The organism is Myroides odoratimimus, from assembly GCF_038039805.1.
In the GTDB taxonomy this organism is placed as follows: domain Bacteria; phylum Bacteroidota; class Bacteroidia; order Flavobacteriales; family Flavobacteriaceae; genus Flavobacterium; species Flavobacterium odoratimimum_B.
This window is the reverse complement of the sequence record NZ_JBBPHK010000008.1, coordinates 1-115,343: the sequence shown is the minus strand read 5'-3', so window position 1 is coordinate 115,343 and position 115,343 is coordinate 1. Positions and strand designations below refer to the sequence as shown.

The window sequence follows — 115,343 nt, the reverse complement described above, 5'->3', positions numbered from 1 at the left end:
TATATACAATAATCCTTCAAGCTTAACGAAAGGCAAGGGAGGGGACGAATTATTCTTAGCGAAGTACAGTGAGATACAGAAGAAGACTGATGCTCCATGCTTTTTTTGGGGTAATGTGAAAGATCCATTTATTATGGCTCGTTGTTTAATCGCGTTGTCTAATGTGGTAAAGTCAAGTTTTAATTTATCTCCTGCAGATTTGGCTAAGCTAAAAGACCCTATCGCTACGGCTGGGGATGGTAGAGTGCGCTTTGAGGGATTTTCTCACTGTGCAGGAGTGTATGCAAGAGTAGATGTGTTGCCAGATGGGTTAGATGGAGAGTTCTTAGAGAATGGGACTACGAATGTAGACTTTAACCAACCGATGCTTACTGCGCTGAATAGCATTAAGCAAAAGGAGAGTGTACTGCTATCAATAGGTCAGAAGGAAGTTAGTATTCAGACGGAGAATAAAAAAATAGTGGAACGCAAAGTGCCTCTTCCGATTAAGTGGATTAAGGGACTGAGCACGGTACAGATTTACCTGTCTAAGGCAGAACGTGTACATACGTTTAATAAAATACAGGCACAACAGCTGTTTAGAGGTATTCCGAAAGGGATTGTGAAGAATGATTATTACTTGATATTGAGAGGTAATATGCCTTCTTTTTCTCCTGTTAAATCAAATAATGGTATTTGTGTAGGAGGTATTCACCGTTTACGATTATTAGAACCTCTATTGCCTTATATGGATTATATGCAGGTCTTTCCTCATCCTGATATGCAAAGCACCACTTGGCAGTTGTATTTTGGAGATATTCGATTTAGTTTGTCTTTATCTCGTGAAGCTTTTAGAGGGTTCTCGGGAGAGGGAGCGGCTTTAGAGTCGTTAATAGATGATGTGGATGACGAGTGGATAGATGCGATGGATAAATATGCTTATGCGAATCAACGCTTTAACCCGACGATGTTTGCGATGGAAGAAGGGATGAGTTTCACTGATGCAGATAGTCTGACAGGGCGATTAGCCGCTATGGGGTTGTTAGGTTTTGACTTAGATGACAATGCTTTCTTTTACAGAAGATTACCCTTTAAGTTAGAGCGCATTCTAAGTCTAAATCCTCGTCTAAAGAATGCAGAAAAACTAATTGCTGAAAATAAGGTAGAGATTATTAGCCAAGCTAATGGACGGGTAGAAGCTCGTGTAGATGGAAGTGGAGGTGTGAGACATACTGTAATCTTAGATGGTGACCAAGAGCGATGTACTTGTGAGTGGTATGGTAAGTACCAAGGGGATAGAGGGATGTGTAAACATGTGCTGGCAGTGAAGAAGATGACGTCAAAGAGTTGATTTTGAGTTTATACGGCATGGCACGGATTACAAATCCGCGCCAACGTAATCCGTGCAAACACAATCTGTGTTAATGTAATCTTTGTAGACAGAAGGTTTACTTTAGCTTCTTTACATTATTGTTATAATTTTATTACAGTATTTGGCAGTCGGATAATTTGAGATTAACTTTGCGCCATGCAAATAGACAAAAAAGACATCAGAAGTTTATCTAAGGAACAATTAAGGGATTTCTTTGTTTCTCAGGGAGATAAGGCATTTAGAGGAAACCAAGTGTACGAGTGGTTATGGAGTAAAGGGGCTCATAGCTTTGAGGATATGAGTAACTTATCATTGGCTACCCGTGAGATGTTAGATGCTAACTTTGTAATTAATCATATCAAAGTAGATAGCATGCAGGTAAGTACTGATGGTACTATCAAGAATGGTGTGAAGTTACACGATGGTCTTATTGTGGAGTCTGTTTTGATTCCTACAGAAACACGTACTACAGCCTGTGTGTCTTCTCAGGTAGGGTGTAGCTTAGACTGTGAGTTCTGTGCTACTGCACGCCTTAAGCGTATGCGTAACTTGAATCCTGATGAGATTTATGATCAAGTATTAACAATCGACCAACAAAGTAGACAGAATCATGGACACCCGTTGTCTAATATTGTGTTTATGGGAATGGGAGAGCCGTTAATGAATTATAATAACGTACAGAAAGCCATCGAGAAGATTACTTCTGACGAAGGGCTAGGGATGTCTCCTAAGCGTATCACAGTGTCTACTTCGGGATTGCCTAAGATGATTAAGAAGTTGGCAGATGATGGTGTGAAGTTTAAGTTGGCAGTGTCTTTACACTCTGCTATCGAAGAGACACGTAATCGTATTATGCCTTTTACTAAGAACTTTCCCTTGACAGATTTAAGAGAAGCACTTCAGTACTGGTATAGTAAGACGAAGAGTCGCGTTACGTATGAGTATGTAATTTGGAAAGGAATTAACGATGACAAAGCTTCTGTGGATGCATTAGTGAAGTTCTGTAAATATGTACCGTGTAAAGTAAACTTGATCGAGTACAACCCTATCGATGATGGAGAGTTCCAACAAGCGGATGAACGTGCTACGAATAGCTATATAGCGGCTTTAGAGAAGAGCGATATCACAGTAGTGGTACGTCGTAGTCGTGGTAAAGATATTGATGCAGCTTGTGGTCAGTTGGCTAATAAATCATAAGTTTAGTTTATAGAAAATTGCGTAAAGAATTGTTTAGCAATTTCTTAATGATTTCTATTTGAGGGAAACTATCGTATGATATAAAAAAGTCGTATTTTTGGGTGCAATGAACATAGTACAGCAAATAAAACAGCCTATACAGAATGAGATGGAGCTTTTTGAAAAGAAGTTCCGCAACTCAATGACTACTAAGGTAGCCTTACTAAACAGAATCACTTACTACATTGTAAATAGAAAAGGGAAGCAGATGCGTCCTATGTTTGTATTTCTAGTAGCGAAGATGGTGGCGGGTGAGGTTAATGAGCGTACTTATCGAGGAGCTTCTGTTATAGAACTTATCCATACTGCTACTCTAGTACATGATGATGTAGTAGATGATAGTAATAAACGTAGAGGTTTCTTTTCCCTTAATGCTTTATGGAAGAATAAGATAGCTGTATTAGTAGGTGATTATCTATTAGCAAAAGGACTTTTATTGTCTATTGACAACGGTGATTTTGATTTACTTCGTATTATCTCAGTAGCTGTACGTGAGATGAGTGAGGGAGAGTTACTTCAGATAGAGAAAGCTAGACGATTAGACATTACAGAAGAGGTGTATTATGAGATTATTCGTCAGAAGACAGCTACATTGATTGCGGCTTGTTGTTCATTAGGAGCTGCTGCTGTCGATCCAGATAATGCAGAACTTATAGAGAAGATGCGTAAGTTCGGAGAGTTAATCGGTATGGCATTCCAGATAAAGGATGATTTATTTGATTATACGGATGGGCCTATTGGTAAGCCGACAGGTATTGATATCAAAGAACAAAAGATGACACTTCCTCTTATTTATGCTTTGAATACCTCAGAGCCTAAAGAGAAAAAGTGGTTGATTAACTCAGTGAAAAATCACAATGAGGATAAAAGACGTGTGAAAGAAGTCATCGCATTCGTCAAACAAAAAGGAGGTCTAGAGTACGCTACTACTAAGATGGTAGAGTATCAACAAGAGGCTTTAAATATACTACAGGAGTTTCCAGAATCTACTTATAGAGAAGCTCTGTTCACGATGGTGAATTATGTTATAGAAAGAAAAAAATAGTTATATAAACTGACAAGATATATAAAGAAGTCGCTTGATATTACCTTAAGCGACTTCTTTTTTTATCTTTGCAAGTATCAAGAACTAAACTTAATATATGATTTCCAAAAGTACCATAGATGCCGTATTTGACGCTGCTCGTGTAGAGGAGGTGATAGGCGACTTTGTAACTCTGAAAAAGTCAGGGAGTAATTACAAAGGCTTAAGCCCTTTCGTAAACGAGAAGACTCCGTCATTTATGGTGTCACCTGTGAAGCAAATATGGAAAGACTTTAGTTCTGGAAAGGGAGGTAATGCGATTAGCTTTATTATGGAGCATGAGCACTTCTCTTATCCTGAGGCAATACGATATTTAGCAAAGAAGTATGGTATCGAAATAGAAGAGACAGAACAGAGCGATGAGGAGAAAGAGCAACTGAATGAAAAGGAGAGTATGTTCATCGTGTCTGAGTTTGCGAAGAAGTACTTTGAAGAGACATTGTTCAATGCGGAAGAAGGTAAGGCTATAGGAATGACTTACTTTAAAGAGCGTGGTTTTACTCAAGAGACAATTAAAGAGTTCGGATTAGGATATTCTCCAGATCAGTGGAGTGCTTTCACAGATGCAGCTCTTCAGAAGGGATATTCTTTAGAATACTTAGAAAAAACAGGGCTTACCATCGTAAAAGAAGACCGTAAGTTTGACCGATTTAAGGGAAGAGTTATGTTTCCTATTCAGAGTATGTCTGGTCGAGTATTAGGATTCGGAGGACGTATTCTAATTGCCGATAAGAAAGCTGCTAAGTATCTAAACTCTCCTGAGAGTGATATCTATCACAAGAGTAAGGTACTATATGGTATCTATCATGCTAAACAAGAAATTGCCAAACAAGATAACTGTTTCTTAGTAGAAGGGTATACTGATGTTATACAGATGCATCAGACAGGTATAAAGAATGTCGTGGCTTCTTCTGGTACTGCATTAACGCCTGACCAAATTCGTTTGATTAGTCGATTGACTAAGAATATTACAATGTTATTTGATGGAGATGCCGCAGGTATTCGGGCTTCTCTTAGAGGGGTAGACTTAATATTAGAGGCAGGGATGAACGTACGCGTATGTCCTTTGCCTGATGGAGAAGACCCAGACAGTTTTGCTCGAAAGCATTCTAAAGAACAGCTAGATGAGTACTTCAAGAATAATGCTACTGACTTTATTCGTTATAAGGCGAATCTATTAATGGGGGAAGCGAAAAACGACCCTATTAAGAAAGCAGAGCTAATTAGAGATATGGTACAGAGTATCTCTAAGATTCCTGATCAGATACAGAGAGAAATCTATGTGCAGGAATGTGCTCGTATAATGGATATTTCTGAAGATGTAATCTTTAATTCTTTAGCTCAAATCGGTCGAAAAGAATTAGCTGAGGCAAATAAGAAATATACACAGGAGAGAAAGCAGATGGAGGTGGTGCATTCAGAGCAACAACCAAAAGAAGCAATTGATCCACAATATAATTTAGAACGCAAGATTATTGAGATATTACTGTTGTACGGTAATATGGATGAGTTGTTTATAGAGCTTCTATTAGATGTGAATGAAGACAATGAGGTAATAGAGGTAGAGCATAAAGTAGAACAGAAGGTCTATGAGCGTATTTATCTTAGTTTACAAGAGGATGAGGTACAGTTGACTAATCCAATGTTTAAAGTGATATATAAAGATATTATGGATTACTATCATCACAATGCTTGGGATCTGGAGAAGTATTTAAAGACATTAGATCCAGAAATGGCGCAGGAAGTGACTAATATTATCATGGAGGATGAAAAGGAAGCTTTACACAATTGGGAGTCTCAGAATATCATAGTGAAGCAGAAGGAGCAGGGTGTATCTCAATACGTGACAGAAACGATATTGACACTAAGAATGTTCTTATTGAATACTATGATCGAAAAGTATAAGGTTAAGTTGAAAGATAGTGATGAGAAGCGATCTTATGAGATGTTGACACTAATTATGGATTACACAAGTCTGATGAATATGTTCTCTAAGCGACTAGGTCAAGTAACATCAAGGTTTAAAACGATAGAAGACTAAAAAAAGAGGCTATTGCCTCTTTTTGTATTATTTATAAAATTGAACAGTAGTTATTACATCATATTGCTCACTTTTTGTTTTAGGAACAATGGTATGGTAAGTAATAAAACCATTATATTTAGAGCCTTTGTTCACTTTAATTTCTACATTTAGAATGTTTTGAAAGTTGTAGTTACAACTTTCTTTATAGAATGTTGATATGTCTATAATTTTACTGAAGCGCTCTTCATATTTCTGTCCAATAATAAGCTCATCATATCTCCAATCTATAACATTTCTATAGTATTGAGCTCCGTACACTTTATTTTGGAAGTCTCTTTCATTTCTAATGACGATATAGGAATCTCCTTTGAGTCCTTTTACATAGAAATTTAAAGGGCTAAAATTATGTGTCTCATTAAACTGTAATGATCTATAGGTTTCATTACCACAATAATCATCATTTGAAGAACATCCTACTAGAGATATTGATAATATTGTAAGTAAAAACAATAAATACTTTTTCATAACTAATATTTTTTTAACAAAGGTATTTGTTTTTAAGATATAGATGATGAAAAAGTATTTATTGAATAGTGATTATTTGAATTCTATAGGAATTATACAAACAGGTATAGGGTTAATCTTATGCTGGTTGATTCTATTTAATCTACTATATATTTCAAAAACTTCTTTTTCTCTTCCTGTGAAGTCTTCTGCTTTAGCTCCTTTTTCGTGTGCTAGCATAGCTATTTCTAGTTCGTCATAATTAGCACCTAACTGATCTTCATCAGATCGCTCATCTCCAAATAGTCCATCAGTAGGTTTAGCTATTATAATACTACTTGGTACTCCTAAGTACTCACCTATAGCACGTACTTCTGATTTCATTAAGTCTGCGATAGGGCTTACATCTACGCCACCGTCACCATATTTAGTAAAGAAACCTACTCCGAAGTCTTCTACTTTGTTTCCTGTTCCTGCTACTAAGCTTCTGTGTAGTCCTGCATAGTAGTATAGTGTGGTCATACGCAATCTAGCACGTGTGTTGGCAAGTGTAAGATTTAAGATAGCTTCATCATCTGAAGAGGGAACAGCTGTTTTTAATGTTTCAAATGTAGAGGTCAAGTCTGCTACGGTAGAGGATACATTAGTAAACTTTTCTTTTAAGAAAGAGATGTGTTCTTTAGCTCTTGATACTTGTGAAGGGTCTTGGTGTATTGGCATCTCAACACATAATAGAGGTAGTCCCGTCATAGCGCATAGTGTTGAGGTTACCGCAGAATCAATACCTCCTGATATTCCTATTACATATCCACTTACTCTTGCATTCTGCGCATATACTTTTAACCAATTAACTATATAATCTGTTACTGCTGTAGTATTCATTTTAGTGTTGTTTACCATGACTTTAAATATTTTATGGAATAGGTTGATATCTATCTTATTATATTTGTACATTGAAAATAAAAAAAGATAGAATGACTTTTTCCAAATTTACTAATTTATCTAGTGCTGTATTACTAGTGAGCTGTGTTTTTTGGTCTAGCTGTGGAGATAAGCAGAGTGAACTTGATAAAGAGATTAATGCTATTCCTATAGATATGACTATTACTCGCTTTGATCAAGAGTTCTTCAAGTCAGAAGACGCTGATCTAGCAGGTATTAAAAAACAGTATCCGTATTTCTTTAATGAAAATTTATCTGATGAGTTTTGGCTGAAGAAAAAACAAGATTCCATATTCATAGAATTAAATGAAGAGGTGGAGAAGAAGTACCAAGATTTAGGTGAATTGCCAAAGCAATTAGAAGATTTCTTTAAACATGTAAAATATTATTATCCACATGAGTCTTCAAAGAAAAAAGTAATCACATTAATATCAGAAGTAGATGTTACAGCTAAAGCTATTTATGCAGATTCATTAGCACTAATTGCTTTAGATACTTATTTGGGAAAAGAACATCGTTTTTATGTTAGTTTTCCAGAGTACCTAAGACCATCTTTTGAGCCGACACAGATATTGCCTGATTTAGCAGAGAGCTTCGTACTACAGAAGATAGGAGGCAATAGAGATCGTACTTTCTTAGGAGGTATGATACAGTATGGTAAGGTATTATACGCTAAGAAATTATTGTTGCCTAAGGTTAATGATGCTTATATCATGGGATATACTGTAGAGCAGATCAAGTGGTGTCAAGAGAATGAACAAGAGATGTGGAGATATTTTATAGAGAATAATTTATTATTTGATACAGATAGTAAGCTGAGTAGCCGATTTCTTACAGCTGCTCCTTTTTCTAAGTATTATCTAGATATTGATAGTGATAGCCCTGGGAGAACTGGTGCTTGGTTAGGTTGGCAAATTGTCAATGCGTATATGCAAAATAATAATGTAACTTTGCATGATCTGTTTAATACAGATGCAAAAGAAATATTTGAAAAATCAAAGTATAAACCAAAGAAGTAATGAGTAAAAATCACGTTTCTGATATAAATATTAGAGTAGAGTTAGACGAAAATAAAGTGCCAGATAAATTGTTTTGGACAGCTAAAGATGGAGGTGTAGAGAAAGCTAGTTCTAAAGCAATGTTATTATCTATTTGGGATCATAAAGCTAAAGAGACATTGCGTATAGACTTGTGGACTAAGGATATGCCTGTAGATGAAATGAAGAAATTCTTTCATCAAACATTAGTAGCGATGTCAGACACATTTGAGCGTGCTACAGAAGATGAGAAGATGGCAGCAACAATGAAAGACTTCTGTGATTATTTTGCAGAGAAATTAGATCTTTTAGAAAAGTAATTATAAGGAAGAGGCTTATACGTTCAAGTGTATAAGCCTCTTTTATTATACAACCATAAGATTACAACCTCTGATGTCAGAATGGTCAAATCTTCCTAAGATTTCAAATGAACCATTACTGTATTTTTTTCCTAAGTCTTGTGTAGCGATAAAGGAGCAAGAATTAATATTAGCTAAATCGATTACATTGACTCCACCTGTTTTGCCTTCTTCTACATAGGTTAAAGCGTCTTCTGGATCACGAGTTAAGATATCCATCCAAGGAGGACATTCAAAGATACCATCACCAAAAGAATAGCCTTGAGATAATAGCTCAGTCATTCCATATTCAGAGTGTATTTTAGATACCCCAAAACCTTCACACAGTACTTGGTGTAGCTCTTCTCGTATCATTTCTTTGCGTCGACCTTTCATACCTCCGGTTTCCATAATAATAGTATTGCTAAGGTTAAACTTTTGCATTTCTATCATATCTAGTAAGGCATAGGTAACACCTATTAATAAGACGTTTTTACCTTGTTTATCTAAGTCGATTAGCATTTTAGCTAGTTCTTCATAGTTGTGTAGGTAGAAGCCACTTTCAGGCTGATTAGAACCTTCTATAAGATCTTCTACCATATATATAAGAGATGAACCTTCTCGTTCTAAATAAGCAGGTAAAAGAGCTAAAACAACATAGTCTTCAATGTTTCCATAGAAGTGGGAGAATGCTGCTCTAAAGCTATATTCGTAGTAGTCTAGATCAGTCACATGATGTTTACTAGTGATCATTCCAGTAGTACCACTACTTGTAAATGTTATTTTTATAGGATCTATTGAAGATAAAACATCTTTGCTCTTAAAGAACTCGATAGGTAGAAAAGGTACCTCTGTCAATGTTTTAACTTGCTCAGGAGTTTTATTTAGAAGATTACAGAATTGTTGATAAACAGGATTATGTTCATACTGGAATCTAAAGACTTTCATAGCTACTCTATGAAAATCTTTTTTTGTTTGTATTTGGATGATTTCTTCAGGTTTAAACACGGTCTATTATATTTAAGTACAAAAATACAAATAAAAAAAGAGCATCACTTTAGTGATACTCTTTTAAGAATATAAAATCATTAAAATGTATTTCTTATTTTACTACTATTTTTCTAGTAGCAGTAGCATTACTTTCTTTTATCTTCATAATGTAAATACCAGCATTTACACTATAAGGTAAGTTCAACTCTCTGTTATTAACAGTAGTTGTAAATACTTTTTTTCCTACTACATTATAAAGCTCTACCTCTTTTGGTTCATTTTTAGTAGACTCAATGTACAATTTACCATTCGAAACCGCTGGGTTAGGGTAAATAGATAGCCCTTCGATACTCTGATTAGCGTATCGAGGTTCATTATTATAGCGCAAACCACTTTGCGCAAATGCTGTGCTTCCGCCTAACATTGCAATGAACATTGTGATATAAAAGTATTTTTTTGCCATCTAACTAAAATTATGGTATAAAAGTAATTATTTAAAATGACATAAAAAAACAAAAAAGTGCCTATTTTTTTAAAATAAGCACTTTTTTTAACATTTTTATTTTTGAATTACTATAGACCTACTGTCCAACCTTTAGTCCAATCTGGTACTTCAGCACCATTTCCTGCACCTTTAGCCTCTCCTGTAGTGTATACTTTAGATACATCTACTGCATCTCCTTTAGTATTTTTACCTTTAGTAGGCTTAGTAGTTGTACTGATTAATTTCACATTGGTTAACAACAATGAACCATCATTTACGTTGTTGATAGTTTCATCATGCTCTACATCAAATGCAGTTGCATAATTTCCGATTACTACATCATTTAATTTTCCTTTAGTTCCCTCGCGTAACTTCATTGCTGTTCCTTCTCCATCTACAGCAGGTAGTAATGTGATTCCTGTGATAGTAGGGTTAGAATAAGGATTAGCTGCTCTGTTTTTAGAATTGTTATCTGCTTCGAAGCCTTTGTCTGCTGTACCAGATTGTTTAGAGAACCAAGCTTTGTTTTCTTGACCATTCCATCCTTCAGTCCAGTCAAACTGATCATCATCGTTATTAGATGATACTAAGTACTGTGCACTAACTGTTCCTCCGAACCACTCAAATCCGTCATCAGATCCTTCGTGTGCTTGTACATATTGGATTACAGTTCCACTTCCTACTCCGAATAAAGAAAGTCCATTGAATTCTTTTTCAGTGTTGTAGTTAGCTCCTGCGTATTCGATTCTTAAATATTTAATAGAACCTGAGTTATCATTAGCTTCTTTTCCTCCGTATGTCAAGTCTGATACTTCAGCTGTTGCTGTTTCTGATTTGTTAATAGGAGCTTTTCCACATATTACTAAACCACCCCAGTTTCCTCTAGATTTTTCTGCACCTGTCATTACTACAGGATTGTTTTGTTTTCCTTCTACGTAGATTTTTCCTCCTTGTCCTACTGCGATATAAGCAGAAGTACCTCCTTCACCGATAATCTTAACTCCTTCTGGGATGTTTAATGTAGCCCCGTCGTTAACGATTAGTTTCGATGTAAGTTTATATGTTTTGTTTGCTTCTAAGTTTAGTTTATCTCCTTTTTTAAGTTCTCCACCTAATTTGTCTCCGTTTATTCCTGGAGTAGTTGTTCCTGGATCTGTTGTTCCTCCTCCGTTATTATCATCACTTGATGAACAACTTGCTAATGTTAATGTAACTAATGCAATACTGAATCCTGCTCTTAATAATTTTTTCATGTGTAATATAGTTTTTTATATTGTTTGATACAAAGATGTCTAGAAAACAGAAAATACATGTTAACTCATTGTCATTGAATAATTAACAGTTTGTTTCCTTAGTATTAAATAGATGTTAAGTAGGTTAATTATAATAGTGGTAGAACCTGTATTTTAAGTGTGTGTAAATAGGAAAGAGGGATGAATGCTTTTGTAAGTTATTAAGAGATAAATGTTTTTTTAAAATAGGTCATATAGATTAGGATTTTAAGTGATCCTTTTTTAAAAAAATAAAGCGAGAGCCTTATTAGAAGGCTCTCGCTTTGCTTGTGGGGTATTATATGGTATTTGTATTCTAGAATGAATAGTTTAGGCTTAAGCTAAAGTTTCTTCCAAGTTTATATGATCTTACTAAGACATCTTGTGTCGAGTTTTGTTGTTCTCTTTCGATTTTTGGATCTAATAAGTTTTTAGCATTTAAACCAATACCAAACCTCTTATTAAACTTCATCTTGAAAGTGAAATCTAACATACCAAATGCTTTGTCTACTAGGTTACCACTTTGCTCTGTTCCGATAGAGTATAGTTTATCAGAGAAATGCGCATAAGATACAGTAGTCATTAAGTTTTTCTCACCCCATTCTTTGATATAAGATAAGTCAGCATTTAATAAGAAATCTGATGCACCTGTGAAGTCTGAGTTGTCATGAGTAAACGAGGTAGACAGATATTTGTTTTCTCTATTTACTTTGTCATTGTCTAATTTTTGGTATGTCTTCATGATAGAAGCGTTTAATCCTCCTGTCAGTTTATTGGTATTTACATCATCGAAGCTGATTAAGTTTTTACGTACTTCTATTTCTAGTCCCGCTGCATATCCATAATCACCTGTATTCGCGTATGTGATATCATTAGAAGAAGAAGCCGAAACAATCTCATTTATAGGATTTTTAATATATTTACCAAATACAGAAGCAGAGAATACTTCATCATTAGTTGGGAAAAATTCCCACTTAAGATCTACGTTGTAGTCATCAGATGCATATAAGTCTGGGTTACCTACTTTAATCTCTGTAACATCCTCATAGATAAATCTAGCTCTCTCTTTGAATTGAGGTAGAGTATATGTTTTAGATGCAGCAAAACGAAGGTTGTTTCTATCATCTACAGCATACTTTAAAGACAAACTTGGTAAGAAAGCATTTTTATCCAATGTATTAGAGTTTTTATCTGCATCTAATTGGGTTTGCCAAGTAACTTTTTGAGTGATAGTTTCAAATCTAGCCCCAATAGTACCTGATAATCTATCTGATAATTTGTACTCAACATTTGCAAAACCTGCATGTACTGTCATATCTCCATCATACGTTTGAGGTAATAATGCATTAGGTGTATTCGCACCTCCTCTAAAAGTATACGTTTCGAAGTATCCGTTGTTGAAGTTTTGTTGGTTAAAGAAGTTATCTAGCGCATACGGATTTATGTTTTTGTTGTAATCAGCATTGATCTGAAATACATACTGTGTAGCCTTAAACTCTCTGTTCTTTTGGCGTAAGTTATACCCTACTGTTAACTTTCCATCGTATAGATTCTCACTGTTTTTACCGAATTTATAAGATGCAGCGATATTTGCACCTACTTCGTTTTCGATTAGATCCTCGAAGTATCTGTTATTATCAGATCTTGAGTTAGTCGAAAATTCGTAGTTATCTTGTCCTTTAATTTTGTTTAAAGTGTACATCTGTCTGTCAGGAGTCTGTGCAGAGATATTATTAAGAGCTAACCCCCAGTTTAGGTCTATTTGATCATTTAGTTTATGATCTCCTAATAATTGGTTTACGAATAGACGATCTTGTCTGTAGTTTTGTCTTGATAGAAGCGTATTTTCATAGTAGTCTTTTCTATCTGTGATATCTCTGATGTATCCAGTGTACTCATCTAATTTTTCTTGAGTACCATTGATTAAAAGAGTATTGTATTTAATACTATTTCTAGAGTTGATATTGTATTCTGCATTTAACATCGCAGTAGTATTCGTATTATACTCATAAGATTTCAAGTATAAATCTTTTGTAAAGCTGTTTTGAGCTTGAGCAGTACGATTAATTCCTTCTTTGAATTTGTAATTGTTGTCAAAAGATACAGTAGCAAAGATGTTTAATGAAGACTCTGCTCCGAAGTAGAATGATTTACCTCCATTTAGTCCTAAGCTCATTCCATAAGGAGATTTGTTTTTTGTCTGTGCAGAGTTTTTAAAACTAAAACTTTCAAGTGCGTTACTAGGTTGTTTTGTATTAGAGAACCCTAAAAAGCTTCTGTCTGATAGAGATCTAAACTTATCCTCTCCTACAGCATTAGAATTAATGTTTGACCCTAAACTAATGTTGAAGAATCCCTCTCCACTGTGTTTTTTAGAGATAATATCTATATTTCCTCCTGCGAAGTCTCCAGAGTTTCTTGCACTGTATGCTTTATCTATTGAGATGTATTCTACGATATCAGTAGAGAATAAATTTAGGTCAATATTCTTTTTCTCAGGATCATTTGACGCTAGAGGTAGTCCATTTAGAGAAGTACTGTTATATCTATCTCCTAGTCCACGTACGAATATTGTTCCGGTACCTTCTTGTTTAGCTACTCCTGTTGTTTTCGCTACTGCAGAAGCCACATCACTTACCCCTTTACGAGATAGTTCTTGAGAACCTATATGTTGTTTGATCTCACTAGATCTCTGTTGTTCTATAAGTAGAGCTGATTCTCTAGATTTAGAACGCGTAGCTTCTACCACTACTCCTTCTAGTTCTACATGTTCAGAGGCTAGTGCTATATTTATTGTTTTTGATTCTTTTTTTGCAACTGTGATTGATTTTTCTTGAGTTACATAACCCATATATTGAAATTGTAATATATAAGTACCTGCTTCTACTGAGATACTATAACTACCATCTAATTCTGTGTTTACTCCTTCAGAAGTATTTTTAATTGCCACGGTAGCATAGGCTAGTGGTTCATGCGTAGAGTCATCTGTTATTTTTCCTTTAATTTCGGCCTTTTGTCCATAAAAAGTGGCTGATACCATTAAGGTTAAGATCACTAAGAAATTTTTCATATAAATAAGTGTGTTGTATTATTGGTGCAAAGAACCTAGATGTATGTATCGTGAATGTTAATCTAAGTTTAATTTTTTGCGTACATTAGGTTACCAAATCGTTAACATATTAAATTATTGTAAAGTCTACATTTAATAATGTATTATGCTCTATATTTGACCTACTAAAACACACAACATAAGTATGAAGAATTCTGAAATTAAGATCCTTTTAGCTGACGATGAGCAAGATATTATCGATATCATTGGATATAATTTAGAGCAAGAGGGGTATCAAGTATTTACTGCAACAAATGGTAAGCTAGCAGTGGAGTCTGCAAATCAAAATAAACCACATCTTATCATATTAGATGTAATGATGCCTGAGATGGATGGTATAGAAGCATGTGAGTTAATCAGAAAAAATAGCAGTTTATCTAATAGTGTCATTACTTTTTTAACAGCACGTGGGGAAGATTACTCACAAGTAGCAGGTTTTGAAGCTGGAGCAGATGATTATATCACAAAACCTATTAAACCAAAAGTACTGATGAGTAAAGTAAAAGCATTACTTAGACGTGCCCGATTCAGTGATGATACATCTAGTAATATTATAGAGGTAGGGGATATTAGAATAGATAGAGATGAATATAGAGTATTTGTTCGCAAAGAAGAAATTGTATTCCCTAGAAAAGAATTTGAACTACTGTATTTACTAATGGCTAAACCAGGCAAAGTATTTACTCGAGACGAAATCTTAGATGCAGTATGGGGTAATGAAGTAGTAGTAGGAGGAAGAACCATAGATGTACACATCCGAAAACTAAGAGAGAAGATCGGAGACAGTTACTTTAAAACAATAAAAGGAGTAGGATATAAATTTGACCACGCAGAATAGTTAATGGCAACTAAATTTAAAAACTCTTATAAGTTCGCAATAAAGTCTGCATCATCTATTACCTTAATAAGCTTTATTGTAACCTTCCCTATAGGTGTATTTTATCTAAATATTCCAGTTTGGATAGTGCTAGGATATCTAGTAATCTTATTCACAATGTCCTTTTTTATTCTTCAGTATCGCGTAGAACACTTTATTTACAGAAGAATAAAAAAAATATATGACAATGTCTCTTTATTAGAACACGCCGATCTAAGAAGTAGAGCTGTGACGACTGATATGCAGACCTTGACAGAAGAAATCCAGAAATTTGCTAAAAACAAGAAGATCGAGATTGAGTCTCTTCAGGTGAGAGAAGAGTATAGAAGAGAGTTCTTAGGTAATATATCGCATGAACTAAAGACTCCTCTATTCACGATACAGAGTTACCTAGAGACTCTACAAGATGGTGCGATCAATGATCTTAAGGTCAGAGATCGTTATATAGAGCGTGCCGCTCAGAGTGTAGATCGTCTTATCTATATCGTTAATGACTTAGATATGATTACTAAGCTTGAGTCTGGTGACCTACATCTTAATATCGTGACTTTTGATATCGTAGAGACGATTAGACATGCTTTTGACTTTTTAGATTATAAAGCTAAGAAAAGAAATATATCTCTAATCTTTGACCTGAATTATAACAAGCCTATCTATGTAGTTGGAGACAAAGAACGAATAGGTCAAGTTATTACAAATCTAATAGATAACTCTATTAAATATGGCAAAGAAAAGGGAACTACAGAAGTAACTATAGAAGACTTAGTGAACAATAAATTAATTATTCGAGTGACTGACAATGGTCTTGGAATAAAGAAAGAGAACGTAGCTCGTTTATTCGAACGTTTTTATCGCATAGATAAGAGTGGAGCTAGAGCAGTGGGAGGTTCAGGTTTAGGATTATCTATAGTGAAGCATATCGTAGAGGCTCATGAAGAGCATATCTATGTGGAGAGTAGTTTTGGTTATGGATCGGAGTTCTCTTTCACTTTAGAGAAAGCTTTTGTAGACTCTACAGATAATTGATTATTAACCAATAAGGTATCTATTTGTTGCGTATAAAATTAAAATAGTATAGTTTCACTATAATTACTTAATTTTGCGCAAATTTATAATGAAGTATATCACGTGGGAAGTAAAAATAAACTAAAGCGATTCAGAGAGAACGAAACTTTTGATATTGTATATCAGCCGACTAGAGAAGACATGATAGGAGAGTTACCTCAAAAAGGGAATTGGAATAAAGATGTTTTTAAGAATGATAATCCTATCGTATTAGAACTAGGATGTGGAAAAGGGGAATATACAGTAGAGCTAGCGAAGCGTTTTCCTGAGAAAAACTTTATTGGTATTGATATTAAAGGTGCTCGTTTTTGGCGTGGTGCTAAGACGGCGGTGGAGTCTGGAATGACTAATGTAGCTTTCTTACGTACACAAATCGAATTGATAGAGCATGCTTTTGCAGCAGGTGAAGTGAGCGAAATCTGGATTACTTTCCCAGATCCTCAGATTAAGTATAAACGTACTAAACACCGTCTAACGAATAGTGAATTCCTTAAGCGATATAAGAATATTTTATCAGCGGATGGTATTATGAACTTAAAGACGGATAGTGAGTTCATGCATGGATATACATTAGGACTTCTACACGGAGAAGGGCACGAAGTTATTTATGCTAATCACCACATTTATAAAAATGAAGGTGCACCTGCGGTAGTAACAGAAATTCAAACTTTTTACGAATCACAGTATTTAGAACAAAATAAACCTATAACTTACATTCAATTTAGAATTAAGTAAGATGGGAGTAGAAGTTGTCACACTTTTATTTTTTGGTTTTTTAGCAGCTACCTTGGGAGTTTCTCTTCCAGGGTTGCTTAATATGACGGCTGTCAAGATCGCTAAGGAAGAAGGAGGGCGCAATGCTTTTTCGTATGTCTTAGGAGCTTCGACAGTTATTTTTATACAGACATTTATCGCCATTTTCTTTTCTAAGCTTATTGATTCTAGTCCCAGTATTACTGAGGCTTTACACGAAATTGGTTTAGCTATTTTTGCGATATTGACGATTTACTTCTTCTTTTTCGCAAAGAAAAAAGAGATGAAGAAAAAGAATAACCCTAAGAAGAGTAAGTCACCTTTTGTATACGGACTTTTCTTGGCTTCGATCAATGTTTTCTTAATTCCGTATTATGTTTTTTTAAGTATTACACTGGCTACTTACGATTATCATATCTTTGATCTTGTATGTACTGTATTCTTTTCTTTAGGGGTGGTGATAGGGTCAGCGATGATGTTCTATCTCTATATTTCCTTTTTTAAGAAACCCTCTAGAGAAGATGCTTTCATCTTGCGCAATATTAACTACGTAATTGGGACTATTACAGGTATTATCTGCTTGATCACGATATATAAGTTATTGAAATAATGGGTAAACAAGATAATTTCTTTGAACGTGTTTTTGCTGTTGCAAGACAGATACCAGTAGGTAGAGTGACTACTTACGGAGCTATAGCGAGAGCTATCGGGGCAGCGCGTTCGGCTCGTATGGTAGGTTATGCTATGAATGCATCTCATGATGATGATACAGTACCTGCACATCGCGTAGTCAACAGAAATGGATTATTGACAGGTAAATTTCATTTTGAAGGAACTAATCTGATGCAGCAGTTATTAGAGAATGAAAGTGTGGAGGTAGTAGATAATAAGGTAGTCAATTTTAAAGAACTCCTTTGGGAACCTACCGTGTATGAAGGTGAATAGATAAGCTTATAGATTACTTGTTTTCTCTATTCGTGTATTTTGATCTTGTCGAATATATGTTATTGGTTCATATTTTGAATTAGTTGATTTGTTGCTTATTTTGACAAATAAATGCTTAATATTTTCTTTTAAGTATCTATTATTTACTTTTTATGAGTTTGAGAGGACTCTTTCTTTAATGTTTTTTCACATATTTAGGCTATTGAAGCCTTTTTTTGTGTTCTTTTTTTAAAAAGAGGCTTTCTTTTTTTGCACTCATATTGAGATTGTAATAGGTTAAGTTGCTGATTGTTAGTAGTGTATAATTGTTTGTGTTTTTAACGATTAAAAAGTATACTAGGCTTTAATCCTATATACAGCGCGCTTTAGAGTGAACTTCTTCAAGAGTTCTTCAACATTTCCCCAAGATTGCTCTAGTAGAGGGCTTATTTCTTGAAGAAGTCTTGAAGATATGTTGAGGCAGTGTTGAAGAGGTAAAAAGGATGTAAGATACAAGGAACGAGTTATTGCATTTTATTGTGTATTTTTAGGTGTAAAAAAAAACAGTTATGAAGAGCTTTTTGTTTTTATTGTTATCTTTTTTCTCGGTCGTGACTAGTTGTTACTCTAGTGAAGGTATTACTCCTCTTATCTTAAGAAAGATCTCTTAGGGACTTAGGAATATGTGTCTTCTAAGGTATATGATATAGAAGGGAACATTGTAAGGAAGGGGGGAAGAAGAGAGTCCTAATCACTGTAAGTTGTTGATCATAACTTTTGATGAAGAGAGTATAGAGTATTTTAAGTATAACGGGATAGATAAGGAAGGAAAATGCATAGAAGTGAGTCAAAAAGTAAAGTACGATTTGAGAGATGACTGTATTTATACACTTGATAGTGAAGGAGAGTTAGACTTGGGTGAGATGGTGGTGATTAAAGAATTATCTGCCGATACGTTTTCTTTTTATAGAAGGCTAGCGAATACTATTGTCAATAATGGAATAGCACTTCAAGGCGTAGAGTTAAAACTAAAAAAAGTGAAATAGAAAAGGTTGAAGATTAGATAGAGCACAGACTAAAAGCCTGTGTTAATAATTCGTCATTTGAAATCCGTCATTAATAAACGCCATAGGGGCAATTCCTAACTCCAAATTCCTAAATTAATTTAATACAGTGGGAAGTTAAGACTGAAGACTGTTCTGTCTTCTCGTCTGTGGTACGTTAGGTACCCATTGTGCATCTCTACGATATTCTTAGATAGAGGTAGTCCGATACCAGCACCTTCTTCACGGGTGGTGTAGAAAGGAATAAATATCTTTTCTTTAATCTCAGGGATGATTCCTAGTCCACTGTCTTCTATATCTATGTAGATACGATTGTTCTTTTCGTATAAGTTGATATGGATTTCTTTTACCTCTTGTTTGGCAGTGGCGTGTATGGCATTAGTTAGTAAGTTGATAAATACTTGCTCCATCTGCTTAACGTCCCACTCTAGATTGATCTGAAGATTCAAGTTTGTTTGTACTTTGATACCGTTATTATGGAATAGAGGCATCAGGGTCTCTATACTCATCTGTATGATGCGATTAACAGGGACTGACTGCTTTTTAGGCGAAGTCAGCATGGTTAACTTTCTATAGTTGTCTATGAATTGCTGTAAGTGATTGGTACGGTTAACGATTGTGTTGATACTTACTTTGATATCATCCATATCTTCTTCTGACAACTCTTCCTCTTCTAGTATCTCCTGAGTATTATGAGCAAGTGAGTGAATAGGTGTAAGAGAGTTCATGATCTCATGAGAGATAATCTTCATTAGGTTCTCCCAGGTGTCTTTCTCTTTTTTCTCTAATACTTTCTGAATAGAATCTAATAATACGATGAAGTACTCTTGATTTTGACTTATTGTATTAGAAGTTTGGAGCATAAAGGTTTGTTTCTCTTCATGCTCTATTTTGATATCGATAGACTCTTTAGATTCTTTAAAGTTTAGCTGTTGTAGATGATGTGTCAGTGTAGGGAGTAGTCTTTCTAGGTTTGTCCAAGACTTAATCTTCGGTATGTCGAATAGGGAAGAGAAGTAATCATTGATAAGGAATACTTCCCACTTATCAGTCTTCTTCTCTAGGATTAGAATACCTGTTTCTATATTGTTTAAAATATTTAGATAGACTAGCTCGCGTATTTCGTTTTGTTGTTGTTGTGTTTGTAGTTTATGGTAGAGCTTTTGTAAGTTGTTTAGTGTCTCATTAGGTTGCTCTTTTGTAGTCTTAAGCGAATAGTCATCATACATCATCGCTAGTACGATACGGTCTATGGCTGTGTAATATTTCTTCTGAAAAAAGAAAAGTTCAATGAATAAAGCGACTATCAGTATACATACCAAGACAAAGGAATACACAAGACTCTTAGTGAACAAATACATGCCTAACAATCCTAATAGAAGGATGACTATAATGCGCAAGAAGGCTTTAAAGTGAAATGACTGCATAGGATTAAACTTAGTTTTTGATATTGTACTTTTCTAGTCTTCTGTATAACGCGGCTCTAGATAACCCTAGCTCTTCAGCCGTCTGAGAGATATTGCCATCGTACTTCTCTAGTGCTTTAAGGATAGAGATACGCTCCATATCTTGTAAAGTATTCTCTTCTGTAGAGGTATCATTAATCATAGTTGGTGAAATACCGAAATCATGAAGGTTTAGCTCATCCTCTTCTGTTAGGATTAATGCGCGCTCCACACGGTTTTGCATTTCGCGTATATTCCCTTTCCAATCGTAATACGTTAAGGCTTGCTGAGTAGATTCGCTAATACTCGGCACAGTACGACCATATTTATGTGCATACTCTTCTACAAAGAATTGTAGTAGAGGTAAGATATCTTCTAGGCGATCTCTTAATGGAGGCAACTGTAGTGTTACAGTATTGATACGGTAATACAAGTCTTCTCTGAAGGACTTCTCATTGACCTCTTGCTCTATATTAGCATTCGTAGCTGTGATGATGCGTATGTCTACAGGACGAGCTTTAGACTCACCTAGTCGAATCACACTTTTAGATTGGATGACTTGAAGAAGTTTGGCTTGTAAGTGAAGAGGTACATTGCCGATTTCATCTAAGAATATAGTACCGCCATTTGCAGCTTCGAAGCGACCTTCCGTATCTTGTTTAGCATCTGTAAAAGCTCCTTTAGCATAACCAAATAGCTCACTCTCAAAAAGATTTTCGTTTAAAGAGCCCAAGTCTACATGGATGAATGGTTGCTCTTTTCGAGGAGAATTGTCATGTATATGTTTTGCCAATACATATTTACCTGTACCATTCTCTCCTAATATTAGTGCATTAACATCTGTTTTAGCTACACGACTAGCCATCGTATATACTTTCTGAATGCTAGGAGCCTGACCTATAAATACGTTATCTTCTTTTTGTGGTTTGTCTACTAGCGTTTCTTTTTTACGCAGCTGTTTGACTACTCCTTTTACGGTTTCTATAAGCGCTTCGTTATTCCATGGTTTTAGGATGTAATCTACCGCTCCGAGTTTGATACCTTCTACAGCAGTCTCTACATTACCATAAGAAGTCATCAGTATAATCTGTGTATTCGGTGCAATATTCTTAATCTCTTTAAACCAAAATATCCCTTCTTTACCATCCTCGAAGCCTACGCGATAATTCATGTCTAGGATAATCACATCTACTTCTTGTTGAGAAAGTATTTCTGCTATTTTTTTTGGGTTATTATTCGTCAATATGGTTTCAAAGTGTCTTTTTAGCAACATTTTTGCTGCGATAAGAACTTCAGAATTGTCGTCTAATACAAGAATTGTAGCGTTAGTTTTTCTCATGGTTAAAAGGTTTATTTCAAAAGCGAACGTTTTAGTGTCCGAAACTGAACAGTTTATTTTTTGATCAAATATTAAGTTGTTGATTTGTAATGAGTAATGTGTTCATTAATGATTGGCACATTATTGTTATTATATCTATAAAACAATTAATAATGGATCGTACTATTCCTCGTAAAAATAGAAAAAAAGTTAAGATAATACTTGTTTCAGTTGGTATTATCGCTTTGCTATTGATCAGTTATATCACTTTTTTTCAGCATATCGCTTTAAACGTTTCTAAGAAAGAGATACGTATTCGTCCTGTAGAAGAGAACTTCTTCGAAGAGTATATTTCTTTTCAGTCTCAGGTAGAGCCCTTGCATTCTTTGTTAGTTAATATCACAGAAGGAGGAGCGGTAATGGAGAGATTAGTAGAGAATGGAAGTATGGTAGTCCAGGGACAACCGTTAGTAAGACTGTATAATCCGAGTTCTGAGTTTAATTTTATGTCTCAAGAAGCTTCTCTGATCGATCAAATGAATAATTTGAATGTGAATAAGATGAATATTCGTAATCAAGAGTTAAATTTAACGAAAGATTTGATAAGCATAGAGTACGATTATAAGAATGCAGAGCTACAGTATGATCTAAATAAAAAATTATATGATCAAGAGATATTGTCAGAGAGTGATTGGAACAAAACAAGAGAGGCGCTAACATATCAAAAAAAGCGTAAGGCGCTGATGGAAGAGAGTATCCAAAAAGAGAAACAAAGCAATGCGCTACAAGTAAGGCAAATAGATCAATCGATAGCTGTTATCAATAGAAGCTTAGAGCAGCTAAGAGAGAATAAACAGAATTTCTTATTAAAAGCACCTGTATCGGGGAGGCTGTCATCGTTCGAGGCTATATTAGGAAAGACGTATAACGGTGGAGAGAGTATCGGTAAGATAGATGTGATGGAAGGGTATAAGCTAGTCGCTCAAGTGGATGAGTTCTATCTCGATAAAATAATGCTTAAGCAGAGAGGACAGATCGATATGAAAGGGCAGATCACGAATGTAGAAGTGATCAAAGTGTTGCCAGAGGTGAAGAGTGGAAGATTCGAAGTACACTTAGCTTTCGATACAGAAAAGGAATTAAAACTACAGGAAGGGACGACCTTCGGAGTGAAGTTATTCTTGTCTGGAAAAGAGAAAGCACTCTTATTACCTAAAGGTAATTTCTTTCAAGACACAAAAGGAGAATGGGTATATGTAGTAAAAAACAATAAGGCTACAAGAAGAAATGTAGAGATAGGACGCGAGAATCCTGCTTACTATGAAGTCATATCAGGCTTAGAAGTAGGGGAGGAAGTGATCGTATCAAGTTATAAAGATTATTTAAGAGTAGAACATTTAAACATAGAAGAATAATTATGGTAATAACTATTAATCAAATGTCTCGTGTATTTCAGACAGAAGAAATAGAGACAACAGCTTTAAATCAGGTTTCTTTAAATGTAAAAAAAGGGGAGTTTATCTCTGTTATGGGACCTTCAGGATGTGGAAAGTCAACACTGTTAAATATCATCGGACTATTAGATAATGCCAGTAGTGGAAGCTACCTATTATTAGACAAGGAGATGGTGGGATTAACAGAAGGTCAGCGAGCACAGATTAGAAAAGAAAACATCGGATTTATCTTCCAGAACTTTAATCTAATCGATGAGTTGACCGTGTATGATAATATAGAGCTTCCTCTAATCTATAATAAAGTACCTAGCAGTGAGCGCAAGAAGAGGGTGATGGAGATAGCAGAGCGCTTGAACATAGTACATAGATTAAAACATTATCCACAACAGTTATCAGGTGGACAACAACAACGTGTGGCTGTAGGGCGTGCCTTAGTAACGAACCCTAAGATTATCCTAGCCGATGAGCCTACAGGTAACTTAGATAGTAAGAATGGTAACGAAGTAATGGAATTATTAACAGAACTGCACCAACAAGGAGCTACAATCATCATGGTGACTCACTCGAATCACGATGCTTCGTACTCAGAACGCACGATTTTAATGAAAGATGGAATGATCTTATCAGAGAAAATGAATACTAAAATCGTAGATGTTTTTGCAGAATAAAAACACATAATTATGATACGTTTTTTATTAACACTTGTAGCTGTGCTATTGTCCTTCATCATGTATGGACAAGGTAAGCAAACGGTTACTATAGCAGGGGGAGTACAGAGTATAGAAGTATCTGCTCCATTAACAGTGAATGTAGATGCTAGTAAGGACTCTAATACTGTAGAGATTATAGCAGACTATGATTCTTCTGCAGACTTAGTACAAGTAAGACAGATAGGGACAAAGTTAGTAGTGGATCTAAAGAGTATGAATAATAGGATAAGAAACCTAGGAAAGGTAACAGTGAATATCTCTCAGAAGTCCATACTTACGTATTATGCTAGTACGGTAGGAAGGATAGTAGTATCTGGTAGAGTATCAGGTGATAGTGCTAAGATAGTAGCGGATGCTACTGGGTATGTCAGTGCTAATTTCTCTGTGAATACAATCAGTATTAATGTGGACTCAGCCTCTAAGTATGTAGGTAATGTAACAGCGAAGACAATGAAGGCTAATGTAGACTCGGCAGGTCGTGTGGAAGTGACAGGAGATGTAGAATCACTCGTAGTCAATGTGGATAGTGCAGCTACATTCGCAGGCAAAGGCTTAAAAGCAAAAACGGTAAAAGCTGAGGTGGACTCTATGGGGAAGGCAGAAGTATATCCTACAGAAAGTCTAAATGCTTATGCAGACTCTATGGGTAAAGTGGTGTACTATAATACGCCAAAAGAATTAAAGAAATATACGGATTCTATGGGATCAGTTAAGGCAGGAAATTAGTGTTATGCTAAAGAATTGGTTTAAAATATATATTAAAAATATCAGCAACTCTAGATTGTTCTTTTTGTGGAATATCATAGGGCTAGCTATTGGTATGGCGTCTGTTATCCTTGCGGTGACTTACTATAAGAGTGAGTATAGCTATAATAGATGGATACCTAAGGTAGGTAATATGTATGAAGTAAACCTAGAGATGGGAAAACAATCCAATTCTATCTATATCCCTGCAGGGGTGGGGCCTTATTTATTAGAGAATCAATTAGCTGAAGACTACTGTTACTACGCATTAGAGTATTTAGATTTCTATGGAGAGAGTAAAACAGAACAAGGAGTTGTAAGTAAGATATTAAATACACAGGAGACGTTCTTTCACTTTTTTCCTTTTGAATTTAAGTACGGTGATAAAGAACAATTGTTCGTTGATGACTATTCTATAGCGATATCTTCTAATCTAGCCACTCGATTTTTTGGAGACACAAATCCCGTGGGTGACACACTGTCGTTAGCACATCAGAAGTATGTGATAAGAGGGGTGTATGAATTAAATCAACGTGCTACGATAATGCCTAATGTAGTACTTGCTTCTATAGACTTTGATGAAATGGAAGAGTATGAGTTATGGCAAGAGAATGTAGGTGGACTCGTGTTTAAAAAAGCAGAAGGAGTAGACCAAGTTAAGTTATTAAAAGAGCTAGAAGAGGTTTACTATAATAAGAAAAAGAAGAATAAATACTTCGATGATAAGGGAGATGAGATTACTTCTAAGTTAGTTCCTTTAGCAGAAGCTCGATTTGAATCTAAGCAGAGTACTCTATTAGAAGGGAATACAAAGAGAGAAACAATAGGGTTAATCAGTGGGTGTTCGTTCTTAATCTTTTTACTGACTGTAGTGAACTATATCAGTCTGAATCAGTCTAATGTCTTAAGTAGAGCAAAGGAGCTGTCTCTAAGAAGGATAATAGGAGCTTCAAAAGGACAGTTGGTATTACAACTACTTTTTGAGACGGTACTGAATGTCTTAGTTGCGTTAAGTATTTCTTTGGTTTTAGTAGAATTGAGCTTACCTATTTACAACAGTTTCTTACATCAACACTTAGTGTTCTCTTGGGAAGCTATGGGGATTGTGATTTTACTGATAGGTGGAGGAATTATTTGTCTAGGAGGTTTGCTACCTGCTTTATACGGTAGTATTATCGCTAGACAACACACTAAGGGAGGACAAGTACAGCTTCACTTAAGTATCTCTAAGTGGAGAATGGCATTCGTGGGAATACAGTTGGTGATTGCTTTCTTTTTCTTAATCGCTGGATGGCTAGTGTATAATCAGGTGGATTATATGCAAAGCAAAGAATTAGGATTTAAAGGAGAACAGGTATATCAAGTCAAGCTATATACACAACAGATCAGACGTAAGATGTATAGATCATCTAAAGTCATAGAGCAAATAGCGGATATAAAAGGGGTGAAAGGTGTAGGGCTGTCTACGATCTCTTTTAAAGGAAATAGTATGAATACGAATCATACTGCTTATTATCAACAACAGAAAATAACGGACTTCATCATGGATGGCGTGGATGAAGGGTATATACAGATGATGGGATTCAATATGCTGGCGCTTCAGGAGGATATAGATGAAGATCTCCCAACCGTATATGTCAATGAGAAATTTGTTACTCAACTAGGTAAACAACCTAGTGATGTAGTAGGAGAGGTCATAGCGTATGACAGTAATACATTTATCATAAAAGGGGTAATAGGGGACTTTAACCGAGACGGATTTGAAGAGAGTATAAAGCCAATGCTTCTGTTTCACTGGAGAGATATAGAGTTTTTGCCTTATGGTATAGAGTCTCTATCTGTGCAGATAGATCCAGAGATAAAGGAAGAAACTCTAGAACGTCTACAAGCGTTCTGGATAGTGAATGTCGATTATGAGTATCCGTTTGAGGTGATGGCTGTGAAGAAACAGTTTGCTCAGACTTATCAGAAAACACTATCACAGCGCAATATGTTTATGCTGTGGAATGGAGCAGTAGTGTTGATCGCTCTGTTTGGACTCTATGCGGTGATGTCCTTTGCAATTGAACAACAATTAAAGGAAATCGTGATCAGAAAAGTATTAGGGGCTAGTGAGAAAGAACTCTATCTGAAGTTACTAAAACCTTTTATATATGCTCTAGGGATTACTTATGTATTAGTGCTATACCCTACATATTGGTTGATGAGTAAATGGTTAGATAGGTTTATAGATCATACAGATATTGCGGTTTATCCATTTGTACTTTCTTTAGTGCTACTCTCTGTTTTAGTTTTTGTGGTTTTAGCAAGTAAGCTGTATAAGGCTGTTAAAATCAATATTATTAATTATATCAAATACGAATAAAAATGTTAAAGAACTGGTTGAAAATATATTGGTACAATACGATGAAGCACAAGATGTATTTCTTGTTGACAGTCATAGGATTGACACTAGGTATTGCGTCAGTTGTATTAGCATCATTATACTATCTAGAAGAGTCTAGTTATGATCAATGGAATCCGAATAAGGATGAGGTGTATCTCGTAGAGACTGTAGCTCCGAATTTCTCTATGACAGATCAGTTCCGTCCTATGGGAAGGTATCTAAAGGATAATTATAAGGAACTAGATGATTATATGTACTTTGGATATAATGGTTCTTTAAATTTTATTTATAATGAGAAGACAATAGATGTAAAGGATACATATGCTGTACAAGATAACTACTTTGAGTTTTTTCCATTCGAGTTTGTATATGGCAATGCTGAAAAAGCGTTAGTTAACCCTAATGATGTAGCGATAGATATTAAGATCTCTGAAGCACTATTTGGGGAAGGAGTAAACCCAATAGGTAAGACAATAGAAGCTATTAATCCAGAATATGATAGTCAGGGTAACACTAGTTTTATAATCTCTGGTGTATACAAAATAGGAGACCTACGCAGTTCTTTTGCTCCTCATGCAGTTATGAATAATTTGCCTGTAAAGCCTAGTGATAGTGATGACTGGACGAAGGAATTTGGATTAATTCTATGTGTGAAGACTAAACAGCCTAATAGAATTAAAAAGGCTATAATGGAGCTTAGAGATAAATATGTTGCTATTCCTAATGCAAAGAAGGATGGTCTAACATTAGAGCAATATAAAGAAGAAGAGCCTTTTAAATACTATACAGGAGATATTGTATTAAATAAGCTTGCAGATTCTCGTATGCTACCGAATAAAAGGTTATTATTCCCAGCAGGTAGCGCAAATGTGCAAATGCTAAACATTAGTATCTTCTTATCTATGACGATACTCTTACTTTCTATTTTTAATTATGTCAATCTATCATTAACGCAAGTAGTGAGTAGAGGAAAAGAAATAGGAATGAGAAGAGTAGCTGGTGGAGGTAAGAGAAGTTTTTATCAGCAGAGTATTTTTGAAACTGCTATTGTGGTTATTCTTTCTTTAGTATTAGCTATTTGTATTATTGAGCTCATTCTGCCTTATATCAATGTCTATTTAGAGACGAATATCACATTTTCATTTATCAATGATTTAGCTGTTCTTATCGTTATTGCCACTTTAGTGATTCTGATATGCGGTGGCATTCCTGCTTTTTTTGTTTCAAGATTTGAGACTGTCAAATTATTAAAAGGAAATGTAATAGGGACTAAAGGAGGTAAGTGGCTTAGTAATGGATTTTTAGTTCTTCAATTTACTATAGCTTGCTTCTTTATTATTGGTTCTATCATAGTCAATGAACAAGTAAGTTATATGCTCAATAAAAGTCTTGGGTTTAAAGGAGATCAAGTTATTAATATAGAGTTTCTTAATCATAATAGTTATACAGGGAAACGTGCGACTAAATATGCAAGCTTTAAAGCCGAACTAGAGAAAATAACAGGAATAGAGTCGGTGTCTACTAGTAATGTAAGTTTTGTAGGTAATCGAGGAGGTGTATTTGGTACTTATCACAACAACGGGAAAGAAAATGTGATGATTAATAATGCTATGATAGACTATGATTTCTTCGATGTATTAGAGATTAAGCTAAAAGAAGGTAGGATGTTATCTGCTCAATTATCTTCTGATAGTTTAGATAATGTGGTGGTGAATGAGACTTTTGTTCATACGATGAATTTGGCTAAGCCTCTTGATACTTCTATAGAACTGCTAGGCAAGAAGAAAACAATAGTGGGAGTAATTCAAGACTTTAATGTTGAAGGGCTTGAAGAGAAAATATTGCCATTTGTATATTCTTATATGCCAGAGACTAAGCATAGCTATGGGATGTATTCTGTCATATATATAAAGATTGTTCCAGAATATTTTAGTAAGACTATTGTTGATATCGAGAAGCTGTGGAAGAAGTACAATATAGAAGATAGGGATGTGTTTCAATACAAATTTGTAGATAAGCAGTTTGCAGAGACTTTCCATAAAGTACAGATGGAGAAGAGAATATTTAATATTCTAAGTATTGTAGTTGTATTCATTGCTTTATTTGGACTGTTTGCTGTATCGTCTTTTACAATAGGAACAAAGCTAAGAGAAGTAGCTATCCGCAAGGTACTTGGCGCTGAGACTTTCGGACTGTTAAGACAGTTGTCATTTCAGTATGTAATTTATTGCTTGGTTGGATTTGGTATAGCAGTATTCCCTAGTTATTATTTTTTAAATAAGTGGTTGGAGAATTATGCGTATCGCATAGAGATAGGATGGAGTGTGTACGTGTATAGTTTGTTGTTGATTTTAGGATTGACATTGTTGATTGTTATCAGTCGTGCTTATAAAGCGACTAGAGTAGATGTATTAAAGTATATCAAATACGAATAGAGATGCTAAAGAACTGGTTGAAGATTTATTGGTACAATACGATGAAGCACAAGATGTACTTCTTGTTGACAGTGGTAGGATTGGCGATTGGTATTGCGTCAATTACATTGGCATCATTGTATTATCTGGAAGAGAAGAGCTATAATCAATGGAATCCGAATAAGGATGAGGTCTATGTAATTGAGAATTTAGGTAAACGAATGATGTATAGTTCACAACCTTTGACTTTAGGAAGGTATATTCACGATAATTCAGGCGCTGTAGAATCTTATATGTATTATGGATATTATAGATCAGTGACTGTCAATCGCAATGGAAAGTCTTTTGAAGTAAAGAAAGCACTTGATTCACAGAATACCTTTTTTTCATTCTTTCCCTATGATTTTGTCTATGGTAATGCACAGACAGCATTAGTTAATTTGAATGATGTAGCATTAGAAGTGACTTTGGCTGAACGTATATTTGGTCAAGGGGTTAACCCTATTGGACAGGAGATTTTATTCGATGATCAGAACTATATTGTAGCAGGTGTATACGAAATTGGAAAGAAGAGAAGTTCGTTAATGCCTGAATTAGTGACTCATTCGTTAACGCAAGAAGCAATGACTAACAATGATTGGGGATCAGCCAGTACTCCAATGCTTGTTAAAACAAAAGATACTCATAGAGTAAGTGAAATCATCGAAAGTGTGATAGATGACAATCTCTATGCAGGTGCAGCCAAAGATAAAGGAATGAGTTTAGATGAGTATAAGAAAACCGTAATTGGTGATATGCTTACCAGACCTACGTTTTACTCTTTGAAAGATATACATATGATGAATGGCAAATACTTCTTTTCAGAGGCGAGCGCAAATTTGAATTTGCTGTATATAACAATTGGTTTATCTGTTGCTTTACTACTACTCTCGATTTTTAATTATATCAATTTGAGTTTAACCCAAATGATGGAAAGAGGCAAAGAAATAGGAGTACGTAAAGTATTAGGGGCAAAGCGAATGGATATTTATTTACAATGCATTTTTGAGTCGTCCTTAATGGTTCTCACAAGTTTTGTATTGGCTATTTGCGTTATGGAATTACTGTTGCCTTATATCAATATATTCTTGAATGTAAATATTAGTATCTCTTTTATACAGCATATATTTATTATAGTAGCTATTCTGATAGTGGTTATCGTGCTTTGCGGATTTGTCCCTGCTATGTATATCTCAAGACATAAAGCAATCAGTGTGCTGAAGGGGCGTATTGCTAATGATGCAAAGGGTAGCTTAATGCGTAACAGCTTATTAGTTTTGCAGTTTGTTATCGCTTGTTTTTTTATTATAGGCTCTATAATTATTAATAAACAAGTTAATTATATGCTCAACAAAGATCTCGGGTTCAAAGGGGATCAAATTATTTCAGTTCCTTTCTTATCAGAGACAAAATACGATAGCATTCGCTTTGATAAGTACAATAATTTTAAAACGGAAGTACAGAATGTAACTGGTGTAATTAATGTAACAGCTTCTTCAATGGTTTTTGGTCCATTAGGTGGTAGAAACGTGTTTTCTTTTTTTGAAAAAGGAGAGGACAAATTATTGGTTAGTCGCATTGTTTTAGATTATGATTATCTTGATGTTATGCAGATTAAACTTAAAGAGGGAAGAATGCTCTCAGAACAATTTGCATCAGACAGTATCAATAATGTTTTAGTCAATGAGGCATTTATCGAAATGTTTAATATCAAAGAACCTATTAATTCAGAAATAGTCAGTAATAAAAAGAAATACACAGTAGTAGGAGTTATACAAAACTTTAATTTAAGTGGTGTAGAGAATGGGATTAACCCTCAAGTATTTGCACATCACGCAACTTTTCAGGGTGCTAAGGGACTGTTTGAAGAGGTGTCAATCAAAGTAGAACCAGAGCGAATAGAACAAGTATTGAAGGACATAGAGAAACTATGGCTAAAGTACAATAATGAGAGTAAGATTCCTTTCGATTATGAGTTTGTAGACAAGCAGTTTGCCAAGACTTTTGACCGGGTATTATTAGAACGAAAGATGTTTGGTGTATTGAGCAATATTGTTGTATTCATTGCTTTATTTGGATTGTTTGCTGTATCGTCTTTTACAATAGGAACAAAGCTAAGAGAAGTAGCTATCCGCAAGGTACTTGGCGCTGAGACTTTCGGACTGTTAAGACAGTTGTCATTTCAGTATGTAATCTATTGCTTAGTTGGGTTCGGTATAGCAGTGTTTCCTAGTTATTACTTTTTAAATAAGTGGTTGGAGAATTATGCGTATCGCATAGAGATAGGATGGAGTGTATATGTGTATAGTTTGTTGTTGATTTTAGGATTGACATTGTTGATTGTTATCAGTCGTGCTTATAAAGCGACTAGGGTAGATGTATTAAAGTATATTAAATACGAATAGAGATGTTAAAGAACTGGTTAAAGATTTATTGGTACAATACGATGAAACACAAGATGTATTTCTTGTTGACATTAGTAGGGTTGGCGATAGGGATATCAGCTGTGATAATTTCGTATTTATATTATACTGAAGAAATGTCTTACGATACTTGGCACAAGGATAGTGATCGTGTATTTATGGTAGAGACTAAGTTTAGTGAAGAGGAGAGTTGGCCATCATTATCTTATCCTTATGGAGAGGTTTTAAAGGATATTTCTGACCGTGTAGAAACGTATACTTATTTAGATGCTCATTACCAGGGAGGTGTAGTATTAGTTAATGGAGAGTCTAAAGCTTTTGAAAAAGCTAGTTTTGGTCAATCAGCGTTTTTTGAGGTATTTCCTTTTGAGATTGTACAAGGAAATAAAATAAAACCTTTTGATGGGCGTGATCAAGTATTTATCAAGGATACTTATGTGAAGTATTTATTTAAGGATGAAGAACCTGTAGGGCAAGTAATCCTTTTGTGGGGAAAGACATTTACAGTGAAAGGAGTGTATAAGGAAGCAGAAACATTGAGTTCTATAAATCCTAATATGGTATTTAATGTTTTGGATGAACGAGTAGAAAATGCTATAGGAAGTAACGGTTGGGGAAATTATAGTTCAGCGCTTTGGATTAAATTAAAAAGTCCAGAGTCAAAAGAGTTGATAGAGAAACAATTATTAAGTATATACGACGAAAAAGTGATTGCTCCTGTAGCAAAAAGTAAAGGACTCACGATAGAGGAACTAAAAAAAGAAAAAGATTATGTATTGACATTTTATTTACATGATTTAAAAGGACAACGGTTAATTAATTCGAATCAAAAAAACGCTTTACCAGAAGGAATAGCGAATAGAAATAGAATTTATATTGCTATAGGTCTTTCAAGTCTTATCATGTTATTGTCAGTATTTAATTATATCAATATTACTACAGTACAAGTAATGAATAGGGGTAAAGAGTTAGGTGTACGCAAAGTATTAGGAGCTAATAAAGCAAGTACAATGCTGCAAAACTATTTTGAATCAGGAGTAACAGTACTTATATCTATTATCATTTCTTTAGTTATAGTCGAATATGCTCTTCCTAGTCTGAGAGTGTTTTTTAAAGCTAAATTGTTGTTTAATGTTTTGGAATTTGTGCCTCAGGTTTTATTGTTTTTAATAACTGTGATTTTTTTAGTGGGAACAGTGCCTGCGTTCTATATTTCTAGTTTTAAAACAATAGAAGTTTTAAAAGGAAATATAAAAAGAAGTAAGAAAGGAGTTTGGTTTAAGAATACATTACTAACAGTTCAGTTTATCGTTGCTTGTTTTTTTATCATCGGTTCTTTGATTGTCAATCAGCAAGTGAATTATATGCTTAATAAGGATTTAGGTTATAATGCAAATCAGATAGTAGGAGTACCATATAATCTTAAAAGAGATCTTGTAGAGAATACTCTACCTATCTATAAAAGACTAAAGGCAGATATTCTTAAAATAAAAGGTGTTGAGGGAGCAAGTGCGTGGTCATTGGCAATAGGCGGAAAAAATTATTCATCTGTAGGATATTCTTACCAAGGCAAACAAATACAGGCAGGTGTAGCAGCTATGGATGATGATTTTTTAAAACTATTTGATATTAAATTAAAAGAAGGAAGAGCACTATCTCAAGATTTTGCTTCTGATAGTATAAAAAATGTATTGCTAAATGAAAAGGCAATAGCAATGATGGGTATTACTGACAATGCTTTAGGAAAAGAGTTTGAATGGAATGAAGAGAAAGTCACTATTGTTGGGGTTGTAAAGGATTTTAATTTGTTTGGATTGCATGAGGATTATCGCCCAATGATATTTATGTCATTAGATTTTGAACAAGGATGGGGAAGTAATATGAATGAGATGTCTATTAAGATAAACACAGAGAATGTTAAAGAGACGATGGAAGCTATAGAACAGATTTGGAAAAAACATAATATCTCTGATTCTCCTTTTACTTATGAGTTCGTAGATAAGCGTTTTGCACAGAGTTTTGAACGTTCTCTACAAGAGCGCAAAGTATTTTTAGTTTTGAATTTATTGGTTGTTTTTATTGCTCTTTTTGGATTGTATAGTTTGGCATCATTTACGATTAACTCTAGGTTAAAAGAAGTTGCTATACGCAAAGTACTAGGTGCGAGACCTGAAGATCTGATACAGAAGCTAACAGGACAGTACATTGTGTTTTGTTTAATAGGCTTTGGAATAGCTATATTCCCGAGTTATTACTTCTTGAATAAATGGTTGAGTGATTATGCTTTTAGAATAGAGATGAGTGTATGGCCATTTATATTTTGTTTTGTTATCATTATGATATTGACATTACTAATTGTTATCAGTCGAGCTTATAAAGCGACTAGGGTAGATGTATTAAAATATATTAAATACGAGTAGTATGATAAAGAACTGGTTAAAAGTATATTGGTCTAATGTGTTGAAGAATAAAATTTATTTTATTCTGACATTAGTAAGTTTAGGGGTGGGGTTTGCTTCTGTTATACTGTCTTTTATACATTATAGAGAAGAGGTTTCTTATGATCAAGATAACCCGAATAAGGACAATATCTTCACAGTAGAGTCTATTCTGAATGCAGATACAAGCTGGATGAAGTTGCCTTATCCCTTTGGCTCTAAGCTAAAAGAAGAGTCTTCTCATATCGTTGATTATACGTATATGGACAATTATTATGGGGAAGGAAAAATAGCTATAGGAGGAGTGAAAAGAGAGGTAGAGAAGGTAGGTTTTGTAAAGTCTAACTTTTTTAGCTTTTTTCCATCAGAGATTATAAAAGGAGATAGAAGTAATCCATTTAATGGGCCTAATACTGCAGTGATTGCAGAGGAGTATGCAAAGCAATTGTTTGGAGATGAAGATCCAATAGGTAAAACTGTAGTTTGTTATAAAGAAAACTATGTCATTAGTGCTATTTATAAGTTAAAAGAGAGAAGAAGTTCTGTGATGGCTAACATTCTAGTTAATGCAGTAGATCAGTATGAAAAAGAGGGGATAGAACAATGGGGTAACTATAATTCAACTATTTGGTTAAAGTTAGATGATGCTAAGTATACAGCTGAAGTGGAAGGACTTATAAAAGATATTTTGATTAGGTATGTATATGCGTCATTGGCTCAGGATAAAGGTATGAGTTTAGAGGAGTACATGGTAGAAGAAGAAGGAGTGACCTTGGACGAATTTAGAGCACTAAAGGACAAAGGGTATAAATTACATGTTTTATCAGAACAAAGAATGCAGAAGAGATCTGAATTAAGTGGTACACCTGAAGGGGCAACTAATGTTGGGAGATTAAATATAATTATCGGACTTTCTCTGCTGATATTGATATTATCAGTGTTTAACTATATCAACTTAAGTACTGCTCAGGCAATCAGTCGTACACGAGAAGTAGGAATTAGAAAGACATTAGGTGCGACCAAGAAGAACCTTATTTTTCAAGGGTTATTTGAAGCTTTCATCACATCAGCATTAGCCTGTATCATAGCCTTTGTTTTGATTGAGTTTGTGATGCCTTGGTTAAGGGTTTTTCTCAATTCACAGATGGAAATAGATACATTCTATATATTACCTTGGTTAGTATTTTTCATTTTGATCATTGTTTTATTAGTGGGTATTATTCCTGCTTTATTTACTGCGAGTTTTAAAACGTTAGACGTTTTAAAAGGAGAGGTAAATAAGAGTAAGAAAGGTAAGACATTAAAGAACGTTATGTTAGTCGTGCAGTTTACGGTGGCTTGTTTTTTTATGGTGGGTAGTTATATCGTATATGAGCAGGTGACATATATGATGAATAAGGATCTAGGATTTAAGGGAGATCAAGTTGTCATTATTCCTTATTTATATAAAGGGCCTCATGGAGAGAAGCTGAATGTTTATCACTCTCTTAAAGAAGAGATAATGACACTAAATGGTGTTGAAGATATTTCGATTGCTTCTATTGGTATCGGTAGTGATTTCGGTAGTTCATCTAGTTTTTTGTATAAGGGCAATAGGGTACAAGGGATCAATGTAGGAATGGATTATAACTATTTAGATGTATTAGATATTAAAATGAAAGAGGGTAGAAGCTTATCATCTGAATTTTCCACTGATTCTATCTCTAATATATTGATTAGTGAACGTACTGCTTATGAAATGAAAGAAGAGAATCCTGTAGGAAAAACTATAGAGTGGAACGATAGAAAATTAACTATAGTGGGAGTCGTTAAAGATTTTAATCTATATAATTTGAAAGCTAGTTATGCTCCTCTTGTTTTCTTTAATTTAAAAACCATTTCATGGGTGGGATTAAATAGCAGACAGATCACAGTCAAAGTTAAAGGAGATAATGTTGAAAAAACTATGAATGAAATAGCAAAGATATGGGAGAGAAGAGATGTTTCAGAAGAGCCTTTTAGTTATGAGTTTTTGGATAAAAAGTATGCAAAGACATTTAATAATGTAAAGAAAGAGAGAGACGTTTTTCTAACGCTTAACGCAATTGTTGTGTTTATCGCCTTATTTGGACTGTATAGCTTGGCTTCTTTTAATATTAATAACCGCTTAAAGGAAGTAGCTATTCGCAAGGTATTGGGGGCTAGTTCATCTAGCTTATTAAAACAACTTTCAGTACAGTATGTAGTGATGTGTCTGGTAGGTTTTGGTATTGCTATATTCCCTAGTTATTATTTCTTAAACAAATGGTTGAGTGATTATGCTTTTAGAATTGATATTAGTGTAGAACCATTTATCATTTGCTTGATTGTGATACTCATACTAACAGGGGGTGTTGTATTCTTAAAGGCGTGGTCAGCGACGAAGATCAATGTACTGAAATATATAAAATATGAATAACCATAAAACAAATTTAAATATGAAAAAAATAGTCATGTTCTTCTTATTAGTAGGAGGAAGTGTGTTCGCACAATCAAAAGAAACACGTCAAGTAAGTGATTTTAAATCTGTAAAAGCTTCTCAAGGAATAGAAGTGAACTTTACTTATGGAGGAGCTAAGAGTGTAGTGGTGGAAGTAGAGAAGTCTGAGAATATGAAAGATGTCAAAACGGAAACGACAATTACTGGAGGGTTAGATATCTTCATTGATCAAAAGACTAATAAAAAATGGAAGAATGGTATCAATATAAGAGATTTTGGAAAAGTAGTGGTGACTATAAATAATCCTAGCTTAGAGGAAGTTAGGCTGTCTTCTTCTGCTAAGTTTAACTTGTTAAACAAAGCTGTGGCTAAATCATTTGATGTAAAAACTAGTAGTTCAGCAAGGTTTAGAGGAGAGTTAGTACAAGCAGATAACTTATCTATAGAGGCAAGTTCTTCTTCTAAAATAGAAGGTAGCTTTGAGGTGACAAAGAAATCATCTGCAAGTGTTAGTTCTTCAGCAAGTGTAGATATTTCATTAAAGACTAAAACTGGAGACTTTGGAGCTAGTAGTTCTGCTAGGTTGAGTTTATCTGGAAACGCTGATTCTGTGAACGCTTCTGCTTCTAGTAGTGGTTCTATTAAAGGATCTAGCTTCACAACTAAAACGTTAGAAGGTAAAGCTAGCTCATCAGGTTCTATGGTGTTTAATGTAACTGAGGAGGTATCTGGTAGAGCGAGTTCTTCAGGACGTGTTCAATATACAGGAGGAGCTAAGATAGTTAGTTCAAATACTTCGTCTTCAGGACAAGTGAAAAATATAGATTAATTCTTATAGCTTCTAGAATAGTGATAGGTATGTTTATAATGACTATCTATCACTTATCTTAGTATATATGCATTGAGTAGTGTAATTCTTCATCCGAATACTTATGATTAATAATTGGTTTAAATTATACCTGAAACATTTCTGGAAGAATAAGGTGGTTTCTATTCTAAATATTTTAGGGTTAGCTGTTGGTATGACAGCTGTTATACTTGTACTGTTGTTTTGGCATAACGAGCATAGTTATAATCACTGGAATTCTTTTAAAGAGAGAGTTTATGAAGTTGAAGGAACATCAGAGTCTTTCTTTAAAAATTGGTTTCCTGCGCCTGTTGCTAACAATTTAGACAAATTATCAGATATTGTAGAAGCATATAATTTTAGCTTTACATTTGATGATATTTCAAGTGTTGAGGTGGATGGACGTAAGGAATTTCTCTATGATATTGATGAGAAGCAAGCTAATTTTTTTGAATTCTTTCCTTTCGAGACCATTTATGGTAGTGCAGAAGAGTATAAAACGAATTATAAAGATGCTTTAGCAATAGATATAGATCAATCAGAGCGTTTGTTTGGTAAAGGTATTGATCCCATAGGAAAGACAGTTATATTGGAAAATGGAAAGGTATTATCTATTCGTTTTGTTTATCGTATTCCAGGAAATAGTTCAGTTAATTTTAAAGGATTGACTTCATTTGTTACGGAAGATCAGATTGCTAATAATAGAGAGGATAACTGGGGAGATCATAATTACACTCTATTACTAAAGTTAAAAGAAGGCGTTCAGATTAAAGATGTTCAAGAACGTATAAGAGATGTAATTTATGATGATGTCTTTCAGATGTATATGAAGAATGAGACCATGACTTTAGAAGAGGTGAAGAAGAATTTTAGTGATAATATTATACTTAATTTTAATTCATTAGATTCAATTCACTTGAACCCACTTTCAAAAGGGTTAGGAGGAGGAGCAACAGCTTCTAAGGTGTTGAATATAATGATGACATCTTCTGTGTTACTGCTAATGTTGAGTATTATAAATGCAGTTAATTTAGCTTTAGTAAACAGTTTTAAACGTGCAAAAGAAATTGGTATAAGAAAGGCTATTGGTGTTACAAGATGGCAACTATTTCTGCAGTTTATTTTCGAATCTATTATTTGTGTATTAGTAGCTTTAGTAATTGCCTTAGTGTTTGTTGAGATATTTTTACCCTATTTTAATTTGTTGGTTAATAGAACTATATCCTTCCATGTTTGGGTATTTGCTTTGCCTATTTTAGGAATAGTTTTAGGAGTTGTTTTATTATCGGGTACATTACCAAGCTTGTTTTTATTGTCATTTGATACGTTAAAAGTGTTGAAAGGAAATTATTTAAGAGGGAAAGCGGGTGTTAGTCTTCGAAATATGTTTCTGATTCTACAATTTGTAATCGCTTTTTTCTTTTTGTCAACGGCTGTTTTTATAGATAAACAGGTAGAACATATTCTTCAAGAGGATTTAGGTTTTGATGGAGATCAGGTTGTTAATATTAATTTTAAGATTAAAGATATCGAGAGGCGAAATAATCTTTACTATGATATTGAGTCTGATTTAAAAAAGATTAAAGGAGTAAAAGAAGTAACACTTCATTCCATGGTTATTGGAGGTGGGTATAGTAGTGCTTCAACGAATAGAATAGGTGAAGCTTCTGTACAAAGTAACAACGTTCCTGTAGGATATGATTTTCTGAAAGTATTTGATGGAGAATTGAAAGAAGGACGTTTTTTTGATCGTAGTTTGGCGACAGATAGTATTAGTAAAGTTGTTGTTAACGAAACATTTAAATCAACTTTTAATTTTTCAGATGGAATATTAGGAAAAAAGATTAAATGGAATGGAAAAGAGTTTGAAGTTATAGGTGTTGTAAAGAATATGAAGGTAGAAGGAGTTAGTCAGAATACTAATCCTGTAACTTATTTTATGCCTAATTCAGCGGATTGGTTTTATCATTTAACAAATCATATAGCGATAAAAATAGACACTAACAATACGCAAACAACCTTACAAGCTTTAGAAGAGTTTTGGAATAAGAGAATTGATTCTACTTATCCAATACAATACAAATTTGTCAATGAAGACTTTGCTAAAAGTTACCAAAAGACATTATATCAACGTACATTATTTGTGTGTTTGATGGGGGTATCAGTATTTATAGCCTTGTTCGGTTTGATGGCAATCGTTTCTTTTAGTATTGAAAGTAAATTAAAAGAAATTGCTATCCGAAAAGTGCTAGGAGCAAACTCAATTAGTTTGATTCTGAAATTATCTGCGCGTTTTGTTTTGTATTGTTTAATTGGATTTATCATATCTATTTATCCTGTGATTTATGTGATGAATATATGGTTGGAGGACTTTGTTTATCGTATTTCGATTACCGTGTTGCCATTTGTTATCGCTTTTGTAAGCTTAATGCTTTTCTCAATGTTGTTGGTGTTTTGGAAAGCTTGGAAAGCTTCGCGTATTGACGTTTTAAAATATATAAAGTATGAGTAAGAGTTGGTGTTTAGTATTGACTATTTTGTTTAGTGTTGTTGTAGTAGCTCAAGAGCAGTGGACTTTGGAGGACTGCGTAGAAAAAGGAAAAGAGAATAGTTTAAGATTGATGGTATCTGCTTTAGAGACTAAAGTGGCTGAAAGTAGAAAACAAAGTGTGGCTTCTTATTATTTACCCGATATAGGGTTGAATGGAATACAGTCTTATAATTTTGGTTCAGCTATTGATCCCAATACGAATAGTCGCGTGAGTTCTAATATACAGTCTACAAGAGCTTCATTAGATGCGGGTATTACTTTATTTGATTTTAGTAATTTTATACAATACAAGAACCATAACCTAGCTATTGATTATGCTAAATTAGAGAGTGAAGATGTCTTATTTCAATATCAGACAGCTATTCTTGAGTTGTTTTATGAAATTATTGGTTCACAGTCTTTTTTAGAGATACAACAGCAGCAACTAATTAATAGTAAGGCAAATTTAGAGCGTGTACAGAAAGAAGTAGAGGCTGGTGCAAAACCCAAAAGTGACTTCTATGATATAGAATATATATATCACAGTGAGACCATTAGTATAGAACAAACAGAGAATAGTCTATATAATCAGAAGTTAAAATTGCTTCACTTGTTAAATATAGATAGTATTGAAGCAAGTGATTTTAGTCTGGTACAAAAGGAGGAATATATAGCACAATTAGAAGGATATGAGTTTAATCCAACACTAGAAAAGAATCGATTAAGACAACAGGTTTTAGAACAAGAGAGGAAACTGATTAAGTCGAAGAATTTACCTCGATTAGTCGGAAATTATCAATATGGTTCTTTCTATTCAAAACCTTTTAATAGCGATATAGAATTGCGTACTAATTCTTTCTCTAAACAGATGGGGGATAACAAAAGTCAGTATGTTAGTTTTGGGTTGAGTATACCTGTTTTTCAAGGAGGAAATGTACGTAGACAAGTAAGAGTAAAGAATGAGGAAATTCGCTTAAACACCTTGCGTATAAAGGAAAGTGAAGTTAATCTGAACAATCAGATTGAGGAGTTGAAAACTGAAATTACGCAGCTAGAGAATATAGCAAAACAGCTTCAAAAAAGCATTGAGCTATCAGAAAAATCATTTAGTACTACACAAGCTAAATATGAGAATGGAAAGGTTGATATTTTCTCATTTAATGCTGCTAAAAATCAATTATTGACCTCTCAATTTGCTTTAATTAAGAATGCCTATAATCGTTCTTTTATGGAACGAAAGCTTAAACTTTTCAATACAAATACACTATAAATATTAGTTATAACATTATTTGTATTTAGAATATATTAACATTAAAAGTTCAAATATTCCTATTATATTTGCGTTAGTCAGAATTTATATTAAATTGTTGAAAACGAATCGCATATAATGAAATTAGATAGAAAAGAAATCCTTAAGGCACTAGAGAGTATCTCTCTAGCTGGAGAAGGAAAGAATATGGTGGAGAGTGGAGCTGTAAGTAATGTAATGACTTTCGGAGACGAAGTAGTAGTAGATTTAGTACTAAGTACACCAGCTTTACACATTAAGAAAAGAGCAGAAGTTGACGTGATGAAAGTAATTCACGATCAAGTATATGACAAGGCGAAAGTAAAAGTAAATATAAAAGTAGAGGCTCCTGAAAAGCCTGAGATTAAAGGAAAAGCTATTCCTGGTATTAAAAACATTGTTGCTATTTCTTCTGGTAAGGGAGGAGTAGGTAAATCTACAGTTACTGCTAATTTAGCTGCTAGTTTGGCTAATATGGGCTTTAAAGTAGGGGTATTAGATGCTGATATTTATGGGCCATCTATGCCAATTATGTTTGACGTAGAGGGAGCTAAACCTATTTCGGTAGAAGTAGATGGACGTTCTAAGATGAAACCTGTATCATCGTATGGAGTAGAGATCCTTTCTATCGGATTCTTTACAAAAGGAGATCAAGCAATAATTTGGAGAGGACCTATGGCAGCAAAGGCATTAAATCAAATGATTTTTGATGCTGATTGGGGTGAATTAGACTTCTTATTATTAGATTTACCTCCAGGTACAGGAGATATTCACTTATCTATTATGCAGTCTCTTCCTATAACGGGAGCTGTAGTAGTATCTACACCACAAGCAGTAGCGCTAGCTGATGCTAAAAAAGGAGTATCAATGTTTATGTCAGAGAGTATCAATGTTCCTGTATTAGGTATCGTTGAGAATATGGCGTACTTTACTCCAGAAGAATTACCTAATAACAAATACTATATCTTCGGTGAGAATGGTGCTAAGAATTTAGCAGCGGACTTAGATGTTCCTTTCTTAGGAGAAGTGCCTATCGTACAGAGTATCCGTGAGGCTGGTGATTATGGTCGTCCAGCAGCGTTACAAAACGATACGATCATCGCAAAAGTATTTGAAGATTTAAGTAGAAATGTAGTAGAACAAGTAGTGCTGAGAAATGAGTCATTACCTGCTACTGAAGCTATCAAAATTACAACGATGGCAGGGTGTTCATCAGTTGCTAAAAAATAAGACTTAATACAAGAAAAATATATGGCATCACAAACTATAAAACAGAATGTAGAAAAGGCGTTAGATGAGATCCGTCCATTTTTACAAGCAGATGGTGGAGATATCACTCTTATTGATATTCAAGATGACAAAGTTGTACAAGTTCGCTTAGAAGGCGCTTGCACAGCTTGTAGTGTTAATCAAATGACCTTAAGTGCTGGAGTAGAGACAACGATTAAAAAGTATGCTCCAGAGATCGAATCTGTAGTTAATGTGGGATAAAAATAACATAGTCAATCTTGAGTGATTTATGCCTTTGCTGGCATTAGTTACTTAAGATTGACTTTTATCATTTTTAATAAATTTCGCAAAGAATAACTTTGCACTAAAGAACTACATCATGATTGAGACCGATATAATAATTATTGGAGCGGGCCCTACTGGTCTGTTCGCTGTATTCGAAGCAGGATTATTAAAACTAAAATGCCATCTTATCGATGGACTTCCACAACCAGGAGGACAATTAACGGAATTGTATCCTAAAAAACCAATCTTTGATATCCCAGGATATCCTAGCGTTGGAGCTGGTGAGCTAGTAGATAATTTAATGGAACAAATAAAGCAGTTTCAACCTGGTTTTACATTAAATGAAGTAGCAGAAAATATTGAGAAGTTAGAAGATGGTACGTTTATCGTTACAACTAACAAAGGGACAAAACATCATGGTAAAGCAGTCGCTATTGCTGGTGGTCTAGGGTCTTTCGAACCTCGTAAACCGGAAATAGAGAATCTTGCATTCTATGAAGATAAAGGAGTAGAATACTTTGTTAAAAAACCAGAGATGTTCGCTGGTAAGAAAATAGTTATCGCTGGTGGTGGTGACTCTGCTCTAGATTGGAGTATTTTCTTAGCAGATGTAGCTGCTGAAGTAAGTCTGGTACACAGACGTAATGAATTCCGCGGAGCATTAGACTCTGTAGAAAAAGTACAGGTTCTTAAAGACCAAGGAAAGATTAATATGTTAACTCCAGGAGAAGTTGTTGAGTTAAAAGGGACAGATAAATTAGAAGCAGTTGTCGTAGATATCGATGGAGAGAAACGCGAAATAGCTTGTGATTATTTTATTCCATTATTTGGTTTAACGCCTAAGTTAGGACCTATTGCAGATTGGGGATTAGAGATTGAGAAGAATGCTATTAAAGTAAATAATGCATTGGATTATCAAACGAATATACCTGGTATTTACGCGATTGGTGATATCAACACTTACCCTGGTAAATTAAAATTAATTCTATGTGGATTCCACGAAGCGACTTTGATGTGTCAGAGTGTATTCAATATGTTGAATCCAGGTAAGAAATTTGTATTAAAATATACTACTGTATCTGGTATCAACGGATTCGATGGTACGCGTAAAGAAGCAGAAAAAGCAGTAGTGAAATCTATAGACTAGTTATGGCTGAGGATATTAAAGTAACCATTATCGATCGCGAAGGTGAGACTCACGTTATAGATGCCCCAACGGATATGGGGATGAATATGATGGAAGTTGTTCGTGCTTATGAACTAGCAGAAGACGGAACATTTGGTATATGTGGAGGTATGTTGATGTGTGCTTCTTGTCAATGCTATATGATTAATGGAGATGAAGTAGAATTACCAGAGAAGGGTGACGAAGAAGATGCTTTGTTGGATTCGGATGCTCGTAATGTTAAACCTACTAGTAGACTAAGTTGTCAGATACCTGTAGATGAGAGAGTAGAAGGATTAGTCTTCGAAATCGCACCGATAGGATAGAATAGAGATTTAATATATCTTAATAAAATAAGGCTTGTATCATACGATACAAGCCTTATTTTATGGTCTCATGTATAGAGATCTTTTCTTATTAAAAGTAGCTGTAAAGGATTAAAAAAAGGAAGTAAAGTAGAACGTACTTTACTTCCTTTTTTATTTATTATATCTCTTCACTTTCTTCTTTATTATTCTTCTTGCTTTTGATCACTTTCATTACGATAGGCAATGTAGTAACTAGTACTAAGAATAAGATAATGTATTCAATGTAGTGTTTTAAGTCTATATCATAGCTGTCTAACAACCATACTTGTAGGTAATGACCTGCAAAGATTAGTGTAGTAGCCCATAAGAAAGAACTTATAACATTGTATAACATGAATCTTTTAATATCCATGTGTACAATACCAGCAATAATAGGAGCGAATGTTCTTACTACTGGTAAGAAACGTGCAAATATAATTGCTCTTCCTCCATGTCTCTCGAAGAACACTTTAGATTCGTACAAGTATTTCTTCTTGTATATAAAGTTGTCTTTTACATTGTAGAGGTAGTTACCACTCTTTTTACCAAACCAATATCCAAAACTGTTACCGAGGATACCTGCCAAGGCGACTAGAGTAGATAATAAGGCTACATTTAAGAAGTCACTTTCTATCGGTACTACTTCAGCCATTAGGGCTGTACTGTATATACCTGATAAGAATAATAAGCTATCTCCTGGTAAAAAGAAACCTGCGAATAAGCCTGTCTCTGCAAATACAATAAATAATACGACATATATACCTATTGAATGTCCTGCTATCTGTAAGTTTATATAGAATTCAGGGTTTATAAGTTGTGCTATTGAAAATTCGTCCATAGTGTTTTATGTTCTGTAATCTAACTTAATTGTTTAGTTTGTTCATTATTTGTTTCAAATTTATCTATTGCAGCAGTTGATAAAGCATTTCCTAATACATTAGTCATACTTCTTCCCATATCACAGAAGTGATCAATCGGTAAAATAAACGCAATTCCTTCTGGAGGGATATTAAACATAGCACAGGTAGCTACGATAACGATTAGCGATGCACGAGGTACACCAGCTACACCCTTACTCGTAACCATAAGTACTAACAACATCAGGATTTGATCTGCTAGACTCATGTGTACATCATATATCTGAGCAATGAAGATAGAAGCGAATGTTAGATACATCATACTTCCATCTAGATTAAATGAGTAGCCCAAAGGTAAGGTAAATGATACGATTTTTGGCGAACAACCATAAGCTTTTAATTGCTCTACTAATTTTGGAAATACAGCTTCACTACTTGTTGTAGAGAATGCTATTAATAGAGGTTCTTTGATGGCTTTTAATAGTCTCCATACATCTTTACCTATGATTAGATACCCTACTAAGATTAAGACAGCCCATAAGATAGCTAATCCTGCTGCGAATGCTAGTAAGTATTTACCATACGTTAAGAAAATAGAAAGGCCATAGAGTGCCACTGCACTAGCAATAGCCCCTAATACACCTAGAGGAGCAGTCCACATGATATAGGTTACCATCTTTAAGACTACCTCTGATATTTTGTCAAATAATTTGATTACTGATTTTCCTTTCTTCCCTAATGTAGATAGTGCGATTCCAAAGAATACAGAGAATACTACTATCTGCAGAATTTCATTATGAGCAAAGGCTTCGAATATACTTTTTGGAATTAAGTGCTCTACGAATGATTGTAGGCTTAATGAGTCTGTTTTAGACAATAAGTCATTTGCTCCAGAGACATTGTTTAAATCAAAGTTAGCTCCTACACCTGGTTTGAACCAGTTCACTAATACTAAACCTATCGTTAAAGAGACTAATGAAGCTGAGATAAACCACCCCATAGCTTTAGCACCTACACGGCCTACCATACTCATATCTCCCATTTTGGCAATACCTACTACTAGAGTACAGAATACTAGTGGAGCAATAATCATCTGTACCAAACGGATGAAAATAGTACCTAGTAATTTAATGTTTTCTGCAAATCCTAATTTGTATTCTGGGAATGAATAATGATAAATACTTCCTACGATTACACCAAGTACTAGCGCAATGATGATCGCTATAAAAAGTTTATTGTTTTTCATGTAAATCAAATTTGAGCGTGAAAATACCTCTTTTTTTTTCAAATCAAGACGATTTAAAAAAAAAATAACGTACTATAATGATGTGAAATTCAATTATTATCGTTTAGGTTGTTTTTTTTACTTTTTTATTATCAATAATACTATTAATTAAATGTACAGTCAGTATTATAGAAGTGCATTGTTTATAAGAGTACACTATTTATTGTTGTTTGTATAAGAAAGAATGTCTAGACTAAGAGAATTAGTTAACTTTTGAACAAAATCAAAAGAAAAGCCTATTTTTACGCTTTAATAAAACCCTAACAATGAAAAAAATATTCTTATTTGCTTTAAGCTTAGCGAGTTTAGCTACTTTTTCTCAAGAAGTAATGACTAAAGAGCTTTTGTGGAAATTAGGTAGAGTAAGTCCAGTAGGAGTTACTAAGGATGGTAAAAACTTAATCTACAAAGTAAGCCACGCTAATATGACAGAAGATAAGTTTGATTCTAAGACTTATCAAATTCCTGTAACTGGAGGTACTCCTGTTGAAATTAAGGAATACAAACACTTGCTTAATGATAAAAACATTTCTCCTGATGGAAAATTAGTTTTATTTGATGAGGCTGTAAAAATCAATAAAGTATTAGGTAAAGACCTATATCCTGCGATGGAGAAGTCTGATGCATATGTATATGATGGATTAGATTATAGACATTGGGATACGTGGAACGATGGTACACATAACCACGTATTATATGCTCCTATAGATAATAAAGACGCTAAGATAGATATCTTAGGTAACGAACCTTATGATTCACCACAGAAGCCATTCGGTGGAGACGAAGACTATGTGTGGACTCCTGATGGTAAAGGTATCGTATACGTGTCTAAAAAGAAATTCGGTACTGAGTACGCTACAAGTACGAATACTGACTTATACTTATACGACTTAGCTACTAAACAGACTAAGAACTTAACAGAAGAAAATAAAGGATACGATACACATCCTACATACTCTCCAGAAGGACACCTAACTTGGTTACAGATGAAGCGTGATGGGTATGAGGCTGATAAGAATGATATCATTGTAGACTATAATGGAATCAAAATGAACCTTACTGCAGGATGGGACGGTACTGTAGATAGCTACAGATGGAGTAAAGATGGTAAGAAGATTTACTTTATCGCAGCTGTAGGAGGTACTGTACAGTTGTTCGAAGTGAACTTCCCTGGTAGAACACGTATCGCTATTAATGTAAGACAAATCACTGATGGTAACTTTGATGTGACGAGTATCGTAGATGTGACAGGAGATGTAGCACTAGTGACTCGTACAGACTTTAACCATGCTTCTGAGGTATATGCTTATAATATGGCTAAGAAGACTTGGAATCAAGTGACTAAAGTGAATAATGATGCTTATTCTAAGATTGCATTGAGCAAGAGTGAGAAGAGAATCGTGAAGACTGTGGATGGTAAAGATATGGTTACTTGGGTAGTGTATCCACCTAACTTTGATCCAAACAAAAAATATCCAACGTTATTATATGCACAAGGAGGACCGCAGTCAGCATTGTCTCAGTTCTATTCTTTCCGTTGGAACTTCCAGTTAATGGCTGCAGAGGGATACATTATAGTCGCTCCTAACCGTAGAGGGATGCCAGGACATGGGGTAGAGTGGAATGAAGCGATCTCTAAAGACTGGGCTGGAAAACCAATGCAAGACTACTTAGCAGCTATCGATGACGTAGCTAAAGAGAAATATGTAGATAGAGATAGATTAGGAGCTGTAGGAGCTAGTTATGGAGGATATTCAGTATTCTACTTAGCAGGTATCCATGAGAACCGTTTCAAATCGTTTATTTCACACTGTGGAGTATTTGATTTAGTAAGTATGTATGGTACTACAGAAGAGGTGTTCTTCCCTAACTTTGATACAGGTGGAGCATACTGGGAAAAAGATAATAAAGATGCTCAGAACGCATACACTAACTTTAACCCGATTAATAATGTAGATAAGTGGAATACACCTATCTTAATTATCCAAGGCGGTAAAGACTACCGTGTGCCAATTGGACAAGGACAAGAAGCGTTCCAAGCTGCTCAATTAAGAGGAGTGAAAAGTAGATTCTTATATTTACCTGATGAAAATCACTGGGTGGTAAGACCACAAAATGCACAAGTATGGCAAGGTGAATTCTTCCGTTGGTTGAAAGAAACGTTGTAATATATAGTACACTAATAGTTAAAAACAGTGTATCTCTGATATCTGAGATACACTGTTTTTTTATGTCAATATTTTTATTTTATCGTTTAGGTATAATTGTTTTATTTATGTTAAAAAGAACTTTTAAATATGGTAATTAGTGTAAATGAGAGGATATTCCTGTGATAAAAATGGAATAATTATTTCATCTGTCTAAAGTAGCTGCTTGTTAACTTAAATTTGCATAAAATATAATAGCTATGAAAAAGATTATTTTTAGTGCTTTAGCAGCACTTGCATTTGTCGGAGTATCATGTAGTTCAGATGATAATAGTATTGGTAATGGTGATGGAGGTGTTACTCCTCCTAATAAGAATATTAAGCTTATTAGTCAAGTAGTTACTGTTGATGATGCACATCCTGCTGATAAACTTACGTTTAATGTGAATTATGATAATGATTCTAAAGTTACTTCTGTAGTTGGAAATGAGTCTAACGATGAATACTTTGTAGGAGAGGCGACATTTAAGTATGAAGAGAAAACAAAGCTGACTGAAGTAAAAGCAGGAGGTGATTTGTTCCCTGTTCAATTGTTATTAGACAGCAATAAGAGTTTATATAAATATGGGAAAGTACTTGAGTATGATAAAAAAGGAAATCCTACAAAAATTCTTATGTATTACGATGAATATTTGTTTGAAGAATTAGGTGGTACTAAACAAGGGATATTAGAATTAGAGTATGATAATAACCCTAACTTTACATTCCATACTATGAGAGCTATGGGGATAATAGATGCAATAAAAGGGGTAAATGTTATATTTAATGATGCTACAGGTAATCCAGTAAACAAGCTGTTAAGCGAATTAATCTCGGTTAATAATATGGTTAAAGGGAAAGTATACTTAGAAGACGGTACACTTATTCGTACCACTACTGTTACTTATGACTTCGATGAACAATTATACCCTAAGTCAGCAGTAGTTACTAATATTGGTATTGAGAGAGATTATAACTTCCAGAATGAAGTTAAGTATATTCCTTATTCAGAGAGTGGACGAGTAATGTTTGAATATAAGAAATAAATGACTCTGTTTTTAAATATAGAAGTCCTTAGAGATAATCTAAGGGCTTTTTTTGTTATTATTAGTGAACTATGAAGTATTCGTCTTTTAGTTATTCACTTAAGCAGAGATACTGTTTTACTGTTGAATAAAGTTTTTTAAATATTATAATTGTTTTCCTTTCTAGTGAGTCGATGATATGTGGGGTTTATCTCTATATTGACTCCGTTGTTTTTACGTCAAATAACGGAGTTATTGTGGACTTACTACGGAGTCACTACGTACTCATCCTGTCTTCACAGCGAATAATACAGGTCTTAATTAGAACGAAATGCAGTATGAAAGAAAATAGATAAGAGAAATAACTAATATACAGACTTAGATAATGGTAGGGAATTAAGATGTGTGAGAGGGTGATTAAGAGCTGCGTAGAGGAGTCTATATGTTGTGTAGAGGTGTTTTTTTAGTTTAGAGATTTAGGTGAAATGAAATCTTTACTCAAGTTAATCACTACAATAAACCTAATTTTAAGAAGCTAATGCAAGGCTGTTTAAATCACTTTTTTTATCTTTACGATTCTAACAAACCTAACGATATGTATAAAAATCAATTAAAAGCATGGGTTTTAGCCCTTATGCTTTCAGCTGGATATTCTGTTACTACTGTAGCTCAGGATAATTTAGTAAACTCATTAAAATTAAATGCAAGTGCAAAGAGTAAAGAGCTTTACACGTTTACGGATGTAGTGAATATTGAAAACACTTCTGTGAAGAATCAAGGTTCTTCTGGGACATGCTGGTCTTATTCAGCGAACTCATTTATCGAGTCAGAAATGATGAGAATGGGAAAACGTCCTGTAGAGATTTCTCAGATATTCTCTGCTCGTAATGCATATATCGAAAAAGGGAAAATGTATGTAAGAATGCATGGTGCTGTAACGCTAGGGGATGGTGGTGCGTTCCACGATGTGATGAATATGTATAGAATGTATGGGGCAGTGCCTCAGTCTGTATATGATGGACTGAATTATGGAACGACTATTAATAAATTTGGAGAGATGGCTGCGGTACAAGAGGGTATCTTAAAAGCAGTAGTGTCTAACCCTAATAAAAAATTAACTCCGAACTGGGAGAAAGCGTATACAGCAGCTATCGATGCTTATTTAGGAGAGGCTCCTAAGGAGTTTACATGGGAAGGTAAAAAGTATACTCCACAGAGCTTTGCAAAAGATGTAATAGGAATCAACGCTGATGATTATGTAGAGATAGGATCAGACCTAAATTACCCTATGTATGAGAAGTTCGTATTATTAGTGCCTGATAACTGGGCTTTTAATCAAGTGTATAATGTACCGATGCAGGAGCTAACAGAGATCATCGATCACGCAGTGAATAATGGTTTTACTGTAGCATGGGCTGGTGATGTGAGTGAGAAATATTTTAGCTGGAAAAATGGTGTAGCTTTCGTTCCTGAAAAGGATTGGGAGGATATGTCTGCTGAAGAGAAAGAAGAAATGTTTAACGGGCCAAAACCAGAGAGAAAAGTTACTCCTGAGATGCGTCAAGAGGCATTCGATAACTATACGACTACAGATGATCACGGGATGCACATCGTAGGTATCGCTAAAGATCAAAAAGGTAGAGAGTACTATATCATCAAGAACTCTTGGGGAACTACGAATGACTATAAAGGATATATGTATATGAGTAAAGAGTTCGTGAAGTATAAAACGACGGATATCATGATCCATAAAGATGGTATCCCTAAGGGAATAGCTAAAAAAATGAAATTGTAAATAGAAATTAAAAAATTGTTATGGAAAAATTTGCTGGAGGATTAGAGAATATGATAACTAATATTATGGGAGCTCTACCTAAAATTGGGGTAGGAATTCTAATATTAATTATTGGAGGGTTTATAGTTAAAGCTGTTTTAAGAGGTTTACGCCATCGATTTGAAAAGCGTGATATGGAGAAGTCTCTTAGAGGTTTCTTGTTGAGTATTATACAGGCGATATTGTATATACTATTACTGTTGACTGCTGCTAATACTATGGGAATTGAGATATCTTCATTCTTAGCGATATTTGCTTCTGCAGGTTTAGCTATTGGTCTAGCACTTCAGGGGAGTTTATCTAACTTTGCTGGAGGGGTGTTGATCTTGTTGTTTAAGCCTTTTAAAGTAGGAGAGTATATCTCTAACACTGGAGGTGTAGAAGGAACAGTTGAGAAAATAGACCTGCTTTATACTACGATAACTGGAGCTACAGGATTAAAGATCTATTGTCCAAACGGGCCGTTGGCTAACTCGGTAATTACGAATTATAGTGATATTACTTCTCGTCGTTATGACTTCGTAGTAGGTATCTCGTATGATGCTAATATTAAGACAGCACAGAATGTTATCCAAGAGGCTCTTGCCAAACATGAAGCAGTCAAACAAGATCCGAAGCCTATCATTTTTGTGAACAGTTTAGCGGATAGCTCTGTAAACTTAAATGTACGTGTATGGATGGATAAAGCTAATTACTGGGATACCGTATTCGTGATACAGCAGATAGTGAAAAATGCTTTAGATGAGGCAAATATCGAGATTCCATTTCCACAAAGAGATTTGCATATTATATCAGATAAAACAAAATAAGATTAAAACTCCTTTCAATTTGAAAGGAGTTTTTTTTGCTATGATTTGTAGCGACTAGTTTAATTCGGTTGATATAATATTTCTATATCTTTGAAAAAAAGAAGAAGATGGAAGCAAATCATATTTACATTTACTTATTTGATGGATATTCAGATTGGGAGATTGGATATCTGATGCCTGAATTAATACAAGATAGTCGATACCAGGTATTAACTGTCTCTGATACAGGTGCTGATGTTACTTCGGTAGGAGGATTAAAGGTAAAGGTAGACTGTAGTCTAGAGGATATAGACATCTCTACTCTGAAACTTTTAATACTGCCAGGAGGAGAGATGTGGGAGAAGAGTACAAATAACTTTAATGCTATTGATAGGGTAGTTTATGGGATTTATAAATACCAGTTACCAATAGCTGCTATTTGCGGAGCTACGCTATATTTAGCACAGAAAGGAATGTTAGACTATGTGAAGCATACGAGTAATGCCTTGTTCTATATGAAGGGGTTAGTACCTACTTATCGCGGAGAGATGAACTATGTCGATCAGCTCGTGGTTAGAGATCAGAATGTAGTAACAGCTAGTGGTGTAGGAGCTACAGAGTTTAGTAGAGAAGTGATGAAGGTGCTAGAATTTAATAGTGAATATGTAGATAGATGGTTTCAGCTGTTTAAATATGGTATTTTTCCAGCGGCGTAATACTAACGGAACAAGAAATGCGTTTGTAAATAGAAACCAATAAAAAAGTTCGTTTCTGAGATTATTTTGGTATAGTTAGTGATAGCATAATTATGCGTTAGTAATTATGTAGATAATTTTATGTAGTAAGTCCATGAACTAGGGATTGCAGCATAGAAATTGTTTTGAAAAAGAAAAAAACCACCTATTGTTAGGTGGTTTTTTTTATGTGTGTAAGATTTACTCTATTACGTAGTCTTTATATTCTTCTGCTATTCTATCAAATAAGGATAATAACTCGATAGGGTCATCTGTAGTAACCAACTGTAAACGATGAGGCTTAAAACCATGGATACCTTTAAAGTAATTAGTATAGTGACGTCTCATCTCTACGATACCTAGTCGTTCGCCTTTCCATTCCATAGACCATATTAAATGATTTTTGGCGGCATCTAATCTGTCTTTTATAGTAGGAGGAGGCAATAGTTCTCCTGTATTAAAGAAATGCTTAATTTCATCAAATATCCAAGGATATCCGATAGCAGCACGACCGATCATCATACCGTCTAATCCGAAAGTCTCTTTGTACTCTAAAGCTTTATGAGGGCTGTCTATATCTCCATTACCAAAGATAGGAATCTGGATACGAGGATTGTTTTTAATACGTTCTATATGTGTCCAGTCCGAGTGTCCCTTATACATCTGCGCTCTAGTACGTGCATGAATAGTCAATGCCTGAACACCTACATCCTGTAATCGCTCAGCTACTTCATCTATATTGATAGAGTCTTCATCCCATCCTAGTCTAGTTTTTACTGTCACAGGTAGGTTAGTACTATTCACTACTGCCTTCGTCAAGCGAATCATTAAATCAATATCTTTTAATACACCCGCACCAGCGCCTTTAGACACTACTTTCTTTACAGGACAACCAAAGTTAATATCCACTAAATCTGGCTGTACAGTCTCTACGATTCGAGCAGATTCTGCCATTGCCTCTTCATCACCTCCAAATATTTGTATTCCTACAGGGCGTTCATAGTCGAAAATGTCTAGTTTCATCTTACTTTTCATCGCATCTCTAATCAATCCTTCTGAAGAGATAAATTCTGAGTACATTAAGTCAGCCCCGTGTTTTTTACAAAGACGGCGAAATGGAGGGTCACTTACGTCTTCCATTGGCGCTAAAAGTAATGGATGATCAGGAAGTTCTATATTGCCTATTTTAATCATATTAGTTCTAGAAATTTGATGCAAAAGTACAATTTTTTTAGGTTATAGATTTTTAGTTTAGTTAATGTTATCTATAAATGATATAACTTAGGATCTGCTGTAGAGGTCTGCATTTAGTTATTTAGTATCTTTATGTCTTAAAATAAGCCGCCACTATGAGACTTGCAACGTTTGATTTTACACCTTTTGAAATAAAGTTTTCTTTTCATCGCTTAGTTGAAGCAATATATTTATTTATTGAAGACCCAGAGAAGAATGAACTAAAGAAAACATATTTTAGGGATTTATTAGGGCGTATTAGTCAAGTTCCCTGTTTATTAGAGCCGATCGTAGATCCTCAAATATTACGAGATAATGCAACTTTAATAAATGAATTGTTAGAGATTTTATTTCCAATAGCTTTAACTGACAATGAGATTAAAGCAGTAGGTATGCCTTTTCAGAATCTAATGTTTAATCATAGTAGAAGGTTTAAGAAGATAATAGAAGAGAGTGGAGGCAATTATAATATGGAAATTCGTGATTTCAATCAACATCAGTATTATATAGCAAGCTGTTGTATTATCATGAATCATTATTTTAAAGCTAATTTTGATTTAACGCGACCATTGTTTATTGACTTACCTGATTCAAAAGGGATTATTCACCATTATCGTGTATTGTATAATGCTGATTTTGTAGAGGTCATTCCAAAGGAAAACGCTGTTATGCTTACCAAAGAGGATATTGAATTGTTAGAGGATAACTTTGACAATCTAGAATTATGGATAGAGAAGTTCCCTCAGCATAGTTGGCAATTAAATGGTTTTGGTATTATCAATCTGATAGATGTTACGATAGAAAATGCCCTGTCGTTACTTAAGGAGAATTTTCTAAAACCAGAATTACAATGTGTGCCTATAGGCGATATCATGGAGCCATTATTTAGCTCTATTTTTAAGGTGGCTAATCTAAGGATTGGATATACACCCTTAGAACCAGATCTATTAGTGCAAAAAGAAACGAATGAGATGATGGCAATGTCTAGTTTCTTATTGGATGAAAATACAAGCACTATAAAACTGTCAAAAAAGGCCTATCAAACTATCGTAAAGAAGGAGAGTTATTACAGTATTTCTGATGTAGATAGAGAGGTTTTAGATGAAGAAGAGGCAGAAATGTGTGCGCGTTTGCTAGCGAAAGGTGTAAAGAGTTGTCTGTTTAGCCCTGTTGTAATTTCGAGTGGTGTAGAGGGCGTATTAGAGATAGTGTCTAGTGAAAAAAGAGTACTCAATAGTGTAAATGTGCAGAAACTAAATGCGGTAATGCCCTTTGTGTCTGAAACTTTTGAACGTGTTAAGTTAGATATGAAGAATCATGTAGAAGCTATTATACAGAGAGAGTTCACGACGATACATCCTAGTGTTTATTGGAAGTTCTTAGAAGAGGCTAGACGTAACTATATCGATAGTGTAGCAGAGAAAGATTACTTCATTAATCCTATTGTATTTAAGAATGTATATCCGCTATATGGAGAGATAGATATAAAAGGGTCAGGAGCACTTAGAAATGAAGCAATATTAAGTGACTTAAAAGAGCAATTAGAGAGATTAATATTAATATTTAACAATTGCTGTTTGACCGATAATGCTCTAATATTAGAAAGACATTGTTTAAAATTACAAGCTTATTTGCGTCAGTTAGATACTAACTTTGTATCTGGTTTGGAACAGCGTATTCAGACTTATATCACAAAAGAAATACACCCTTATCTTAATCAAGAGAATGAGATCTTTAATAGAAGTGATCTAGAAGATTATTTTAATTATATTGATGTACAGTTAGGTATCTATTATAGATATCGAAAGATCTATGATACTCAAGTAGGAAAGATGAATAAGTGCTTTTCTGATTTACTAGATACTCGTCAAGAAGTAGTTCAAAAGATCTACCCTCACTATTATGAGCGCTTTAAAACGGACGGGGTGGAGCATAATCTATATATTGGAAGCTCGATAACACCTAATAAGTCATTTGATTTTACCTATTTACACAATCTTCGTTTGTGGCAATTACAAGTGATGAGTGAACTGATGTGTGTACATTATCGAAATAATCTACAAGATGCATTGACGATGGATGTTACTGTATTGATTTTTGTATATGATTCATCTTTAGGTATCCAGTTTAGGATGGATGAAAAGCGCTTTGATATAGATGGTTCTTATAGTACGCGTTATGAAATTATCAAAAAGAGATTAGATAAGGCATGTATAAAAGGATCTACTGAGCGTATAGTACAGCCCGGTAAGATAACTATCGCATTTGCTTCAAATTACCACTTAGAAGAGTATCTTAATTATATCCAATTTGGACAAAAGATAGGTCTTCTAGACGATAATTTAGAACAGTTCCTTATCGAGGATATGCAAAGTGTTTCAGGATTAATAGGTATACGCATAGGTGTGAATACAGACTATGATATAGACTTATTAGATTATGATACATTAATGCATAGATTTCTTAAAAGCCAATACCTCTAAATGCTAATGTAAAGGTTATAACCGATAGTAAAATACCTAAGGTGAAAACAGCGTATGTGATACGTAGAAATTTGTATTTTTTATTTAAAACTGTGCCAAGGCTATACAAATCTTTAGTAAGGGCATGATGCAAATATTGTTTGTCTTTCATTATTTCACTTAACGTTTCTTCGTATTCTTCAAAAGGCATTTGATGGAAAGTACCGAAGAATAATAGGTTTACTTGTCGATTTTCGACTTCTTCTTTAGTAAACTTTCCAGAAGTTAATTTTGGTCTAGTTGATTGTATCGCAAAGATAATAGTGGCTACACTAAAGATAAGCAAAACAAAAGTCGGAATAATTAAATGTGCATTGCTAGGACTATCTAACTTAGGTATTAACGTAGATAGACAGATAGAAATAATAATCGCATTAACGGATAAAAGTATATTCGCTTTTCTATCTGCGATGGCACTAAGTTGAGTATGGTTACGCAGTGTTGTTCTAAACAATGTATCTATAGTTCTATTTGATTCTATCTTTTCTTTTTTCTTTTTATTAGAGTTGATTTTATCTATTTTAGAAAGTACATCTAGTAGATTTTTCTGTTTGGTAGGTTGCCAATTTTGCTGAGCATAGGTGGTGTAGTAGCGATGTCTGTATAGCATTACATCTCTATTTTGTTCTAACCATTCTAGTCTAGTAAATGTTTTAGAACATAGGGTTTCTATTTCTTTTTTAAGTAGGTTACTTGTCTCTACATAGTTCTCATCAGAGAAGTGTGCGAAATCAGCATCTTTAATAATACACTCTAAGTCATTCTCTGGTACATAGTCTAGCTTAGTAGCTCTAATTAATTGCATGACTGTCAATACATCATCATGAGGTATACCGTTCTCTAATAGATAAGTCTGTGCCATCTGGGCACCTCTTTCTTCATGTCCTTCCCAAGAATTAATATAACCTATATCGTGAAACCACGCTGCATATCTCAGTAAATTGGCATTATGACTATCTACTGTTAAGTGATTTAAAATTTCTTCTAAACCATTAACAACACGTACTGTATGGTTAAAATTGTGGTACGTATATTGATGTGATAGTGTATCTTTGTGTATCTGAAAGATGTGTTCTTCAATCTTTTGTAGAATCGTCATAGTCATAACCTTTATAACCTCTAAAATATGAAAATATTTTTTGAAACACCGTTAAAGCTTTCAAAAATCGCTGTTGCACTTTCTTTAACCTCTTTAGTAGGTCTAGTATCTTGTGCAACATTTGAGCCTCAATATGGCACCAAAAGCGGAGCATTACCTAAAGAACGCAGTAGTGATCAAAAAATTGTACATACATATTATTTAGTTGGAAACTTAAGTCAAGCAAATAATACAGAGGAACAAGAACATTTAGAAGCTTTTAAACAGATGTTGAGTAATGAGACTAATAAAAATTCAACATTAATATTATTAGGGAATAATACAAAGAAAGGGATGCCTAGTACTTCTTCAAAAAAGAGAAAGAAAGCAGAAGAGGGGTTAGCGAGTCAACTGGGGTTAATGGAAAGTAATAAGGGAACGACAGTATTCATTAATGGTGAGTCAGATTGGCAAGGTAGTTATGAGGGAATAAAGAATTTAGATAAATATTTGGTAGAAAGAACAGGAAATAAGAAAGCTCTACTCCCTCGTAAAGTATGTGGTTTAGAAAGGCTTAAAATAAATGATGACACTGTTCTAATTGTAATCGATAGTCAGTGGTATATTGAGAATTGGGATCATCATCCGAATATCAATGAAGACTGTGATATTAAGACAAGAGAAGATTTTTTCGAAGAAGTAAGAGGAGAGATTAATAAGAATCAGAATAAGGTGGTGGTATTAGCGATGTATCATCCTGTATATAGTAATGGTAATCACGGAGGAAAGTTCTCTGTACAAGATCATTTATTTCCTATAGGTAACAATATCCCACTACCCATTATAGGAAGTGTATATAACTATACTAGACAGATGTCTGGTATAAATCCTCAAGATCTTCAAAGTAAAAAATACAATGAATTAAATAAGCGCATTAGAACAATCGCGCAGATGTATACAAATGTTGTGATAGCATCAGGTCATGAGCACAATCTACAGTATATAGAAAGAAATGGAGTGAATCAGATAATAAGTGGAGCGATGAGTAATCTTACTCCTGCTAGAGCTGTTGTTGACGGAGACTTCTCTGCTGGCGTGTTTGGGTATTCTAAGTTAGAGATTAGAGAAGACAAGAGTGCTAAGCTATCATTCTTTGGTTATAAAGAGGGAGATTATACACCTCTATATACTACAGTGATGCTAGATAACTTTGGAGGAGGTAAAGAAAACCGAATTGTAGATAATAAAAAACTTGAACAACAAACAGCAGAAGCTAGTGTATATCCTAAGAAATGGACAGAAAAGAGTAAGTTCTATCGATTCTTATGGGGTGAGCATTATCGCAAGGTATATGGTACGCCGATAACTGCTCCTATAGCAGATTTGACTACTTTAAAAGGAGGACTGACACCCACTATATCTGGAGGAGGTAATCAGTCTATGTCACTAAGATTAGTTGATAATGATGGGAAAGAGTATGTGATGCGTGGTGTGCGTAAGAGTGTATCTCGTTTTGCACAGACTGCTGTGTTTAAGGATCACTATGTAATGAATGCTTTTGATAATACATGGACAGAGCGATTCATATATGACTTCTATACTACTTCTCATCCTTATACGCCATTTATACTTGATGGTTTAGCAGATAAGATGGGGATGTATCACACTAATCCACAGTTGTATTATGTGCCTAAGCAGTCTGTCTTAGGTAGGTTCAATGATAACTATGGGGATGAATTGTATATGATAGAAGAAAGACCTTCGTCAGGATACGAGGATGAAGTAAGCTTTGGGAACGTTAGTAATATCATTAGTACAACTGATGTTATTGCGAAGTTGAGAAAAGATGAGAAATATGAGGTGGATCAGACCGCTTATATGCGCGCTAGGATCTTTGATATGTTGATTGGAGATTGGGATAGACATGGAGATCAGTGGAGATGGTCAGAGTTTGCAGAAGGGGATAAAGTGATCTATAGACCAATACCTAGAGATAGAGATCAGGCTTTTGCTAAGATAGATGGTGCTTTGTTATCATTGATAAAGAAGCTTCCTCCACTTAGACATATGCAGAATTATACAGAAGACTTTGCTAATCCGAGATGGATTAATAAAACAGCTTTTCCATTAGATCAATATTTATTAAAAGGGACTACTTTAGAAGATTGGTTAAGAGAAGCTAAGGATATTGTAGAGAAGTTAGACGATGAGGCATTAGACGAGGCGTTTAGTAAATTACCTCAAGAAGTACAAACAGACGAAGTAGAAGAGATTAAAAGAATATTTAAAGCAAGACGTAGTAAGATAGACGCTTTCTTGCCCAAATATTATAAACAGTTACGCGAGTATGTCATCTTATCAGGAACTGATAAGAAAGAAGTGTTTGACATTGAGAGATTGGCAGAAGGAAGTGTTCGTGTAAAACAATATAGAGCTAAAAAGACAGGTGAAGAACTAGTATTCGATAAGGTATATAATGCTACAGAGACTAAAGAGATTTGGGTATATGGACTGAATGATGAAGATACTTTTAAAGTAAGTGGAGATGAGAAAGCAAAGATTAAGATTAGATTAATAGGAGGTAAGAATCAAGACACTTTCTTAGTAGACAATTCTTCTAAAGTAATCGTGTATGATTATGCGGATAAGAAGAATGAAGTAAAGATGGAAGGTGCTAATGGAAGAACGGTACTGACTAATAAGTACGATATCAATAATTTTAATTATGAGCGAGTGCCTCTTAACTTGAATATGTTATTGCCAAATATTGGTTTTAATCCAGAAGACGGTGTTAAGCTTGGTTTTTTATACAGTTCTACACGTTCTAAGTTCATTCAAGATCCTTATACAGCGAAGCATGTGTTGAAAGGTTTTTACTCTTTTAATACAAAAGGGTTAGAGGCAGAGTATAAAGGGTATTTCCCTAACGCTACTAATGACTGGATGTTTACGATAGGCGGTAGAGCGACTAGTCCTAATTTTGCAGTGAATTATTACGGATTGGGGAATGAGACATATTACTTTGATAAAGAAAAAGGCAAAGATTATAAGAGAGTACGCATTGAGAGCTATTCTGTTTCTCCTGGATATAGATATGAAGGAAAACAGGGCGCTAGCTTTGAAGCAAATTTAGAATATGATGCCTTAAAGGTAAAACATCAAACGGATAGATATATAACAGATGATGTAAATGGCGTAGATGCTAAGGTTTTCGATTTTCAACAGTATGGAGGTCTTAAGGTAGAGTATAATTATGAGCAGTATAACTATCCTGCTAATCCAACAGTTGGTTTTAGTTTTAATTCAAAACTTGGGTGGAGAATGAACTTAGAAGAGACTAAACAGAATTTTGCTTATTTAGACCTTAAAGCGAGTTTCTTACACTATATTGATAAAGGAGAAAGAGTAGTACTTGCGACTAATTTTACATACCAAACTAGGTTTAATGATAATTATGACTTTTATCACGCAGCCACTATAGGAGGTAATGCTAACTTAAGAGGATTTAGACCAGAGCGTTTTACAGGTAAATCATCTTTTGTACAAACAACAGATTTAAGATTTAATGCAGGTCAATTCACTGCAGGATTTCTCCCTATGAGTTATGGTTTCTATGGAGGCTTTGATTACGGTAGAGTATGGCAACCGGGGGAGTCTTCTAATAAGTGGCATAACGCTTATGGAGCAGGACTGTGGATAAGTGCTGTAGAACAAGCGACTCTACACTGTTCTTTCTTTAACAGTGTAGATGGAGGTCGCTTTGTATTTGGATTAGGGTTTGGGTTTTAATGTACCCAAATCCACTTTATAAATTTTACCACCTTTTTTATCTTTTACTTCATCAGCTAGATAGATAGTGTTGTTATCTCCAAAAGTCACAGACTCTTTTTGAGAGACGTGGTGTAGTTTGTGCTCACTAATCTTCCCATCCATAATAGCGTTAGGATTAAACCCGTCTATTATCCAAAGTTTAGAATGAGATAATAACACAAACGTTTTTTCATCAGGACTGATAGCAGCACCTGTGATAGCACAGTGTTTATAGATATTACAGCCATTAAATGTTTGTACATGTTCAGCCTTGTGATGTCCAGTTTGATTAGGTACCTTATATACTAATGACGTACCATCGAAGCCTTTACTTCTATTTTTAGTGAAGATGTAGAAGTTATTGTTGTATAAGATAAAAGCTTCTGCATCATATAATAGTTCAGTCTCTTTAGGAGGGAAAGCCTTTTGTTCAGGATACTCAAATGAGATTACTGAAGCTACCTCTGTTTTATCTTTCTGCAAATCCTCTTTGTTTATCTTTAAGATACGCAGATCCTTTCTCGTATTCTTATTGTTGCCAAAGTCTCCGATATAAAGATTACCTTCTTTATCAGCAGTTAATTCTTCCCAATCTATATTCTTCTGATCTTTTATTTTTAGAGTATGGCTTATTTTACCATCTGACTTTATTTGATATAACTCATTCTTATTACCACTGTCTTGTAGTGCCCAGAACGAATCTGAAGCAGCGTCGTAGTATAGTCCTGATACTTCTTTAAGATTGTTAGGAAGTATGATATGATCTTTCGTTATATCGCTCTTTTGTCCGCAACTTACTAAGGTCGCTAGAGAGAATAAGGATATTGTAAGTAATGATTTCATAGTATATTCTTTTATGAATATAAAGTTACTAAATGTGTTATTATAAAACATAGAATAGACTACTAAATCTAATACAATAGATAATATAACCAGTTTCTTTAAAATAAAGGAAGATTGTAAGACAGAAAAATAACTAAAAATTGAAACTTTAAAGTATATTTGCAAAATATAGGCTAGGTAGATTCTTTAATTAAAAGAATGTAAGAGCCTTAGAATCTAGATTATATGATTATTGAAAGTGGTTTCAATACTTCTAATGGGCATATAATCCAATAAACTTTGATATAACGAAGATGAAGAACATTAGAAACTTTTGTATTATTGCTCATATTGATCATGGTAAAAGTACGTTAGCTGATAGATTACTAGATGCTACACAAACTGTAACTGCCCGTGAGCAACAAGCTCAGCTTTTAGATAGTATGGACTTAGAGCGTGAAAGAGGGATTACTATCAAATCTCACGCGATCCAAATGGAATATACTCATAAAGGTGAGAAATATATACTTAACTTAATTGATACCCCAGGACACGTAGACTTTTCTTATGAAGTTTCTAGGTCTATTGCAGCGTGTGAAGGTGCGTTATTGATTGTTGATGCTGCTCAGAGTATTCAGGCTCAGACTATTTCTAACTTATATTTAGCATTAGAGAATGATCTAACGATTATTCCTGTATTGAATAAGATTGATTTACCAAGTGCTAATCCAGAAGAGGTAAGCGATGATATCGTAGACTTATTAGGATGTGACTATGAAGAAATTATTCCTGCATCAGGTAAAACTGGTTTAGGAGTAGAAGATATCTTAGAAGCGATTATCGAGAGAGTTCCTGCACCTAAAGGAAATCCTGAGGAGCCATTACAAGCATTAATATTTGACTCTGTATACAACCCATTCCGTGGTATTGAGGTAATATTCCGTGTGGTTAACGGTACGATTAAGAAAGGTCAGAAGATTAAGTTCATGGCTACTAATAAAGAGTATTTCGCAGATGAAATCGGAACGCTTAAATTAAACCAAGTAGCTAAACAAGAGATTAAAACAGGAGACGTAGGTTACTTAATCTCTGGTATTAAAGAAGCAAGAGAAGTAAAAGTAGGGGATACTATCACAGATGCAAAAGAACCTACTCAGAATATGATCGAAGGGTTTGAGAACGTAAAACCAATGGTATTTGCGGGTATCTATCCTGTAGACACAGAAGATTATGAAGAATTGCGTAACTCTATGGAAAAGTTACAACTTAACGATGCTTCCTTAGTTTTCGCAGCAGAGAGTTCTGCAGCTTTAGGTTTTGGTTTCCGTTGTGGTTTCTTAGGAATGTTACACATGGAGATTATCCAAGAGCGTTTAGAGCGTGAGTTTAACATGACAGTTATTACTACTGTACCTAACGTTTCTTACTTGGCATATACTAAGAAAGAACCAGATACACCTATTATAGTAAATAACCCTTCTGATTTACCAGAACCATCTAAATTAGAAAGAGTAGAAGAACCGTTTATTAAAGCGACTATTATTACTAAAGCTGACTTCGTTGGACAAGTAATGAGCCTTTGTATTGATAAACGTGGTATCATTACTAATCAAACTTACTTAACAGAAGATAGAGTAGAGTTAATGTTTGATATGCCATTAGCAGAGATTGTATTTGACTTCTATGATAGATTGAAGACTGTATCTAAAGGATATGCCTCATTCGATTATTCTCCTATTGGTATGCGTACTTCTAACTTAGTGAAAGTAGACGTAATGCTTAATGCTAACGTAGTGGATGCTTTATCAGCATTAATGCACGCTGATAACGCTTATCATATCGGTAAGAAGATGTGCGAGAAATTAAAAGAACTTATCCCACGTCAGCAGTTCGATATTCCTATTCAGGCTGCTATCGGAGTAAAAGTTATTGCTCGTGAAACTGTAAAAGCACTTCGTAAAGACGTAACAGCTAAATGTTATGGAGGGGATATCTCTCGTAAACGTAAATTACTTGAAAAACAGAAAGCAGGTAAAAAGCGTATGCGTCAAGTAGGAAACGTAGAAATCCCACAAGAGGCATTTATGGCTGTATTAAAGTTAAATGACTAAACACAGTTTTTAAAATATTTAATGAAAAGACTATCAACATTGGTAGTCTTTTTTTTTGATTCAAAATGTAAATAGATTAGACTAATATACTATATGAAAAAAACGTTGTTCATATTCACATTACTTGTATTAGTAGGGTGTAAAGAAACAAAAGAGGAAGAAGTGATTCCTGAGATTAAACCTTCTACAGAAGAAGTGATAACTGAGACAGAAGAAGAAAAACCTGCTCTAACAGTACATGGAAAGGAAGAAAACATTGTTCTAGATATTCTTATTCCTAGATATTACGACAAGGATTTTCACCAAGAAGAATTCAATAAGGTTAATGATAAATGGTTAGCTTTTGAGGAAAAGAACGGTCTTTTTCAAGTCGTAAAAGCAGATTATGCCATCAGCGAAGAGATGAATGAGTGTACAGAAAGTGAGCAACTAGGTATCTTTTCTACCGGTCCAGTGGAACCTATTTTCTTTTTAGGGCCAAATGCAATGATTAAGAAAGGGACTAAGACTGCTCTAAATATTAAAGAACAGCCGTTATGGCCTGATGCTCCACAAGAGTATCTATTTAATGGGAAACAGTATATTCTGAGAGCAGAAGGTAAGCAGGTAGACTCTTATGACTATACAGATGATAGTGGTAAGACTAGAAAATATAAGAAATATAAAGATTATAAGTTATATCTAACAGTAAATGGGGAGGCAGAACAGTTAATCCTAGATATCCCAAGCTTTAATGACACCTTCGTACAGCTATTGTTTGTAGGGGATTTAGACGGTGATGGTAACTTGGATTTTGTGTTCGATACTTCACCTGAGTACGAGATACAGTCTGTAGAAGTGTACTTATCTAAAGGGGCTCAGCATTTTATCTATTTAGCAGGAGCTATATCTGTAGACTTTAGTTGTTAGTCAAGGTACTATTGTATATAAAATAAAAAGCCGATTGAGTAATCAATCGGCTTTTTATTTAGAGCTTATTTACTTTATTTTTTAGTAAAATCACCGGCATAGATTGTTGTGAATTTAGAAGGCTGCAAGTATTTTTTAGCAGCGTCATTCACTTGTTTTACAGTTAGCTTTTCTATCTCAGCATTTAATTTGTCATGATCTGTAAATGGAGTTTCGTATAACAGGAATAGAGAAGATAAATACATTAAGTATCCATCGTTACCTAAATTCGTTTGTCTTGCGTTCTTCCATGAAGATTTGTTAGCAGTTAATTCTTCTTCAGTAATACCAGAAGCAATTAATTTATTAAATTCTTCATTCATAGCTTTTTCTACATCTGCACGTTTAGTAGGGTTCATAAACGCATAGATCGTCCAAGAAGCATTTACACTTTTAGAATCACTAGGTACACTTAATGAAGTACCAGCACCATAGCTAATACCTTCTTTTTCGCGTAAACGTTGAGGTATACGGGCAGTCATAAACCCACCTCCCATTACTTCATTTGCAAATACTAATGCAGCATAGTCAGGATTTGATTGATTCATCTCAAAGTTTAGCTTACCTACAGCTACAGCATTTTCTTTGTCTGGAGTTTCGAACACTTCTTTTACTTGTTTAGTATCTACAAACTTTGGATATGCTTTTTCATATTTAGCTTTACTATTAAAGTTAGCGAAAGTATTCTCTAGTAATTTATCCACAGCTTTTTTGTCCTTCATACCTATTACAGTAGCAATACCGTTATTAGCACCAAAGAAATTCTTGTGGAACTCTTTAATCTCCTCTAGTTTAATTTTCTTGATACCATCAATGTCTTCCTGAGTTGATGGAGTGTAGAAGATGCTTCCTTTTTCCTCTTGCTCTGTTAATTGATTGATTTTATTAAAAGCAATAGCTTGAGGGTCGCTTAATTTAGACTCTAAACTTGTAATATAATCTAGTTTTAGTTTTTCTAATTCTGCATCTGGATAAATAGGATTAGTCAATAAATCCTTAAGAATAACCATCGTTTCATCTATTGTGTTTCGGTATGATGATACTCCTATGTTAATGTTCTGACCACTAAACCTAACTGATATAGTTGACTTTAATTGATCTAACTTATCTTTTATTTGTTGTTTAGTCATAGTCTTTGTACCTGCATTTAATAGACTTGCCGCAAAAGAACCTATATATTGTTTATTAAGTAAGTCTTTCTGATTACCTACAGGTAATGTCATGCTTATTTGTACTTTCTCACCTTTGATATCCTTATCTATAATACCATATTTAAGTCCATTACTAAGTTTAGCAGTAGAGTAGTTCTTCTGTAAGTTAGCAATAGATGCTTCGAATGGTCTTAATTCTTCAGCAGTCTCTTTTCCTTTATAGTTTTCTACTAGCGCCTTAATATCCTTATCTAAGAACTCTGTTGGCTTTACTCTTGTTTCATCTTTAGAAGGAATAAACATACCTACAGTACGATTATTATCTTTAAAGTACTTCTTAGCTACTCTATTGATATCTTCTAGCTTTAAACTCTCCACATTATCTCTGTATAGATTAGCAAGACGATAGTCTCCTGCCCCGATAATCTCTGTTAAGTTAATAGCAGTTCGGATAGTATTGTTCTTTAAATCCTCTAGACCTTTTGAGATTCGAGTTTTAGCTCTGTCTAAGTCTTCTTGTGTATATTTAATAGTTTCTATTTTAGCTAATGCTGTCTTGATATCTTTTAGCGTTTCCTTTTGATCCTTATCAAGTGGAATATCAAAGTTAAACAAGATAAAACTCGCATCTCTTACTGTAGGACTGAATGAGTATAGTGAAGACACTTTTTTAGTCTCTACTAAGTCTTTGTACAAATATCCAGAAGGATCATTGGTCAGTATAGATTGTAATGCTACAAGTGCTGCAAAGTCTTTATCTGCATACGATGCTGTGTGATACAATGTCTGTATGTGCTTAGAATCACCTGCACGTCTTACTTCTACAAACTTTTCACCATCCTGAGCAGGCTCTACAGTTAGGATCTCATCTAGTACACGTTTTGGTTTAGGAATGACAGAGAAGTAATCCTCTACATATTTTAATGCTTTAGCTTCATCAAACTTACCCGCTATTACTAGAGTCGCATTGTCTGGTTGATAATATTTCTCATAGAATCGTCTTAATTGTGGTGCCTTAACACGCTCGATATCTTCTTTTGACCCGATAGTACTTAGTCCATAATTATGCCATAAGTAAGCTGTATTAATTGTTCTTTCCATTAATACTCTACCAGGATTATTCTCTCCTATCTCAAATTCGTTGCGGACAACAGAGAATTCTTTGTCTAAATCTGATTGAAGTATAGTAGCGTTGATCATACGATCTGCTTCCATTTCTAATGCCCATGCTAGATTCTCATCAGATGCAGCAAATATCTCATAGTAGTTTGTACGGTCATACCATGTAGTCCCTTGGGCTTGACCACCTTTGTCTGACAGCATTTTTTTGATGTCTCCCAGCTTTGTAGTACTTTTAAAAAGCATGTGTTCTAATAAGTGAGCCATACCCTTTTCGCCATATCCCTCATGTTTAGATCCTACATTGTATACGATATTGACGATCACATTATTCTGAGTCGCATCTGGAAGTAGTAGTACCTTCAGTCCATTAGACAGTTTGTACTCTTTAATGTCTTCAACAGAAGTTACGAAGGTTGGTTTTTCTTTCTGTTGTGCATAAGCGTAATCTGCAGCACTTATTGTCAATGCAAACATAAGTGTGTACACTATTTTTTTCATAAATCAGTAATTAAGGTTAATTGTTATAAATATAGAATATTAATTCTAATAAACTGAAAATATGATAAATAGGGATGCTAAAATATTTGAATAGTATTAGAAAAAATAAGGCTACTCTATCAAGAGTAGCCTTATTTTAGTAATTATGCTTATACTGATCGATATGACCTAGTAGCGTCTGCTTATCCATATATCCAGACTGTTTCCACAGTAGTTTACCTTTTCTAAAAAGCATTAGTGTAGGCACACCTCTCATCTGGTATTGTGTACTATATTGGGTGGTAAGAGCAGTATTTTTATCTACATCTATCTTGATAATAGAGATGTCATCCTGTAGCTCTTTTTTTACTTCCTCCAGTACAGGAGCTAGCATCTGACATGGACCACACCACGTAGCGAAGAAATCAACTAAAGTTAACTGATCTCTATCGATTAACTCTTGAAAATTACTCATTGTATTATTGTTTAGTTGTTGGACATGTTGCTGTACAGCTACCTCCTTCTTGCAATGGGATAGTTGTATTCTTAATCGCACCAAAACCTCCGATTACATCGATCATATTGTGGTATCCTCTAGCTTTTAAAATAGAAGCAGCGATTAATGAGCGGTATCCTCCTGCACAGTGGATAAAGAATTTACCTTCTGTTGGGAAGTCAGCGATGTTCTCATTGATATAATCTAATGGAGAATGAGTCAAGTTTTTATAGTTGATATGAGCAGAGTTATACTCTCCTGGTTTACGCACATCTACTACCTTGATATCCTCATTAGCTATTTTATCAGCTAGTTCTTCTGCTGTTACTTGTTGTACTGTATCGTATTCAAATCCTTCTGTTTTCCAAGTAGAGAATCCTCCTTTTAAGTATCCTAGCGTATTGTCATATCCTACACGAGATAGACGGATCACAGCTTCTTCTTCACGTCCTTCAGGAGTGATTAATAAGATTGGCTGTTTGATATCTGTGATTAATGCACCTACCCATGGAGCGAACTGACCGTCTAATCCGATAAAGATAGCCCCTGGTATATGACCACTAGCGAAGTCTGCAGCAGAGCGTACGTCTAATAATAATGCACCAGACTCTTCTGCTAAAGCTTGAAACTCTGTTGGAGTAAGGGCTTTGTTATTATTGATGATAGTTTCTACATTCTCATATCCTTCTTTATTTAACTTCACATTTAGTGGGAAGTATGCAGGAGGAGGTAGTAGACCGTCTGTCACTTCTTTTACGAATTCTGCCTCAGTCATATCAGCACGTAGTGCATAGTTCGTTTGTTTTTGGTCTCCTAGTGTACCGACAGTTTCTTTGCTTAAATTCTTTCCACAGGCAGACCCAGCACCATGAGCAGGATATACGATAACGTCATCTGCTAATGGCATGATCTTCGTACGTAAACTATTGTATAATGTAGCTGCTAATTGCTCTTGAGTCAAGTCAGCCGCTTTCTGAGCTAAGTCAGGACGCCCCACATCTCCTAAGAATAATGTATCTCCACTGAAGATAGCATGATCTTTTCCATTCTCATCTTTTAGTAAGTACGTAGTACTCTCCATCGTATGCCCAGGAGTGTGTAATGCTGTGATCGTGATATTTCCTATTTTAAAGACCTCTCCATCTGTAGCGATATGCGCTTTAAATGTAGGGTTAGCATTTGGCCCATATACGATAGGAGCATTCGTTTTCTCAGCTAATGTAACGTGTCCACTCACGAAGTCTGCGTGGAAGTGTGTTTCGAAGATATATTTAATCGTCGCATTATCTTTAGCCGCTCTGTCTAAGTAAGGTTGTACCTCTCTTAGTGGATCGATGATAGCAACCTCTCCGTTGCTCTCTATATAGTAAGCTCCTTGAGCTAAACATCCTGTATAAATTTGTTCTATTTTCATGTTGTAATTTATTTCTTTGTTTGAAGTAAAAGTAAGAAGATGTTTTTAAAATGACAGTAACTTAGGTTACAAACTATAAAAACACTTCCTTAATTAGTATATAAATAGCCATGATCAGTACGAAATAACCAAAGCTCTTTTTTAAATTTTTGTCAGGGACATACCTCGTTAAATAGATCCCGATGAAGATCCCTATAATAGATATTCCGCTAAAAGTGAGTAGCATCGCCCAGTCCATAGCCGTATGACCTAGATCACCTAAGAATCCTATTAAGGACTGTATAGCCACGATACACAATGAAGTGCCGACAGCCTGTCTCATAGGCATCTTGGCAAATAAGACTAAGGCAGGTATGATTAAGAATCCTCCTCCAGCACCTACTGTCCCTGCTAGTAGCCCGATCAAGATACCCTGTAGTACTAACCCTGATAAGGCAGGTTTAGCATCTTGTATCTCTATCTCTTTTCTTGGTCTGATCATCTTAGTGGCAGAAGTGAACATCACTAAGGCAAATAAGATCATGAGCACAATATTCTTATCTATACTCCAGCTGCCGATAGATATCACATCTGGTACGAGTGGGAGTAAGTAGGCTCTCGTGATAAATACTGCGATAACAGAGGGTATCCCGAAGAGCAATACTGTTTTTAGATCTACTTTCTTATCGATATAGTTTTTTATACCTCCTACTAGAGAAGTAGATCCTACTATGAATAGTGAGTATGCAGTAGCTATGAAGGGCTCTACCTTCATGATATACACAAGGATAGGCACAGTGAGTATAGACCCACCACTACCGATAAGACCTAGTGATATCCCGATGAGTAAGGCTAGAGCATACCCTATTAATGCTGTATAATCCATATCTGTACTTAAGGCTTAAGTAGCTCTATATACTTTCTATTGAGCTGTATAATACCTTCGTTTTCTAAGGTTTTTAGTATTCTAGAGATTACTACTCTAGATGTATTTAGTTCGTCAGCTAATTCTTGATGTGTATTGTTGATAAAGCGGCTATTGTATATTTTCGCTTTACTTCTCAGTAAGTTGCACAGACGTTCTTCCATATTCATAAAAGCTAGACTGTCTATAGCCGTCAGCATTTCGTTCATACGGTTGTTATAACTGTTGAGTACGAAGTTTCGCCAAGTCTTATATTTTACCAGCCATTCATCCATTTTTCCTACTGGGACTAGTACTACGCTACCATCGCGCTCTGCTATAGAGCGCACCTGACTCTTAGTCTCCCCTAAGCAGCAGGTCAGAGTCATCGCACAGGTATCGCCCTCTTCTATATAATATAGCACGATCTCTCCTTCTCGCTGATCTTCTCTGATGATTTTGATAGCACCTTCTAGGAGTAGAGGAATCTTCTTAATGTACTCTCCTATCTCCATCAATTTCTCTCCCTCTTTAAAGTCTTTTATAGTGGATACCTCTATGATCTCGTCTAGTAGTTTTTCTTCAAAGATAGAGCGGTACTTATTTCGTATGATATGTTCCATAAAAGAATAAACAAATGAATTAATGGTTCTAAGTTACTTTATCGAGACAATATATCAAAAGTATTCGTTCCTTTAATCCATATTGTTTATTAATGAGGAAGCCATCTTCTGATCAGTCCATAGAACCAAGTCCCTAATAATGCTCCGATGATGGCAATCAAAATAGGTAAAAAACCTGCTCCAAATAAGGCAAACATAGGTCCTGGACAAGCGCCTCCTAGTGCCCATCCTAATCCGAAGAAGATTCCTCCTATTAGATAGCGAGGTACACTCATCTCTTTTGGGGTAAACTCTATTGGGGTACCAGACAGGTCTTTAATATTCTTTTTCTTGATAATATAGGTTGCGATAACAGCTATGGTTAATGCTGTTCCCATAATACCATACATGTGGAAGCTGTCGAACTGGAACATTTCATATATTCTGAACCATGAAGCCGCTCCAGATTTAAACATTCCTATCCCGAAAAGCATCCCGACTAATAAATAGGCTAATTTTTTCATTGTATCTTATTGATATAAATATTGTTAATCATTTGTATTAAAAAATAAAAGGGAACAGCAGGTGTACCATAATTAACCCTCCTATAAAGAAACCAATTACTGCTATTAAGGAAGGCAACTGTAGATTACTCAGTCCGCTGATCGCATGTCCTGATGTACATCCTCCTGCATATCTAGAGCCAAAGCCTACGAAGAACCCTGCTACTAGTAGTAGTCCGATAGATTTGATAGAACCGAATACTTCATTAGAGAATAGCTCTGTAGGTATATATGCCTTGCCAGCACTTTCTATACCTAGTGTATGTAGCTTCTCTATCGTCTTATCGGCTAACGGTATCGCTGCAGGCTCTACACTCAAGTAGTGATATGCGATAAATCCTCCTAGTATGGTTCCTACCAAAAAGAGTAAGTTCCAGGTCTGTGCCTTCCAGTTAAAACAGAAAAAATCACAACTCTTACCTGCTCCCATCATAGAGCACATGGTGCGCAGATTAGAGGAAAAACCAAAAGATTTGCCCATTAATAAAAGTAATATAAGTGTAGTAGCGATGAATAAACCTCCTACATACCAAGGCCATGGGCCATATATCCATTCCATAATATTTAATTTAATAAGACAAAGTTCTCGATTAAAATTGAGAAGAAATGTAACCTAGGATACAGAGAACTTCTTTTTTGTGTTTATACAAGATATAATGTAGGGCAAACCTATAGAAGCCTAAGAGTAAGTATTGAGGATGTTTAGCATTCTCATTAAAGGAGAATAGTAGGTATATAAAAGAAGAATTATTGGGCAGAGGTACTGCTATGTCCACTATTATCGGGTTATTGTCCTATTATTGTCCAAGGGAACGCTTCTAAACCCTTATTTTACTGGGATTAAGGGCAATGTAGTTATAAATGTATCATAGGAGTGTTAAGGGGTTATTGTTTTGTATTTTAGGTAGTTATGGTTTTTTTGATGAAGAAAAAAAGGATGTGATTTTTTGATTAAATTGTCTTTGAAGGTGGTTTTTGTGGTATTCTTTTTAAAAAAGTAGGTAATAAAAGTTTTTTTAGGGTATAAACAGGAGTTTATTTAGGCTGAAAACAAAAAAAAGTAATTTCTTTTTTTGAATGTATAGGTTTTGACCTGAATAGAATCTTAAAGAGAATAGTGGCAAAAGTTTGTGAGAGTTTATTAGTCGATATGAGTGGTTTTTAGTAGTTTTATAGAACTTAAAAAATAGAACCCAAAACTTAAAAATAGATATACTTATGAAAAATACAAAGCACAACGTTGTATTTCAATTAAACACAGACAACATTAACGAACAGAATGCACTAATGACTTATGTAACTAATGTTAGAAATCACTGGAAAGAGGATGTAACAATACAAGTAGTAGTGCATGGACCTGGTATCGGAATGCTTAGAAAAAGCAAGACGATGGTAGGAGAACCTCTTAAGGCAGTGATGCAAAAAGGAATACAATTCTTTGCGTGTGAGAATACAATCAACGCTCGCAAAATAGACAAATCAGATATTATCGAGAATGTAGGATTCGTTCCTTCTGGATTAGTTTATATCATCGAAAAACAAGAAGAAGGTTGGTCTTATATAAAATGTAATTTTTAAGATTTTATATAGATAGAGAGTGGTATGACTCTCTTTACCTTTGTGTATCAAATAAGGCAAAATAATGAAATTTAATACGGATGCGTTCTGTTCATTCATTGGGGCAGACATTATAGGTAATAGTAAGAATGAATATATAGATATTTCGAATATATCCGTAGACAGCAGGTCATTACAGAATGATAAGCACACTTTATTTTTTGCATTAAAAGGGAGTAATCATGATGGACATGATTATATCGAAGAATTGGTAAATAAAGGAGTTAGATATATCGTCATCTCTGACCAGACTAAAGTACGTACTATAGAAGGAGTGCTTTTCTTTAAGGTTAATAATACATTAGCTGCACTTCAGGGTGCAGCTATTTTTCATAGGGATCGTTTCGGATTTCCGGTTATAGGCATTACTGGTAGTAAAGGAAAGACAGTCGTAAAAGAGTGGCTTAACTATCTGCTGAGTGAAGAGTATAAGATCATCAAGAGCCCTAAGAGTTATAATTCTCAGACGGGTGTTCCGCTATCTGTATTTGGGATAGAGGAGAAGCACAACTTAGGTATCTTCGAGGTCGGAATTTCTACTGTGGGTGAAATGGAGAGACTTACTAAGGTGGTCAAACCTACTATAGGTGTTTTTACAGCACTTACAGAAGAGCATGGAGAAGGATTTCACTCCTTAGAAGAAAAAGTGAGTGAGAAAGCAATACTATTCCAGGATGCTGAGGTGGTTATCTGTGAGCAGAATGAGTTGTTACTACAATACTTCAGTCCTATTACCTCTGTGTATACTTGGAGCCTGATAGATAAGTCAGCAAAAGTCTATGGAGAGCTTCATTCTTCTACTCTTATGGTATCTATTGATCAAGGAGATTCGTACTCTGTAGAACTTCCATTTACAGATGATAGTTCTGTGCGTAATATCATGACTTGTATTAGCACGATGTCTTATTTAGGGTATGACTCAGAGAAGATAGCACAGCGTATACAAGGACTCTATCCTGTAGAACTGCGTATGCAGGTAAAGAATGGTGTGAATAACTGTACGATAATAGATGATGCGTATAATGCAGATTATCAGTCGCTATCTATCGCTCTGGACTTTCTAGAAAAGCACAAGGTAAGTACATCTAAGACTGTGATACTATCTGACATGTTTAAGAGTGGATATGAGGAAGGAGAGATATATGGTCAGCTAAAAGAACTGTTGTCTACACATCAGATAACTCGTGTGATCGGCATAGGGGAGCATATAAGTAAGTACTTAGTCGGAATGACAAATACTTATCTGTATAGAGATACAGAAGAGTTTTTACAAAAAATATCGGTAGAGGACTTTAGTGATGAAAATATTTTAGTCAAAGGAGCTAGAGGATTCCGCTTTGATAGGATTGTCACGATGTTAGAGAAAAAAACACATGAGACTGTACTAGAAGTTAATCTTACTGCGATGTGTCACAATCTTAATTTTTACCGTTCAAAGCTAAAGCCAGAGACAAAAGTGATGGTGATGGTCAAGGCATTTGGGTATGGTAATGGTAGCTATGAAGTAGCAAAACTCTTAGCTCATGAGAAGGTAGATTACCTAGGAGTAGCCTTTGCAGATGAGGGGATAGAATTGCGCAAAGCTGGTGTGAATACTAAGATTATAGTGATGAATCCTGAGATTAATGCTTTCTCAGCAATGATAGCGTATGATCTAGAGCCAGAGGTGTACTCTGTACGTGAGCTCAATGCATTCTTAAAGGTAGCTAGAGAACGCAACTGTTATGAATATCCTATCCATATCAAGTTGGATACAGGGATGCATAGACATGGTTTCTTGACAGAAGATATAGATGAGCTAATAGATGTACTTAGACATACTAATGTAGTTGAAGTCAAATCTATATTCTCACATTTGTCATCAAGTGATATGCCAGAGTATACAGACTTTACGCTAGGGCAGATAGAGATGTTTACTCATAATTCAGATAAATTAATACGAGAATTAGGGATTAACCCGATACGCCATATTCTGAATACATCAGGTATTTTTAATTTTTCTGAATATCAATTTGATATGGTCCGATTGGGAATAGGACTGTATGGAGTAGGTAATGATAGAGAAGAAATGCAACAATTGGCTAATGTTAGCACACTTAAAACTCGCATTATGCAAATCAAAGAAATCAATGATAAAGACAGTGTAGGATACGGTCGAAGATTTCGTGCAGAAGGCAAAACACGTATCGCAACAGTACCAATAGGATATGCTGATGGAGTACATCGCTCATGGGGACCTGTGGGCTATGTGTTGGTAAATGGGCAAAAAGCGGAGATTACAGGATCTATATGTATGGATATGTTAATGATTAATGTGACAAATATAAATTGTCAAGAAAATGACGAAGTAATTATTTTTGGTAAAGACTTACCAGTCAATATTATAGCTGAGAAAATAAAAACAATACCATATGAGATTTTAACGAGTATTGCACTTCGCGTTAAAAGAATTTTTTTTATAGAGTAAAAAAGTTATATTTTTAACACTTCAAAACTTAAACAATCAAGATTATGGGATTTGTAAAAGAATTTAAAGAATTCGCTGTTAAAGGGAATGTAATGGACCTTGCAGTAGGGGTTATCATTGGGGGAGCATTCGGTAAAATCGTTACAAGTGTTGTTAACGACGTTATTATGCCTATTGTATCATCTATTATTGGTACACCAGACTTTACTAATATGTATTTAGTGCTAAAAGGTGATGCACCAACTGGAGCGTCCTTGACAGCAGCGAGAGAAATCGATGGAAATGTTGTATTCGCTTACGGTAGTTTCATCACAGAAGTAATTAACTTTACTTTACTTGCTCTATGTGTATTCCTTTTGGTTAAAGGAGTTAACTCATTGAGAAAGAAAGAGGAGGCAGCACCAGCTGAACCAGCAGGACCACCAGCTCCAACACAAGAAGATCTTTTAGCAGAAATCAGAGATTTGTTAAAGAAACAATAATATTACGGTTGTGATAATACCAAAAAAGCCACTCATTCGAGTGGCTTTTTTTGGTAGATTAAGGAAGAGGTCGTTACGGTTGAGTAAAATGTTTTTTAAGATTTTTTATTATTCAAGTATATTTGTCTGAGTAATTAATAGATATAGATAAGATGCCTTTAGTAAAAGAAATCAAAGGAGAAACTTACAAGGTTTTAATATGGAAAGTAGAAGAGAATCTTGAGGAGCTGATGAATGGTGTTGTTCTACAAGAGCGTTCTTCTGAGCGATTAAAAGGGATGAAATCTGAAGTACACCAAAAGGGATTTATGGCAGTCAGACAGTTACTGCGCTATGGAGGATATAGTGATGATGACTTATGTTATGATACAAATGGTAGACCTAGTCTTAGTGATGGTTCATTTATTTCTATTTCGCATTCGTTTGAGTATGCTAGTATTATCATCGGCAAGGAGAATGTGGGGATAGATGTAGAGATGAAGCGCGATAAGATAAAGCGTATAGCAAATAAGTTTTGTAATGAAGAAGAGCTAAACACAGTTTTAAATTCTTTGGATGAGATTGATGCATTGACAGAGATATGGTGTGCGAAAGAAGCCATGTTTAAGATGTGTGAATCACGCAGTCTAAGCTTTAAAAAAGATATGCAGGTAGAACTTAAAAAGAATAAATGTTTTGTTAATAATGAGGTTTTTAATCAAGAATTCAAGTATAAAGCAGTGGAATTAGATAACTTTATGTTGGTTTATGCATTAGAGTCTTAATGCAATAGTAATTTTAAAAAGATAATTAGTACTTTTGAAAAAAATATAGATAATGGAAAATAATTTTAAAAATGTTGATTACACGCTTCCTGTAGCTATGGAATCTGAAGTAGTAAGAGCACAGTTTTATAAAAAGACTTATGCTACTTTAGCAGCAGGGGTATTAGCTTTTATTGTATTAGAAGCTATCATGTTAAACACGCCTTTCATTGTAGAAGGGATGTTTACTATTATTGGGATGGGTAAGTTCTCATGGTTGATCGTGCTAGGTGCCTTTATGGGGATCACTTGGTATGCGCAGAAACTTGCTGATAACTCAGTAGATAAGAAGGTTCAGTATGCTGGACTATTTCTATACGTATTAGCAGAGGCATTTATCTTTGTGCCTATTTTATATATCGCTATGTCTATGACTAATGACCTTACTCTGATTTCTCAGGCAGGTATTATGACATTGGCTTTATTTGGAGGATTGACAGGAGTAGTATTTAGCTCTAATGCTAACTTCTCTTTTATGAGATCTATCCTTAGTATTGGATTCTTCTTAGCGTTGGGTACTATTATTTGTGGTATGATCTTCGGATTTAACCTTGGGTTATGGTTCTCTTTAGCGATGGTAGCTTTAGCTTCTGGATCGATCTTATACTCTACATGGCAGATTAAAAATGAATACGCAGCTAACCAACACGTACCAGCTGCTCTATCATTATTTGCTTCGTTAATGTTACTTTTCTGGTATATTCTGAGAATTGTAATGAGTAGAAACAACTAATTAGAAAGATATATTATACTTTTGAACCGCATTCCATGAAGAGTGCGGTTTTTTATTTTAAGTGTATTTGTTATGATTGACTTTTTTTTTGGAGCATATAGAGAGGCTAGTATGCTTCAGATAGTATTAGAATCAGTAGTGTTTATCTTTGGGATTATGAGTGTATGGTATGCAGGTAAGGAGAACATCCTTGTCTATCCTACAGGTATTATCGCTACAATTATCACTGTTTACTTACTCTATGTGATAGGATATTATGGAGACATGATTTTGAACGGATATTACTCTATCATGAGTGTTTATGGGTGGTATAATTGGTCTAGACAGAAAGACGGAGATACTCTTCTAAAGATTAGTCGTACGAACACTAGTGAGAAGATAAAGGGAGTTATCATATTCGCAGTTACACTTGTGATCATCTATGGCGTATATCACTTCTCTGGCAAAGAGATCCTACCTGAGAACTATATAGATATTATCACATCAGGTATCTTCTTCACAGGAATGTATTATATGGCCTTAAAGAAGATAGAGAACTGGACACTGTGGATCATAGGAGATATTATCTCTGTTCCGCTATATGCTTATAGAGGATATGGGATATTAGCAGTACAATTTGCTATCTTTACAGTATTAGCTATTATGGCTTATATATCGTGGTATAAAACAATAAATAGAGAAAAATGCTTAGAGAAATAATAGAAAGAGAACTGACATTTAAGGCTGTACGCAGTAGTGGAGCTGGTGGTCAGAATGTAAATAAAGTATCGTCTAAAGTGGTTCTGTCTTGGGACTGTCTAAACTCTCAAGGAGTAACAGAAGAAGAGAGAACACTGCTATTAGAACGTCTGAAGAATAGATTTAATAAAGAAGGCGTACTTATTCTAGACGCAGATAATACACGTAGTCAGGTTAAGAATAAAGAGATTGTGATTGATCGTTTCTTTCAGTTATTAGCGATAGGACTACACATCGAGAAAGAACGTAGAGAGACAAAAACTCCGCGTAGAGTATTGCAAAAAAGAAAAGACAATAAACAACAGAATTCTTTAAAGAAAGCCTTGAGAAAGAGAGTGTTTTAACCAAAAAGGTGTTAAACATCTCTTCTTCTTAGATATAGTTGTTTTTCTCTTGAAAAACAGCCTATATTTGCATTATAAATCTCAAAGGGGTGCCATACGGCTGAGATCATACCCATAGAACCTGGGCGGGTAATGCTGCCAAGGGAGTATATACAGTTCATTCTAGAACTGTTATGGACTAGTGTAATTATTAATTAATAAGAATAATTGCCCCTTTTATTTGTAGATATTTTTTTTACGAATGAAAAAAACATTACTTCAATCTTTATTGTTAACTGCTGTTTGTGCAAGTTCGACCTATGCACAAGAGAAACAAGTTAATGAGTCTGTTCAACAATCAACACTTAACGAGATCGTATTATCTGCTGTTCGTGCAGATGAGAAGACGCCTATCGCTTATGCTAACTTGTCTAAGAACGAGATCGGAAAGCGCAATCTCGGACAAGATATCCCTACCATCATGTCTTATATGACCTCAGTAGTGACTACTACAGATGCTGGTAACGGGATAGGGTACTCTAGTTTCAGAGTACGAGGATCAGACGCTACACGTGTCAACGTGACCTTAAACGGGATTCCCTATAATGATGGAGAGTCACAAGGTTCGTTTTGGGTAAATATGCCAGACTTTACATCATCTGTCCAGAATCTACAGTTACAGCGTGGTGTAGGTACTTCTACTAACGGATCAGCCGCATTCGGTGCGAGTCTTAATCTAAAGACAGATGACTTCTCACATGAGGCGAATGGAGAAATCTCTAATTCTTTTGGAAGTTATAACACGCGTAAGTCTACTGTGAAGTTTAGTACAGGATTGATCAATGATAAGTTTGAGATTGCTGGTCGTCTGTCAGATATGAAGTCTGATGGGTATATAGACCGTGCGTCTTCTAGGATGAAGTCATACTACTTACAGGGAGTGTATGTAGGTGAGACATCATTAGTGAAGGCTGTCGTATTCGGAGGAAAACAGAAGACGTATCAAGCGTGGAATGGTGTATCTCAGGCAGACATAGATAAGTATGGTCGTCGTTATAACCCTGCAGGGAAGTATAAAGATGATCAAGGCAATACACAGTTCTATGACAATGAAACAGATAATTATATCCAGACACACTATCAGCTACACTGGAGTGAGAAGTGGTCATCAGCATGGTCATCTAACGTATCACTTCACTATACTAAGGGCGATGGATATTATGAGAACTATAAGACGAACCAGAAGTTTAAGACTTATGGATTCCAACCTATTATCGTAGATGGCAAGGAGGTAAATAAGACAGACCTTATCAGACAGAAGAGCCTAGCGAATCACTTCTACGGTATGGTGTTTAATACGAACTATACTACGGATAAGCTTAATGTAATCTTAGGTGGAGGAGCGAATAAGTATGAAGGAGACCACTTCGGTAATGTGTTGTGGACTAGAGAACCTGTGAAGATAGCACCTAACTATGAGTACTACAGAGATGATGCTGTAAAGACAGACCTTAACTTCTATGCGAAGGCCACTTGGCAGTTCGCCGATCAGTGGAGTTTATTTGGAGATATGCAGTATAGACGTGTTACTTATGAGGCTAACGGTATCGAGACAGGGTTAGTAGATGATAAATTTAACTTCTTTAACCCAAAAGGAGGTATTACTTATCAGCTGAATGATTCGAACCAACTATATTTCTCTTATGCTAAAGGGAATAGAGAGCCGAACAGAAAGGACTATGAGGGAGAAGGAAAGCCTAAGTCTGAGAGCATGGATGACTATGAGCTTGGATGGAGATATAAAGGAGACCGTGCTACTGTGAACGTGAATGCCTACTATATGAAGTATAGAAACCAACTTATCTTAACAGGAGAAATAAACGACGTAGGAGCTATGTTAAGAGCGAATAGTGGTGATAGTTATAGAGCAGGTATCGAGATCGATGCGAATGTGAGAGTATTAGATAAGTTATATTGGGCACCTAGTATGACTATTAGTGCTAATAAGAATAAGAACTTTATGACGACAGTAGATGGACTACCTGTAAATCTAGGTACTACGAATATCGCGTTCTCTCCAGATTTTATTGCATCTAATGCCATTACTTATTTACCTGTAGAGGGGATGAGTGTATCTCTTCTAACGAAATTCGTGGGAGAACAATATATGGCCAACATAGATACTAAAGAATCAAAGCTTGATTCCTACTTTATCAACGATCTAAGTGCTACTTATGAGTTCCCGATTAAAGGATGGGTACGATCAGTAGGTGTATCTGTATTAGCAAATAATATATTCAATGTGAAGTATATGTCTAATGGATATTATGACCCAGAATGGGGACCTGCTTATTATCCACAGGCAGAGTTTAATATCTTAGCAGGACTGACTATTAAGTTCTAATCCATAATAATAAACAATCTAATAGGCTAGATTATTTATAGAGACCACCATAGCGATATGGTGGTTTTTTTTGACCTTGTTTTATCGTAATGTTGCTTCTAGTAATATGCTGTAGGTTTTATAAGAGTTAATGAGCTGATATGGAGATAACGACTCTATTTACTCTTTTTGACTTATAATGGAGAATTGTTTTGGTTTTAAATGGTTGAAATATAGATATTTATTCTTTTTTGTTTTTATGTTGTTTGGAAGCTATTCGGTAATAATCAGTGTTTACTTGGGTTGAGTGGGTATTTACCGAACCGTACTAAATCTCTACCCGAACCATCTCTACAGGAGAGTAATGTACAAAAAAAATACTCCGATGAGAGAGTATTTATATAGAATGATCAGGTTTAATTATTAGTAAGTCACAAAGATATTATCACCACTTTGTCTTACAGGATAAGGCTTCAGTTGGTTGTATTTTAATCCTGGTTTTATAGATTGACCATTGCCTAGATAGAAGGCAGGTTCTTCTCCATTATGCTGAAGCTTATTGGTACAGTATACATAAGGATCATTAGGTTTTTTTTGTACTAATCTAGACGTGACAGGGTCAAAAGCATGATCAGGACAGGTTAGATCATAAGCAAAGTATTGTGAGCCAGCGTTAAATATTGCTACACCTATAATGCCATGATTATAGGTTACATAAGTACCGTTCTGATATCTTAAAAAGTCTGCATCTGCTTGGTACAGATTTACCATAAGATTGACTTTTATATTGGGTAGATAAGGGTTGTGATATCCACTACCACTTTTACTACATGCTGTAGATATTAGTAAAGTAAATAGGATTAGAAATAATCTTTTCATTTTAATAAACTATTTGAAAAACAAATTTAATTATTTAACTTTGACAAATATAGTAGAACAGTTAATTATTGATTTAACGATAAAAATAAAAATATCTTTATAGCGAAGAATCCCGTTTTTATGGGATTTTTTCTATTTATATAAACGTGTTAATTATGAGTAAGATTTCGTATTATACTGCGGAGGGTCTTAAAAAACTAAAAGACGAGTTAGAGCAGTTGAAGAGTGTGGAGCGTCCAAAGGCATCTCAAGCTATTGCAGATGCGAGAGATAAGGGAGACTTATCTGAGAATGCAGAGTATGATGCTGCTAAGGAAGCACAAGGTTTATTAGAACTAAAAATAGCAAAAGTAGAGGAAGTAGTAGCTAATGCTAGGTTGATAGACGAATCTCAGTTAGATATGTCTAAGGCATTAGTATTATCTAAAGTGAAAATAAAGAATCAAGCTAATGGAATGGAGATTACCTATACATTAGTAGCTGAAAGTGAAGCAGACCTAAAAGCTGCAAAAATTTCAGTAACTTCACCTATCGGAAGAGGACTTCTGGGCAAATCTGTTGGAGATGTTGCGGAGATCCAAGTTCCTAATGGAATCATGAAGTTCGAGATTCTAGAGATCACTAGAGACTAATTTTAAAAAATATAGTATGAGTTCTATTTTCACTAAAATCATTACTGGAGAGATCCCTGCCTATAAGGTAGCAGAGGATGATAATTTCCTTGCATTTTTAGATATTAATCCGAATGCGAAGGGACATACGCTATGTATTCCAAAAAAGGAAATCAATAAGATTTTTGATATGGAAGAGGATCATTATATGGAATTGATGAGATTCTCTCGCAAGGTAGCTAAGGCATTAGAGCTAGCTGTACCGTGTAAGAGAGTAGGGATGGCAGTAGTAGGGTTAGAAGTACCTCATGTACATGTGCATTTAATCCCTCTTCAAGAAATGGATGATATGCGCTTCACTAAAAAAGAAAAGCTAACTCCAGAAGAGTTCGAGAGTGTAGCTAAAGCTATTAACAGTCATTTATAAGGCTGTATGGATAATGTAACAAAGGCTGTCTAGATTATAGGTCAGCCTTTTTTTTGTGATATGTGATACAGAATGTAGTTCCTTTACCTACTTCTGATTGCGTTACTTTAATCTTTCCATCTTGAAATTCTTCTACGATTCTCTTAGTCAGAGATAGTCCTAGCCCCCATCCACGTTTCTTAGTCGTGTATCCAGGCTCGAAGATCTTATTAAACATCTTCTTCGGTATCCCACTTCCTGTATCTGTCACATAGATATTGACAGTCTTATCAGTATCTTGGATCAGGATAGCTAGTTTCCCTTTTCCTTTCATGGCATCGATAGCATTCTTGATTAGGTTCTCTATAGTCCAGCTGTGTAATTCCTTGTTTAGAGGAATATTAATTTCGTAGTCAGGACAGTCTAGTGTGAAGATAATCTGCTTAGAGTTTCTCAGGGAGAAGTAATCAAATGACTTCCTCGTCTCTGATACGATATCTACGTTCGTTAACTTCGGTATAGACCCGATCTTAGAAAAACGATCTGCTATTATCTGAAGTTTTTTGACATCTTTTTCTATCTCTTCTGTGATCTCAGGGCTTACATTATCTAATCTCATGATCTCTACCCAGCCTAGTAGTGAGGATAGAGGTGTACCTATCTGATGGGCTGTTTCTTTTGCCATTCCTGTCCATAGCTTGTTCTGAGTAGCGATCTTATTACTTCTATAGAAGTAGAATAGCAGTACTGTGAAGAATAAGAATATCAGTACTAGCGTGACAGGGTAGTACTTTAGCTTGGTCAGTAAGGATGAGTTACCGTAATAGACATACTGAGTTTGTTTACCTACCTTTAGGATAATAGGTGGGTTCTGAAACTTGAGTTTGCGCAGCAGTGCTTCTTTTTTTTCGGGAGTGTTGACTATCTGTTCATCTATATTATTTAGAGAGATGATCTTATCATGCTCATCTGTCTGGATAATAGGGATAGTCTTATTCTCCATAATGATCAGAAAGGGTAGAGATACGTCAGCCTCTATAGAAGTGGCTATATCAAGTGTATTCAGCGCTTCTGCCCAGATCTTCATCTTGGTTCTCTCCTCTGTCTTATAGGTTTGAAAAAAGGAATAGGTGTTCCACAGGATGACTACTAAGGTGATTAAGGCTGCAGTAATTACTGACCAACGAAATATTTCTTTTTTATTTCTCAAGTTCTGATATGGGTTTTATGAACATTTAAAAGTAATTAAAATAAATGAATTGAATTTAGTTTAATGAAGTATTAAAAATTTTATCGTTCCTAAAAGCTTTTGTAACTTTACTTTTCTTCAACTAAATATATATATGAAATCTATAGAACCTAAAGATATATCTGTAGTAGAATTACAGAGACTGATGCAAACGTCTATCGGGCCACGCCCTATAGCGCTGGCAAGTACCGTAGATGCTGATGGTAGACCTAATCTATCTCCGTTTAGCTTCTTTAATATGGTGAGTACTAATCCGCCTATATTAGTGTTCTCTCCGTCTAGACGTGTAAGGGATAATACGAATAAGCATACTTTATTTAACGTACAGGCTAATCTGCAAGTGGTGATAAATGTGGTGACTTATGATATGGTACAGCAGACTTCTCTATCTAGTACAGAGTATAAAGATGGGGTAAACGAGTTTATCAAATCAGGATTGACTATGGTACCATCTGATATCGTAAAACCATTTAGAGTCAAAGAAAGTCCAGTGCAGTATGAGTGTGTTGTACAGGAGGTAATCGGACTGGGGAATGAAGGCGGTGCTGGTAATCTAGTGATCTGTGAAGTGGTGAAAATACATGTCAATGAGGATGTATTAGATGAGAACGGACAGATAGATCAGCATAAGATAGATCTAGTAGCACGTATGGGAGCGAACTGGTATACTCGTGCCAATGACGGAATATTTGAGGTAGAAAAACCGTTGACTACACTAGGTCTAGGAGTAGATGCACTACCAGCAGGAGTAGTAGAGAGTGGAGTATTCACAGGTAATGATCTTGGAATATTAGGTAATGTAGAACAGCTGCCTACTGAAGAAGAGGTTGCTACTTTTGTGAATTCAAATAAAGAGTTAAAAGAAATTTTGGTTGCTAATAATCAAATCAATAAATTTAAATTAGCAAAAAAATATTTAGAAGAAAATAATGTACCTTTGGCTTGGAAAACAATTTTAGCCAAATAGATTGTAATTAAAAAAAGAGATTAAAATGGAAGTTACAGGAAGAATCAAATTAATTGGACATACACAAGATATCAGTTCATCATTCAGAAAGAGAGAAGTAGTAGTAACTACTGAAGAGCAATATCCTCAGCACATTATGATTGAGTTTACACAAGATAAAGTAAGTTTATTAGACTCTTATCAAGTAGGTGAGCAAGTACGTGTATCTATTAATTTGAGAGGAAGAGAGTGGCAAAGTCCACAAGGAGAAATCAGATACTTTAATACAATCCAAGGGTGGAGAATAGAGCACATGATGCCAGCTCAACAAGGTGGTAACATGGGACAAAACCAACAACCATATATGGGACAACAAGATAATATGCAGTCTCAATACGGAAATGCTGGTATGCAACAACAATCTAACCAACAAGGAGGTTTTGCTCAAAACAATCAAGCTCCACAACAAGGTGGGTTTAATCAAGGACAACAAGGAGGTTTTGCTCAAAATAACCAAGGGCAACAAGGAGGATTTAACCAAAACCAACAACAAGGCTTTGCACAGAATACTCAATCTCAACAAATGGGAGGGTTTAATCAAAACCAAAACCAACAAGGTTTTAATCAAGGACAGAGTAATATGGGACAACAGTTTCCTCCTGCTTCTAGCTATATGGAGGAAGATCACGATGATTTACCATTCTAAAAAATATTCTTTTAAGATGTCCCTAAGATTATTCTTAGGGACTTTTTTTTCTTATGATAACAGTCTTAGATAGTAATTATTTATATTTTCCAGCAGTAGAAAATACGCATGAATCTGGAATTTTAGCCATAGGAGGTGATTTATCTGCTAATAGATTGATATTAGCGTATAAGTCTGGGATATTCCCTTGGTTTGAAGATGGAGAGCCTATTACATGGTGGTCTCCTAGTATGCGTATGGTTCTAGAGCCTGATGAGGTATATGTCTCTAAGAGTATGCGTAGTATCTTAAAGAAAAATATATTTACGGTTACTTTTAATACTTGTTTTGCAGATGTAATTAATAATTGTCAGAACGCTAAGCGAGAGGGACAACTGGGTACTTGGATTACAGATGATATGATCAATGCATACTGTAATCTACATGACTTAGGCATCGCTAAATCTGTAGAGGTTTGGCAAGATGGAGAACTTGTAGGCGGTCTCTATGGTGTAGATATGAAACCTGTGTTCTGCGGAGAGAGCATGTTCTCCTTCGTACCAAATGCTAGTAAAGTAGCCTTTATCTACTTATGTGAATATCTAAGAGATAAAAAGTATAAGCTACTAGACTGTCAAGTATATAATGATCATTTAAGCTCTTTAGGTGCTTATGAGATACCTAGAGAGGTATTTCTAGAGTATCTACCTAAGAGGTAGCACTGCCATACATCAGTTTATTTATTTCCCAGGTCAAGGTGTTCAGGATAAGAAGTTGACCAGAAAGGGAGGGAAGGTCTAAGATGACTTTCAGTGTCTCATGAGCCATGATAGTCCCTATTATACCAGGGAATGTACCAAGTACTCCATTAAGACTACAGTTGGGCACATCTTCTGGAGCAGGAGGTTCTGGGAAGAGGTCGCAGAGGTTGGCATTGTTATGATGATTAAATACACTCACCTGACCTTCAAATCCCATAATAGTTCCATAGACTAGTACTTTATCTAAGGTTACACATGTGTCATTCACTAGATAGCGCGTGCTAAAATTATCACTGCCATCTACGATAATATCGAATGAACTCAGAATAGTTACTGCATTATCAGAGGTTAACTGCTCATCGTATATTGTAAAGTGAATATGTGGGTTGATTTGTTCGATGCGCTGTTTGGCGATACTACTTTTGTTTTTGTTGATGTCAGCTTCTGTAAAGAGTATTTGTCTGTGTAGATTGTGATGTTCGATAGTATCAAAGTCTATTACCCCTAGTGTGCCTACACCACAACTAGCAAGGTAAGTTAGCACTGGAGAGCCTAGCCCTCCAGCACCTATTACTAATACCTTAGCTTGTTTTATCTTCATCTGACCTTCTATACCTACTTCTGGTAGATTCATCTGTCTGTTATATCGCAAGAAATCTGTTGTATCCATACTATAATTGTTTTGTTATTGATAGGCTTTATCCCAGTCTTTCCATACAGGATCATATCCTGCTTCTTTTATCAGGTGGTATATCTCTGATGTACTTCTGGTATCACAGATCTCAAATTGTTCTAATGAGTCTTCTGCCACACTATATCCTCCTGGGTTAGTTTTTGAACCAGCACTCATGGTAGTAGCTCCTAGTTTAAATACATTGTTTCTCAGTATCTCACTCTCACGGGTAGAGATAGATATCTCTAGGTCTTCATTCCATATTCTGTATGCACATAAGAGCTGTATGAGATCTCTATCTTCCATGATGAAGTTAGGTTCTATAACACCTTCTGCAGGTCTTAGTCTAGGGAAGGATACAGAGTACTTGGTTTGCCAATATGTCTTTTGTAGATAGTCGATATGTAGCGCATTAAAGAAGCTGTCTACTCGCCAGTCTTCTAGCCCTAGGAGAACGCCTAGTCCTATCTTATGTATACCTGCTCTCCCTATTCTATCAGGAGTATCTAATCTATATTCAAAGTTAGACTTCTTCCCTTTTGGGTGGTATTGTTTATAGACCTCCTTGTGGTAAGTCTCTTGATATACTAGAACGGCATATACACCTAGATCAGCTAGCTGTTCGTACTCATCTTGCTTTAGGGGTTGTACCTCTATAGAGATGGTAGAAAAAGACTGCTGTATCTGTTCTATACTCTGCTTGAAGTAATTGATATTGACTAAGTGATTAGCTTCTCCTGTTACGAGTAGAATATGATCGTATCCTTGTGCTTTGATTACTTTGACTTCCTGTTCTATTTCTTTTGGAGAGAGAGTCTTTCTGCGGATATTGTTATCTAAGCTGAAGCCACAATAAGTACAGATGTTGTTACACTCATTACTCAAGTACATCGGAGCATATAGTGATATCGTCTTGCCAAATCTTTTCTGAGTAAGCTGTTGACTCTGCTGAGCCATCTCTTCTAGATAAGGCATAGCAGCAGGAGAGATAAGATGGATAAAGTCTGTCAGGGTCTTCTTATTCTTAGCTAAGCTCTGTTCTACCTGTTTAGAAGTTGTCTCATAGATTGTATTCTTGATCTCTTCCCAGTCGTATTGTTCATAAGTTTGTATAAAGGACATAGTTTACTCTGTTAGAAATGCAGTTAGTGGGCTAGAAGCTTGAGCGTGATTTACTACAGTAGCTAGCTTAGCCTCATAGGCTAAGCGACCAGCTCTGACAGCATGTTTAAAGGCGGTAGCCATTTGTTCAGGGTTACCAGCTACTGCTATGGCAGTATTGACAAGTACAGCATCAGCGCCTATCTCCATAGCCTTAGCTGCATCTGAAGGCGCTCCGATACCAGCATCTATGATAACGGGAACTTTGCTATTCTCAATGATAATCTCTAAGAAGTCCATTGTCTTCAGCCCTTTATTAGTACCTATAGGTGCACCTAAAGGCATGACAGCAGCTGTACCTACTTCTTCTAGTCGTTTGCACAATACAGGGTCTGCGTGTATGTATGGCAAGACAACAAAGCCTAATTTGGCTAGTTCTTCTGTAGCTTTAAGGGTTTCGATAGGATCGGGAAGTAGGTATTTAGGGTCTGGGTGTATTTCTAGTTTAAGCCAGTTGGTCTCTAGCGCTTCTCTAGCTAGTTGTGCTGCGAAGATTGCTTCTTTAGCATTTCTTGCTCCTGATGTATTAGGTAGTAGGTGGATATGTGGATGCTGTAGATGAGAGAGTATAGCATTAGTGTCAGTGGTCGTGTCTATTCGCTTCAGAGCGACTGTAACTAACTCGCTTTCGGATGCTAGTGTAGCGCTCTCCATATCTGCGTTAGAACCATATTTACCAGTCCCTAAGAATAAGCGTGACTGAAAGGTCTTATTGGCTATTGTAAGTGGTTGTGTATTCATTTGAGTATATTGTTTAGTTGTTGTAGTAATGATTTTTTATCAGTGCTGTTTTGGAGTAAGCCAGATATCGCTATGCCATGTAGTCCTGCTTGTTTTAAGTCTTCTACATCTTCTAATTGTATTCCTCCTATAGCGACTACGGGGATGTTGATATTTAGTTCCTGCATCTGTTTTAAGATCTGTTGATAACCTGTTAGACCAAGTATAGGACTCAGCTTTTGTTTAGTGGTTGTATACCTATAAGGGCCTAGACCGATGTAATCACAACCTTCTGTATGTCTAAGTTGGATATCCTCTATCGTATTAGCTGTACCTCCTATAATCTTGTTAGGCAGATAAGCTTTGGCTTGTATGATGCTTAGGTCAGTAAGTCCTAAGTGGACACCATCAGCCTCTATGGCTTTAGCTAAGTCTACATGATCATTAATGATCAGAGTAGCTTGATATTGTTCGCATAGCCTCTTGACCTGTTCTGCTGTTTGCCACAGGGTAGTGTTCGTCGTATTTTTGAAGCGATACTGTATCCACTGTTGTCCTGCTCCTAATACAGTTTCTATGTGATATAATTGTTCTTGTGGAGTATCTCCATGACTGATGTATTGTATTTTATTTAGCATGATATCCGAGTAAGGTGTGATTAGAATTGAAGAATGTCTCTATATAGGCTTTAGCCTTCTGAATAGCTGTCAATGTGTGATCTCCTTTTGCAATATTAGCTGTTATCGCAGAGGATAATACACAGCCAGAACCGTGTTTAGGATAATCAGATAGTTGAGTTGGAGGTATAGTTTGTATCACCTCTTTACTCACATAGTAGTCAAAGCCCAATGCATTAGGATTATGTCCTCCTTTTAGCAGTACATCACAGTATTGACTCAGAGTCTGTGCTTTTTGAAGTGCATCGTCATTCGTAGTGATTAATTGATGTATCTCTAGGTAGTTTGGCGTGATAAGATCTATTTGTTGTAATAAAGTAGTTAAAGAATCTATTAGTTCAATAGTCTGAAAGTCAAAACCACTAGATGAACGCAATACTGGATCCCAAATAACTTTGGTCGTTGGAGATAAACCTTTGATAGTATCCACGTATAGCTTCAATGTGTCTAGATCTTTGACAATACCTATTTTTACTGCTGCTATAGTATAGTTCTCAAGTATAGTAGCTAATTGACGGAAGGTATATTCTTCTTCCCATCTTACATGGATAAAGTTGTCTTCTGTTTGTATCGTATTAGCAGATAGTACTGCCATAGGGTACACTTGATGAAGTTCAAATGTTTTGATATCTGCCATAACCCCAGCACCACTAGTAGGGTCAAAGCCAGCTATTGCCAATGCAATTGGTCGTAATATTGACATAATTCAAATTGTTTTAAGGGTTGCTCAGCTTCCCATATTGTTCCTAATAAGGCATAATCATCAAATCCCATTGTATGAATAGATTCGATGTGAAAAGGAGTGATACCACCAAGAGCAACTAAGGTTACTCTATTATTAGTTCTTTGCTTTAATTCTGTTGTCCAATTAATAGTTGAGACATATCCTCTCTTAGATATACTAGGGTAGATAGGACTTATAAAAGCTCTGTCTATACTTGTTGATAACTTATTAACCTCACTTATACAATGAACAGATGTTGATAACTTAGGTAGTTCTACACTATAGTTATTAACATATAAACAATTGTTTGTTGATAAGTGTGTATAAATACTATTTATATTGTTGATAAGTGCTTTATATTGGTTAAAAACGTGTTCATTGTTGTTAATAACTATTGTTGGTATGTGTATAACTAAGTACTTATGATAGTAATTATCGATATTATTCACCCATTTTACTAGCTCCTCATAGGACATATTCGGTTTGCGAACATGAAGTAGAGGCAAGCCTTTCTCAAACATTTTGTTGATAAGGCTTGTCTCATTTTCTATAGGAGTAGGGTAGGTTATGACCACCATCTCTGTTCTCTTTTATAGATATATTTCTTTTCCAAGTTCTATAAACTCTTCTGACTTCTCGCGCATTCCTTGTTCTGCCGTATCTCTAATCTCTTGTGATATCTTCATAGAACAGAATTTAGGCCCACACATAGAACAGAAGTGAGCTACTTTAGCTCCGTCGGCAGGAAGAGTTTCATCGTGAAATTCTCTTGCTGTATCTGGATCTAGTGATAGGTTGAATTGATCTTCCCATCTAAATTCAAAGCGGGCTTTACTCAGTGCATTATCTCTGTATTGTGCTCCAGGATGTCCTTTCGCTAAGTCTGCAGCATGAGCGGCTAGTTTATAGGTAATCACTCCATCCTTTACATCTTTTTTGTTAGGTAGACCTAAGTGTTCTTTTGGGGTTACATAACATAGCATAGCCGTTCCGTACCATCCTATCATAGCCGCTCCGATAGCTGAAGTGATATGATCATAACCAGGAGCGATATCTGTAGTCAACGGGCCTAAAGTATAGAAAGGAGCTTCTCCACAGTCGCGTAATTGCTTTTCCATATTCTCCTTAATCATGTGCATAGGTACATGTCCTGGTCCTTCTATCATGACTTGTACATCGTGTTTCCACGCAATCTTAGTTAGTTCACCTAGTGTTTCTAACTCTGCAAACTGTGCTGCATCATTAGCATCTGCTATAGAGCCTGGTCTTAGTCCATCACCTAGAGAGAACGCTATATCATATTGCTTCATAATCTCACATATCTCTTCAAAGTGAGTATATAAGAAGTTTTCTTTGTGATGGAATAGACACCACTTCGCCATAATAGACCCTCCACGCGATACAATACCTGTTACACGATTAGCAGTCAAGTGAATATAACGCAGTAGTACACCTGCATGTATGGTAAAGTATGAAACTCCCTGCTCTGCTTGCTCAATCAGGGTATCTCTAAAGATCTCCCACGTCAAATCTTCGGCTATTCCTTTTACTTTCTCTAATGCTTGATAGATAGGCACCGTTCCGATAGGTACTGGAGAGTTGCGTATAATCCACTCTCTTGTCTCGTGGATATTTTTACCTGTTGATAAATCCATAATTGTGTCTGCTCCCCAGCGACATGCCCATACTGCTTTTTCTACTTCTTCTTCTATAGACGATGTCACAGCGCTATTCCCGATATTAGCATTGATCTTCACTAAGAAGTTACGGCCTATAATCATAGGTTCGCTTTCAGGGTGGTTGATATTATTAGGGATGATAGCACGTCCACTAGCAATCTCTTCTCTAACGAATTCTGGTGTAATAAAGTTTTTAGGAGTATTGGCGCCAAAGCTATTGCCTTGATGCTGTTGCTTCATCGCTGAGGTTGCTTTGTTCAGCTGTTCTATTCTTTGATTTTCCCTGATGGCTACATATTCCATTTCTGGAGTTATGATGCCTTTTTTTGCATAATGTAGTTGAGTAACATTAGCTCCTTCTTTAGCAACCTTTGGGTTATGTCTAAATTCAAAGCGCAAGTGATCTAGTTTTTCATCCGCTAATCTAGCTTTGCCATATTCTGATGTGATAGAAGATAATGTATTAACATCATTTCTATTTAGTATCCATTCTTCGCGTAGGCGAGGAATACCTTTGCGTATATCTATTGTGATATTTGGATCTGTATAAGGCCCTGAGGTATCATATACTGTTACAGGCGGATTCTCTTCTGTACCCCCATTAGATAGTTTAGTGCTGCTAAGAGATATTTCTCTCATTGCTACTTCTATTGGGAAGAGCTCTCCCTTGATGTACACTTTTTTTGAGTTAGGGAAAGGGGTTTGTGAAATACTGTGTTGTTCCATTGTTTTTAGTTTTATGAGTTATTTAGTTCTTTTTAACGAATGGAATCAACCGCCTTGAGTAGCTGTGATAATCAGTATGTGGTCATCTGCAGATAATAGATGTGTTGTCCAGCAGGCCTTAGAGATAACCTTCTGATTAACGGCTACTGCTATACCTCTTTGCTTAGTAGGTTGATGCATATCTAACATCTGTTGAACACTGAGTGTGTCAACGTCAAACTGTACTTTGTGATTGTTGATTTTTAGTTCCATTCCTTTTCGTTTTGATATATAACTTTAGGAATGGCTACAATAGGGTACGGTCGTACCTATCTAATGAAGTCATCTTACTTTTCCCTACGCTAGTATTAACTAGATCAGGTTCCAAGGGTGAAGTCTCAGCCTACAAAGTCTTGTAGACACCCCTAAAGCTTGAGGCAAATATAGGTCTTTTTTTGAACTGTGCAAATTAGGTGTAGATATAACGGGATATAATAAAAAAAAACGCTGAGGGAATTCCTCAGCGTTTGTCTACTTATATTTTTTCAGCGTAAATGATATAATATCTAGGGGTAAACCATCTCAATATAGGGCGTAACCCTAATTTTTTAATAGGGTGTGTCCACATATCTCTATCTACGATTTTATATCCTGCTTTTTCTACTAGCCAATCTAATTGCCAAGCTTCAAATTCGTGATAATGTCTGTCTAGCATATCTGTTTTACTTCTATATGCAGTACTAAACCACAAACGCAAGGGAACAGAAATCATTACTTTAGAAGCTTTACACGATTTTAATACCGTATAAGGATTTAGTAAATGCTCTACAATTTCAAAAGCGGTTAAGACATCGTAATCTCCATTAGTTAAAGCGCTTTGATCCTCATCTAAGTCTTCTCCTATGGTGTTGGTTACTTTATACCTATCTTCTTGCATAATTTTAGAAAGAGGATTGACTACACCTAAGTCTAGTATTCTTGAGTCTTTTGAAATGTGCTTAGTGACAAATTCCATTGTCTTTTTAAATCTCTTGCTCGGATATGTTTTTTCGTACATAATTATTAATTCGCTAGAACATTATGCTTCTGTTATAGCTGTGTTTTTAGATATTCTATTTACTATGATAGCAATAGCTCCATCACCCATCACATTACACGCTGTACCGAAACTGTCCATAGCGATGTAAAGGGCTATCATTAAACTCTGTTGTTCTGTATCAAATCCTAAGATAGAGCTTAGTACTCCTAAAGATGCCATAATAGCCCCTCCTGGTACACCAGGTGCTGCTACCATCGCTACTCCTAACATACAGATAAAACCAACCATTAGCGTAAAGTCTACAGCTTGTCCTTGTACTAACATTAATGCAACAGCACACGCTACAATTTTTAATGTACTTCCTGCTAAGTGTATTGTCGCACACAAAGGTATTGCAAATCCAGCTATTTTAGGATCTACATTATTCTTTAATGTTTGTTCTAACGTTACCGGTATGGTAGCTGCAGAAGATTGTGTTCCTAAAGCTGTGAAATAAGCAGGTAGCATATTTTTCATTAGTTTAAAGGGGTTTTGCTTACTTACTGTACCTGCTATTACGTATTGGAATACTAATACGAAGATATGTAAGATGAAGATAACTCCGATAATTTTTATAAAGGTATCTAGTACTATGAATACTTGTCCGTTATAAGTCATATTCAAGAATATACCGAAAATAAAAAGCGGTAAGAAAGGAATAATAGCCTTATTGATCAATGACATGATAATACTCTGAAAGTCGTTAAAAACACCCTCTAAGTATTTAAAATTGCCTTTAGAGATTCCTATCCCTAATATAAATGATATGATTAATGCACTCATGACATCAAACATCGCAGGCATAGCAATATTAAAATATGGTTCTAGGCTTTTAGTAGATTCTGTAACATTACCCAATTGTTCCGTAGCCAATATATTAGGGAAAGTAGTGATACTTACTCCATAAGAAATAAACCCAGCAAATAGGGTAGAACCATAAGCAATAGCTGTGGTAATGATAAGTAACTTACCAGCATTCTTACCAATATTACCAATTGCCGGAACGATTAGTCCTAAAATGATAAGTGGGATAGAAAAGCCTAGAAAGCCACCGAATATACTATTAAAAGTACTGAATATTCTACCTATTGACTCTGGTAGATAGTTACCTAACACGCTACCAAGAGTGATAGCAATAATGATCTGTATTAACAGATTGTTTTTTAATAATTTCATAACAAAAATTAGTTGTGTCGGGTAAAAGTAATAAAAAAAAGCCTCAGAATTAACTGAGGCTTTTATAAATATTGCTAAAAGGTTATTGATTAACCTAAAGAAGCTCTTTTGAATCCAGTGATTTCTACGTTGAAACCTTTTACATAATCAGAAACTTTTTTAGACTCATCTTTAATAAAGTTTTGGTCTAATAAAGCTTTCTCTTGGTCTAAAGTAGTGTTGTCACTGATGAAACGTTGGATTTTACCTGGTAAGATTCTATCCCAAATGTTTTCTGGTTTACCTTCAGCTTTTAATTCAGCTTTAGCATCTTCTTCCGCTTGTTTTAATACTTCTTCAGTAAGTTGAGCGTAAGAAATATATTGAGGTACATTTTTAAGAGTTTTTCCTAAACGTACTAATTCTTCGTTTTCTTTTACGATAACTGCGATACGAGCCTCAGTTTCTTTAGCAACGAATTCTGGGTCAAAATCTTTGTAAGATAATGTTTCAGCACCCATTGAAGCAACTTGCATAGATACGTCTTTAGCAATCTCGTCAGCTTTAGCAACAGCTTCAGATAAAGCAGTGATAGCAGCGATTTTGTTTCCGTGAACGTAAGAACCAATGAAAGCACCTTCTAATATTTCGAAAGAACCGATCTCGATTTTCTCACCGATAACTCCAGTTTGCTCAACACATTTTTCAGCAACAGTCATTGTAGCATCAAATGGAGAAGCTAAGAATTCTTCTTTTGTATTGAAGTTGATTGCTTTTTCAGCTAATTCTTTTGCTAAAGCTTGGAATCCTTCGTTTTTACCTACGAAGTCAGTCTCACAGTTTAATGTGATAACAACACCTCTAGTTTTGTCTGCATTAACTAAAGCTACAGCAGCCCCCTCGCTTGACTCACGGTCAGAACGGTTAGCAGCAACTTTTTGTCCTTTTTTACGTAGAACTTCGATAGCTTTATCGAAATCTCCTTCAGCCTCAACTAAAGCTTTTTTACAGTCCATCATTCCGGCACCTGTTTGTTGTCTTAGTTTGTTTACTTCTGCAGCAGTAATATTTGCCATTTTAAAAGAGTATTAATGAGTTAATAAAAAAAAGTCGTTATGGACAGTTGTATACAAAGGTAGACATCTATCAGCATAACGACTTTATGATATTGTTAAAAAATTATGCCTTAGCAGCAGGAGCTTCTACTTTAGTAGCCTCTTCTTTTTCAGACTTTCTTTCTGCATTACCTTCGATAATAGCAGAAGTCACTAATGATAAAATTTTATCGATTGATTTAGAAGCATCATCGTTTGCTGGAATAACAAAATCTACTTGACGTGGGTCAGAGTTTGTATCAACCATAGCGAAGATCGGAATGTTTAATTTTTGAGCTTCTTTTATCGCAATGTGTTCAGCTTTAATATCTACAACAAATAGAGCTGCTGGTAGACGAGTCATGTCAGCAATAGAACCTAAGTTTTTCTCTAATTTTGCACGAAGACGTTCAACTTGTAAACGCTCTTTCTTAGAAAGAGTCATAAATGTACCGTCTTTTTTCATTCTATCGATTGAAGCCATTTTTTTAACAGCTTTACGGATAGTAACGAAGTTTGTTAACATACCACCTGGCCATCTTTCAGTGATGTAAGGCATGTTAGCAGCAGCTGCTTTTTCAGCTACGATGTCTTTCGCTTGCTTTTTAGTTGCAACGAAAAGGATTTTTCTTCCTGATGCAGCGATTTTTTTCAAAGCTTCATTAGCTTCTTCTATTTTAGCTGCAGTTTTATATAGATTGATAATGTGAATACCATTACGCTCCATATAGATATAAGGAGCCATGTTTGGATCCCATTTTCTAGTCATGTGTCCGAAATGAACACCTGCTTCTAGTAAATCTTTTACTTCTACTTTGTTTGCCATTTTCTAATAGTTTACGTTCTGTTACTTTAGCAATAATCGAGTAGCAATAAATTGGTCTCAATTATTTAGATGCTAAACTACCTCTTACAGCATGTTGTAAGTGGGGCAACAAAAACCCAGATTTTTAATAATAAATAAATATTAACGTTTAGAGAATTGGAATCTCTTACGAGCTTTCTTCTGACCGAATTTCTTACGCTCTACCATACGAGGGTCACGAGTCAATAATCCTTCTGGTTTAAGAACTGCTCTGTTCTCAACATCAAGTTCACACATTGCTCTAGCGATAGCCATACGCACTGCTTCAGCTTGACCTGTTGTTCCTCCACCGTATACATTTACTTTTACGTCAAAGTTCTCAGCGTTCTCAGTCATTGTAAGAGGCTGTAATACTTTGTACTGTAATGTACCAGTTGGGAAATAAGTTTTAAAATCTTTTTTGTTAACTGTGATGTTTCCTGTTCCTTCTGAAACGTAAACACGAGCAACAGCGGTTTTTCTTCTACCGATTTTGTGAATAACTCCCATTACTTAATTTCGTTTAAATTAACGGCCTTAGGTTGTTGAGCTTCATGTTTGTGCTCAGAACCTACATTAACATTTAAATTACGGAATAATTGTGCTCCTAATTTGTTTTTAGGCAACATTCCTTTTACTGCTTTCTCGATTAATAATGCAGGGTTTTTTTGTTGCATTACTTTAGCAGTTAATGATCTTTGTCCTCCTGGGTAACCTGTGTGACGGATGTAAGTCTTGTCATCTAATTTGTTACCTGTTAGGTTGATTTTCTCTGCGTTGATAACGATTACGTTGTCTCCACAGTCTACGTGCGGTGTGTAATTTGTTTTGTGCTTACCTCTTAAAAGTACTGCAACTTTAGAAGCAAGACGTCCCAAATTTTGACCTTCAGCGTCAACAATTAACCACTCTTTTTGAGCAGTTGCTTTGTTAGCCGATACTGTCTTGTAGCTTAAACTTTCCACAATAAATTTGTATTTAATTAAACATTCCATTCCCAATTAAGGGAGTGCAAAAGTACAATTATTTCTGTACTTTACAAATTTCTATTCCCTTTTTTAGAAAATATTGGCGCTCAATTGTTTGACTAACAATTGTATCGCTCCTCTCATTACGATATCCAATACCTGATTTAAGACCGTAATTTTTGCAACTTGTTTATAAACCTAAATTCATTGATTTGTTTAATTATAAATCGTTTGTTTTGAGTAATTTAGTGCTTAAAAATAAAAGGGATGAACAAAAAGATCACAATACCTCTAATGGCTGCATTAGCTTTGATCATGGCTGGGTGCCCGCAAAAGAAAGAGCTCATAGTACAAGAAGAGATAATCGATGAAGTCATTACCGAAGTTCCTAAGGCGAAAGAGTCTTTAGATAGTATCAGTAATGAAGTAGCATTAACATTAGAACGAGTGGCTTATGCTAATGTGCCTAAAACAGTTCACCTCACCATAACGAATCAATCATTGGTAGAAGTGAGTACTGGCTCTGACTATTCTATCTACGTTCTAAAAGGAGAGTCTTGGGAAGCGATGGATATGGAAGGGATTGGTTTTGATAGAATGATTCATCCTATAGGACCTGACGAAGGAGTCGGTTTTGATATAGATTTGTTTACTAAAGAACTAAAATATGATAAAGGGACTTATAAGATTGTAAAACAACTAGCCACTGATAATGGCAGCTTTAGTAAGGAGGTAGAGTTTGTGATTATGTAGAGTTAATAGGAAGTTCTATCAGTATAAAAATATATTTGTTTTTTATAAGAGAAGTGTGTTTCTGTGATAGAGTGACTTATTTGAATTATGTATTTTAGTCTAACGATAAACCTATTAGATGGTTGTCTTTATACTAAATAATAGGAGTAAGTTATCAAGGTAGATTTATAACCTAGCGCAGTAGATATTAGATTTGTTTGATTAGTGATTTTGCTTCAGTTACCTCTTACTGTTGTTAGAGTAGGAGTGCGCTTTAGGTTGTTGTGAGTCCGTTATGAATCCGTATTGACTCCGATATATCAATTAGAATAACGGAGTTAATACGGATTTAATGTTGAAATAATAAGGTCGTATGTCGAGTCTGTTTGCTATCGAAGTGATAGCAGAGTGATAGAAGAGGAGAGATGTCTAAAAGTTTTAGAATGCTCTTTTAGGACTCTGTTCTAGCTTTAATATTGTTTAGTATAATTTGGAATTGTAGTTCTCAGGATACTTTGCCATCTCTGCATTATAGTGAGGGGCGATTTCGTCTAGTACTTGTTCGAATGTTTTATCTTCAACGTGAACAAGTTTAATGATACCACATTCTTTCTTTTTATAATCTGCATATCCTAATACGATAGGCACATTTGCAGATTTGGCAATGTGGTAAAATCCTTGTTTCCATTGATCAGAATAACCACGTGTGCCTTCTGGTGTGTTAATGATAGCGATGTCATCAGTAGTGTTAATGACATTAACTGCGTATTCTACTAGATTTTGTCTTTTGGTTCTATCTACACCGATGCAGCCAAGTGCTTTAAAGAAGAAGCCAAACCAAGCCTTAGTATAATAATCTTTTATAAACATGCGTATAGGTACTCCCATAATCCAGAAGCAGGCTAACGCGTAGTAGAAGTCCCAGTTAGAAGTATGAGGAACACAGATTAGCACAGTCTTCCTTTCTTTTTTTGGGTCAAAGTTATTAGGAGCGTACTTCCATCCCGTGATTCCTAACATTATTTTGCCTAGTAACTTTTTCATCTTGTTGTTTATTTAGAAATATTGACAAAGATAGAATAAATCAATTACGTATTATATAGGTTGTGTTTTTTAAGAAATAAGTGTGATTTTTAGTATATTTTTTGGTTTTGCGATTATCTTTTGATGATAACTAATTAGTGCTGTCATCAGCTTCACAGCATAGACTGATAGCTATACATTTAATTATAGTATAAAAAATGGCCATATAAATCTATATGACCATTAGGTATTCTAAAATGAGTATGAATATGTAAGAGTGAATGTTCTGCCTCTACCATTATAATCAAATAAAGCAGGTAGGTTGTAAACAGAGTATAACGTTTGTGACCTTTTACTCCAAATGCTTTGATAATCTGTATTAAATAAGTTTTGGATCCCTAAGTTTAAATGTCCGATAGGCAATCTATACCCCACCATTAAATCTGAGGTATTGTATGCCTTTATCGTATTATTTGCTTCATCAGTTAATTTTAGGCTTTGTGTACTTTGCAATCTGAATGACCAATTGTTATAAGTATAACCTGTGTAGCCAACTAGCTTAGATGGGCTAGCTGTAGTGATGTCTTGTTTAGTCCAGTCATCATCTTGTTTTACTTCAGAAGTGATGATTAAGGTGTTGGCTCCTATATAAAATCCATTGTTGGTATAAGACAATTCGGCTTCAATTCCCATATTTCTTAATTTCTGGTCTAATAGCAGAACTTGAAAGGTCTTTCTGTCTACAGCTAGGTTTTTATCTGATTGGCTTATAAAACCTGATATCTGTCCTTTAAAACCATTGTCAGTTTTAAAGCGATATCCCAATTCGAACTGGTTTGTTTTTAATCCATTTAGGGGTTGATCTTTTACATTAAGGCTAGATTGTAAATCCCAGTTCTGTGTTGCTTCATTGAGCTTGTAGTTTCCGTAACCATAATATTTAGCTGGATCAGCTAAGCTAACTCCTTGTGAGAAAGTAGCCCATATCTGTTGATTAGTTGTAGGCTTATACAATATCCCAAAATTAGTTGTGGTCATATTATATGAACTTTTGCCACCAGGTATTATATCAGCTGATTTGCCATAGCCCATATGTACTTGTGTATTCTGTACAGAACCGATGATATCGTCTACTTTGATATTTATATTTTGGAATCTGATTCCTCCTGATAATTGTAGCTGATTAGTAATGTTATATATGGCTTGAGCATAACCTGCAACGCTGAATGAGTTGTTCGTTGGGTATCTAGAGATGGTGAAGTCTGTTTTGTTTATTAGTCCGCCACTTTCTAAGGATTTAGCGTGATTAAATACATTTTGTTTACCTTCGAATTTCTCAAAGTCAAAATCAACCCCATAGGTGAATTTTAAGAAGTTAAGATCTTTAGTTAAGACAGCTTTGATACCTGTGTATTTGGTATTTTGCTGTGAAGCAGACATATATGTTCTTTTTTCGTTAGGCAGGTTTATAGTTCCAGGAAAAGGGTAAAAGGTAAGGTTCTCTGATCTATGAGCGACTTGGATATATAGATCTTGGCCTCCTAATATATTGTTGCCATTGTAACTGACAGAAGTCATGAAGCGTTCTGTACCAGGTTTGTGATCAGTGTAAAAACCTTTGCGCATACCTATTTGACTTTGGTCAGCGTTGGTAAAAGCGCCTAGATTATCTCCTAAATATGCACTTGTCTCTCCTTGAAAGTTAGAGTTATAGTACTGTACTAAGGCTGTAATCTGATGATGATCATTAATGCTATAGGTACCTGTAGCCATTAGATCTAGTGATCTATTGTACTGTAAATCAGTTTGGGCAATGTCTGCCATAATTTGATCTCTATTGGCATCATAAGTAGCACCGTTATCTTGAAGTGCAGCAGAAATGCGAGTCGAAAGTTTATCATTTTTATAGTTAATCGATTGCGCTATTCTTAAGTCTCTATCCTTAGCTCCTGCTAATCCACTACGAGCAGAGATTTCAGAGTCTCCTGTCCAACCATGTTGTTGAGCCTGTTTTGTGATGATATTGACAATCCCTCCAGTAGCATTACCTCCGTAAATAGAACTTGCTCCTGAAAGCACTTCGATCTTCGCTATATTAAAAGGGTCAATGGCGTCTAACTGTCTGCTTATGCTTCTTAAGCTATTCAGAGATACCCCATCTATCATTACCAGCATAGATCTACCTCTCATATTCTGTCCATAATTAGAACGACCTTGACTGCCAATGTCTAATCCTGGAACGAGTATGGCTAGCATCTCTTTTAACGGGACTCCATTTTTATATTGCTGTTGAATTTGTTGTGGTTGGATAACCCATACAGTGCCTGGTATATCAGATATCTTAGTGGGTTTTCTATTAGCGACGATGACAATGTCTTCTAGCGAACTACTGATTGTATCAAGTGGGGTTGTGACCTCCCTTGTAGTGTTTAAGTCTTGTGCGTAAGTAGTTGCACAAGCTAATAAGGAAATAAATAGAATACTTTTAGCGCCCATAAGATTGAATTTATAATGTTATCGCAAAAGTAATAAAGAATAAGTCTAAATAAAAAAGCTATTCAAAAGAATGAATAGCTTTTATGTAATAAAATATTTGATTAATGTGCTTCTAGCCAGTTATCACCAGTACCTAGATCTACTATTAGTGGTACATCTAGTTTATAAGCGTTTTCCATTTCAGATTTGACCATAGTCTTCAGTGCTTCAAGTTCTTCTTTATGAGCATCAAAGACAAGCTCATCGTGTACTTGTAGTAGCATCTTAGATTTCCAATTCTCAGCAGTCAACTTCTTGTTGATATTGATCATCGCTATCTTTATAATGTCTGCCGCACTACCTTGTATAGGAGCATTGACAGCATTACGTTCAGCTGCACCTTTCACGACAGCATTATGAGAGTGAATATCTTTTAGATATCTTCTACGACCTAAGATAGTCTGTACATATCCATGCTCACGAGCGAAATCTATCTGAGTAGCGATATAACTCTTCAGTTTAGGATAGGTAGCATAGTAAGCATCGATTAGCTCCTTGCTCTCTGCGCGAGATAGATTAGTTTGATTACTTAGTCCGAAAGCAGATACTCCATAGATAATACCGAAGTTAACAGTCTTGGCATGACTACGTTGTTCTTTAGTTACTTCTTCTAAAGGTACATTGAATACCTTAGCGGCAGTAGAACGGTGAATATCCTCTCCACGTTGGAACGATTCTAGCATATTAGGCTCTTGACTTAGTGCTGCTATAATGCGCAGTTCTATCTGAGAGTAATCGGCTGCTAGTAGTACGTAGTTCTCATCACGTGCTACAAAGGCTTTTCTTACCTGACGACCTCTCTCTGTACGAATAGGAATATTCTGTAAGTTAGGGTTGTTAGAACTAAGACGACCTGTAGCAGCTACAGCTTGCATATATTCTGTGTGTACTCTATTCGTTTTTATATTCACTTGGTCAGGTAGTGCATCTACATAAGTATTTTGTAGTTTTACTAACTGTCTCCATTCTAATATGTCTCGTACTATCTCGTGTTTAGGCGCTAAATCACTTAATATTTCTTCTCCAGTAGCGTATTGGCCTGTTTTTGTTTTCTTAGGTTTAGCACCTCCTATTTGAAGTTTTTCAAATAGGATATCGCCTAATTGTTTTGGAGACGCCAAGTTAAATTCTTCTCCAGCCTCTAAGAATATACGTTGTTCTAGTAGCTTAATGTCAGTAGATAAGGTATCAGATAAGGATTTTAGATATTCAGTATCTAAGCGTATACCTTCTGTTTCCATATCTGCTAACACATTAACTAGAGGTATTTCGATATTGTCAAATAACTCTTGTGTATGTGTAGCTACTAATTGAGGAGCGAAAGCCTCTTTTAGTTGATAAGTAATATCTGCATCTTCTCCTGCGTATTCTTTGACTAATTCGGCTTCTATGTCACGCATAGTCTTTTGATTCTTTCCTTTTTTACCGATTAGTTCTTCGATAGGTTGCGGTGTATATTTAAGATAAGTCTCTGCTAATACGTCCATATTATGGCGCATATCAGGATTAATTAAATAATGTGCAATCATCGTGTCAAACAGAGGACCTTTTACTACAATGTCATATTGTTTTAGAATCTTGATGTCGTATTTAAGGTTTTGTCCTATTTTTTCAATACTTTCAGATTCAAAGAAAGGAGCGAATTGCTGGGCAAGAGCCTTTGCTTCGTCTTGGTTCTCTGGGAAAGGTACGTAGAATGCTGTCCCTTTCTCAAAAGAGAAAGCAATACCTACTAGCTCTGCTGTAAAGGGGTCTAAACCTGTAGTCTCTGTGTCAAAGCAGACTGACTTTTGGTTTAGTAAATTTTGGATTAATAAACGGATAGCCATACCGCTATTACACAGTTGGTATACGTGATTAGTTGTATTTAGATTACCAAAATAAGCTTCAGTAGAAGAAGAGGTATTACTCGAATCATCTCCAAAAAGAGAGAATTGCTCATCAGCTCCACTGTTAGTTGTAGCAGTAGCTGCTGGGGTAGGGATAGCCTCTTTTCCTTTGTTGAATAGTTTATCGAACTGTTCTTTCATTCTTCTAAACTCCAATTCAATAAACAACGCTTCTGATTTCTCTATATCAGGACATTCTAGTACATAGTCTTTTTCATTGAATTGTACAGGGCAGTCTAGGATGATAGTAGCCAGTTTTTTAGAAAGTAATCCTTTCTCTTTATTCGCTTCTATATTCTCTTTCATTTTACCTTTTAGCTCATGTGTATTGGCTAATAGGTTTTCCATAGAACCGTATTGCTTGATGAATTTCTTCGCTGTTTTTTCTCCTACACCAGGTAGTCCAGGGATATTATCTACAGCATCTCCCATCATTCCTAAGAAGTCTATCACTTGTTCTGGATAGTCTACTTCGAATTTCTCTTTTACTTGGTCTACTCCCCATATTTCGATACCATTCCCCATACGAGCTGGTCTATACATAAAGATATTCTCAGATACTAACTGAGCATAATCTTTATCTGGAGTCACCATATATACTTCGAAGCCTTCTTTCTCTGCTTGTTTAGACAATGTTCCGATAAGGTCATCAGCTTCGAATCCGCTAACTTCTACGATAGGGATATGCATGGCTTCTAAGATTTGCTTAATATACGGAACAGCTATTTTGATGGCTTCAGGAGTCTCATCTCTATTAGCCTTGTATTCTGGAAATAAATCTAGTCTTAAATCACTACCACCTCTGTCAAAAGCAACAGCTAGGTGATCAGGAGATTCTCTTTTTATAACGTCTATTAGTGAGTTCATAAACCCTAGAATAGCAGAGGTATCAAGACCTTTAGAGTTAATTCTAGGATTTTTTATAAATGCGTAGTATCCTCTAAATATTAAAGCATAAGCATCTAGTAAGAAAAGACGATTTTTATTAGCCATCTATAATGTGGTTTTTTATTAAGGGTAATTATTTATAAGTTCAAAGATAATGAATTTGTAGTAGGACTTAGGAGAGAACCAAAGTTTTGTGATTTAGATGTTTGATAAATATCATTAAATATTGTTAAAGATACTTTGAAAGCATTTGGAAAAAATTAAATTTGTTATTTATAGATTATTGAAATGGGGAGATTTATAGTATTACTGTTAGTATTTATTATAATAGAGTTTTATTGTTTCCAGGCCGTTCGTCAGGTGACGAAAAATAAACTAATGAGATGGGGTTATATAGTAGTATCTTTATTAGGTATTATGTATATTATATACGGTTTTTCACAGTTTGATCGCAATCACGCTAGGAATCATCAGTCATTAGTGGCAGGGGCTTTAGTTATCTTATTCTATTTGCCTAAAGCGATTATTACCATATTACTAATTACTGAGGATGTAGTAAGAATAGGTAGAGGTATTTGGAATTATAGTAAAGGAATTAAGATCAAGAAAGAAGATAAAGAATCTTTCGTGCCAGGGCGAAGAAAGTTTGTATCTCATCTTGCTTTTGGGATAGCGTCTATTCCTTTTATCTCTGTGCTACACGGTATCACGATAGGGAGATATAAATTTGAAGTTAGAAAGAGTATTATAGAATTTGAAGATTTGCCTGAGGCATTTGATGGTTTTAAGTTTACGCATATTTCAGATATACACAGTGGAAGTTTTGACAATGAAGAGAAGATTAGATACGCAGTAGAGTTGATTAATAGTCAAGAATCAGATGCACTTTTATTTACCGGGGACTTAGTGAATAGCTTAGCAGATGAAATGCTTCCGTGGTATGATGTGTTTAATAAGATACGCCATTATAAATATGGTAAATACTCTATATTAGGAAATCATGATTATGGAGACTATGCACACTGGGACACAGAGGAAGAGAGACAAAAGAACTTTAAGGATATCTGTGATATCAGTCCAAAGCTTGGATTTAGGTTATTGAGAAATGAGCATGTGTGGTTTGAGAAAGATGGTCAGCGCATAGCGGTAGTAGGAGTAGAGAACTGGGGAGTACGCGGACACTTTCAGAAACTAGGAGATTTAGATAAGTCTACAGAAGGAGTGAGTTCTAAAGACTTTAAGATCTTAATGAGTCATGATCCATCACACTGGGAAGCTAAAATATTAGAACACAAAAAGAATTTTCAGTTGACTCTAGCAGGTCATACACATGGTAGTCAATTCGGTATAGAGATACCTGAATTTATAAAATGGAGCCCTATACAGTACGTGTATAAGCAGTGGGCAGGGCTTTATGAGAAGATGGGGAAATATATTTATGTAAATAGAGGGTTTGGATATCATGCTTATCAAGGGCGTACGGGTATCTGGCCAGAAATCACAGTGATAGAATTAAGGCGAAAAAAGTAAAGAATATTGCTAAAAAGTAATATTTTTGTATATTAAAAGAAGTTTATAGTAAAGTTAATTTATATTATATGTCAAAATTCGGAGAGTTAGTAACAGCAGATGTTCCTGTTTTAATCCACTTTTATGCACAGTGGAACGAAGCATGTACTACTATGAATCCTGTCTTAATCGATGTGGCTGCAGCCATGGGGGATAGGTTGCGTATAGTAAAAATAGATGTTGAGAAAAATGGTGAATTAGTAGAGGCTTTAAGAATAAAGCAAGTACCTACTATGATGCTGTATAAAAGAGGTAGTATGATCTGGCGCCAAAGTGGTGTTATGGATGCAAACTCTCTTATCAATGTTACCAAGACGCTATAACGTAGAGAAGGTATACCCTTTAGATAATAAGTAGTCGATAGTCTTAGGTAAGGCATAGTATAAATTATGGCTGGCTTTGATACTATCATGAAATACAATAATACTTCCAGGAGCCATATTCTCTATGGCTCTTTTATAACATTCTTCAGGAGAGGTTTTCTTATCATAATCTTTGGTAAGATGTGACCACATGATGATCTCATATCCTTCTGATATTATCTGTTTAGCTTGTTGCTTCTTTATTTTACCATAAGGTGGTCTGAATAGTCGTGTTCTGTTCTCAAAGCTAGTGTGTTTAGACATTTCTTCCGTTGATAAGCAGAAGTTATTCAGATATACTTCATTTGTGTTTTTCCATCCATTTAAGTGATTAAAAGTATGATTTCCTACCTGATGGCCTTCTTGTAAGATTCTATGGAATATAGTAGGGTGTTTTCTCACATTATCACCTATGCAGAAGAATGTAGCTTTTACCTGATACTGCTTCAGTATATCTAATACCCATTCTGTGACTTCGGGTATAGGACCATCGTCAAAAGTTAAGTAAATACGCTTTTGATTAACTGGTCTTCTCCAAGTGTATTTTGGAAAAAGAAGTGGCAGAAGTAGCTTAGATATATTCATAAGTCAAATGTATAAAAAAAGAGTAGTTAACTAAATAACTACTCTCTTTTAATGAATAACAATTAACTATAAAATTATTTTATACCACCTCCAACAGCTCTATAAAGCTGTACGATAGAGGTAAGTTGTGCTAATTCTGTATTAATGTAACTTAATTCTGCAGCAAGTGCACTTTCTCTAGCTGTTAATACATCTAGGTAGTTAGCCATACCTTGTACTAATAACTCTTCTGAGTATTCAGTAGCTAGGTTATATGCTTCGTATTCTTGCTTTTTAAGTTTTAACTTATCTGAAGAACTGTGGTAAGTATATAATGCATCAGAAACTTCTTTTGACGCATTAAGAATGGATAGTTTATAACTTAAATATGCAGATTCTTGTTTTGCTTTAGCTACTTCATGTGCTGTTCTAACTTTTCTACCATTTAATAAAGGTTGAGTTAAACCACCGATGAAGTTTGCAAATAGAGAACTTGTGTTGAATAAGTTATCAAAATCCATACTTTGTAATCCACCGTTAGCTGTAAGTCTGAAAGCTGGGTAGAAATTAGCTCTAGAAACATTAGTCATTTCAAAAGCATTAATTAACCCATATTCAGCAGCTCTTACATCAGGTCTGTTACTCAATAGTTGAAGAGGAACACCTACAGAAAGATCTGCATTAAGTTTTTGATTCTTAAGTTCTCCTCTAGTGATAGTTCCAGGGTTGTTTCCTAAAAGAATACTAAAAGCGTTCTCTGTTAATTTGATATTGTTTTCAAGATCAACTAAAAGAGCTTTAGCATTGAACAACTGTGCTTGAGTTTGTTTAACTGCAACTTCATTCACTTGTCCAGATTCTTTTAAAGCTTCAATCGTTTCTAAACTGTTAGTTCTGTTAACGATAGTCTGTTCTGTCACACGTTTTTGTTCATCTAAAGCTACTAGTTGAAAATACGTTGTAGCGATACTAGAGATTAACTGAGTTTTTACAGCTTGGTGAGCAGAAAGAGTTTGTAAGTAGCTAGCACCTGCAGCTCTTTTATCGCTTCTGATTTTACCCCATACATCTAGTTCCCAAGAGAACTGCCCTGTTATGTCATATTGATCTGTTTTTATACGGTCATTAGATCCGTTAGCAGCCATCATGCGTCCCATCTGTGTGTTTTTAGACATGATAGTGTGAGTATAGTTTGCACCTAGGTTTAATGTAGGAGCGTATCCCCATTTACCTTGTTGCATATAAGCATGAGCAGCATTGATATTCTCTAATGCGATTCTAATATCTAAGTTGTTCTCTAATCCGTGTTCAATATATTGAATAAGCGTTTGATCAGAGAATAGCTCTTTCCATGACATATTTGCCATAGAAAGAGTATCTTGAGATATGTTATCAGTACGGAATTGCGCTTCGTTAGTTACTTCAGGTCTTTCGTAATTTTTAGATACGATACAAGACTGCATAGTAACAGCTAAAACAGCAATAGGTAAAGCTCTATATAAAGTTTGTTTTTTCATATTATTCTGACTTGTGCTCTACGAATTTAATCGGTTTAATTTTTTCTTGTATGTACTGGAAGATAGCATATAGTACTGGGATTACGAATACTCCAAGTATAGTACCAATCAATAGACCAAATGCTGCACCAGTACCGATAGATCTGTTACCTACATCTCCAACACCTTTAGCGAATACTAATGGCATCATACCTAAAATGAAGGCAAAAGAGGTCATTAAGATCGGTCTTAGACGAGCTTTAGCACCGTTGATTGCAGATTCTGCTATCGACTCTCCATGTTGACGTCTCTGTAAAGCGAACTCCACAATAAGAATAGCATTCTTAGCAAGAAGCCCGACCAGCATGACTAGTGCAATCTGGAAGTAGATGTTGTTTTCTAATCCTGCATATTTCTGTGCGATGAATGCTCCCATGATACCAGTAGGTAATGATAAGATTACAGCTAATGGTAATAAGTAACTTTCATACTGAGCAGATAATAAGAAGTAAACGAAAATAATACATAAAGCAAAGATCATTACAGTTTGGTTACCAGAGCTAATCTCTTCACGAGATAGACCTGTAAAGTCAATTCCGTAATCTGTACTTAATGTTTGTGCAGCTACTTCTTGAACCGCTTTAATAGCGTCCCCAGAACTATAACCTGGCTTAGGAGCTCCTGTAATATTCGAAGATGTAAATAAGTTGTAACGGTTCACTGACTGTGGACCATATACTTTTTTCAAATCAACGAATTGAGTTACTGGTGTCATTTCTCCTGAAGCAGTTCTTACATAGATCTCGTTTAAACTATTCTTATCTGATCTGTACTCAGGTAAAGACTGTACCATTACACGGTATTGTTTACCAAAACGTGTAAAGTCAGCTGCATAGATTCCTCCAATATACCCTTGAAGAGCAGAGAAAATATCACTTACTAATACTCCTGATTCTTTTGCACGAGGAATATTAAGATCTAATTCATATTGAGCATAGTTCGTATTGAATGATGACTGAGCATATAAGATTTCAGGACGTTGCATTAATGCTCCTAAGTACTCTTTTGACTTTTGATCAAAGTCAGTAAGTGCACCTCCTGTTTTGTCTAATAATTTCATCTCAAAACCTGAAGACATACCGAAACCTGGTATACTTGGTGGTTGGAAGAAGATCATTCTAGCATCTTGGAACTGTGTAGCAGCGATACCAAACAGTTGACCAATAATAGCGTCAGTAGCTAACTCTGGTGTAGTTCTATCTTTAAAGTCATCTAGCTTAATCATCGCCATACCGTAGTTAGAACCTTGTCCGTTGATGAACGAGAACCCTGATACGATAGTTACTCCTTCTACTCCTGGGATTTGCTGTACTACTTTAGAGAACTGTTGTTGTAAACTCGTTACACGGTCTTGAGAAGCACCTGCAGGTAATTCGATATTACCCATGATGAATCCACGGTCTTCGTTAGGTACGAATCCACTAGGCATTGTTTTAGCAGCATAATATGTGATACCTAAACACGCAAGTAAGATTACAAACGTAGTCCATTTATGTTTTAATAAGAACTTAAATGAGTTACCATATTTGTGAGTTAATTTGTTGAAAGCAACGTTGAATGCATCAAAGAAGCGTTGAACAAAGTTTCTTTTCTTTCCTTCGTGGTGATCATGTTGTCTTAAAAATAAAGCACATAATGCTGGACTCAATGTCAAGGCGTTAACAGCTGAGATTAAGATCGCAACAATAAGTGTAATACCAAACTGCTTATAGAATACTCCCGTAGGACCTGGAATAAAGGTTACAGGTATAAATACAGCAGACATTACCAATGTAATCGAGATAATAGCACCTGAGATTTCACTCATGGTGTTTAAACTCGCTTCTTTAGCATCTTGGCCTGTCTCTTCCATCTTCGCATGCACGGCCTCTACCACTACGATGGCATCATCCACCACAATACCGATGGCCAGTACAAGAGCAAACAGTGTTAACAAGTTAATAGAGAACCCAAATACACTTAAGAAGAAGAATGTACCTACAATAGCAACTGGTACAGCGATCAAAGGAATTAACGTAGAACGGAAATCCTGTAAGAAGATATATACTACTACGAATACTAGTAAGAATGCTTCTATAAGTGTACTGATTACTTTACTAATAGATGCATCTAAGAATTCGTTCGTATCCATCAGTACTGTATAGTTAATACCATCAGGGAACGTAGTCTTCATATTCTCAAGTTCAGTATGTAAGTTCTGAATAATCTCTTGAGCGTTAGAACCTGGTGTTTGGTAGATAGCCATCGCTACTGCAGGGTGACCATCTTGCTCAGAACTACCTACATAAGACATTGCGCCTAATTCTATCTTAGCTACATCTTTTAAGTATAGAACTTGTCCATTACCCAATGACTTTACTACGATATTTTCGTATTGGTCTTGAGTTTTATATTTACCACTATATTTAATAACATATTGGAATGCCTCAGCATTATTTTCACCTAACTGACCAGCCGCAGCCTCTAAACTTTGTTCATTTAGTACTCTTACTACATCAGAAGGAACTAATCCATAAGCTTTCATCTTAGCTGGATCAATCCAAATACGCATAGAATAGTTACGAGAACCAAATGCCGTTGCATCTCCAACACCACTTACACGTTTAAGTACAGGAATAACGTTAATATTCATGTAGTTTTGGATGTAGATAGCATCGTAGTTAGGGCTTGTCGAATAGAAAGACAAGAACATTAATGCACTTGTTTGTTGTTTCTGAGTAGTAACCCCTGAACGTGTTACCTCTGCTGGTAAAAGTGGTGTAGCACGTGCCACACGGTTTTGTACGTTTACCGCAGCAATATCTGGGTCAACACCTTGTTTGAATACAACTTGTATACTAGCACTACCATCATTCGATGCTGTAGAGGTAATATAGTCCATGTTTTCAACCCCGTTCACCTGTTCTTCGATAGGAATAACTACAGATTGCATTACTGTCTCAGCATTCGCTCCAGGATATGAAGCCGCAATCTGTACAGTAGGAGGTGCAATATCAGGATATTGCGTCACTGGAAGTACTGTTAAACCCAGTACCCCTAGTATTACTATAAGTATAGAAATAACTGTAGATAATACAGGTCTTTCAATAAATGTCTTTAACATACTTTAGAATGTTGATTTGATGTCTTCGTTAATTTTTTCAAATTTCTCTGGTACTGGAGTGATAGGTGATCCACTGCGTAGTGTACCTAATCCTGTTCCGATAATTTTTTCACCTTTTTTGACACCTTCTTTTACGATTGCCAACTTGTTGATTCTATCGATTACTTCGATCTTAGTAGCCTTAGCTGTATCGTTTGCCACAGTATATACATATACCTGACCTTGTTGTTCGAATGTAGCTGATTCAGGAACTACTAATACATTAGTATACTCATTAGGAAGTAATAATGTTCCACTATTACCATTCGATAATAATCTATTAGGGTTGTTAAAAGCAGCTCTTAACTGTACAGTTCCTGTAGTTGGATTAATCTGTCCTGAGATAGTTTCAATCTTTCCAGCTTGCTCATATATTTGTCCATTAGCTAGCTGTAATTTTACAGTAGGTAAGTGGCTTAATTTCTCTTTTAAAGACTTTCCTTCTATTTTCTCTAAGAAGTCGAAATATTCTTTTTCATTAAGAGTGAAATAAGCAAATACATCACTGTCATCAGATACCACAGTTAATGGCTGAGGATCACTTGGACTAACTAACGCTCCTTCACGGAAGTTAATTTGACCTACAATACCATCGATAGGGCTTTTAACTACAGCGTAGTCAATATTAGCAACTATACTTTTGTGTTGTGCTTTAGCATTAGCTACTTGGCTTTTTGCACTCGCTAAGTTAGCTTCAGCAGTTTCTAACTGGATTTTACTGATAATTCCTTTGTTTACTAAAGGTACCAATTTGTCAACGTTTACTTGAGCAACATTTACTTGAGCTTCAGCTGTTCTGATTGCTGCTTTAGCCGCATCAGCACTTTCGTTTAAAGTGTTAGTCTCAAGTCTAAATAGAGGTTGTCCTTTTCTAACAATAGCACCTTCGTCTACATAAACTTCTTGAATGTACCCAGCTATTTTAGCACGAACGCTACTAGCAACTTTTCCTTGAATGGTAGTAGGGTAGTTTTTATAACCTGTTACATTTTGAGTAGGTACTTCGATTACTTTGTAAGGTAATGCTTGAGGCCCCCCTTGTTGTTGATCTTTGTTTCCGCATGACGCTACAGTGATAGCGATTGCAGCGAAAGTGATCGATTGTAAATAACGTTTCATATAATTACTTAATTTGTACTTTTTAATTTTTCTATTGTATCTGCTAAATGATTTTTACTTTTTGCTAAATGATCTATATAAAGTTCTACTTTATTATTGCAATTGTCTGTTTTTAAAATGCCTTCATCAACGAATTTACGCATTTTAAGACATAATGCATGCTCGCGTTCTAATACATCTCTGATAATTTGTAATCTAAGAGTCATGTAATTAGGATTCTGTCTGAAGTATCTCTTTCTTTCATCAATCTTGTTGAAATGTTCAATCTGATTATTTGATATTAGTAAATTTAAACTTGTAGAAACAGAGCTTTTACTTGCATTTAATTTTTCAACTAATTCATCAAAAGTCACGCCATCTCTGTTGTTATTAAACATAATATATGTATAAATCTGTGCAGTCAATGGTGAGAAGTGGTGCACCAGTTCATGGTGAGCGCAACAATCTTGGAATAAGTCTACTAAATCTTGGTCGTATTGCATTTTACTTTAATGTTTTGAGAGAGGCAAATATACGGTTAGTTTTGTATTTACCGAACCAACAAAACTTAAAAGTTTCTTAATTATTTAGATGGCGTCTATATAAAGTGTTTTTTATAGTGGATTATTTTTTGCATCTATTTGATATTATGAGAGAAAACATTTAGTTGTATAATTATTTAAAAAAAATCAACAAAAATGCTTGCGTCAAAATTAAAAATAGCATTATATTTGCATCCACAAAAGCGGAAGTAGCTCAGTTGGTAGAGCTCCAGCCTTCCAAGCTGGTTGTCGCGAGTTCGAGCCTCGTCTTCCGCTCTATAAACCTGATGTAGGTTTTAAAATAACATCGTCTGCGGAAGTAGCTCAGTTGGTAGAGCTCCAGCCTTCCAAGCTGGTTGTCGCGAGTT

96 protein-coding genes, 1 tRNA gene and 1 riboswitch (1 of these 98 running past the window's edge) are annotated in these 115,343 nt (G+C 35.3%); of the genes, 53 read left to right on the top strand and 44 right to left on the bottom strand.

Translation table 11 applies throughout. The features are described 5' to 3' along the window. From AABL85_RS08370 to dnaG, 4 genes are all read left to right on the top strand, one after another. Positions 1–1,330: the 3' portion of an SWIM zinc finger family protein gene (locus AABL85_RS08370; RefSeq protein WP_341309783.1), read on the top strand. Its footprint begins 20 nt before the window's first position; 1,330 of the gene's 1,350 nt are visible here — the last part of the coding sequence; the start codon falls outside the window, past its left edge; it ends in the stop codon at positions 1,328–1,330. Positions 1,331–1,507: 177 nt separating this feature from the next. Continuing rightward, positions 1,508–2,548: a 23S rRNA (adenine(2503)-C(2))-methyltransferase RlmN gene (rlmN, locus tag AABL85_RS08365; protein ID WP_341309782.1), complete on the top strand. Its 1,041-nt coding sequence runs from the start codon at positions 1,508–1,510 to the stop codon at positions 2,546–2,548. Between the two features lie 106 nt (positions 2,549–2,654). Further along, a complete protein-coding gene (locus tag AABL85_RS08360; protein ID WP_025124552.1) occupies positions 2,655–3,632 on the top strand; it encodes a polyprenyl synthetase family protein in 978 nt (325 codons plus the stop codon). 97 nt (positions 3,633–3,729) lie between these two features. Continuing rightward, positions 3,730–5,712 (top strand): DNA primase, encoded by a 1,983-nt coding sequence (gene dnaG / locus AABL85_RS08355; protein ID WP_341309781.1) that lies wholly within the window; start codon positions 3,730–3,732, stop codon positions 5,710–5,712. A 27-nt stretch (positions 5,713–5,739) separates the two neighbouring features. On the opposite strand, the gene AABL85_RS08350 is transcribed toward dnaG, so the two are convergent. Both AABL85_RS08350 and nadE read right to left on the bottom strand, forming a co-directional pair. Next, positions 5,740–6,219: a hypothetical protein gene (locus AABL85_RS08350; RefSeq protein WP_341309780.1), complete on the bottom strand. Its 480-nt coding sequence runs from the start codon at positions 6,217–6,219 to the stop codon at positions 5,740–5,742. Positions 6,220–6,291: 72 nt separating this feature from the next. Further along, on the bottom strand, positions 6,292–7,098 hold the full coding sequence (gene nadE / locus AABL85_RS08345; protein WP_341309779.1) for an NAD(+) synthase: 807 nt from the start codon (positions 7,096–7,098) through the stop codon (positions 6,292–6,294). Positions 7,099–7,172: 74 nt separating this feature from the next. Here nadE and gldB point away from each other — a divergent pair, with 74 nt between their 5' ends. Together gldB and gldC are read left to right on the top strand one after the other, a co-directional pair. Then, complete coding sequence (gene gldB, locus AABL85_RS08340; protein ID WP_286414072.1) at positions 7,173–8,159, top strand: gliding motility lipoprotein GldB; 987 nt, start codon at positions 7,173–7,175, stop codon at positions 8,157–8,159. Then, positions 8,159–8,497, top strand: a complete 339-nt coding sequence (gldC, locus tag AABL85_RS08335; protein ID WP_006259815.1) for a gliding motility protein GldC — start codon at positions 8,159–8,161, stop codon at positions 8,495–8,497. The genes gldB and gldC overlap by 1 nt, the downstream gene beginning before the upstream one ends. A 45-nt stretch (positions 8,498–8,542) precedes the next feature. Here the strand turns inward: gldC and AABL85_RS08330 are convergent, their stop codons facing one another. The 4 genes from AABL85_RS08330 to AABL85_RS08315 all read right to left on the bottom strand — a co-directional run bounded on the left by AABL85_RS08330 (position 8,543) and on the right by AABL85_RS08315 (position 14,330). Continuing rightward, the gene (locus tag AABL85_RS08330) at positions 8,543–9,523 is read right to left on the bottom strand and encodes an acyl transferase (RefSeq protein ID WP_286414075.1); all 981 of its coding nucleotides are present in this window, start codon (positions 9,521–9,523) and stop codon (positions 8,543–8,545) included. A gap of 94 nt (positions 9,524–9,617) precedes the next feature. Beyond that, positions 9,618–9,929: a T9SS type A sorting domain-containing protein gene (locus tag AABL85_RS08325; RefSeq protein WP_425355290.1), complete on the bottom strand. Its 312-nt coding sequence runs from the start codon at positions 9,927–9,929 to the stop codon at positions 9,618–9,620. A 149-nt stretch (positions 9,930–10,078) separates the two neighbouring features. Then, a complete protein-coding gene (locus AABL85_RS08320; RefSeq protein ID WP_341309778.1) occupies positions 10,079–11,242 on the bottom strand; it encodes a hypothetical protein in 1,164 nt (387 codons plus the stop codon). A 334-nt stretch (positions 11,243–11,576) separates the two neighbouring features. Beyond that, on the bottom strand, positions 11,577–14,330 hold the full coding sequence (locus AABL85_RS08315) for a TonB-dependent receptor (RefSeq protein ID WP_341309777.1): 2,754 nt from the start codon (positions 14,328–14,330) through the stop codon (positions 11,577–11,579). Positions 14,331–14,514: 184 nt separating this feature from the next. On the opposite strand from AABL85_RS08315, the gene AABL85_RS08310 reads away from it, so the two are divergent. From AABL85_RS08310 to AABL85_RS08285, 6 genes are all read left to right on the top strand, one after another. After that, positions 14,515–15,207 carry a response regulator gene (locus AABL85_RS08310; protein WP_286414087.1) on the top strand — a complete coding sequence of 231 codons (693 nt, stop codon included), beginning with the start codon at positions 14,515–14,517 and terminating at the stop codon, positions 15,205–15,207. A 3-nt stretch (positions 15,208–15,210) separates the two neighbouring features. Beyond that, the gene (locus AABL85_RS08305; protein ID WP_286414089.1) at positions 15,211–16,272 is read left to right on the top strand and encodes a sensor histidine kinase; all 1,062 of its coding nucleotides are present in this window, start codon (positions 15,211–15,213) and stop codon (positions 16,270–16,272) included. Between the two features lie 102 nt (positions 16,273–16,374). Further along, positions 16,375–17,046 carry a tRNA (guanosine(46)-N7)-methyltransferase TrmB gene (trmB, locus tag AABL85_RS08300; protein WP_286414092.1) on the top strand — a complete coding sequence of 224 codons (672 nt, stop codon included), beginning with the start codon at positions 16,375–16,377 and terminating at the stop codon, positions 17,044–17,046. 1 nt (position 17,047) lies between these two features. Further along, entirely contained in the window at positions 17,048–17,674 is a 627-nt protein-coding gene (locus AABL85_RS08295; protein WP_341309776.1) for an amino acid permease, read from the top strand. Continuing rightward, on the top strand, positions 17,674–18,009 hold the full coding sequence (locus tag AABL85_RS08290) for an MGMT family protein (RefSeq protein ID WP_341309775.1): 336 nt from the start codon (positions 17,674–17,676) through the stop codon (positions 18,007–18,009). Before AABL85_RS08295 ends, AABL85_RS08290 begins: the two co-directional genes overlap by 1 nt. 740 nt (positions 18,010–18,749) lie before the next feature. Then, entirely contained in the window at positions 18,750–19,034 is a 285-nt protein-coding gene (locus AABL85_RS08285) for a hypothetical protein (RefSeq protein WP_341309774.1), read from the top strand. 119 nt (positions 19,035–19,153) lie between these two features. Here AABL85_RS08285 and AABL85_RS08280 read toward each other — a convergent pair whose 3' ends face one another. Then, positions 19,154–20,479, bottom strand: coding sequence for a sensor histidine kinase (locus tag AABL85_RS08280; RefSeq protein ID WP_341309773.1), 1,326 nt, complete (start codon positions 20,477–20,479; stop codon positions 19,154–19,156). Positions 20,480–20,489: 10 nt separating this feature from the next. Next, positions 20,490–21,836 carry a sigma-54 dependent transcriptional regulator gene (locus tag AABL85_RS08275; RefSeq protein WP_341309772.1) on the bottom strand — a complete coding sequence of 449 codons (1,347 nt, stop codon included), beginning with the start codon at positions 21,834–21,836 and terminating at the stop codon, positions 20,490–20,492. Positions 21,837–21,988: 152 nt separating this feature from the next. Here AABL85_RS08275 and AABL85_RS08270 point away from each other — a divergent pair, with 152 nt between their 5' ends. The 15 genes from AABL85_RS08270 (at position 21,989) to AABL85_RS08200 (ending at position 44,552) form a co-directional block, all read left to right on the top strand. Continuing rightward, the gene (locus AABL85_RS08270) at positions 21,989–23,230 is read left to right on the top strand and encodes an efflux RND transporter periplasmic adaptor subunit (RefSeq protein WP_286414114.1); all 1,242 of its coding nucleotides are present in this window, start codon (positions 21,989–21,991) and stop codon (positions 23,228–23,230) included. A gap of 23 nt (positions 23,231–23,253) precedes the next feature. Beyond that, the gene (locus tag AABL85_RS08265) at positions 23,254–23,937 is read left to right on the top strand and encodes an ABC transporter ATP-binding protein (protein ID WP_006259800.1); all 684 of its coding nucleotides are present in this window, start codon (positions 23,254–23,256) and stop codon (positions 23,935–23,937) included. 12 nt (positions 23,938–23,949) lie between these two features. Then, positions 23,950–24,705 carry a GIN domain-containing protein gene (locus AABL85_RS08260; RefSeq protein ID WP_341309771.1) on the top strand — a complete coding sequence of 252 codons (756 nt, stop codon included), beginning with the start codon at positions 23,950–23,952 and terminating at the stop codon, positions 24,703–24,705. Between the two features lie 4 nt (positions 24,706–24,709). Beyond that, positions 24,710–27,088, top strand: coding sequence for an ABC transporter permease (locus AABL85_RS08255; protein WP_341309770.1), 2,379 nt, complete (start codon positions 24,710–24,712; stop codon positions 27,086–27,088). Between the two features lie 2 nt (positions 27,089–27,090). Further along, on the top strand, positions 27,091–29,544 hold the full coding sequence (locus tag AABL85_RS08250; RefSeq protein ID WP_341309769.1) for an ABC transporter permease: 2,454 nt from the start codon (positions 27,091–27,093) through the stop codon (positions 29,542–29,544). 2 nt (positions 29,545–29,546) lie between these two features. After that, positions 29,547–31,967: an ABC transporter permease gene (locus AABL85_RS08245; RefSeq protein WP_341309768.1), complete on the top strand. Its 2,421-nt coding sequence runs from the start codon at positions 29,547–29,549 to the stop codon at positions 31,965–31,967. Positions 31,968–31,969: 2 nt separating this feature from the next. Continuing rightward, positions 31,970–34,405 carry an ABC transporter permease gene (locus AABL85_RS08240; RefSeq protein ID WP_341309767.1) on the top strand — a complete coding sequence of 812 codons (2,436 nt, stop codon included), beginning with the start codon at positions 31,970–31,972 and terminating at the stop codon, positions 34,403–34,405. A gap of 1 nt (position 34,406) precedes the next feature. After that, a complete protein-coding gene (locus AABL85_RS08235) occupies positions 34,407–36,860 on the top strand; it encodes an ABC transporter permease (protein ID WP_341309766.1) in 2,454 nt (817 codons plus the stop codon). Between the two features lie 19 nt (positions 36,861–36,879). Next, complete coding sequence (locus AABL85_RS08230) at positions 36,880–37,710, top strand: GIN domain-containing protein (RefSeq protein WP_058699169.1); 831 nt, start codon at positions 36,880–36,882, stop codon at positions 37,708–37,710. A 103-nt stretch (positions 37,711–37,813) separates the two neighbouring features. Continuing rightward, positions 37,814–40,240, top strand: a complete 2,427-nt coding sequence (locus AABL85_RS08225) for an ABC transporter permease (protein ID WP_341309765.1) — start codon at positions 37,814–37,816, stop codon at positions 40,238–40,240. After that, on the top strand, positions 40,233–41,528 hold the full coding sequence (locus AABL85_RS08220; protein ID WP_341309764.1) for a TolC family protein: 1,296 nt from the start codon (positions 40,233–40,235) through the stop codon (positions 41,526–41,528). Before AABL85_RS08225 ends, AABL85_RS08220 begins: the two co-directional genes overlap by 8 nt. Positions 41,529–41,645: 117 nt before the next feature. Further along, entirely contained in the window at positions 41,646–42,776 is a 1,131-nt protein-coding gene (locus AABL85_RS08215; protein WP_286414132.1) for an Mrp/NBP35 family ATP-binding protein, read from the top strand. A gap of 21 nt (positions 42,777–42,797) precedes the next feature. Next, positions 42,798–43,037 carry a NifU family protein gene (locus tag AABL85_RS08210; protein WP_006259788.1) on the top strand — a complete coding sequence of 80 codons (240 nt, stop codon included), beginning with the start codon at positions 42,798–42,800 and terminating at the stop codon, positions 43,035–43,037. A 118-nt stretch (positions 43,038–43,155) separates the two neighbouring features. Beyond that, entirely contained in the window at positions 43,156–44,208 is a 1,053-nt protein-coding gene (locus AABL85_RS08205; RefSeq protein ID WP_006264571.1) for an NAD(P)/FAD-dependent oxidoreductase, read from the top strand. A gap of 2 nt (positions 44,209–44,210) precedes the next feature. Further along, positions 44,211–44,552, top strand: a complete 342-nt coding sequence (locus AABL85_RS08200; RefSeq protein WP_041894611.1) for a 2Fe-2S iron-sulfur cluster-binding protein — start codon at positions 44,211–44,213, stop codon at positions 44,550–44,552. 160 nt (positions 44,553–44,712) lie between these two features. Here the strand turns inward: AABL85_RS08200 and AABL85_RS08195 are convergent, their stop codons facing one another. Both AABL85_RS08195 and AABL85_RS08190 read right to left on the bottom strand, forming a co-directional pair. Beyond that, positions 44,713–45,411 (bottom strand): DedA family protein, encoded by a 699-nt coding sequence (locus tag AABL85_RS08195; RefSeq protein WP_286414136.1) that lies wholly within the window; start codon positions 45,409–45,411, stop codon positions 44,713–44,715. Between the two features lie 20 nt (positions 45,412–45,431). Continuing rightward, the gene (locus AABL85_RS08190; protein WP_286414137.1) at positions 45,432–46,676 is read right to left on the bottom strand and encodes a dicarboxylate/amino acid:cation symporter; all 1,245 of its coding nucleotides are present in this window, start codon (positions 46,674–46,676) and stop codon (positions 45,432–45,434) included. Positions 46,677–46,981: 305 nt separating this feature from the next. Here AABL85_RS08190 and AABL85_RS08185 point away from each other — a divergent pair, with 305 nt between their 5' ends. The 5 genes from AABL85_RS08185 (at position 46,982) to AABL85_RS08165 (ending at position 53,264) form a co-directional block, all read left to right on the top strand. Next, entirely contained in the window at positions 46,982–48,883 is a 1,902-nt protein-coding gene (locus AABL85_RS08185) for a S9 family peptidase (protein WP_341309763.1), read from the top strand. A 239-nt stretch (positions 48,884–49,122) separates the two neighbouring features. After that, positions 49,123–49,947: a hypothetical protein gene (locus AABL85_RS08180; protein WP_341309762.1), complete on the top strand. Its 825-nt coding sequence runs from the start codon at positions 49,123–49,125 to the stop codon at positions 49,945–49,947. A 574-nt stretch (positions 49,948–50,521) separates the two neighbouring features. Further along, on the top strand, positions 50,522–51,721 hold the full coding sequence (locus tag AABL85_RS08175) for an aminopeptidase C (protein WP_341309761.1): 1,200 nt from the start codon (positions 50,522–50,524) through the stop codon (positions 51,719–51,721). A 20-nt stretch (positions 51,722–51,741) separates the two neighbouring features. Further along, positions 51,742–52,569, top strand: a complete 828-nt coding sequence (locus AABL85_RS08170) for a mechanosensitive ion channel family protein (RefSeq protein ID WP_341309760.1) — start codon at positions 51,742–51,744, stop codon at positions 52,567–52,569. 107 nt (positions 52,570–52,676) lie between these two features. Next, the gene (locus tag AABL85_RS08165; RefSeq protein WP_341309759.1) at positions 52,677–53,264 is read left to right on the top strand and encodes a type 1 glutamine amidotransferase family protein; all 588 of its coding nucleotides are present in this window, start codon (positions 52,677–52,679) and stop codon (positions 53,262–53,264) included. Positions 53,265–53,483: 219 nt separating this feature from the next. On the opposite strand, the gene dusB is transcribed toward AABL85_RS08165, so the two are convergent. Continuing rightward, the gene (dusB, locus tag AABL85_RS08160; RefSeq protein ID WP_341309758.1) at positions 53,484–54,476 is read right to left on the bottom strand and encodes a tRNA dihydrouridine synthase DusB; all 993 of its coding nucleotides are present in this window, start codon (positions 54,474–54,476) and stop codon (positions 53,484–53,486) included. A 155-nt stretch (positions 54,477–54,631) separates the two neighbouring features. Here dusB and AABL85_RS08155 point away from each other — a divergent pair, with 155 nt between their 5' ends. Then, the gene (locus AABL85_RS08155) at positions 54,632–56,998 is read left to right on the top strand and encodes a hypothetical protein (RefSeq protein ID WP_341309757.1); all 2,367 of its coding nucleotides are present in this window, start codon (positions 54,632–54,634) and stop codon (positions 56,996–56,998) included. Here the strand turns inward: AABL85_RS08155 and AABL85_RS08150 are convergent. Continuing rightward, complete coding sequence (locus AABL85_RS08150) at positions 56,979–58,136, bottom strand: Pycsar system effector family protein (protein WP_341309756.1); 1,158 nt, start codon at positions 58,134–58,136, stop codon at positions 56,979–56,981. The two genes, AABL85_RS08155 and AABL85_RS08150, sit on opposite strands and share 20 nt — an antisense overlap. 27 nt (positions 58,137–58,163) lie before the next feature. On the opposite strand from AABL85_RS08150, the gene AABL85_RS08145 reads away from it, so the two are divergent. After that, the gene (locus AABL85_RS08145) at positions 58,164–61,904 is read left to right on the top strand and encodes a BamA/TamA family outer membrane protein (RefSeq protein ID WP_341309755.1); all 3,741 of its coding nucleotides are present in this window, start codon (positions 58,164–58,166) and stop codon (positions 61,902–61,904) included. Here AABL85_RS08145 and AABL85_RS08140 read toward each other — a convergent pair. Continuing rightward, entirely contained in the window at positions 61,887–62,768 is an 882-nt protein-coding gene (locus AABL85_RS08140; protein ID WP_341309754.1) for a hypothetical protein, read from the bottom strand. The genes AABL85_RS08145 and AABL85_RS08140 overlap by 18 nt on opposite strands. 293 nt (positions 62,769–63,061) lie before the next feature. Between AABL85_RS08140 and lepA the strand changes: the two genes are divergently transcribed. Together lepA and AABL85_RS08130 are read left to right on the top strand one after the other, a co-directional pair. Further along, positions 63,062–64,858: a translation elongation factor 4 gene (lepA, locus tag AABL85_RS08135; protein ID WP_041894583.1), complete on the top strand. Its 1,797-nt coding sequence runs from the start codon at positions 63,062–63,064 to the stop codon at positions 64,856–64,858. 93 nt (positions 64,859–64,951) lie between these two features. Next, positions 64,952–65,767, top strand: a complete 816-nt coding sequence (locus AABL85_RS08130) for a hypothetical protein (RefSeq protein ID WP_341309753.1) — start codon at positions 64,952–64,954, stop codon at positions 65,765–65,767. Between the two features lie 74 nt (positions 65,768–65,841). Here AABL85_RS08130 and AABL85_RS08125 read toward each other — a convergent pair whose 3' ends face one another. The 7 genes from AABL85_RS08125 to AABL85_RS08095 form a co-directional block, all read right to left on the bottom strand. Further along, on the bottom strand, positions 65,842–68,577 hold the full coding sequence (locus tag AABL85_RS08125) for a pitrilysin family protein (RefSeq protein WP_341309752.1): 2,736 nt from the start codon (positions 68,575–68,577) through the stop codon (positions 65,842–65,844). 136 nt (positions 68,578–68,713) lie between these two features. Next, on the bottom strand, positions 68,714–69,031 hold the full coding sequence (gene trxA / locus AABL85_RS08120) for a thioredoxin (protein WP_006259770.1): 318 nt from the start codon (positions 69,029–69,031) through the stop codon (positions 68,714–68,716). A gap of 4 nt (positions 69,032–69,035) precedes the next feature. Then, complete coding sequence (locus AABL85_RS08115; protein WP_341309751.1) at positions 69,036–70,466, bottom strand: MBL fold metallo-hydrolase; 1,431 nt, start codon at positions 70,464–70,466, stop codon at positions 69,036–69,038. Between the two features lie 73 nt (positions 70,467–70,539). Next, on the bottom strand, positions 70,540–71,331 hold the full coding sequence (locus tag AABL85_RS08110) for a sulfite exporter TauE/SafE family protein (RefSeq protein ID WP_341309750.1): 792 nt from the start codon (positions 71,329–71,331) through the stop codon (positions 70,540–70,542). 8 nt (positions 71,332–71,339) lie between these two features. Next, on the bottom strand, positions 71,340–71,972 hold the full coding sequence (locus tag AABL85_RS08105) for a Crp/Fnr family transcriptional regulator (protein ID WP_286414165.1): 633 nt from the start codon (positions 71,970–71,972) through the stop codon (positions 71,340–71,342). Positions 71,973–72,061: 89 nt separating this feature from the next. Further along, entirely contained in the window at positions 72,062–72,475 is a 414-nt protein-coding gene (locus AABL85_RS08100; protein WP_341309749.1) for a DUF6691 family protein, read from the bottom strand. A 37-nt stretch (positions 72,476–72,512) separates the two neighbouring features. Beyond that, complete coding sequence (locus tag AABL85_RS08095; protein ID WP_341309748.1) at positions 72,513–73,073, bottom strand: YeeE/YedE family protein; 561 nt, start codon at positions 73,071–73,073, stop codon at positions 72,513–72,515. A 659-nt stretch (positions 73,074–73,732) separates the two neighbouring features. On the opposite strand from AABL85_RS08095, the gene AABL85_RS08090 reads away from it, so the two are divergent. The 8 genes from AABL85_RS08090 (at position 73,733) to AABL85_RS08055 (ending at position 82,081) form a co-directional block, all read left to right on the top strand. After that, a complete protein-coding gene (locus tag AABL85_RS08090; protein WP_073144096.1) occupies positions 73,733–74,092 on the top strand; it encodes a DsrE family protein in 360 nt (119 codons plus the stop codon). A gap of 64 nt (positions 74,093–74,156) precedes the next feature. Next, on the top strand, positions 74,157–76,598 hold the full coding sequence (locus tag AABL85_RS08085; RefSeq protein ID WP_341309747.1) for a bifunctional UDP-N-acetylmuramoyl-tripeptide:D-alanyl-D-alanine ligase/alanine racemase: 2,442 nt from the start codon (positions 74,157–74,159) through the stop codon (positions 76,596–76,598). Between the two features lie 44 nt (positions 76,599–76,642). After that, on the top strand, positions 76,643–77,080 hold the full coding sequence (mscL, locus tag AABL85_RS08080; RefSeq protein WP_286414175.1) for a large conductance mechanosensitive channel protein MscL: 438 nt from the start codon (positions 76,643–76,645) through the stop codon (positions 77,078–77,080). Between the two features lie 152 nt (positions 77,081–77,232). Then, positions 77,233–77,844 carry a 4'-phosphopantetheinyl transferase family protein gene (locus tag AABL85_RS08075; protein WP_341309746.1) on the top strand — a complete coding sequence of 204 codons (612 nt, stop codon included), beginning with the start codon at positions 77,233–77,235 and terminating at the stop codon, positions 77,842–77,844. 49 nt (positions 77,845–77,893) lie between these two features. Further along, positions 77,894–78,616, top strand: a complete 723-nt coding sequence (locus AABL85_RS08070) for a Bax inhibitor-1/YccA family protein (protein ID WP_286414352.1) — start codon at positions 77,894–77,896, stop codon at positions 78,614–78,616. A 72-nt stretch (positions 78,617–78,688) separates the two neighbouring features. Continuing rightward, positions 78,689–79,315: a nicotinamide riboside transporter PnuC gene (gene pnuC / locus AABL85_RS08065; protein WP_341309745.1), complete on the top strand. Its 627-nt coding sequence runs from the start codon at positions 78,689–78,691 to the stop codon at positions 79,313–79,315. Then, complete coding sequence (arfB, locus tag AABL85_RS08060) at positions 79,300–79,698, top strand: alternative ribosome rescue aminoacyl-tRNA hydrolase ArfB (RefSeq protein ID WP_006259754.1); 399 nt, start codon at positions 79,300–79,302, stop codon at positions 79,696–79,698. Before pnuC ends, arfB begins: the two co-directional genes overlap by 16 nt. 241 nt (positions 79,699–79,939) lie before the next feature. Then, the gene (locus AABL85_RS08055) at positions 79,940–82,081 is read left to right on the top strand and encodes a TonB-dependent receptor (protein WP_341309744.1); all 2,142 of its coding nucleotides are present in this window, start codon (positions 79,940–79,942) and stop codon (positions 82,079–82,081) included. Between the two features lie 402 nt (positions 82,082–82,483). Here AABL85_RS08055 and AABL85_RS08050 read toward each other — a convergent pair whose 3' ends face one another. Then, on the bottom strand, positions 82,484–82,939 hold the full coding sequence (locus AABL85_RS08050; RefSeq protein WP_341309743.1) for a hypothetical protein: 456 nt from the start codon (positions 82,937–82,939) through the stop codon (positions 82,484–82,486). Positions 82,940–83,094: 155 nt separating this feature from the next. Here AABL85_RS08050 and greA point away from each other — a divergent pair, with 155 nt between their 5' ends. Beyond that, complete coding sequence (greA, locus tag AABL85_RS08045) at positions 83,095–83,571, top strand: transcription elongation factor GreA (RefSeq protein ID WP_006259751.1); 477 nt, start codon at positions 83,095–83,097, stop codon at positions 83,569–83,571. A gap of 16 nt (positions 83,572–83,587) precedes the next feature. Next, a complete protein-coding gene (locus AABL85_RS08040; protein ID WP_286414182.1) occupies positions 83,588–83,977 on the top strand; it encodes an HIT family protein in 390 nt (129 codons plus the stop codon). Between the two features lie 34 nt (positions 83,978–84,011). On the opposite strand, the gene AABL85_RS08035 is transcribed toward AABL85_RS08040, so the two are convergent. After that, positions 84,012–85,166, bottom strand: a complete 1,155-nt coding sequence (locus AABL85_RS08035) for a sensor histidine kinase (RefSeq protein WP_341309742.1) — start codon at positions 85,164–85,166, stop codon at positions 84,012–84,014. A gap of 133 nt (positions 85,167–85,299) precedes the next feature. Between AABL85_RS08035 and AABL85_RS08030 the strand changes: the two genes are divergently transcribed. From AABL85_RS08030 to aat, 3 genes are read left to right on the top strand one after another with little or no spacing between them, the layout of a single operon-like run. Beyond that, positions 85,300–86,172: a flavin reductase family protein gene (locus AABL85_RS08030; protein WP_341309741.1), complete on the top strand. Its 873-nt coding sequence runs from the start codon at positions 85,300–85,302 to the stop codon at positions 86,170–86,172. Positions 86,173–86,197: 25 nt separating this feature from the next. Next, on the top strand, positions 86,198–86,857 hold the full coding sequence (locus AABL85_RS08025) for a DUF3127 domain-containing protein (RefSeq protein ID WP_286414186.1): 660 nt from the start codon (positions 86,198–86,200) through the stop codon (positions 86,855–86,857). 53 nt (positions 86,858–86,910) lie between these two features. Then, on the top strand, positions 86,911–87,555 hold the full coding sequence (gene aat / locus AABL85_RS08020) for a leucyl/phenylalanyl-tRNA--protein transferase (RefSeq protein ID WP_286414188.1): 645 nt from the start codon (positions 86,911–86,913) through the stop codon (positions 87,553–87,555). Here the strand turns inward: aat and AABL85_RS08015 are convergent. The 14 genes from AABL85_RS08015 to rplM form a co-directional block, all read right to left on the bottom strand. After that, positions 87,545–88,267 carry a HesA/MoeB/ThiF family protein gene (locus AABL85_RS08015; protein ID WP_341309740.1) on the bottom strand — a complete coding sequence of 241 codons (723 nt, stop codon included), beginning with the start codon at positions 88,265–88,267 and terminating at the stop codon, positions 87,545–87,547. The two genes, aat and AABL85_RS08015, sit on opposite strands and share 11 nt — an antisense overlap. Positions 88,268–88,282: 15 nt before the next feature. Next, the gene (gene thiH, locus AABL85_RS08010; RefSeq protein ID WP_341309739.1) at positions 88,283–89,392 is read right to left on the bottom strand and encodes a 2-iminoacetate synthase ThiH; all 1,110 of its coding nucleotides are present in this window, start codon (positions 89,390–89,392) and stop codon (positions 88,283–88,285) included. Positions 89,393–89,395: 3 nt separating this feature from the next. Continuing rightward, positions 89,396–90,172 (bottom strand): thiazole synthase, encoded by a 777-nt coding sequence (locus AABL85_RS08005; RefSeq protein ID WP_341309738.1) that lies wholly within the window; start codon positions 90,170–90,172, stop codon positions 89,396–89,398. Continuing rightward, a complete protein-coding gene (locus AABL85_RS08000) occupies positions 90,169–90,789 on the bottom strand; it encodes a thiamine phosphate synthase (protein WP_286414194.1) in 621 nt (206 codons plus the stop codon). Before AABL85_RS08000 ends, AABL85_RS08005 begins: the two co-directional genes overlap by 4 nt. Further along, on the bottom strand, positions 90,779–91,531 hold the full coding sequence (locus tag AABL85_RS07995) for a hydroxymethylpyrimidine/phosphomethylpyrimidine kinase (RefSeq protein WP_341309737.1): 753 nt from the start codon (positions 91,529–91,531) through the stop codon (positions 90,779–90,781). Before AABL85_RS07995 ends, AABL85_RS08000 begins: the two co-directional genes overlap by 11 nt. After that, on the bottom strand, positions 91,498–92,130 hold the full coding sequence (locus AABL85_RS07990) for a thiamine phosphate synthase (RefSeq protein ID WP_341309736.1): 633 nt from the start codon (positions 92,128–92,130) through the stop codon (positions 91,498–91,500). Before AABL85_RS07990 ends, AABL85_RS07995 begins: the two co-directional genes overlap by 34 nt. A gap of 12 nt (positions 92,131–92,142) precedes the next feature. Further along, the gene (gene thiC / locus AABL85_RS07985) at positions 92,143–93,957 is read right to left on the bottom strand and encodes a phosphomethylpyrimidine synthase ThiC (protein WP_341309735.1); all 1,815 of its coding nucleotides are present in this window, start codon (positions 93,955–93,957) and stop codon (positions 92,143–92,145) included. A gap of 45 nt (positions 93,958–94,002) precedes the next feature. Continuing rightward, complete coding sequence (thiS, locus tag AABL85_RS07980; RefSeq protein ID WP_341309734.1) at positions 94,003–94,209, bottom strand: sulfur carrier protein ThiS; 207 nt, start codon at positions 94,207–94,209, stop codon at positions 94,003–94,005. Between the two features lie 64 nt (positions 94,210–94,273). Beyond that, a riboswitch (TPP riboswitch) is annotated at positions 94,274–94,373 on the bottom strand. 98 nt (positions 94,374–94,471) lie between these two features. Beyond that, on the bottom strand, positions 94,472–94,951 hold the full coding sequence (locus AABL85_RS07975; RefSeq protein WP_341309733.1) for a methyltransferase domain-containing protein: 480 nt from the start codon (positions 94,949–94,951) through the stop codon (positions 94,472–94,474). 63 nt (positions 94,952–95,014) lie between these two features. Further along, positions 95,015–96,190 (bottom strand): dicarboxylate/amino acid:cation symporter, encoded by a 1,176-nt coding sequence (locus tag AABL85_RS07970; protein WP_341309732.1) that lies wholly within the window; start codon positions 96,188–96,190, stop codon positions 95,015–95,017. Between the two features lie 89 nt (positions 96,191–96,279). Further along, positions 96,280–97,245 carry a translation elongation factor Ts gene (gene tsf / locus AABL85_RS07965; protein WP_286414209.1) on the bottom strand — a complete coding sequence of 322 codons (966 nt, stop codon included), beginning with the start codon at positions 97,243–97,245 and terminating at the stop codon, positions 96,280–96,282. A 103-nt stretch (positions 97,246–97,348) separates the two neighbouring features. Next, positions 97,349–98,089, bottom strand: a complete 741-nt coding sequence (gene rpsB, locus AABL85_RS07960; RefSeq protein ID WP_006259733.1) for a 30S ribosomal protein S2 — start codon at positions 98,087–98,089, stop codon at positions 97,349–97,351. Positions 98,090–98,230: 141 nt separating this feature from the next. Next, complete coding sequence (gene rpsI, locus AABL85_RS07955) at positions 98,231–98,617, bottom strand: 30S ribosomal protein S9 (protein WP_286414211.1); 387 nt, start codon at positions 98,615–98,617, stop codon at positions 98,231–98,233. Beyond that, a complete protein-coding gene (gene rplM / locus AABL85_RS07950; RefSeq protein ID WP_025124595.1) occupies positions 98,617–99,072 on the bottom strand; it encodes a 50S ribosomal protein L13 in 456 nt (151 codons plus the stop codon). Before rplM ends, rpsI begins: the two co-directional genes overlap by 1 nt. Positions 99,073–99,342: 270 nt before the next feature. On the opposite strand from rplM, the gene AABL85_RS07945 reads away from it, so the two are divergent. Then, positions 99,343–99,828 carry an immunoglobulin-like domain-containing protein gene (locus AABL85_RS07945; protein WP_341309731.1) on the top strand — a complete coding sequence of 162 codons (486 nt, stop codon included), beginning with the start codon at positions 99,343–99,345 and terminating at the stop codon, positions 99,826–99,828. 459 nt (positions 99,829–100,287) lie between these two features. Here the strand turns inward: AABL85_RS07945 and AABL85_RS07940 are convergent, their stop codons facing one another. From AABL85_RS07940 to polA, 3 genes are all read right to left on the bottom strand, one after another. Continuing rightward, positions 100,288–100,851 carry a 1-acyl-sn-glycerol-3-phosphate acyltransferase gene (locus AABL85_RS07940; protein ID WP_025124597.1) on the bottom strand — a complete coding sequence of 188 codons (564 nt, stop codon included), beginning with the start codon at positions 100,849–100,851 and terminating at the stop codon, positions 100,288–100,290. Between the two features lie 231 nt (positions 100,852–101,082). Next, on the bottom strand, positions 101,083–103,326 hold the full coding sequence (locus AABL85_RS07935) for a TonB-dependent receptor (RefSeq protein ID WP_341309730.1): 2,244 nt from the start codon (positions 103,324–103,326) through the stop codon (positions 101,083–101,085). A gap of 101 nt (positions 103,327–103,427) precedes the next feature. Continuing rightward, positions 103,428–106,247 (bottom strand): DNA polymerase I, encoded by a 2,820-nt coding sequence (gene polA / locus AABL85_RS07930; protein ID WP_341309729.1) that lies wholly within the window; start codon positions 106,245–106,247, stop codon positions 103,428–103,430. Between the two features lie 183 nt (positions 106,248–106,430). On the opposite strand from polA, the gene AABL85_RS07925 reads away from it, so the two are divergent. Further along, positions 106,431–107,672, top strand: a complete 1,242-nt coding sequence (locus tag AABL85_RS07925; RefSeq protein ID WP_341309728.1) for a metallophosphoesterase — start codon at positions 106,431–106,433, stop codon at positions 107,670–107,672. 68 nt (positions 107,673–107,740) lie between these two features. Then, the gene (locus AABL85_RS07920; RefSeq protein WP_006259726.1) at positions 107,741–108,034 is read left to right on the top strand and encodes a thioredoxin family protein; all 294 of its coding nucleotides are present in this window, start codon (positions 107,741–107,743) and stop codon (positions 108,032–108,034) included. Here AABL85_RS07920 and AABL85_RS07915 read toward each other — a convergent pair. The 5 genes from AABL85_RS07915 to AABL85_RS07895 form a co-directional block, all read right to left on the bottom strand. Beyond that, a complete protein-coding gene (locus AABL85_RS07915; RefSeq protein ID WP_341309727.1) occupies positions 108,029–108,658 on the bottom strand; it encodes a polysaccharide deacetylase family protein in 630 nt (209 codons plus the stop codon). The genes AABL85_RS07920 and AABL85_RS07915 overlap by 6 nt on opposite strands. A gap of 74 nt (positions 108,659–108,732) precedes the next feature. Further along, positions 108,733–110,154: an efflux transporter outer membrane subunit gene (locus AABL85_RS07910; protein WP_341309726.1), complete on the bottom strand. Its 1,422-nt coding sequence runs from the start codon at positions 110,152–110,154 to the stop codon at positions 108,733–108,735. A 1-nt stretch (position 110,155) separates the two neighbouring features. Then, the gene (locus tag AABL85_RS07905; protein WP_286414221.1) at positions 110,156–113,296 is read right to left on the bottom strand and encodes an efflux RND transporter permease subunit; all 3,141 of its coding nucleotides are present in this window, start codon (positions 113,294–113,296) and stop codon (positions 110,156–110,158) included. Between the two features lie 3 nt (positions 113,297–113,299). Beyond that, the gene (locus tag AABL85_RS07900) at positions 113,300–114,454 is read right to left on the bottom strand and encodes an efflux RND transporter periplasmic adaptor subunit (protein ID WP_341309725.1); all 1,155 of its coding nucleotides are present in this window, start codon (positions 114,452–114,454) and stop codon (positions 113,300–113,302) included. A gap of 8 nt (positions 114,455–114,462) precedes the next feature. Then, entirely contained in the window at positions 114,463–114,936 is a 474-nt protein-coding gene (locus tag AABL85_RS07895) for a transcriptional regulator (protein WP_341309724.1), read from the bottom strand. A 242-nt stretch (positions 114,937–115,178) separates the two neighbouring features. Here AABL85_RS07895 and AABL85_RS07890 point away from each other — a divergent pair. Beyond that, positions 115,179–115,251: transfer RNA gene (locus tag AABL85_RS07890), tRNA-Gly, on the top strand. The last annotated feature ends 92 nt before the right edge of the window (positions 115,252–115,343 follow it).

Bases quoted from the DNA above. Each gene is read 5' to 3' on its own strand.
- rlmN (WP_341309782.1), top strand. From the start codon at position 1,508: ATGCAAATAGACAAAAAAGACATCAGAAGTTTATCTAAGGAACAATTA.
- AABL85_RS08360 (WP_025124552.1), top strand. From the start codon at position 2,655: ATGAACATAGTACAGCAAATAAAACAGCCTATACAGAATGAGATGGAG.
- dnaG (WP_341309781.1), top strand. From the start codon at position 3,730: ATGATTTCCAAAAGTACCATAGATGCCGTATTTGACGCTGCTCGTGTA.
- AABL85_RS08350 (WP_341309780.1), bottom strand. From the start codon at position 6,219: ATGAAAAAGTATTTATTGTTTTTACTTACAATATTATCAATATCTCTA.
- nadE (WP_341309779.1), bottom strand. From the start codon at position 7,098: ATGGTAAACAACACTAAAATGAATACTACAGCAGTAACAGATTATATA.
- gldB (WP_286414072.1), top strand. From the start codon at position 7,173: ATGACTTTTTCCAAATTTACTAATTTATCTAGTGCTGTATTACTAGTG.
- gldC (WP_006259815.1), top strand. From the start codon at position 8,159: ATGAGTAAAAATCACGTTTCTGATATAAATATTAGAGTAGAGTTAGAC.
- AABL85_RS08325 (WP_425355290.1), bottom strand. From the start codon at position 9,929: ATGTTAGGCGGAAGCACAGCATTTGCGCAAAGTGGTTTGCGCTATAAT.
- AABL85_RS08320 (WP_341309778.1), bottom strand. From the start codon at position 11,242: ATGAAAAAATTATTAAGAGCAGGATTCAGTATTGCATTAGTTACATTA.
- AABL85_RS08315 (WP_341309777.1), bottom strand. From the start codon at position 14,330: ATGAAAAATTTCTTAGTGATCTTAACCTTAATGGTATCAGCCACTTTT.
- AABL85_RS08310 (WP_286414087.1), top strand. From the start codon at position 14,515: ATGAAGAATTCTGAAATTAAGATCCTTTTAGCTGACGATGAGCAAGAT.
- AABL85_RS08305 (WP_286414089.1), top strand. From the start codon at position 15,211: ATGGCAACTAAATTTAAAAACTCTTATAAGTTCGCAATAAAGTCTGCA.
- AABL85_RS08295 (WP_341309776.1), top strand. From the start codon at position 17,048: ATGGGAGTAGAAGTTGTCACACTTTTATTTTTTGGTTTTTTAGCAGCT.
- AABL85_RS08290 (WP_341309775.1), top strand. From the start codon at position 17,674: ATGGGTAAACAAGATAATTTCTTTGAACGTGTTTTTGCTGTTGCAAGA.
- AABL85_RS08280 (WP_341309773.1), bottom strand. From the start codon at position 20,479: ATGCAGTCATTTCACTTTAAAGCCTTCTTGCGCATTATAGTCATCCTT.
- AABL85_RS08275 (WP_341309772.1), bottom strand. From the start codon at position 21,836: ATGAGAAAAACTAACGCTACAATTCTTGTATTAGACGACAATTCTGAA.
- AABL85_RS08270 (WP_286414114.1), top strand. From the start codon at position 21,989: ATGGATCGTACTATTCCTCGTAAAAATAGAAAAAAAGTTAAGATAATA.
- AABL85_RS08265 (WP_006259800.1), top strand. From the start codon at position 23,254: ATGTCTCGTGTATTTCAGACAGAAGAAATAGAGACAACAGCTTTAAAT.
- AABL85_RS08260 (WP_341309771.1), top strand. From the start codon at position 23,950: ATGATACGTTTTTTATTAACACTTGTAGCTGTGCTATTGTCCTTCATC.
- AABL85_RS08255 (WP_341309770.1), top strand. From the start codon at position 24,710: ATGCTAAAGAATTGGTTTAAAATATATATTAAAAATATCAGCAACTCT.
- AABL85_RS08250 (WP_341309769.1), top strand. From the start codon at position 27,091: ATGTTAAAGAACTGGTTGAAAATATATTGGTACAATACGATGAAGCAC.
- AABL85_RS08245 (WP_341309768.1), top strand. From the start codon at position 29,547: ATGCTAAAGAACTGGTTGAAGATTTATTGGTACAATACGATGAAGCAC.
- AABL85_RS08240 (WP_341309767.1), top strand. From the start codon at position 31,970: ATGTTAAAGAACTGGTTAAAGATTTATTGGTACAATACGATGAAACAC.
- AABL85_RS08235 (WP_341309766.1), top strand. From the start codon at position 34,407: ATGATAAAGAACTGGTTAAAAGTATATTGGTCTAATGTGTTGAAGAAT.
- AABL85_RS08230 (WP_058699169.1), top strand. From the start codon at position 36,880: ATGAAAAAAATAGTCATGTTCTTCTTATTAGTAGGAGGAAGTGTGTTC.
- AABL85_RS08225 (WP_341309765.1), top strand. From the start codon at position 37,814: ATGATTAATAATTGGTTTAAATTATACCTGAAACATTTCTGGAAGAAT.
- AABL85_RS08220 (WP_341309764.1), top strand. From the start codon at position 40,233: ATGAGTAAGAGTTGGTGTTTAGTATTGACTATTTTGTTTAGTGTTGTT.
- AABL85_RS08215 (WP_286414132.1), top strand. From the start codon at position 41,646: ATGAAATTAGATAGAAAAGAAATCCTTAAGGCACTAGAGAGTATCTCT.
- AABL85_RS08210 (WP_006259788.1), top strand. From the start codon at position 42,798: ATGGCATCACAAACTATAAAACAGAATGTAGAAAAGGCGTTAGATGAG.
- AABL85_RS08205 (WP_006264571.1), top strand. From the start codon at position 43,156: ATGATTGAGACCGATATAATAATTATTGGAGCGGGCCCTACTGGTCTG.
- AABL85_RS08200 (WP_041894611.1), top strand. From the start codon at position 44,211: ATGGCTGAGGATATTAAAGTAACCATTATCGATCGCGAAGGTGAGACT.
- AABL85_RS08195 (WP_286414136.1), bottom strand. From the start codon at position 45,411: ATGGACGAATTTTCAATAGCACAACTTATAAACCCTGAATTCTATATA.
- AABL85_RS08190 (WP_286414137.1), bottom strand. From the start codon at position 46,676: ATGAAAAACAATAAACTTTTTATAGCGATCATCATTGCGCTAGTACTT.
- AABL85_RS08185 (WP_341309763.1), top strand. From the start codon at position 46,982: ATGAAAAAAATATTCTTATTTGCTTTAAGCTTAGCGAGTTTAGCTACT.
- AABL85_RS08180 (WP_341309762.1), top strand. From the start codon at position 49,123: ATGAAAAAGATTATTTTTAGTGCTTTAGCAGCACTTGCATTTGTCGGA.
- AABL85_RS08175 (WP_341309761.1), top strand. From the start codon at position 50,522: ATGTATAAAAATCAATTAAAAGCATGGGTTTTAGCCCTTATGCTTTCA.
- AABL85_RS08170 (WP_341309760.1), top strand. From the start codon at position 51,742: ATGGAAAAATTTGCTGGAGGATTAGAGAATATGATAACTAATATTATG.
- AABL85_RS08165 (WP_341309759.1), top strand. From the start codon at position 52,677: ATGGAAGCAAATCATATTTACATTTACTTATTTGATGGATATTCAGAT.
- dusB (WP_341309758.1), bottom strand. From the start codon at position 54,476: ATGATTAAAATAGGCAATATAGAACTTCCTGATCATCCATTACTTTTA.
- AABL85_RS08155 (WP_341309757.1), top strand. From the start codon at position 54,632: ATGAGACTTGCAACGTTTGATTTTACACCTTTTGAAATAAAGTTTTCT.
- AABL85_RS08150 (WP_341309756.1), bottom strand. From the start codon at position 58,136: ATGACGATTCTACAAAAGATTGAAGAACACATCTTTCAGATACACAAA.
- AABL85_RS08145 (WP_341309755.1), top strand. From the start codon at position 58,164: ATGAAAATATTTTTTGAAACACCGTTAAAGCTTTCAAAAATCGCTGTT.
- AABL85_RS08140 (WP_341309754.1), bottom strand. From the start codon at position 62,768: ATGAAATCATTACTTACAATATCCTTATTCTCTCTAGCGACCTTAGTA.
- lepA (WP_041894583.1), top strand. From the start codon at position 63,062: ATGAAGAACATTAGAAACTTTTGTATTATTGCTCATATTGATCATGGT.
- AABL85_RS08130 (WP_341309753.1), top strand. From the start codon at position 64,952: ATGAAAAAAACGTTGTTCATATTCACATTACTTGTATTAGTAGGGTGT.
- AABL85_RS08125 (WP_341309752.1), bottom strand. From the start codon at position 68,577: ATGAAAAAAATAGTGTACACACTTATGTTTGCATTGACAATAAGTGCT.
- trxA (WP_006259770.1), bottom strand. From the start codon at position 69,031: ATGAGTAATTTTCAAGAGTTAATCGATAGAGATCAGTTAACTTTAGTT.
- AABL85_RS08115 (WP_341309751.1), bottom strand. From the start codon at position 70,466: ATGAAAATAGAACAAATTTATACAGGATGTTTAGCTCAAGGAGCTTAC.
- AABL85_RS08110 (WP_341309750.1), bottom strand. From the start codon at position 71,331: ATGGATTATACAGCATTAATAGGGTATGCTCTAGCCTTACTCATCGGG.
- AABL85_RS08105 (WP_286414165.1), bottom strand. From the start codon at position 71,972: ATGGAACATATCATACGAAATAAGTACCGCTCTATCTTTGAAGAAAAA.
- AABL85_RS08100 (WP_341309749.1), bottom strand. From the start codon at position 72,475: ATGAAAAAATTAGCCTATTTATTAGTCGGGATGCTTTTCGGGATAGGA.
- AABL85_RS08095 (WP_341309748.1), bottom strand. From the start codon at position 73,073: ATGGAATGGATATATGGCCCATGGCCTTGGTATGTAGGAGGTTTATTC.
- AABL85_RS08090 (WP_073144096.1), top strand. From the start codon at position 73,733: ATGAAAAATACAAAGCACAACGTTGTATTTCAATTAAACACAGACAAC.
- AABL85_RS08085 (WP_341309747.1), top strand. From the start codon at position 74,157: ATGAAATTTAATACGGATGCGTTCTGTTCATTCATTGGGGCAGACATT.
- mscL (WP_286414175.1), top strand. From the start codon at position 76,643: ATGGGATTTGTAAAAGAATTTAAAGAATTCGCTGTTAAAGGGAATGTA.
- AABL85_RS08075 (WP_341309746.1), top strand. From the start codon at position 77,233: ATGCCTTTAGTAAAAGAAATCAAAGGAGAAACTTACAAGGTTTTAATA.
- pnuC (WP_341309745.1), top strand. From the start codon at position 78,689: ATGATTGACTTTTTTTTTGGAGCATATAGAGAGGCTAGTATGCTTCAG.
- arfB (WP_006259754.1), top strand. From the start codon at position 79,300: ATGCTTAGAGAAATAATAGAAAGAGAACTGACATTTAAGGCTGTACGC.
- AABL85_RS08055 (WP_341309744.1), top strand. From the start codon at position 79,940: ATGAAAAAAACATTACTTCAATCTTTATTGTTAACTGCTGTTTGTGCA.
- AABL85_RS08050 (WP_341309743.1), bottom strand. From the start codon at position 82,939: ATGAAAAGATTATTTCTAATCCTATTTACTTTACTAATATCTACAGCA.
- greA (WP_006259751.1), top strand. From the start codon at position 83,095: ATGAGTAAGATTTCGTATTATACTGCGGAGGGTCTTAAAAAACTAAAA.
- AABL85_RS08040 (WP_286414182.1), top strand. From the start codon at position 83,588: ATGAGTTCTATTTTCACTAAAATCATTACTGGAGAGATCCCTGCCTAT.
- AABL85_RS08030 (WP_341309741.1), top strand. From the start codon at position 85,300: ATGAAATCTATAGAACCTAAAGATATATCTGTAGTAGAATTACAGAGA.
- AABL85_RS08025 (WP_286414186.1), top strand. From the start codon at position 86,198: ATGGAAGTTACAGGAAGAATCAAATTAATTGGACATACACAAGATATC.
- aat (WP_286414188.1), top strand. From the start codon at position 86,911: ATGATAACAGTCTTAGATAGTAATTATTTATATTTTCCAGCAGTAGAA.
- AABL85_RS08015 (WP_341309740.1), bottom strand. From the start codon at position 88,267: ATGGATACAACAGATTTCTTGCGATATAACAGACAGATGAATCTACCA.
- thiH (WP_341309739.1), bottom strand. From the start codon at position 89,392: ATGTCCTTTATACAAACTTATGAACAATACGACTGGGAAGAGATCAAG.
- AABL85_RS08005 (WP_341309738.1), bottom strand. From the start codon at position 90,172: ATGAATACACAACCACTTACAATAGCCAATAAGACCTTTCAGTCACGC.
- AABL85_RS08000 (WP_286414194.1), bottom strand. From the start codon at position 90,789: ATGCTAAATAAAATACAATACATCAGTCATGGAGATACTCCACAAGAA.
- AABL85_RS07995 (WP_341309737.1), bottom strand. From the start codon at position 91,531: ATGTCAATATTACGACCAATTGCATTGGCAATAGCTGGCTTTGACCCT.
- AABL85_RS07990 (WP_341309736.1), bottom strand. From the start codon at position 92,130: ATGGTGGTCATAACCTACCCTACTCCTATAGAAAATGAGACAAGCCTT.
- thiC (WP_341309735.1), bottom strand. From the start codon at position 93,957: ATGGAACAACACAGTATTTCACAAACCCCTTTCCCTAACTCAAAAAAA.
- thiS (WP_341309734.1), bottom strand. From the start codon at position 94,209: ATGGAACTAAAAATCAACAATCACAAAGTACAGTTTGACGTTGACACA.
- AABL85_RS07975 (WP_341309733.1), bottom strand. From the start codon at position 94,951: ATGGAATTTGTCACTAAGCACATTTCAAAAGACTCAAGAATACTAGAC.
- AABL85_RS07970 (WP_341309732.1), bottom strand. From the start codon at position 96,190: ATGAAATTATTAAAAAACAATCTGTTAATACAGATCATTATTGCTATC.
- tsf (WP_286414209.1), bottom strand. From the start codon at position 97,245: ATGGCAAATATTACTGCTGCAGAAGTAAACAAACTAAGACAACAAACA.
- rpsB (WP_006259733.1), bottom strand. From the start codon at position 98,089: ATGGCAAACAAAGTAGAAGTAAAAGATTTACTAGAAGCAGGTGTTCAT.
- rpsI (WP_286414211.1), bottom strand. From the start codon at position 98,617: ATGGGAGTTATTCACAAAATCGGTAGAAGAAAAACCGCTGTTGCTCGT.
- AABL85_RS07945 (WP_341309731.1), top strand. From the start codon at position 99,343: ATGAACAAAAAGATCACAATACCTCTAATGGCTGCATTAGCTTTGATC.
- AABL85_RS07940 (WP_025124597.1), bottom strand. From the start codon at position 100,851: ATGAAAAAGTTACTAGGCAAAATAATGTTAGGAATCACGGGATGGAAG.
- AABL85_RS07935 (WP_341309730.1), bottom strand. From the start codon at position 103,326: ATGGGCGCTAAAAGTATTCTATTTATTTCCTTATTAGCTTGTGCAACT.
- polA (WP_341309729.1), bottom strand. From the start codon at position 106,247: ATGGCTAATAAAAATCGTCTTTTCTTACTAGATGCTTATGCTTTAATA.
- AABL85_RS07925 (WP_341309728.1), top strand. From the start codon at position 106,431: ATGGGGAGATTTATAGTATTACTGTTAGTATTTATTATAATAGAGTTT.
- AABL85_RS07920 (WP_006259726.1), top strand. From the start codon at position 107,741: ATGTCAAAATTCGGAGAGTTAGTAACAGCAGATGTTCCTGTTTTAATC.
- AABL85_RS07915 (WP_341309727.1), bottom strand. From the start codon at position 108,658: ATGAATATATCTAAGCTACTTCTGCCACTTCTTTTTCCAAAATACACT.
- AABL85_RS07910 (WP_341309726.1), bottom strand. From the start codon at position 110,154: ATGAAAAAACAAACTTTATATAGAGCTTTACCTATTGCTGTTTTAGCT.
- AABL85_RS07905 (WP_286414221.1), bottom strand. From the start codon at position 113,296: ATGTTAAAGACATTTATTGAAAGACCTGTATTATCTACAGTTATTTCT.
- AABL85_RS07900 (WP_341309725.1), bottom strand. From the start codon at position 114,454: ATGAAACGTTATTTACAATCGATCACTTTCGCTGCAATCGCTATCACT.
- AABL85_RS07895 (WP_341309724.1), bottom strand. From the start codon at position 114,936: ATGCAATACGACCAAGATTTAGTAGACTTATTCCAAGATTGTTGCGCT.